The sequence below is a fragment of the Vibrio astriarenae genome (genome assembly GCF_010587385.1).
Classification (GTDB): Bacteria; Pseudomonadota; Gammaproteobacteria; order Enterobacterales; family Vibrionaceae; genus Vibrio; species Vibrio astriarenae.
Genome location: NZ_CP047476.1, coordinates 57672 through 173014, shown reverse-complemented (window position 1 = coordinate 173014; position 115343 = coordinate 57672). Strand labels below are relative to the sequence as shown.

97 protein-coding genes (2 of these 97 cut by a window edge) are annotated in these 115343 nt (G+C 45.2%); 43 read left to right on the top strand and 54 right to left on the bottom strand.

Annotated elements, in window-relative coordinates; genetic code table 11:
- Positions 1 to 1272, bottom strand: partial view of a chromosome partition protein MukF gene (gene mukF, locus GT360_RS15255; RefSeq protein ID WP_164649825.1) — the 5' portion only. Its footprint begins 66 nt before the window's first position; 1272 of the gene's 1338 nt are visible here — the first part of the coding sequence; it begins with the start codon at positions 1270 to 1272; the stop codon falls past the left edge of the window.
- Positions 1273 to 1274: 2 nt separating this feature from the next.
- Complete coding sequence (gene cmoM / locus GT360_RS15250; protein ID WP_164649824.1) at positions 1275 to 2072, bottom strand: tRNA uridine 5-oxyacetic acid(34) methyltransferase CmoM; 798 nt, start codon at positions 2070 to 2072, stop codon at positions 1275 to 1277.
- A gap of 106 nt (positions 2073 to 2178) precedes the next feature.
- Between cmoM and elyC the strand changes: the two genes are divergently transcribed.
- Positions 2179 to 2997, top strand: a complete 819-nt coding sequence (gene elyC, locus GT360_RS15245) for an envelope biogenesis factor ElyC (protein WP_164649823.1) — start codon at positions 2179 to 2181, stop codon at positions 2995 to 2997.
- Positions 2998 to 3104: 107 nt separating this feature from the next.
- Here the strand turns inward: elyC and GT360_RS15240 are convergent, their stop codons facing one another.
- Positions 3105 to 3980, bottom strand: coding sequence for a LysR substrate-binding domain-containing protein (locus tag GT360_RS15240; protein ID WP_164649822.1), 876 nt, complete (start codon positions 3978 to 3980; stop codon positions 3105 to 3107).
- A 111-nt stretch (positions 3981 to 4091) separates the two neighbouring features.
- Between GT360_RS15240 and GT360_RS15235 the strand changes: the two genes are divergently transcribed.
- The 7 genes from GT360_RS15235 to GT360_RS15205 all read left to right on the top strand — a co-directional run bounded on the left by GT360_RS15235 (position 4092) and on the right by GT360_RS15205 (position 9719).
- Positions 4092 to 5435, top strand: coding sequence for a 6-phospho-beta-glucosidase (locus GT360_RS15235; protein WP_164649821.1), 1344 nt, complete (start codon positions 4092 to 4094; stop codon positions 5433 to 5435).
- Complete coding sequence (locus GT360_RS15230) at positions 5432 to 6208, top strand: carbohydrate deacetylase (RefSeq protein ID WP_164649820.1); 777 nt, start codon at positions 5432 to 5434, stop codon at positions 6206 to 6208. Before GT360_RS15235 ends, GT360_RS15230 begins: the two co-directional genes overlap by 4 nt.
- 149 nt (positions 6209 to 6357) lie before the next feature.
- Positions 6358 to 6552, top strand: coding sequence for a hypothetical protein (locus GT360_RS15225; protein WP_164649819.1), 195 nt, complete (start codon positions 6358 to 6360; stop codon positions 6550 to 6552).
- A 164-nt stretch (positions 6553 to 6716) separates the two neighbouring features.
- Positions 6717 to 7373: a MarC family protein gene (locus GT360_RS15220; RefSeq protein ID WP_164649818.1), complete on the top strand. Its 657-nt coding sequence runs from the start codon at positions 6717 to 6719 to the stop codon at positions 7371 to 7373.
- A 170-nt stretch (positions 7374 to 7543) separates the two neighbouring features.
- Positions 7544 to 7915: a hypothetical protein gene (locus GT360_RS15215; RefSeq protein ID WP_164649817.1), complete on the top strand. Its 372-nt coding sequence runs from the start codon at positions 7544 to 7546 to the stop codon at positions 7913 to 7915.
- A 99-nt stretch (positions 7916 to 8014) separates the two neighbouring features.
- Positions 8015 to 8488, top strand: coding sequence for a GNAT family N-acetyltransferase (locus tag GT360_RS15210; RefSeq protein ID WP_420825463.1), 474 nt, complete (start codon positions 8015 to 8017; stop codon positions 8486 to 8488).
- Positions 8489 to 8540: 52 nt separating this feature from the next.
- Complete coding sequence (locus tag GT360_RS15205) at positions 8541 to 9719, top strand: MFS transporter (RefSeq protein ID WP_164649815.1); 1179 nt, start codon at positions 8541 to 8543, stop codon at positions 9717 to 9719.
- Positions 9720 to 9773: 54 nt separating this feature from the next.
- On the opposite strand, the gene GT360_RS15200 is transcribed toward GT360_RS15205, so the two are convergent.
- The 3 genes from GT360_RS15200 to GT360_RS15190 all read right to left on the bottom strand — a co-directional run bounded on the left by GT360_RS15200 (position 9774) and on the right by GT360_RS15190 (position 14304).
- Entirely contained in the window at positions 9774 to 11534 is a 1761-nt protein-coding gene (locus GT360_RS15200; RefSeq protein WP_164649814.1) for an ABC transporter ATP-binding protein, read from the bottom strand.
- Positions 11534 to 13306, bottom strand: coding sequence for an ABC transporter ATP-binding protein (locus GT360_RS15195; RefSeq protein ID WP_164649813.1), 1773 nt, complete (start codon positions 13304 to 13306; stop codon positions 11534 to 11536). Before GT360_RS15195 ends, GT360_RS15200 begins: the two co-directional genes overlap by 1 nt.
- A 104-nt stretch (positions 13307 to 13410) precedes the next feature.
- Entirely contained in the window at positions 13411 to 14304 is an 894-nt protein-coding gene (locus GT360_RS15190) for a LysR family transcriptional regulator (protein ID WP_164649812.1), read from the bottom strand.
- Positions 14305 to 14458: 154 nt separating this feature from the next.
- Between GT360_RS15190 and GT360_RS15185 the strand changes: the two genes are divergently transcribed.
- Positions 14459 to 15178, top strand: a complete 720-nt coding sequence (locus GT360_RS15185; protein WP_164649811.1) for an SDR family oxidoreductase — start codon at positions 14459 to 14461, stop codon at positions 15176 to 15178.
- 403 nt (positions 15179 to 15581) lie between these two features.
- Positions 15582 to 16463, top strand: a complete 882-nt coding sequence (locus tag GT360_RS15180) for an NAD(P)-dependent oxidoreductase (RefSeq protein ID WP_164649810.1) — start codon at positions 15582 to 15584, stop codon at positions 16461 to 16463.
- 271 nt (positions 16464 to 16734) lie between these two features.
- Here GT360_RS15180 and GT360_RS15175 read toward each other — a convergent pair whose 3' ends face one another.
- The 3 genes from GT360_RS15175 to GT360_RS15165 all read right to left on the bottom strand — a co-directional run bounded on the left by GT360_RS15175 (position 16735) and on the right by GT360_RS15165 (position 18109).
- Positions 16735 to 17049 (bottom strand): AzlD domain-containing protein, encoded by a 315-nt coding sequence (locus GT360_RS15175; RefSeq protein WP_164649809.1) that lies wholly within the window; start codon positions 17047 to 17049, stop codon positions 16735 to 16737.
- On the bottom strand, positions 17046 to 17738 hold the full coding sequence (locus GT360_RS15170; RefSeq protein WP_164649808.1) for an AzlC family ABC transporter permease: 693 nt from the start codon (positions 17736 to 17738) through the stop codon (positions 17046 to 17048). The genes GT360_RS15175 and GT360_RS15170 overlap by 4 nt, the downstream gene beginning before the upstream one ends.
- Before the next feature lie 83 nt (positions 17739 to 17821).
- Positions 17822 to 18109 (bottom strand): carboxymuconolactone decarboxylase family protein, encoded by a 288-nt coding sequence (locus tag GT360_RS15165; protein WP_164649807.1) that lies wholly within the window; start codon positions 18107 to 18109, stop codon positions 17822 to 17824.
- A gap of 227 nt (positions 18110 to 18336) precedes the next feature.
- On the opposite strand from GT360_RS15165, the gene GT360_RS15160 reads away from it, so the two are divergent.
- Positions 18337 to 18525 (top strand): hypothetical protein, encoded by a 189-nt coding sequence (locus GT360_RS15160; RefSeq protein WP_164649806.1) that lies wholly within the window; start codon positions 18337 to 18339, stop codon positions 18523 to 18525.
- Between the two features lie 53 nt (positions 18526 to 18578).
- On the opposite strand, the gene GT360_RS15155 is transcribed toward GT360_RS15160, so the two are convergent.
- A complete protein-coding gene (locus GT360_RS15155; RefSeq protein WP_164649805.1) occupies positions 18579 to 19322 on the bottom strand; it encodes a nuclear transport factor 2 family protein in 744 nt (247 codons plus the stop codon).
- Between the two features lie 231 nt (positions 19323 to 19553).
- Here GT360_RS15155 and GT360_RS15150 point away from each other — a divergent pair, with 231 nt between their 5' ends.
- The gene (locus tag GT360_RS15150; protein ID WP_164649804.1) at positions 19554 to 20045 is read left to right on the top strand and encodes a VOC family protein; all 492 of its coding nucleotides are present in this window, start codon (positions 19554 to 19556) and stop codon (positions 20043 to 20045) included.
- Positions 20046 to 20111: 66 nt separating this feature from the next.
- On the opposite strand, the gene GT360_RS15145 is transcribed toward GT360_RS15150, so the two are convergent.
- The 3 genes from GT360_RS15145 to GT360_RS15135 all read right to left on the bottom strand — a co-directional run bounded on the left by GT360_RS15145 (position 20112) and on the right by GT360_RS15135 (position 21836).
- Complete coding sequence (locus GT360_RS15145) at positions 20112 to 20648, bottom strand: DUF3332 domain-containing protein (protein WP_164649803.1); 537 nt, start codon at positions 20646 to 20648, stop codon at positions 20112 to 20114.
- Between the two features lie 93 nt (positions 20649 to 20741).
- Positions 20742 to 21341 carry a pentapeptide repeat-containing protein gene (locus GT360_RS15140; protein ID WP_164649802.1) on the bottom strand — a complete coding sequence of 200 codons (600 nt, stop codon included), beginning with the start codon at positions 21339 to 21341 and terminating at the stop codon, positions 20742 to 20744.
- 36 nt (positions 21342 to 21377) lie between these two features.
- The gene (locus GT360_RS15135) at positions 21378 to 21836 is read right to left on the bottom strand and encodes a GNAT family N-acetyltransferase (protein WP_164649801.1); all 459 of its coding nucleotides are present in this window, start codon (positions 21834 to 21836) and stop codon (positions 21378 to 21380) included.
- A gap of 132 nt (positions 21837 to 21968) precedes the next feature.
- Here GT360_RS15135 and GT360_RS15130 point away from each other — a divergent pair, with 132 nt between their 5' ends.
- From GT360_RS15130 to GT360_RS15115, 4 genes are all read left to right on the top strand, one after another.
- Positions 21969 to 22490, top strand: coding sequence for a DUF2058 domain-containing protein (locus GT360_RS15130; protein ID WP_164649800.1), 522 nt, complete (start codon positions 21969 to 21971; stop codon positions 22488 to 22490).
- Positions 22491 to 22717: 227 nt separating this feature from the next.
- Positions 22718 to 24049 (top strand): ferredoxin reductase family protein, encoded by a 1332-nt coding sequence (locus tag GT360_RS15125; RefSeq protein WP_164649799.1) that lies wholly within the window; start codon positions 22718 to 22720, stop codon positions 24047 to 24049.
- Between the two features lie 156 nt (positions 24050 to 24205).
- Positions 24206 to 25354 (top strand): glycoside hydrolase family 5 protein, encoded by a 1149-nt coding sequence (locus GT360_RS15120; RefSeq protein WP_164649798.1) that lies wholly within the window; start codon positions 24206 to 24208, stop codon positions 25352 to 25354.
- 108 nt (positions 25355 to 25462) lie between these two features.
- Entirely contained in the window at positions 25463 to 25726 is a 264-nt protein-coding gene (locus tag GT360_RS15115) for a hypothetical protein (protein WP_164649797.1), read from the top strand.
- Between the two features lie 15 nt (positions 25727 to 25741).
- Here GT360_RS15115 and GT360_RS15110 read toward each other — a convergent pair whose 3' ends face one another.
- Positions 25742 to 26209 (bottom strand): methyltransferase family protein, encoded by a 468-nt coding sequence (locus GT360_RS15110; protein ID WP_164649796.1) that lies wholly within the window; start codon positions 26207 to 26209, stop codon positions 25742 to 25744.
- Between the two features lie 124 nt (positions 26210 to 26333).
- Here GT360_RS15110 and GT360_RS15105 point away from each other — a divergent pair, with 124 nt between their 5' ends.
- Positions 26334 to 27233, top strand: a complete 900-nt coding sequence (locus GT360_RS15105; protein WP_164649795.1) for a DMT family transporter — start codon at positions 26334 to 26336, stop codon at positions 27231 to 27233.
- A 106-nt stretch (positions 27234 to 27339) separates the two neighbouring features.
- The gene (locus GT360_RS15100; protein WP_164649794.1) at positions 27340 to 27825 is read left to right on the top strand and encodes a copper resistance protein NlpE; all 486 of its coding nucleotides are present in this window, start codon (positions 27340 to 27342) and stop codon (positions 27823 to 27825) included.
- Positions 27826 to 27933: 108 nt separating this feature from the next.
- Here GT360_RS15100 and GT360_RS15095 read toward each other — a convergent pair whose 3' ends face one another.
- The 4 genes from GT360_RS15095 to GT360_RS15080 all read right to left on the bottom strand — a co-directional run bounded on the left by GT360_RS15095 (position 27934) and on the right by GT360_RS15080 (position 32120).
- Positions 27934 to 29682, bottom strand: coding sequence for a sodium:solute symporter family transporter (locus GT360_RS15095; RefSeq protein WP_164649793.1), 1749 nt, complete (start codon positions 29680 to 29682; stop codon positions 27934 to 27936).
- A 488-nt stretch (positions 29683 to 30170) separates the two neighbouring features.
- Complete coding sequence (locus tag GT360_RS15090) at positions 30171 to 30794, bottom strand: bifunctional 4-hydroxy-2-oxoglutarate aldolase/2-dehydro-3-deoxy-phosphogluconate aldolase (RefSeq protein ID WP_164649792.1); 624 nt, start codon at positions 30792 to 30794, stop codon at positions 30171 to 30173.
- Positions 30795 to 30826: 32 nt separating this feature from the next.
- A complete protein-coding gene (kdgK, locus tag GT360_RS15085) occupies positions 30827 to 31753 on the bottom strand; it encodes a 2-dehydro-3-deoxygluconokinase (protein ID WP_164649791.1) in 927 nt (308 codons plus the stop codon).
- Between the two features lie 31 nt (positions 31754 to 31784).
- The gene (locus tag GT360_RS15080; RefSeq protein ID WP_164649790.1) at positions 31785 to 32120 is read right to left on the bottom strand and encodes a cupin domain-containing protein; all 336 of its coding nucleotides are present in this window, start codon (positions 32118 to 32120) and stop codon (positions 31785 to 31787) included.
- A gap of 312 nt (positions 32121 to 32432) precedes the next feature.
- Here GT360_RS15080 and GT360_RS15075 point away from each other — a divergent pair, with 312 nt between their 5' ends.
- From GT360_RS15075 to GT360_RS15055, 5 genes are all read left to right on the top strand, one after another.
- Positions 32433 to 34589, top strand: a complete 2157-nt coding sequence (locus GT360_RS15075) for a heparinase II/III domain-containing protein (protein ID WP_164649789.1) — start codon at positions 32433 to 32435, stop codon at positions 34587 to 34589.
- Positions 34590 to 36743: a heparinase II/III domain-containing protein gene (locus GT360_RS15070; protein ID WP_164649788.1), complete on the top strand. Its 2154-nt coding sequence runs from the start codon at positions 34590 to 34592 to the stop codon at positions 36741 to 36743.
- Between the two features lie 269 nt (positions 36744 to 37012).
- Positions 37013 to 38677 (top strand): methyl-accepting chemotaxis protein, encoded by a 1665-nt coding sequence (locus GT360_RS15065; RefSeq protein WP_164649787.1) that lies wholly within the window; start codon positions 37013 to 37015, stop codon positions 38675 to 38677.
- A gap of 224 nt (positions 38678 to 38901) precedes the next feature.
- Complete coding sequence (locus GT360_RS15060; RefSeq protein WP_239502670.1) at positions 38902 to 42108, top strand: mechanosensitive ion channel domain-containing protein; 3207 nt, start codon at positions 38902 to 38904, stop codon at positions 42106 to 42108.
- A 145-nt stretch (positions 42109 to 42253) separates the two neighbouring features.
- Positions 42254 to 43651: an MATE family efflux transporter gene (locus GT360_RS15055; RefSeq protein WP_164649785.1), complete on the top strand. Its 1398-nt coding sequence runs from the start codon at positions 42254 to 42256 to the stop codon at positions 43649 to 43651.
- Positions 43652 to 43678: 27 nt separating this feature from the next.
- Here the strand turns inward: GT360_RS15055 and GT360_RS15050 are convergent, their stop codons facing one another.
- Positions 43679 to 43939, bottom strand: a complete 261-nt coding sequence (locus GT360_RS15050) for a hypothetical protein (protein WP_164649784.1) — start codon at positions 43937 to 43939, stop codon at positions 43679 to 43681.
- A 399-nt stretch (positions 43940 to 44338) separates the two neighbouring features.
- On the opposite strand from GT360_RS15050, the gene GT360_RS15045 reads away from it, so the two are divergent.
- The gene (locus tag GT360_RS15045) at positions 44339 to 46348 is read left to right on the top strand and encodes a methyl-accepting chemotaxis protein (RefSeq protein WP_164649783.1); all 2010 of its coding nucleotides are present in this window, start codon (positions 44339 to 44341) and stop codon (positions 46346 to 46348) included.
- 61 nt (positions 46349 to 46409) lie between these two features.
- Here the strand turns inward: GT360_RS15045 and GT360_RS15040 are convergent, their stop codons facing one another.
- The 3 genes from GT360_RS15040 to GT360_RS15030 form a co-directional block, all read right to left on the bottom strand.
- On the bottom strand, positions 46410 to 47105 hold the full coding sequence (locus GT360_RS15040) for a porin family protein (protein ID WP_164649782.1): 696 nt from the start codon (positions 47103 to 47105) through the stop codon (positions 46410 to 46412).
- Positions 47106 to 47355: 250 nt separating this feature from the next.
- Entirely contained in the window at positions 47356 to 48111 is a 756-nt protein-coding gene (locus tag GT360_RS15035) for an SDR family NAD(P)-dependent oxidoreductase (protein ID WP_164649781.1), read from the bottom strand.
- A 394-nt stretch (positions 48112 to 48505) separates the two neighbouring features.
- Positions 48506 to 50122, bottom strand: a complete 1617-nt coding sequence (locus GT360_RS15030; RefSeq protein ID WP_164649780.1) for a glycoside hydrolase family 43 protein — start codon at positions 50120 to 50122, stop codon at positions 48506 to 48508.
- A gap of 306 nt (positions 50123 to 50428) precedes the next feature.
- On the opposite strand from GT360_RS15030, the gene GT360_RS15025 reads away from it, so the two are divergent.
- Both GT360_RS15025 and GT360_RS15020 read left to right on the top strand, forming a co-directional pair.
- Positions 50429 to 51223: an SDR family NAD(P)-dependent oxidoreductase gene (locus GT360_RS15025; RefSeq protein ID WP_164649779.1), complete on the top strand. Its 795-nt coding sequence runs from the start codon at positions 50429 to 50431 to the stop codon at positions 51221 to 51223.
- A gap of 175 nt (positions 51224 to 51398) precedes the next feature.
- A complete protein-coding gene (locus tag GT360_RS15020; protein ID WP_164649778.1) occupies positions 51399 to 52271 on the top strand; it encodes a B12-binding domain-containing radical SAM protein in 873 nt (290 codons plus the stop codon).
- A 195-nt stretch (positions 52272 to 52466) separates the two neighbouring features.
- Here GT360_RS15020 and GT360_RS15015 read toward each other — a convergent pair whose 3' ends face one another.
- From GT360_RS15015 to xylB, 6 genes are all read right to left on the bottom strand, one after another.
- Positions 52467 to 52916, bottom strand: coding sequence for a YHS domain-containing (seleno)protein (locus GT360_RS15015; protein ID WP_164649777.1), 450 nt, complete (start codon positions 52914 to 52916; stop codon positions 52467 to 52469).
- An 84-nt stretch (positions 52917 to 53000) separates the two neighbouring features.
- Entirely contained in the window at positions 53001 to 53813 is an 813-nt protein-coding gene (locus GT360_RS15010; RefSeq protein WP_164649776.1) for a crotonase/enoyl-CoA hydratase family protein, read from the bottom strand.
- 198 nt (positions 53814 to 54011) lie between these two features.
- Positions 54012 to 55367: an FUSC family protein gene (locus GT360_RS15005; RefSeq protein WP_164649775.1), complete on the bottom strand. Its 1356-nt coding sequence runs from the start codon at positions 55365 to 55367 to the stop codon at positions 54012 to 54014.
- A gap of 14 nt (positions 55368 to 55381) precedes the next feature.
- Positions 55382 to 56245 carry an HlyD family secretion protein gene (locus GT360_RS15000; protein WP_164649774.1) on the bottom strand — a complete coding sequence of 288 codons (864 nt, stop codon included), beginning with the start codon at positions 56243 to 56245 and terminating at the stop codon, positions 55382 to 55384.
- A gap of 8 nt (positions 56246 to 56253) precedes the next feature.
- Positions 56254 to 56457, bottom strand: a complete 204-nt coding sequence (locus tag GT360_RS14995; protein WP_164649773.1) for a DUF1656 domain-containing protein — start codon at positions 56455 to 56457, stop codon at positions 56254 to 56256.
- 292 nt (positions 56458 to 56749) lie between these two features.
- On the bottom strand, positions 56750 to 58201 hold the full coding sequence (gene xylB, locus GT360_RS14990; protein WP_164649772.1) for a xylulokinase: 1452 nt from the start codon (positions 58199 to 58201) through the stop codon (positions 56750 to 56752).
- A gap of 226 nt (positions 58202 to 58427) precedes the next feature.
- Between xylB and GT360_RS14985 the strand changes: the two genes are divergently transcribed.
- The gene (locus GT360_RS14985) at positions 58428 to 59627 is read left to right on the top strand and encodes a XylR family transcriptional regulator (protein ID WP_164649771.1); all 1200 of its coding nucleotides are present in this window, start codon (positions 58428 to 58430) and stop codon (positions 59625 to 59627) included.
- A gap of 187 nt (positions 59628 to 59814) precedes the next feature.
- On the opposite strand, the gene GT360_RS14980 is transcribed toward GT360_RS14985, so the two are convergent.
- Genes GT360_RS14980 through xylF form a run of 3 tightly spaced genes read right to left on the bottom strand, consistent with a single transcriptional unit; the run spans position 59815 to position 63572 of the window.
- Positions 59815 to 60990 carry a sugar ABC transporter permease gene (locus GT360_RS14980; protein ID WP_164649770.1) on the bottom strand — a complete coding sequence of 392 codons (1176 nt, stop codon included), beginning with the start codon at positions 60988 to 60990 and terminating at the stop codon, positions 59815 to 59817.
- A gap of 2 nt (positions 60991 to 60992) precedes the next feature.
- Positions 60993 to 62522 (bottom strand): xylose ABC transporter ATP-binding protein, encoded by a 1530-nt coding sequence (locus GT360_RS14975; RefSeq protein ID WP_164649769.1) that lies wholly within the window; start codon positions 62520 to 62522, stop codon positions 60993 to 60995.
- A gap of 54 nt (positions 62523 to 62576) precedes the next feature.
- Positions 62577 to 63572 (bottom strand): D-xylose ABC transporter substrate-binding protein, encoded by a 996-nt coding sequence (xylF, locus tag GT360_RS14970; protein ID WP_164649768.1) that lies wholly within the window; start codon positions 63570 to 63572, stop codon positions 62577 to 62579.
- 402 nt (positions 63573 to 63974) lie between these two features.
- Here xylF and GT360_RS14965 point away from each other — a divergent pair, with 402 nt between their 5' ends.
- Positions 63975 to 64229, top strand: coding sequence for a hypothetical protein (locus GT360_RS14965; RefSeq protein WP_164649767.1), 255 nt, complete (start codon positions 63975 to 63977; stop codon positions 64227 to 64229).
- Between the two features lie 46 nt (positions 64230 to 64275).
- On the opposite strand, the gene GT360_RS14960 is transcribed toward GT360_RS14965, so the two are convergent.
- On the bottom strand, positions 64276 to 65184 hold the full coding sequence (locus tag GT360_RS14960; RefSeq protein WP_164649766.1) for a LysR family transcriptional regulator: 909 nt from the start codon (positions 65182 to 65184) through the stop codon (positions 64276 to 64278).
- A 174-nt stretch (positions 65185 to 65358) separates the two neighbouring features.
- Between GT360_RS14960 and GT360_RS14955 the strand changes: the two genes are divergently transcribed.
- The 4 genes from GT360_RS14955 to GT360_RS14940 all read left to right on the top strand — a co-directional run bounded on the left by GT360_RS14955 (position 65359) and on the right by GT360_RS14940 (position 71307).
- Positions 65359 to 67149, top strand: a complete 1791-nt coding sequence (locus GT360_RS14955) for a sodium:solute symporter family transporter (protein WP_164649765.1) — start codon at positions 65359 to 65361, stop codon at positions 67147 to 67149.
- 45 nt (positions 67150 to 67194) lie between these two features.
- Positions 67195 to 67743, top strand: a complete 549-nt coding sequence (locus GT360_RS14950) for an acyltransferase (protein WP_164649764.1) — start codon at positions 67195 to 67197, stop codon at positions 67741 to 67743.
- Positions 67744 to 67749: 6 nt separating this feature from the next.
- Positions 67750 to 69957: a heparinase II/III domain-containing protein gene (locus GT360_RS14945; RefSeq protein WP_164649763.1), complete on the top strand. Its 2208-nt coding sequence runs from the start codon at positions 67750 to 67752 to the stop codon at positions 69955 to 69957.
- A 234-nt stretch (positions 69958 to 70191) separates the two neighbouring features.
- Positions 70192 to 71307 carry a protein kinase family protein gene (locus GT360_RS14940; RefSeq protein ID WP_164649762.1) on the top strand — a complete coding sequence of 372 codons (1116 nt, stop codon included), beginning with the start codon at positions 70192 to 70194 and terminating at the stop codon, positions 71305 to 71307.
- Positions 71308 to 71323: 16 nt separating this feature from the next.
- Here GT360_RS14940 and GT360_RS14935 read toward each other — a convergent pair whose 3' ends face one another.
- Positions 71324 to 71815: a MarR family winged helix-turn-helix transcriptional regulator gene (locus GT360_RS14935; RefSeq protein WP_164649761.1), complete on the bottom strand. Its 492-nt coding sequence runs from the start codon at positions 71813 to 71815 to the stop codon at positions 71324 to 71326.
- 93 nt (positions 71816 to 71908) lie between these two features.
- Between GT360_RS14935 and GT360_RS14930 the strand changes: the two genes are divergently transcribed.
- Positions 71909 to 73105 (top strand): multidrug effflux MFS transporter, encoded by a 1197-nt coding sequence (locus tag GT360_RS14930; protein WP_164649760.1) that lies wholly within the window; start codon positions 71909 to 71911, stop codon positions 73103 to 73105.
- Between the two features lie 200 nt (positions 73106 to 73305).
- A complete protein-coding gene (locus tag GT360_RS14925) occupies positions 73306 to 73638 on the top strand; it encodes a PepSY domain-containing protein (protein WP_164649759.1) in 333 nt (110 codons plus the stop codon).
- 67 nt (positions 73639 to 73705) lie between these two features.
- Here the strand turns inward: GT360_RS14925 and GT360_RS14920 are convergent, their stop codons facing one another.
- The 5 genes from GT360_RS14920 to GT360_RS14905 all read right to left on the bottom strand — a co-directional run bounded on the left by GT360_RS14920 (position 73706) and on the right by GT360_RS14905 (position 79688).
- Positions 73706 to 74017, bottom strand: a complete 312-nt coding sequence (locus tag GT360_RS14920) for an isoamylase early set domain-containing protein (protein ID WP_164649758.1) — start codon at positions 74015 to 74017, stop codon at positions 73706 to 73708.
- 311 nt (positions 74018 to 74328) lie between these two features.
- Positions 74329 to 74481, bottom strand: a complete 153-nt coding sequence (locus GT360_RS21845; RefSeq protein ID WP_204274591.1) for a hypothetical protein — start codon at positions 74479 to 74481, stop codon at positions 74329 to 74331.
- Between the two features lie 115 nt (positions 74482 to 74596).
- Positions 74597 to 76954 (bottom strand): glycoside hydrolase family 3 N-terminal domain-containing protein, encoded by a 2358-nt coding sequence (locus GT360_RS14915; protein ID WP_164649757.1) that lies wholly within the window; start codon positions 76952 to 76954, stop codon positions 74597 to 74599.
- Between the two features lie 130 nt (positions 76955 to 77084).
- Positions 77085 to 78212, bottom strand: a complete 1128-nt coding sequence (locus GT360_RS14910; protein WP_164649756.1) for a helix-turn-helix domain-containing protein — start codon at positions 78210 to 78212, stop codon at positions 77085 to 77087.
- A gap of 87 nt (positions 78213 to 78299) precedes the next feature.
- Positions 78300 to 79688, bottom strand: coding sequence for a glycoside-pentoside-hexuronide (GPH):cation symporter (locus GT360_RS14905; protein WP_164649755.1), 1389 nt, complete (start codon positions 79686 to 79688; stop codon positions 78300 to 78302).
- Between the two features lie 339 nt (positions 79689 to 80027).
- Between GT360_RS14905 and xylA (GT360_RS14900) the strand changes: the two genes are divergently transcribed.
- The 3 genes from xylA (GT360_RS14900) to GT360_RS14890 all read left to right on the top strand — a co-directional run bounded on the left by xylA (GT360_RS14900) (position 80028) and on the right by GT360_RS14890 (position 84432).
- Positions 80028 to 81347: a xylose isomerase gene (xylA, locus tag GT360_RS14900; RefSeq protein WP_164649754.1), complete on the top strand. Its 1320-nt coding sequence runs from the start codon at positions 80028 to 80030 to the stop codon at positions 81345 to 81347.
- Positions 81348 to 81591: 244 nt separating this feature from the next.
- Positions 81592 to 83205, top strand: a complete 1614-nt coding sequence (locus GT360_RS14895; protein ID WP_164649753.1) for a glycoside hydrolase family 43 protein — start codon at positions 81592 to 81594, stop codon at positions 83203 to 83205.
- Between the two features lie 177 nt (positions 83206 to 83382).
- The gene (locus tag GT360_RS14890; protein WP_164649752.1) at positions 83383 to 84432 is read left to right on the top strand and encodes a glycoside hydrolase family 43 protein; all 1050 of its coding nucleotides are present in this window, start codon (positions 83383 to 83385) and stop codon (positions 84430 to 84432) included.
- A 111-nt stretch (positions 84433 to 84543) separates the two neighbouring features.
- Here GT360_RS14890 and GT360_RS14885 read toward each other — a convergent pair whose 3' ends face one another.
- On the bottom strand, positions 84544 to 84993 hold the full coding sequence (locus tag GT360_RS14885) for a MarR family winged helix-turn-helix transcriptional regulator (protein WP_164649751.1): 450 nt from the start codon (positions 84991 to 84993) through the stop codon (positions 84544 to 84546).
- Positions 84994 to 85420: 427 nt separating this feature from the next.
- Between GT360_RS14885 and GT360_RS14880 the strand changes: the two genes are divergently transcribed.
- The 3 genes from GT360_RS14880 to GT360_RS14870 are packed head-to-tail and all read left to right on the top strand — an operon-like array spanning position 85421 to position 88798.
- The gene (locus GT360_RS14880; protein WP_164649750.1) at positions 85421 to 85771 is read left to right on the top strand and encodes a MaoP family protein; all 351 of its coding nucleotides are present in this window, start codon (positions 85421 to 85423) and stop codon (positions 85769 to 85771) included.
- Positions 85771 to 86811: a glutathione synthase gene (gene gshB, locus GT360_RS14875; RefSeq protein ID WP_164649749.1), complete on the top strand. Its 1041-nt coding sequence runs from the start codon at positions 85771 to 85773 to the stop codon at positions 86809 to 86811. Before GT360_RS14880 ends, gshB begins: the two co-directional genes overlap by 1 nt.
- Entirely contained in the window at positions 86792 to 88798 is a 2007-nt protein-coding gene (locus GT360_RS14870) for a flavohemoglobin expression-modulating QEGLA motif protein (RefSeq protein ID WP_164649748.1), read from the top strand. The genes gshB and GT360_RS14870 overlap by 20 nt, the downstream gene beginning before the upstream one ends.
- Before the next feature lie 108 nt (positions 88799 to 88906).
- On the opposite strand, the gene GT360_RS14865 is transcribed toward GT360_RS14870, so the two are convergent.
- A complete protein-coding gene (locus tag GT360_RS14865) occupies positions 88907 to 90055 on the bottom strand; it encodes an aminotransferase-like domain-containing protein (protein ID WP_164649747.1) in 1149 nt (382 codons plus the stop codon).
- Between the two features lie 131 nt (positions 90056 to 90186).
- Here GT360_RS14865 and GT360_RS14860 point away from each other — a divergent pair, with 131 nt between their 5' ends.
- Positions 90187 to 91056 carry an AraC family transcriptional regulator gene (locus GT360_RS14860; RefSeq protein ID WP_164649746.1) on the top strand — a complete coding sequence of 290 codons (870 nt, stop codon included), beginning with the start codon at positions 90187 to 90189 and terminating at the stop codon, positions 91054 to 91056.
- Positions 91057 to 91140: 84 nt separating this feature from the next.
- Here GT360_RS14860 and GT360_RS14855 read toward each other — a convergent pair whose 3' ends face one another.
- Positions 91141 to 92910, bottom strand: a complete 1770-nt coding sequence (locus GT360_RS14855) for a solute:sodium symporter family transporter (RefSeq protein WP_164649745.1) — start codon at positions 92908 to 92910, stop codon at positions 91141 to 91143.
- 110 nt (positions 92911 to 93020) lie between these two features.
- Positions 93021 to 95123, bottom strand: a complete 2103-nt coding sequence (locus GT360_RS14850; protein ID WP_164649744.1) for an alpha-galactosidase — start codon at positions 95121 to 95123, stop codon at positions 93021 to 93023.
- A 250-nt stretch (positions 95124 to 95373) separates the two neighbouring features.
- Here GT360_RS14850 and GT360_RS14845 point away from each other — a divergent pair, with 250 nt between their 5' ends.
- Positions 95374 to 96450, top strand: coding sequence for a LacI family DNA-binding transcriptional regulator (locus tag GT360_RS14845; protein WP_164649743.1), 1077 nt, complete (start codon positions 95374 to 95376; stop codon positions 96448 to 96450).
- A gap of 134 nt (positions 96451 to 96584) precedes the next feature.
- Here the strand turns inward: GT360_RS14845 and trmY are convergent, their stop codons facing one another.
- The 10 genes from trmY to GT360_RS14795 form a co-directional block, all read right to left on the bottom strand.
- A complete protein-coding gene (gene trmY / locus GT360_RS14840; protein WP_164649742.1) occupies positions 96585 to 97187 on the bottom strand; it encodes a tRNA (pseudouridine(54)-N(1))-methyltransferase TrmY in 603 nt (200 codons plus the stop codon).
- 149 nt (positions 97188 to 97336) lie between these two features.
- Entirely contained in the window at positions 97337 to 99301 is a 1965-nt protein-coding gene (locus tag GT360_RS14835; RefSeq protein WP_164649741.1) for a methyl-accepting chemotaxis protein, read from the bottom strand.
- Positions 99302 to 99445: 144 nt separating this feature from the next.
- Entirely contained in the window at positions 99446 to 101692 is a 2247-nt protein-coding gene (locus tag GT360_RS14830) for an endo-1,4-beta-xylanase (RefSeq protein ID WP_164649740.1), read from the bottom strand.
- 161 nt (positions 101693 to 101853) lie between these two features.
- Positions 101854 to 102684, bottom strand: coding sequence for a carbohydrate ABC transporter permease (locus GT360_RS14825; RefSeq protein ID WP_164649739.1), 831 nt, complete (start codon positions 102682 to 102684; stop codon positions 101854 to 101856).
- Positions 102684 to 103661 carry a carbohydrate ABC transporter permease gene (locus GT360_RS14820; RefSeq protein ID WP_164649738.1) on the bottom strand — a complete coding sequence of 326 codons (978 nt, stop codon included), beginning with the start codon at positions 103659 to 103661 and terminating at the stop codon, positions 102684 to 102686. Before GT360_RS14820 ends, GT360_RS14825 begins: the two co-directional genes overlap by 1 nt.
- A 55-nt stretch (positions 103662 to 103716) precedes the next feature.
- Positions 103717 to 104973 (bottom strand): ABC transporter substrate-binding protein, encoded by a 1257-nt coding sequence (locus GT360_RS14815; protein WP_164649737.1) that lies wholly within the window; start codon positions 104971 to 104973, stop codon positions 103717 to 103719.
- A gap of 12 nt (positions 104974 to 104985) precedes the next feature.
- Positions 104986 to 106032, bottom strand: a complete 1047-nt coding sequence (locus GT360_RS14810; RefSeq protein ID WP_164649736.1) for an ABC transporter ATP-binding protein — start codon at positions 106030 to 106032, stop codon at positions 104986 to 104988.
- 226 nt (positions 106033 to 106258) lie between these two features.
- Positions 106259 to 107539, bottom strand: a complete 1281-nt coding sequence (locus tag GT360_RS14805; protein ID WP_164649735.1) for a carbohydrate porin — start codon at positions 107537 to 107539, stop codon at positions 106259 to 106261.
- 86 nt (positions 107540 to 107625) lie between these two features.
- Positions 107626 to 109221: an endo-1,4-beta-xylanase gene (locus tag GT360_RS14800; RefSeq protein ID WP_164649734.1), complete on the bottom strand. Its 1596-nt coding sequence runs from the start codon at positions 109219 to 109221 to the stop codon at positions 107626 to 107628.
- Positions 109222 to 109434: 213 nt separating this feature from the next.
- A complete protein-coding gene (locus tag GT360_RS14795) occupies positions 109435 to 110535 on the bottom strand; it encodes an AraC family transcriptional regulator (protein ID WP_164649733.1) in 1101 nt (366 codons plus the stop codon).
- Positions 110536 to 110873: 338 nt separating this feature from the next.
- On the opposite strand from GT360_RS14795, the gene xylA (GT360_RS14790) reads away from it, so the two are divergent.
- The gene (gene xylA, locus GT360_RS14790) at positions 110874 to 112193 is read left to right on the top strand and encodes a xylose isomerase (protein WP_164649732.1); all 1320 of its coding nucleotides are present in this window, start codon (positions 110874 to 110876) and stop codon (positions 112191 to 112193) included.
- A gap of 90 nt (positions 112194 to 112283) precedes the next feature.
- On the opposite strand, the gene gltS is transcribed toward xylA (GT360_RS14790), so the two are convergent.
- Positions 112284 to 113501: a sodium/glutamate symporter gene (gene gltS, locus GT360_RS14785; protein ID WP_164649731.1), complete on the bottom strand. Its 1218-nt coding sequence runs from the start codon at positions 113499 to 113501 to the stop codon at positions 112284 to 112286.
- 190 nt (positions 113502 to 113691) lie between these two features.
- Positions 113692 to 115343, bottom strand: partial view of a glycoside hydrolase family 3 N-terminal domain-containing protein gene (locus tag GT360_RS14780; RefSeq protein ID WP_239502668.1) — the 3' portion only. 562 nt of this gene lie beyond the right edge of the window; 1652 of the gene's 2214 nt are visible here — the last part of the coding sequence; its start codon lies off the right edge, out of view; the stop codon is at positions 113692 to 113694.

Sequence of the window (115343 nt, the reverse complement as noted above, 5' to 3'; positions counted from 1 at the left end):
CTGGATCGCTTGGTAGTCAGATTCTGAGTAACCCATACGTACCGCTTGATCAACAACGATGCGAGCTAAATCAAAATGATGAGTGTGTGGGTGCTCTGCGAGGTAATCACGCAATACCGCACCGAGATCGATCGGGTTGCCTTGGTCTTTGTGGGCCTTCAGCATGTCACCGATACGCTCTGACAGCTCATCATTGACTTGTTCAAACTCTTCGTATTCCACTTCCATTGGCACTTGACCAGTCACTTCATCATCGCGAAGGACTAGCGCCTCATCACGCAGGTCAGTCAGACGCTCTGCATCGGCATAAGTGAGGAACCATGGTTGGTCGAAGTAGTCTTTCAGTGATTGACGTAAGCGCGAGCTGAACGCTCGGTTCTTATCCATATCAATCGCTGTACGAATAAACTTGTGGACGTGGCGGTCATAACCGATCCAAAGATCGATGGTTTGTTGACCCCAGCTTGTGATGCGATCCAACTTCATTTGCAGGCTAAATAGCGTTTCGTCAATGAAGTCGAGTTCTTCATTGCCGTAGACCTGCTCTTGGATATCTAAGATCTGCGTTTGCAGCTCATCACCTGCCGCTTGCAAGGTGTCTTGCAGCTCTTTTAGTGTTTCAGAAGTTTCTGACAATAGCTGTTCACAGTTATTGATGGCTTCGCGCCAGTCTTTATTTAGCAGCTCTGCAATCTGAACTTTGACTTGCTGCTGCTGCTCATCCATCACACGCTGGTTGAGATCGATCTGGTCGAAAATCTCAGCTACGGAGTAACGCAGAACGCCATAAACGTTCTTTTTCCAATGTGCGGGAGTACCGCCCTCTTGAGCTGCTTGCAGTGCTTTTGCCATTTCATCTGCCACCATGGACAGCTGAATAGACAAACGCAACTTAGAGAACTCTCGATGACGGACGTAGTAATCTGAAATGCCAATCGCCAACGGTGATAAACGATAGATGCTAGCACCATCGTTGATTTCACTCGTAAATCGGCTAATAAGACGTTGTTTCACCATATCATTGATGGCGTTGTTCGCTCGGAACGCTGACGCTTCACCTGTCTCAGGAAACATTTTCGAGACAATCGCGAATGCATCATGCAGTTCACCTTCCCCCAGCTCTTCATCAAATCGCTCGTTGCTTAATACGGCAAGTGCAATGAGAAAGGCTAAGCGCTCAGGAGGTAGGCTGAGAGAAAAATCATTCCTCTGTACCCAGCTAACCAGTTCATCCACCGGCTGCTCAGCTACATTGTGAGTCATCTCACTCATTATTATTCCTGTTGTTGCTTCTTTTTGGCCCATACATGAATGTATCGACCCAATGAGAGGTATGGCTCTTGTCGACAAAGTTGTTTTTCTAATGCCAATACGTCTTCATATTCGTAATCGCCAACAAACTCTCTATCACCGATGTAATCACTGAACGATCGAATCCCCGATTTTCCGCAGATTTCAAACCCTGCGTCTTCGATCCACTGATATACGTCCTCTGGCTTTAGACCTTTTTGCGGCTGTAATTTAAACCTTTTTCTAAACGGCATACCGTTTAGTACATGCGGGATATTGCCACAAATTACATTCTTGTAAACTAGCCCATGATGGTTGTAGAACATAATCGAGGCCATACCGCCGTCTTTGACTTGTTTGAGGAGCAATTTGAGTGCTTCTTCAGGGTCAGCAAGCCACTCCATCACAGCATGAAACATAGCAATATCCACCTTGGCATCAAGATGGTTTCCCACCTCCTGCACTGGGCTATGCACAAAGCGATACTGTTCACTCAGACCATTCGCCTCAATATCCTTCTCTGCCAGCTTGAGCATTTCAGAGGACAAGTCACATAGAATGACCTCGTGACCCAGTTTGGCCACTTTTTGTGACATTTGAGCGAGTCCGCCCCCTGCATCTAAAACAGTAAGAGGGGTTTCTTGTTGGTCAAAATTCGCTAATAATGCTTCTAAGTCTTCCCAAACAATGACTTGACGGATTTCTCCTTTATCTGAGCCATAGATGTTTTTTGCGAATTTGTGGGCAATATCATCGAAATTGCGGTCTTGTGTTTGTTTCATTGCGATATCATAATCCTCCGACCCGCTATTCTGTCATAGGATGATTAGGAATAAAGAGGGAGTGTGTTAATTTGTCTTCAATTGATGTTTTTTCGGGCTATTTTGTATGTTTGAACTGAAAAAAGTGGTCTCAGCTCTGCTTATGCCGCTACCAGCAATGCTCATAGTGGCGTTTTTCGGCCTGATGCTCATTATGTTTACAGCAAAACGTAAGTCCGGCTGTTTCATTGTTCTTTTTGCTTTGATAGGCATCTTTCTGATTGCCTTTCAGCCTGTAACTACCCGTTTATTGATGCCTCTTGAAAGGCAGTACAGTATTTTTCTACCTATCGATAAATCTGTCGATTACGTGATGGTTTTAGGCAATGGTCATGTTGTTGATGATCAAATTCCACCTACTTCAGAACTGACTCGCGCCGGTTTGATGAGACTAAGCGAAGGCATCCGTATTTTGCGCATGTACCCCGGAGCTAAACTGATTCTTTCTGGTTATGCGGGCGGTACTGATACAAGTAATGCACGAATGATGGCGAAAGTCGCACTGGCTTTAGGGGTGTCAAAATCTGATATCGTTTTGCTAGAAACGGCGAAAGACACATGGGAAGAAGCGCACCAAGCCGCCGCTTATGTCGGTAAGAAGCAGTTAGTTGTTGTCACCTCGGCGAGCCACATGAAGCGTGCAATGCAGGAGTTTGATACCGCTGGTTTAAAACCCCTTCCAGCACCCACCAACTACTTAGCGCATGACAATATTAATCAACCTTGGGACAAGTATATGCCTAAGGCAAAATATTTAGAGCAAACAGAACGTTATTGGCACGAAACGCTTGGCACCTATTGGAAAGCCCTTCGAGATTGGGCAGGTGAAACAAAGACGATGGAAGCGCCAATAGAGATTCTTAGCGAAACTGAAATAGAGAATTAGATTGCTCTTTGAGCTTTTTTAAACCGCCCTTGGTTTGAGCCATTGGCGGTTTTTTGTGTTTTATTTTGAGGCAGCCTACTTAATTCAGTCAACGCTCCCACTTCGATCTATTCAAACACCGACTCTTTTAACCAATCTGAGAACAGGCGAAATTTGTCGCGATTTTCCATACCCGGCACCGTGACTAACCAATAGGACTTATCTGTGGTCACCCTTTTGAAAGGAGCCACAAGCTCGCCAGTCTCTAGCTTCTCTTTGACCGCAGTGTACCTTCCAATTGCCACGCCAAGCCCGCTCTGTGCCGCAACCAATGCAGATGTCCACTCATCAACGATAAACTCTTTGCACTCTTGTATCGGCGGTTTTTGTTTGGTCAACCACTGTTGCCAGTCGGACGAGTGACTATTTTTGATCAAGGTGACACCAGATAGTGACGTTCCCTCATCCAACAAGTGATGCTCTTGGGCGTAGGCTAAGGTGCAAATTGGGAGTATCTGCTCACTTCCTAACTCTTCGCAATAGAAATCAATCGTTGGAAGATCATATACAATCGCTAGATCCATCGATTCATCATCAAACCTTTGTGAATCGTACGACGTGACCAATCGCACCGTTAATTCAGGGTATGCTTTGATAAAGCTGCCTAATCTGGGGATCAATACATTTACGGCAAAATGGGGAGAGGTTCCAACTCGAATTTCACCTCTTGGAATGGGATTTCTTATCTCATCGATAACCGTATCCACTCGCCCAAACGAACTAGAGACCGAATCAAACAACTCGCTTCCCTCAGGGGTTAGGGTGATGCTTCTAACCCTGCGTACAAATAGTTTGCACCCAACCTCTTCTTCGAGGTTTTTTATCCTGTGACTAACAGCCGCTTGGGTTATCCCCAGCGCACTTCCCGCTTGTGTAAAGCTGAGGCATTTCGCCACAACTTGGAATAGATAGAGGTTACTGTAATTGACTGAGCTTCTAATCATACATACCACATGCATTAGTTTTATTTATGGGGATATCGAAATTCGCAATTTGTAGGAGGCTATAGGTTAGGTAATTCTAATCCATAACCATTTTATTGCGAGAAGATTGTTTTGAACAAAGATCTAAAAGTTGTTGTGATTGGCGCGGGCTCAAGCTACACGCCAGAGTTGATCGAGGGGTTACTGTTACGCGAGGGCAGTCTTCCCATTAGAGAATTATGGTTGGTCGATATAGAAGCGGGCCGCTGGAAAGCGGAAATAATCTATCAGCTCGCTTTGCGGATGGTTGAAAGAGCAGGCCACTCGATGAAAGTTATATTAACTGACGATCGTGAAACTGCACTTAAAGAGGCTGACTTTGTCTGTTCCCAGTTCAGAGCTGGGGGCATAGAGAGCAGAGTCCAAGACGAAGCTATCGCCGCGAAGTTTGGCATGATAGCTCAAGAAACGAATGGCATTGTTGGGCTAGCCAATGCACTGCGAACGATCCCCATCGCACTCGATATCGCTCGACAGATGGAAAAGCTATGTCCTGAAGCTTGGTTGTTGAACTTCACCAATCCATCAGGGATGGTGACTGAGGCCATTTTGCAACAAACCTCCATCAAAACTCTGGGCTTGTGTAACGTGCCCGTTATCATGGAGCAGAGCGTACTAAAAGTGCTCGATACTACGGCTGATGAACTGTTCTTTCAGGTGGCAGGACTGAACCACCTGATATGGGCGCGTAAAATCCAATATAAGGGACAAGACAAAATGCCTTATATTCTAGAGCGCGCGATTACCGATAATCACTTAATGCTTCCTAGAAATATTGAAGCATTCGATTGGTCTCCAATTTTATTGCGACAGCTAGAAATGCTGCCGTGTGCGTATCTCCGCTATTTCTATACCTCTTGGGATACAAAACCTAAACAAACTCACGACCAAGACAAGCCCAACCGCGCTGATGTCGTCAAAGAAATAGAAACCAAGCTATTCGACATCTATAAAGATCCAAACCTAGACGTAAAGCCCAAAGAACTCGAACTTCGTGGAGGCCAATACTACTCAGAATCTGCATGTCGCCTCATGAACGCTATTTACAATGACACTGGGGAAATTATGCACGTTAACACCACCAATCATGGCGCCATTAACGGATTACCAATAGATTGTGTCGTTGAGGTAAGCTCCGTCATCCGTGCATCTGGCGCTCATCCATTGCGTGTCGAAGCGTTCCCACAAGATACCCTGCGACTGATCCAAACAATGAAAACCTTTGAGCAATTAACGATAGAAGCCGCAATAAATGGCAGCGTCGGATTAGCACTTCGCGCCCTAACGTTAAACCCAATCATCGAATCTGGCAGCAGTCTAGAGCTTGCTCTAAAAGAAATTCTTGAACAAAACCTAGATGCGACTCCCGCATTTAAAAGGGATGACATAAATAGGCTCGGTGGGGTTAAAGAATGAAGCTTATTATCAATGCTGATGACTTTGGGCTGACGAAACAAGTCAATCGAGCCATTGTTCAAGCAATGCAAAATGGTGTCGTTACTAGCACGACTTTGATGACGAATCAGCCTGCGACGGAGCACGCAATTAAGTTAATCAAAGAGCATCAACTGGATAACATCGGCCTCCATGTCACTCTAACCTCAGGGCGGCCTATTTCACCAATCAAAAATGTAGCAGACCTAATCGATGAAAACGGACAATTTCTAACATACTCTGAACTCAGCAAGCTGTGTGAATCCATTCCACCCGAGCAAGTCTACACTGAGGCGATGAGCCAATATAGATTCGCAGTAAGCAGAGGGGTAAACCTGACTCACATTGATTCTCACCACTTTGCCGCTTTTCTTCCAAACCTCAGTGAGGGTTTCTTGGCTTTTGCCAATGAAGTGGGGCTACCTTGTCGACGCTGTGATTTTTTCGAGAACAACATAGGCAAGCTTAAAGTCCCAACGACCGATCGTTTCAGTGCTCGTTTTTACGCCGAACGGGCTAACAAGGCAGGTTTTAAGCAAACGATATTGGAGCTGTTAGAGTCAGTGCAAAATGGCACAACTGAGATTATGGCCCATCCCGCTTATAACGATGATTCTCTCAAATCCCTCTCTTGTTACACCAGTCAAAGAGAAGTGGAATTGATGGTTCTAACCTCATTTGAAATTAGAACTTGGCTCGCACAGCAAGGAGTTGAACTCATCAATTTCCAGCAACTTCAACGTGAGTTCACTTAATACTTCAACTGAGCTGTTCGACGTTTTTTGAACCCAATTTCTAATTACCAAAGCCGTACTTTGAAACAAAGGCGGCTTTTCATTCATTGACACTTCATAAGATAATGATTTTATTAAACTCGTACTCACACTAGTTAGGAAATACTGTTATGGATGATAAAAAAGCCAATCAAGAAGTCACTGTCGTTGATATTAAGATGCCATTCCTTTCAATGGTCATCTTTCTCGTTAAACTCGCCATTGCTGCGATTCCAGCGATGATCATTCTCTCGATCATCTTCGCAATACTAGGAGCGGTATTTGGTGGGGTTTTCCACAGCTTCCTCTATAGTCACGGCTATTAGTTATGTATGCGGTCAAGCCAGAGCATTAATCTGGCTTGGTTGCTCACTACAAAGCCAGGCTATGCCCCAGCTAAATCCATGCCTAAATCTCCCGTCAACTTCTCAACAAGCAACTAAAATTGCTGCTACTTTTAAGTCTGGCCGAATCAAAATGGAATTGGACAATGCACGACTTGGGCACCTTTGTGGTTACCGTCTTTATGGGTTTCTTCGCTATGATGAATCCCATCGCAAACACCGCGGTTTTTGTTGGGATGACGGCATCGAAGTCCCCTCAAGAAACACGTAAAATTGCGTTCAAAGCGCTCTTTTGCGCCTTTTGTATCGTGGCCGTGTTTTGTTTACTGGGAAAAGGGATCTTTAGCCTATTTGGCATTACTTTACCCGCACTTCGCTTAGCTGGTGGTATCTTAGTCTTTCTCGTTGGGTATCACATGCTGCAAGGCAAGCAGTCGAAGATACACTCACATCAAGAGGCGACGCAAACCGCCGTACAGATTGAGGAAGATGAGGGAGATATCGCGATCTCTCCATTGGCACTGCCCATTCTTGCTGGGCCTGGCACTCTCGCTACAGCAATGAACTATTCAGCCTCTGGTGATATCACTCATATTCTGGTTACAATCGCTGCGTTTGCCGTGCTTTGTGTCATTACCTTTGTCTGTTTCATTGCTGGCCCTCAGTTAGTCGAGAAGATCGGTGAGGGTGGCATCAGTATTGTCACTCGAATTATGGGATTGATTCTCACGGTGATTGGTATGCAAATGCTGATACAAGGCGTACACGATGCCGTTATGCTATTTGGACCTACAGCATCGTGATGCCAACAGTTACGCCCTATCGACAGGTGATTCGTTTACATATTGATAGTTTCGGTGCCCAAGTGTACAAAGGCCATACAATCAATACTGTTTAACTATACCTTGTTGTTCGATATCGGTTAGTATTCAAAGACAAAGCAGAAGAATCATAGAAAGTAGGAGAATCTGTCATGACTCGCGAAACAAAAACAATGGAAGTACCAGTTGCTATAGCAGACAGAGTACAAGCTTTGATCGATTCGTATGATGCACAAGAAAAATTTAAAGCGGAACGTAAAGTTGTGGTGAATGACCTGCTTGCGATGGACAATCTAAGTTGTGAAATGGCCGTTTATAGCCTTCCACAAGGGGAGCTCCTCGATACCCTGCGCTTCGTCTACGAACTGTCTGGGACCAACAGCCGCTTTGTTAAGAACATTCTTACTCAAACACGTGAAAACCCTAAGAAAGTGCTTTCTGACTCTCAACGCTCTTCTGCAAAGAGCTTGCTGTTTAATCTACTTAACGACCCATCCGTTGTATCGGCGATGAAAGAGATCTAACGTCAACCAATTTCCTCTAGAGTGCTGATATTCACTCAGCACTCTGCCCTTACCTTCTTTGGTTACCCTATGAAAAATATTCACTTTTCTACTTCGTCCTTGGAGTTATTGTCAATTAGTCCTCATGACATTCCACTCGCACTATTACTAGAAGCCGATCCCAGTGAAGAGGCAATCGCTAAATACCTTTCAGATAGTCAGTGCTTTGTCGCGAAATTTGAAGAGCAAGTCGTGGCAGCGGTGATCATCAACTCAAACGCAGACCAAGAAAGTGAAATTTTCAACGTATCTGTTGTGCCTCATCTTCAGGGTAATGGCATTGGTACGTTGCTACTTAAATTTGCTCTAAACGAAATAAAGCGCATAAGTGACGGGAAAGTCGTTTTAGGAACGGGGACATTCGGTTATCAGCTGACTTATTATCAACGTCTCGGCTTTCGAATCGATACCATTTTTAAAGATCACTTTCTCAATAATTACGATGACGAAATCTGGGAAAACGGCATTCAACACAAAGACATGTTGCGCTTATATATAGATTTGAATGAGATAGCGCCATTTGATATTGGCTGAACAGGTAAAATAAGGCTAGATTAGTGGTTTAAGTCGTATATGGAGCAAGGGTATGCTCAGCCAAAAGTCATGGAAAACTCCGCACAATTTCCTCATCATCGTCTCAATTATCGTCCCCATCGCTTTCTCCAGTTGGATGGCCTTGCTGAACAACTTTGTTATTGAAAAGGCAAACTTCGATGGATCGGACATCGGCATTCTACAAAGCGTTCGCGAAATCCCTGGTTTTCTCGCCTTCACCGCCATATTTTTATTAGCTTTTATCCGAGAGCAGCGTTTTATGTTGCTGTCACTGGCCATGTTAACCCTTGGTGTCGCATTGACCGGGTTCTTCCCTAGCTTTCTAGGGCTGATGCTAACCACACTTCTGATGTCTGTTGGGTTCCATTACTTCGAAACCCTCAAACAATCGCTTTCTTTACAATGGCTTGATAAAGATGAAGCACCTGAGATGTTGGGTAAGCTCATCTCTGTTGGAGCTTTAGCCTCCCTTTTCACCTACGGTATTTTATGGCTGTGTTTAGAGCAGTTTCAGCTCGACTATAAGTGGGTTTACCTGTTGTTTGGTGGTGTCGGTTTTGTTCTATTGGTATGGATTGCGTTTGCCTTCCCGATGTTTGAGTCCCATACGCAACAAACCACCAAATTGGTGCTTCGCAAACGCTATTGGCTCTACTATGCTCTGACATTTATGAGTGGTGCTCGACGTCAAATATTTACCGTCTTTGCCGGTTTCTTGTTAGTAGAAAAATTTGGCTACTCTGCTGCGGACATCACACTGCTTTTTCTATTGAACTACCTATTTAACTTTCTCTTCGCAAAGAGAATTGGTCGATTTATAGGACAAGTAGGAGAGAGAAAAGCACTGATATTTGAGTACGTCGGCTTAATCGGCGTGTTTGTGGGGTATGCGTTTGTTGAGAGCTCAGAATGGGCCGCAGCTCTTTATATTATCGACCACCTGTTCTTTGCCCTTGCACTGGCCATCAAAACTTACTTCCAGAAGATAGCAGATCCTGCCGATATGGCCTCTACCGCTGGCGTGAGTTTTACTATCAATCACATCGCCGCTGTCGTCATTCCTGCGGCGTTCGGCATTATCTGGCTTACATCCCCCTCGTTTGTCTTTCTTGCTGGTGCGGTAATGGCAGGCATGTCATTGGTCCTATCATTTAATATCCCAGCAAAACCAAGTGAGAACAATGAGGTGAATGTATTGAGCTGGAGATAAGCTTAAACGCTTTAAATTAGAGCAGCTTCCATCACGGTTGCTGCTCTGCACTCCTTAATCTTCCACCATCGTTTCGTTCAACAAGCCAGCATAGACACCGTTTTGGTTTAACAGCTCATTGTGATTGCCTCGCTCGACCACTTCCCCTTGTTCCAGCACTAAGATCAAATCAGAGTGGCGGACAGTACTCAAACGGTGTGCGATGGCGATTACTGTCTTCTCTTTGAACAAACGCTGCATGGCTTTTTGAATCAAGTCTTCAGTAATCGAGTCCACCGAACTGGTTGCTTCATCTAACATCATCACTTGGCCGCCCTGTGCCACCGAGCGAGCAAAGGAAATAAGCTGGGTTTGCCCCACTGATAAGTTTGCGCCATTTTTATCCAGCTTGAAGTCATAGCCACCGGCTAACTGCTCAATAAAACGGTTGGCGTAAACATAACGCGCTGCCTCTTCAACGTCCTGTTCAGAAACAGCCTCTTTACCAAGTGCAATATTGAAGTTAATTGTCTCTTCAAATAGATGCACGTCCTGCATCATTAGAGAAAACAGATGACTGCAATCCTCAACCGAAATCTCAGACAACTCAATACCATTGAGTAGAATGCTACCCTCGTAGTCTTGATAGGTTTTCGATATCAAACGTAAAATGGTCGACTTCCCTGAACCGGTGGAGCCCACCAGAGCGACTTGGTGCCCTTTACTGAGGGTAAAGGAGACATTTTTAAGAACGTATGGCGAACCTTCTTTGTAGCGGAAACTGACATTCTTAAACTCAAGGCTTTCAAACGTGGTGAGTGGCTTACTGACCTGTTTGCTGTCCCGAAGTTTACGCCCCTCTTCTTCTGTCGGCTGGGTAAACAGCTCTTCGATATGGTCAAATGCCGCAAAAGAGCTCTGTATCGAGGCGATCTGAGAAGTAAAGTCTCGAATCGGCACAAACACTTTTTCCAGTGTATTAATGAACGCGATAAGCACCCCCAGAGTCAATGCCCCTTCAAGGACTTGCTCTGAGCCATACCATATCATCAAGGCGATCGTGATAGAGGTGATACCTGAAATAAATGAAAACAAGATAGCGTCGTATTTATTGACCTTCTTCTGCGCTCTCAAGAACTCATTGGTGAAGCCTTGGTACTTATTTTCCACTTGTGACTCAGCACGATAAAACTGTACGGTCTTCATACCCAATAGCGCTTCTTGCAAGTAGCCGACACCTCTAGCAAGGGCTGAACGTGTGATTAAGTGCAGTTCTCTCAAGCGATTTCGCACATACACCGTCAAGTACATCACCGGTGGCATGATAAACAACACGATCAACGTCAGCTTCCAATCGATAAAGAGCATCATGGTAATTAGCGCGATGGTATTGAGGGTATCTTTCACAAGCCCAACTATCGACTGTACGAATGACTCACCAATGGTTTCTAGGTCACTCGTAAGTCGCGACAGTGTCACGCCAATGGGGCGGCTATCGAAATAGCTGCGAGGCAGCTTCAATACCCGCGCAAACAAGACACTACGCATATCGGTAATCGTGTATTGGCCTGTTTTTCTCAAACAGTATGAATAGGCGGAGTCCACAATGTAACTTGCGACCAGCACCAGCGATAGATAAAAAACGTACAACAACAAGCCATCAATATTGCGTTGGCTGAGCTGCACATCGATGACTTGAATGATCAACCAAGGAAATAGCAGGCTCGTTGCGATGGATAGCGGCAGCATGGCAATACCGATATACGCGGTGCGTTTGTACTTACGAGCAAACTGAAAGAAGTGCTTAAGGTATTGAACATCGATCCCTTTTAACATCACTCTGCCTCCGGTTGGTTCTGTTGCAGCTGCCATGTCTCTAGGTAATAAGGGCAGGTTTTAAGCAGTGTTTTGTGATTGCCTTTCGCTATCACTCGCCCTTCATTTAAAACGATAATTTCATCCATATACTCAAGAGCATTGACTCGATGTGACACCACTAATACTGATTGCTGCTCAAGGCGCTCAAACAAGCCTTCTAAAATCTTACGCTCAGTCTCGTAATCCACTGCCGATAAGACGTTATCCATAATGATTAACTGCGCGGGCTCGAGTAGCGCTCTCGCAATACTCAAACGCTGTTTTTGCCCGCCGGAGAGCATCACGCCTTTTTCGCCCACCAGCGTTTGGTCACCATTTTCTAATCGATTGACGTCATCAAACAGCTGAGCCAGCTTCAATACCTCTTCAACCTGGTCTCTGCTGATGTTTGAAGCTTTGCTACCAAAACGTACGTTGTCTTCAACGGTAGCGGAAAAAAGATAAGGGTCTTGAGTAATGGTCTTCACGTAGCGCCGCAAGTCGCTGCGAGATAGGTTAGCGATATCGGTATCACCTAAGAAAATGTGCCCTTCAGGGATATCTAGGTGGTGATTCAAGCAGTTAACTAACGTCGTTTTTCCTGCGCCGATACTGCCCAGTACCCCCACCTTTTTGCCTGCCGGTATATCAAAGCTAATGTCATCGAGTACTTTGCGCTCTTCCCCTTGATATTGAAAGCTCAGGTTTCTTACCGAGATGGACTGTCCTTTCTTTAAGTTATCAAGAACAGAGTCGGCATCCTTTTCCGACAAACGCAGATCATCACTGGAAGGGACAGTCGCATTGAGAATCGTTTGTGCACTGTCTAACCCCACCATACCGCGCTGGAAGATCGTAGCGATTCGCCCCAACCCCATCAAAGGCATGGCTAACAGAACAGAATAAGTCAGAAACGCGGTGATCTCGCCTAGGGTGAGCTCTTGATTCATCAACATGTAACCACCCAAACCAAGGATGAGGATTTTCATTACGTTGTTGCCGTAATCTAACACAGGCATAAAAAACACCTGGATTCGGGTAATCTTCATTCGACAAGTCAGCAGTGCCTGATTAAGTTTCTCTACTTCGGATCTCACCCAAGGGGACATCTGTTGGCTTTTGATCAGATCTATCCCTGATAAGTAACTCATCAGTTGAGCTGATAGGTCTTGCAACCTTTGCATGTGCTCCATGTGTAGCGACTTCATTCGCTTAAAACCGATACGGAAGATCACAAATGCAATAGCGATAGGAATGATAGAGTACATGGTTAACTCTGGGGAGATACGCCACATCCAAAGAGGGGTAAGCGAAAGCGCCAGCAGTGCATTAAAAAACTGGAGAAAGCCAACGCCAAACATCAAGCGTACACCTGTTAAGTCATTGTTGATTATTGAAATAAGTCGGCCTGAAGCAAAACGTTGATGGAAACTGTTCGGTAAGCGATTGAGTTTTTGCAGCAGCGTATTCTTGAGCGCAGCCTCCGTTATTCGACCAGGGTTCAACGCATAAATCCTAGACCAAATGCGTACCACAATCATGGCGACAGACATGGCAACCACCATCCCTACATAGCTTTTAAGCTGATTGTGCCCTTGGGTAGAGCCATCCTCGATTAAGTCGATAGCCAACTGGATGTAACGGGGGATTTCAACTTGAAGCCAGTTAACGAGAAAGATAAAGACAATCGCAAGCAAATACGACTTACGATTCAGATGAAGATATTGGAAGATCAGCTGTTTTTTTGTCATTTAGGCCGTCAATGATTCGTGTTCTTATTCGTACTAAGGCGCGCACTTTACCACAGCGCCCATTAATGTGTTGAAATTAATCACTTAAGGTTAACTCATCAATTTCAAGAGCGCGAAAAGTAATCATAGACAAAATCAATAAAGGCTCGGATCCGTTTTGGCTGGAATTTATCTCTGTGGTAGATAATAGAAAAATCGACGCTAGGGACCACCCAGTCATCAAATACTTCAACTAACTTCCCCTGTTCTACTTCTTGAGTGCAATAGACACTCGGAACGCGAATAATCCCATTGCCATTGAGTGCGCCTCTCACTAAAACTCGACCATTTTTACATTGAAGCTGACCAGAGACATTCATGTCATAGTGCTGGCCTTCTGTTCGATGGTGCCAACTCCATCGCTTCACCGACCCTGTCAAACAGTGATGATTCACGAGCTCTTTCGGGTGAGAAGGACGGCCATAAGACTGAAGATAACCTGTGCTAGCTAACGTACTCATCTCCACATCCATGATCTTTCGTGCAATAAACCCCGCATCATCTAGTTTCCCCATACGAAAAGCGACATCAAAATACTCTTCAATAAGATCGACTCGATGGCTGCTGAAGTCTAAGTTTACTGAAACTTCACGGTGCTGCTTCATAAATTGCGACGCGATTTCAGCCACCACATCTTCACCTAAGTACCCACCAACACAGTTGACTCGAATCTCACCCCGAACAATTTCAACTTCATCTACGGCTGATAACAAGGCTTGGTCAATATCATGCAATGCCTTATCACACTGTTGGAAAAAAGTGTCCCCGGCGTCTGTTAGCCGAAGGGTTCGAGTCGTGCGAATAAACAGGGTGACCCCCATTTGCTTCTCAAGGTTGCTGATCTGGCGAGAGACATGTGACCGGGAAACGCCCAGTGTTTCAGCTGCCTTAGTAAAATTTCCTTTTTGTGCAATCAAAACGAACGAGCGCACATCGGCGAGATTCACTTGGTCTAACATCTGTTAAGGCTTCTTCTATAAGTAACACTTCTACATTGTTGCACCTGTGCAACAGTGTTTCAATCAAAGTGATATATATCAACAAAGTGAAGCTAACTAAACTACTCCCCATCGCAGCACTAACCCGCTGTCCCTAACACTGAGGAAGTAAACAATGAAAAAACTAATCGTAATTACTGGTGCAAGCTCTGGTATTGGTGAAGCTATCGCTCGTCGTCTAAGCGATGCTGGCCACCCTCTTTTATTGCTTGCTCGTCGTGTCGATCGTCTTGAAGCATTGAACCTACCAAATACACTATGTGAAAAAGTAGACGTGACAGACAAGGCCTCTTTTGAAGCTGCGATTGAAAAAGCAGAAGCGAAGTTTGGCCCAGTGGATGGCTTGGTAAACAACGCAGGCTGTATGCTGCTTGGTCAAATTGACACACAAGATGCTTCAGAGTGGAAACGTATGTTTGATGTCAACGTACTCGGTCTGTTGAATGGTATGCAATCTGTGTTGACGCCAATGATCAACAACAATAGCGGTACCATTATCAACATCAGCTCAATCGCAGGTAAAAAGACGTTCCCTAACCACGCTGCGTACTGTGGTACTAAATTTGCGGTTCATGCGATCTCTGAAAACGTGCGTGAAGAAGTCGCGGCTGCCAATGTGCGCGTAACCACTATCGCGCCAGGAGCGGTTGAGACAGAGTTGCTATCGCACACCTCTTCTCAAGATATCAAAGATGGCTACGATAGCTGGAAAGAAGAGATGGGCGGCGTACTCGCTGCTGATGATATCGCACGTGCAGTGGAGTTTGCATACAACCAGCCACAAAATGTTTGCGTTCGTGAGATTGCACTTGCACCAACCAAGCAACAACCATAACAGCTAGATTTATGAAAATGAACGGGGCCGCTTGAATGCTTATCAAGCAATCTAAAGCAGCCCCCCTCTGTCATGTTACAATAAGCAACAACCACTAGTAGCAATTATTCTATTGTATGACTAAAAACCACTCCCTTCCCGTGCGCTAGCAATCACCAACTTTATCAAAACTCATGGTCAAACAGGTGAATTGTCTGATGATGCCAAGTGCTAAACTTTGATGAAACAAACGTTCACATACCAGCCAATCTACATCTAGGTAGTTACATTTCTCCCTTTTTGTATGACAAAACTGAGATCCAAGTAGAATTTCCTGACAATCAATCATTGCGTATTGCAGCTCATGAGTATATGCTTACGTCACATCTCAATAATCATACAATATGCATTTTAGGAGTCTGAAATGACTAAACCTGTAATTGGTTTCATCGGTCTTGGCCTTATGGGCGGCAACATGGTTGAGAACCTACAAAACCGTGGCTACGAAGTTAACGTAATGGATCTTAACAAAGATGCAGTTGCAGCTGTTCTAGCTCGCGGCAACGCATCTGAAGCTGCTTCTGGTAAAGAACTAGCTGAGAAAAGTGACATCGTTATGCTATGTCTAACAACTTCTGAAGTTGTTGAGAAAGTAGTATACGGCGAAACTGGTATCCTAGCGGGTATGTCTGAAGGCAAAACTCTAATCGACTTCGGTACTTCTATCCCAGCTTCTACTAAGAAGATCGGTGCTGACCTAGCTGCTATCGGCGCAGGTATGATCGACGCTCCTCTAGGTCGTACTCCAGCTCACGCTAAAGATGGTCTACTAAACATCATGGCTGCTGGCGACATGGAAACTTTCAACAAAGTTAAGCCAGTTCTTGACGAGCAAGGCGAAAACGTATTCCACCTAGGTGCTCTAGGTTCTGGTCACGTTACTAAGCTAGTTAACAACTTCATGGGTATGACTACTGTTGCTACTATGTCTCAAGCTTTCGCTGTAGCTAAGCTAGCAGGCGTAGACGGTCAGCAACTATTTGACATCATGTCAGCGGGTCCATCTAACTCTCCATTCATGCAGTTCTGTAAGTTCTACGCTGTAGATGGCGAAGAGAAACTAGGCTTCTCTGTTGCTAACGCAAACAAAGACCTTGGCTACTTCCTTGCTCTATGTGAAGAGCTAGGTACTGAGTCTCTAATCGCTCAAGGTACTTCTACAAGCCTACAAGCTGCTGTAGACGCTGGTCTAGGTCAAAACGACGTACCAGTAATCTTCGACTACTTCACTGGTCTAAAGAAGTAATTCGATAAAAAAATCGCTTATAGGTGATTTAAGCACCTAGTCGATTTGAAGGGTCAACGAAAGTTGGCCCTTTTTGCTTTATGAGCAGGTGGTTTTAGACCGTTAACTACTTAAACATTTCAACCTCATCCAGCCCATCACCAAAACCGTTTTTAGTCAGCTTCATCGGTTTCAACGAAATACTTTGGGCAATTAGATCGAAATACTTCAAGCAATACTGCCTTATACTCTGCGGTATAGGTTCTAGATTTCATCACTTCTTATTACTTAGTTATTGAAGGTACAGCTTCAGAATCAAAAAAAAGCCGATACTTACTATGGTTGTAAATAGGACATTATTGGTCACTCTCGCCAGCACTATGGCGAATACAGCCCCGAGAAGATACGGCCAATTATCCTCAAACACCAGCTCACCATGGGGCATAAAAACAATAGGCCCCCATATTGCAGTTAAGACCGCGGGGCTTGCGTAACTTAAAAAGCGTTGTGCACGACTGCTCAGTCTGAGGGGTACGCTCGGTTCTAAAAACAAGTATCGACTGGCAAAAACAATCAAAGTAAGCAGAATGATCAACAGATATATCATGACTTGAACCACCCTTCTGCAAAATAGCCAACGCTCATACCGATCAGACTCGCGATCACAAGACCGCTCTCTATACCGAGATAGGACAATACAACTGAACTCACGAGTCCCGATAACGCTGCCAGCAGTACTGGCCAAGATTTTATATTGGGTACCACGATAGCAATAAAGGTCGCTGCAATCGCAAACTCCAGCCCGTAATGTTGTAAATCTGGTATTTGTGCTCCCACAACAATGCCGACAAAGGTCGCAAAGTTCCAGATCAAGTAGAAAGAGAAGCCCGCGCCCAGTGCATACCAAGGGTCAAAATGGTTAGGCTTGTGATGACCACAAAGTGCAAACAATTCGTCCGTCAGAAGAAATCCAAGGCAAACACGCCACCTCATGGGTAAATGTGAAATATGGCTACGCATCGATAGCCCATAAAGGAAGTGACGAGAGGTGATGAAAAAAATAGTCACGACCATCGTCATCACACTGGCACCCGCTTTGATCATTCCCATGGCGACTAACTGAGCAGCTCCGGCAAACAATATGGCGCTCATCGCTTGCCCTTCCAATGGTGTCAACCCTGAGTCAATGGCGAATGAACCTGCCAAAAAGCCCCATGGAACCACTGCGAGACTCAAGGGCATCATTGCAATTGTTCCCTTGAGCAGCGAGCGTGCTTTATTCACTTCCTTGTCCATTTTACCTACATTATGTATTAGTTCTGTCCGCTAAACTATGCCAATAGCTGCCGAGATTCAAGATTTCGCCGCATAGCAATAATTTAGACAAACGTCTCTAAATCAATCTTGTAGCGCTGCAGTACCTCTTGCATCTGCAGTTTTTTCTGCCCTGCGGCGACAGCCATGACCTTGGCTGTGACATCAGATATCTCACCCTTGGTAATCCCTGCCTTTTTAGCCTGCTTGAGGTAATAGTGGGTGCACGGCAAGCAGTTCATGGCCATTGCGGCCGATAGGCCGACCAATAATTCAGTCTTGCTGTCTAGGTGTTCGTTGTCATGAGTTGAACTATAGAATTGACTATACGCATCCGTGTGTTTTCCTAACATTGCTATCCTTGCCTTGTTTTAACTCTATTAAAATCAAGGCCATCATCACATTAAATCTCGATCCTTGTATTGGCCAAGATCAGAGTTCGTTGACTAATCGCGATCACAAAAAACACAAAACCATGCGATTTGTGTGGGGTTATTCAATTTCACTGCCTATATTGGATTTAAGGGTCAGTTTCACAACACATCACATTTCAACTAATGGCAATATGGGGGACCAACCTATGAGTGACAAATGTGTTTACTGCGGAGCCACAATCAGCACCTCATGCTCATGCTGGAAGGCAAAGTCGATGAGCGACTTCACGGATGATGGTGAAATCGTGTTATGTGAGATTTGCCAAGGCGAAAATGACATGTGCTGCGGACACTGTATTGGTGATAAGCCCAAAGCCCAATTAGAAGAAGCTTGACATCATTCATAGAGACCCCCAGGGAAAGTGGATTTCCTGGGGATGTCGCGTGCCTAGAACTTACCACCATTCACCCATTCATGTTTAGGTGGCACTGGCTCTTGGTTTACCCAGATTTCTTTTATTAATCCCGCTTCTAGCCTAAAGACGTCAAAACGAGCAATCTCTTGATTCCCCTCAAAGACTCGGCTGTACGCCACAACCATGTCACCTTGGCCGATGATTTTGAACACTTGATCGTAACAGCCAATATAGCTCTCAAATGATTTCACATCACTCGCTTGGTGGCTAACAGGGCTCTTTTCTAAGTACTTGTAGAGCTTATCTGACTGGCCTAACACCATCACATCACACAGAAACTCTCTTACTCGCTCTTTGTTATCCTCAGTCCCTTCGCTGGTTGACGGATGGCTAGGACCACTGACTTGGTCAGTCTCAGAGTCTGGTTCGGTATCATAGGCTGCAATCACATCCCAGTGCTCAATGATCTTGTCATTGCTATCTGTATCAAAAAGATCGGTTGTTACCCACTTAGCTTCACCTTTATTGATATCTTGAAAGGCCGAGACAAAAACATACTGACCATCCACCACCGCTCGAACAATTCGGATATCGCGGTCTTTGCAACGCTCTAAGAATGGTTCAAAAAACTCGACAAAACCTTCTATGCCATTTCGTACCCCCGTACTGTGCTGCGTATACCGGCGTCCGGTATATTTGGTAACCGCTTCACGTGCAAACCCATCCCTTATCCCTTCCATATAAAGATTGGTGGCATTTTCTAATTTCTGACTCATCGCACTCTCCTAAGCACACTTATATCCCAGTAAGCCTAGTCGATGGTCTCGTCACTCTCTACCACTCTATTTATGGAAATCTTGAACATCAATAACAAAAATTTATCAAAATAAGAATTTTTAATAATTTTATTAAATTATCATGTCTCCATATACTCTCCTCATCGAAACGGCATCGGGGCACACCTCGAGTCAAACAAAGAAACAAATTCCTAATTCGGAGAGCACAAAATGAAAATGAATCACGTAGGTATTATGGTTGGCGATATGGACAAAGCGGTTGAGTTTTATACTAAAGCGCTAGGTCTAAGAGTCGTAATGAACAACACAAAAGTCATTGAAGAACGTGAGTCTGCTATCGGCAGAATGTGTATCGCAGTATTTGGTGAAGGCTTTAAAGGCTTCAATATTGCTCACCTAGTGACGTCTGACGGTATCGGTGTTGAGCTTTTCGAAATGAAAGAGCGTCAAGAGCGCCACGAAGTAGACTTCTCTCGTCTTGGCATCTTCCACTTCTGTTTACAACTACCTAAAGAGCAGTTTGAATCAGCAATCAAACGTGTTGAAGAGTTTGGTGGCAAGGTTCGTATGGACATCATGCGTTACCACCCAGAAGATGATTCTAAGCAAGCGCAAATGGTTTACCTAGAAGACCCGTTTGGTAACTTGTTCGAATTTTACTCGCACACTTACGAAGATACTTACGCATCTGACTACGAATAATCAACGTAAGTCCTTAACTGAAAAAGAGGTTGCTCATAAGCAACCTCTTTTCTTTTATATCAATAATTAAGCCTGTTCTTTTTGCAGCTGCTCTAGCTGGCCAATCGTTGTTTCAGCCACGAGCTCATCATCCATGTAATATCTCACCTCTTCACCATCACGAACACCGATTAGCGTTGCCGTGTCACCATTGTGGTAAGTGATATCCATTTGGACCGTATTCTCATCGATTTGTACCATTTCTCCGGTTTCGATGGTTCGAGTGTTAGAAAGATCCACTGGTGCTTCAGTTAGAGAAGGATCAAGGTCATCATTGACTTTGATCTTGGTATCAACCTTTGAGTCAAAAATGTGCGGATTGCCGTTAAGTGGGTTGGTGCCTGTCCAAAATTCTAGAGAGTTAAACACGACGTAATCAGCAGCAGTTGTAATACCGTACACTGGCGCGAGTAGCAAGTTCACACCTGCTCGCGCGTAACGGTTATCCACCACTTCAACGTTAAACTCCATCAGTTTACCAGTGACCGCGTTACTTCCCACACAACCAGTCAAAGCGATAGCCATTAATGAAAGTGCTGCTGTCTTTTTTAGAACGTTTTGCATTGTATTTCCCATAGAGAGTCATTGTTTAGATACCGCTATTATGGGAATAACGAACCTGAAAGCTTACCATTTGGCGCCAAGGTAACACAAAAGCTAGTCAACTAACTGAATACCGAGTGTTTCAAGTAGGTTTAGCGCTTCTAAACGAGAGAACTGCGCACCGCTGAGTTGATTGTCTAGCACACTCATTGAAAAACTGTGGGAGTCCGTGAGATCAGCATCCGTCAGATTCGTACGCATGAACAGCGCATCTCGAAGATCGCAATCTAAGATTTTTGACTGAGAAAAATCTGATTCTCTAAAATCGACATCGACCAAGCTGGTTTGCTCAAACTTCACTTCTTGCAGAGTGAGCCCATAAAATGAGCAGCCTCTCATGTTGCATTGAATAAAACGTAACTCTGGATCGACTCGGTAAGTTGGCCAATCTGCTTTGGTCCAATCAACACCCACCAGCTTGCTTTCTCGGAATTCGACGTTCAACCATTGTGAGTAAGTGAACTCGGCCAGACTGAGGTTACAGTTGTGAAAATCACAATCAACAAAGCGACATCGGCTAAACACAGCATCAGAGAAGTCACAATCAATAAACTCACACTCTTCAAACACTGCTTTCTCCAGCTTCTCTCCCTTGAAGGCTAGCTTTTTAAACTGTTGATCATAATATTCTTCACTATCGCTCAAGTGAGTCATCACTTACTCCGCTTCTTAAATTATTGATTGGGGCGACTAGTCCAATTCCATCGTCATGAAGCAACTGAACGGATCGGGTTTATAGTCAGCAAAGGGCGCACACGGTGCAAACCCCGACTTCTCATAGAATGTGCGCGCTGGCTTGAAATAGTTCTCTGATCCCGTCTCTAAGCTTACTTTCTTTACACCGCGCTGCTTAGCAACATCAATGGCATGTTTAAGTAACTTAGAAGCCACGCCTGAATTCCTGAATTGCTTAACGGTGCGCATTGACTTGAGTTCAACATGTTGATCAGACAACACCTTAATCGCAACACATCCGGTGAGTTCATCTTTGAGCCAACCACTGAAGAACGTAATCGTGTCCGATTTCAGGGCTGATACATCCAGTGCATGGACACTTTCGGGTGGCGAGACGGCGTACATATCTTGTAAATGCTCTTCTAATAAAGCAATCACAGCACCATCTTGTAAATCATCTACTTTTATCTTCATGAGCACTTCCTTTTACTCCTTTTTATTGGCTGCAAGCCATCAGTTCCTTGGCGTTATAACGCCATGCGCAGCCTCTTTATTTGTCGATCTTGAACGGTTAAAATACCGCAAACTCATTTATTTGGACATACCATGGCAAAACTATCACTTCAGGAGCAAATGCTAAAAGCAGGCTTAGTGAACGAAAAGAAGCTGAAAAAGGCGAAAAAAGGCTCAAAGAAATCACGTGTGCAAGCGCGTGAAGTTAAAGCAGCCGTCGAAGAGCAAAAACGCGAGCAACAAGAGCGTGATAAAGCACTGAGTGAACAACAAAATGCCGAGCGTCTGTCTAAAGAGCTTCGCGCTCAAGTGAAACAGCTTATCCAAATGAACAAGCTTGAACTTGCTGATGGAGAGATCAAATACAACTTCACTGACGGCACGCTCGTCAAGTCACTTTATGTTGACTCTTTAACTCAAGAACAACTAAGTAAAGGTATTCTAGCGATTGTTCGTTTAGATGAAGGTTATGCTGTGATTCCAGGCGTCGTTGCTAACAAAATTTCTGAGCGTGACGCTGAATCTATCATTGATCACAAGACGGCTGCTGATGATGCACCAGACGAAGATGACCCATACGCTGACTTCGTGGTACCTGATGACCTAATGTGGTAATCCATTAAGCAGGGTTACACTGTTGTAGCCCTGCATCTAGTCCTCTCTTTGACATAACACCCACCCTATCTACTCAGACTCACTTTTGTAGCATCAACATTAACTATTATTAATGCTCCATCCATTTCATTTTTAGATGAGCTTGGTATATTGCGCGCCTTTCGTTCCCCACTGACAATTTTCCGTAGACTACAATTTAGTCAATTTCAGAATTATAGAGTGCAACTATGAGCAAAATTACCATCGCGTTTGGGCTATGTCTCGTAGCAACTGTGTTGCTTTGGATGAGTGTCGATACCTTAAGTCCCGATCCTCTCACTCACATTGCGTACAAACAGGCCTTTACTCAATTCACTGGTGTTGTCGCTATTGTCACCATGAGCTTGTGTATGATCACGAGTGTACGATTCTCACCTCTTAACAAGGCATTAGGCGGACTCGATAAAGTGTATCGCCTTCATAAATGGTTTGGCGTAGTTGGCTTTGTCTTTTCTGTTGTTCATTGGCTAGCAAGAGATATTGCCTCAAAGGTGGTACCACTGGTGGATGTCACCAAACGCAGCAAACCTGAGTTTGACCCAGCATCTAACCCGATATTTGCACTGTTTCAACAAAACCGAGAACTTGCAGAAACCGCTGGTGAGTATGGTTTTTATGCCATCGTTATCTTCGTTCTTTTAGCGCTTGCGCGCTTCATTCCCTACCATATTTTTCGCAAAGCGCACAATGTGATTGCACTGATCTTTCTTTCGCTGGTATGCCATTCAGTTGTGCTGACTAAGTTTGATTACTGGATGACACCCTTTGGTGCTATCTATGGTTTGATTATGCTCCTTGGCACTTTAGCGGCGATAATGAGTCTATTCGGGCGCATTGGACAAACCAATAAAGTATCGGGACGTATCTCGCAAATCGTTAAGCATCAAGATATCGATGTTGTGGAAGCAACAGTCGTCGTCGATGAGCGTTGGCAAGGCCATAAATCCGGTCAGTTTGCTTTTCTCACGTCAAAACGCGCTGAAGGTGCTCACCCATATACCATCGCTTCCTCTTGGGACCCGGAGAGTCGTGAACTGACGTTTATTATAAAAGCGCTTGGCGACTGGACTAGCCAGCTTAAAGACTGGTTTAAAATCGACATGCCCGTCACCGTCGAGGGCCCTTATGGGCAATTTGATTTTGAATGCGCACAGCAGCGTCAAGTTTGGGTGGGTGCGGGTATTGGCATCACGCCATTTGTCGCCAAATTAAAAGAGCGTGAGCGGACAGGAGACCAATCACCAGTGGATCTGTTCGTGTGTGCAGCTGAGGTTTCAGAAGAAATCAAACAGAGGCTAAAAACACGCGCAAGCAATGCCAACGTCACTCTACATTGGTATCTGCAATCTGAAGACAAACGTCTTAGTGCGAATGTCATTCTTCAACGAATAGGAAAGCTTGAAGATACCAGCGTATGGTTCTGTGGCCCATCAGCATTTGGTCACAGTTTAAGTAAAGGACTCTTCAAGCTGGGTCTCTCACGCTCCCAATATCATCAAGAGATGTTTAAGTTTCGTTAGCGGATGACAGGGAGTATGCTTTACTCCCTTTTGTTTCATGGAATTGTGAAGGACTAGTGATTTAGCAAATATAAACAATCACTTGTGAGCAATAAGATATTTCACATTGACACTTTGTGCTCCACTAACTCCAATTGAGTTTATGGAGAAACACCTTTGAAACTAGCAAAACACCACGCGCTTGGCGCAACCCTCATTTGCGCTGTAACTCTGTCAGGATGTGGCTCAAGCAGCAACAGCGATGCCACCGTCGTACTTGATGAGTCTTACTATACTGACCTCTATGACTGGAACGAAAGCAAGGGACTCAATAATAGCTTTCTTGGTCGCGGTATCAACATGGGTAATTTCTTTGAGTCCCCTAAGTACGAAGGTGAATGGAATGGTGATCTCACCATTCAAGCCAGTGATTTCGACAATATTGCAAGCCATGGTTTCGCCAGTGTCCGCATCCCTGTTCGTTGGAATGCGCACGCACTAGAAAATGCGCCATTCACGATTGATGCAGCCTTTCTATCTCGTGTTCAGCAAGTCGTTGATGAGGCGATTCAAGAAGATCTGCGGGTGATCATTAATACTCACCACTACAATGAAATGTTCTACAACAAAGGTGAGTTTCAACACCACAGAGTGCGACTCAATGCCATTTGGGATCAACTAGCCACACATTTCCCGTTGGATGAATACCCAGAAGATCAACTTGTGTTTGAGCTACTCAATGAGCCGCATGAAGAGGTTGGTGTCGAGGAATGGAACCTACTTATCGACGACTTGACTCGCCTATTGTGGACAGACAATGCTGATACACAGAACAACACACTGGGCCAACGTAAAATCATGATTGGGACGGCGGATTGGGGTGGCCCATTTAAACTGCCTGACTTGAAGCTGCCACCAGAATCTACACCTGACAACACCATTATAACAGTGCACTTCTATGAACCGTTCAAGTTCACCCATCAAGGTGCTGAGTGGGTTGATGGCGCGAGCAAATGGGCAGGCACGCGTTGGCTCGGCGCCGATGCTGAAAAGCAGACGCTGTACAACTATTTAGATGCTGTATCTGACTGGAATGATGAGCCTGGACGTGGATTTGAAATCAACATTGGTGAGTTTGGTGTTTATAGCAAAATGTCCAAGCCGGAAGATCAAAGAGCATGGACAGCGTTCATCGCCAGAGAGTCAGAAAAACGCAGCTTCAGTTGGCACTACTGGGAGTACAGCTCTGGGTTTGGCGCTTATGACCCATATGCCAAACAGTGGCGACCGGCACTGATTCAGGGTCTTATTCCCAAAGATAAGTAGCCCAAGGACACTCCCCGGCTCTTATAGGACGCATTGATGAAGTCTCGCTAACCAAGCTGTGCTAAGATTCTAGCTCATTTTCTGAAGCATAAAGGAAGCGGGACTTACATGTATCTTGTTCTGTACTGTCACAATATTGGTATGACTGACTTTTCTCACTTTGAAAGCGAAGACTTTGACCAAGACGAAGGCTATACCGTTAGAGGTAAGTGGGCCAATGAACAGGCTTTTCGCGCCTATCTTACAAAAGAGTTTGGCGATATGAACGAGTTTACCGTCATTGACCTTATTGCTCACGGACAAGCCGCAGAAGCATTCACGCAAGAGCAGCTCATGGCACTTGCTGACGACAAGCTTACACTAACAAAGTAGTCACTATTCTTGCCCCTAAAGCCAGCGCCTTACAACCTGACTGTACGCTGTATATTCAGAACCAAAGTGTTGCTTGAGGAAAGCCTCTTCTGGCTTGATTTGAAATTGTATCATGTATAGCCAGAAGATCCCCGCCATGATCACTCCCACGCCATAGGCATGAAACGCAACTGCCGTCGCTATGATCACGATCAGCAATGATAAATACATAGGATTACGAGAGAAGTTAAAAATACCACTGACCACAAGCTGGTTGACGTTATCAAATTCGAGTGGATTCACTGTTGTTTTCAACTTTCTAAATTCAAGCAGTGCGAGAACAGCAATAGCGATCGCAGCCAGCAACAGCAAACTAGCCAATACCCTATCTACCCGCAAAGAAGAAAGCGAATAGTTCGCTGAAAATAAGACGGGCCAAATGCAGAGAGCCGCGACTAACGGAGGTGGAACTTTGTTGTTTAATGCCCTTTGTACTTTTTTCATGCCACTCCCTTTGCCAATAGTGTCATTTCATTGTAGATAGACTTTTTAATCAGGTACCCAGTATCAATCATTCGATAATCAGGTAACATGATCGAACTCTAAATAAGAACATTCAACGTTACACATGCCAAATCAAGCTTCCCCCAAAATGATCGTCATTGCAGCGGTTGCCGCTATCTCTATGGGCACGATCGGCGTTATCTCTCGATTGTCACAACTTGATGCTGCTACTGTCACTTTTTTCCGTCTAGCGATTGGTGGCTGCTTACTATTTCTTCTTATGCTTGTCACCGGTCAAGCAAAGCAGCTAAAGACAAAACCACACCCCCTTGTGCTACTTAACGGAGTCATGCTAGCTGGATTCATGACGTTATTCATTGCCTCCCTCAACTATACCACCATGCTAATTGCAGTCATGGCGCTGTATCTCGCTCCAGCGGTCGCCACCGTTGCTGCGCACTTTTTGCTAGGCGAGAGACTAACGCGTTACTCCATTGCCTCCGTTGTCACCGTTCTGTTCGGATTTTCTCTTGTCATCTATCAGCCTGATTCGTCGTCAACCGTTGAAGCCACATGGCTCGGGTTACTGCTCGCTTTGGGTGGCATGATCTGCTACGCGAGCTTTATTCTCATCAACCGTAAGATCCCAAATCATTACCACGAGTTTGCAAAGTGTAGTTGGCAATTTCTCATTGGCGCCCTTTGCGTGCTCCCCCTCCTTCTCAAGGTAAACTTGAACCTAAGCGCTGAACAATGGGGTTGGATGTTGCTGGTTGGTTTCGTACCGGGCTTTATGGGGATTGTTCTCGCTGTCTACGCGATTAAGCACCTCCCCGCGGCAACATTTAGCACCGTCTCTTACGTTGAGCCTATCTCTGCGGTGCTTCTGGGCTGGTGGGTGTTTTCAGAATCTTTAACACAGATTCAGATTGTTGGATGTGTCATTATTATTGCTGCCAGTGTGGCGCAAGTTATCAAGCCTAAACGTCTAATTAAGGCAGCGTGCAATCAAACTACGACCTAACTTCTCCTCTCTGACTTAAACCTAACGTTGGCTTCATTCTGCACTAGCAAATCACTCCTATAATCATAGGCATAAACACACTATGAACAATGATAAGGAACGCTTAATGAAGCCAATGATCCTACCACTCATCTCTTTACCTCTGTTGTTAGTAGGTTGCCAAGATGCGGATGTCACTCAACCCGAAACACAAGTTGCACAGCCGATTGTTGAAGCCGTGGTAGAAAGCGAGTTAGAGCTTGAGACGGCTGCGATTACAGATGCTGCGCACGGCGCGAGAAACGCACTGGATTGGAATGGCATGTACACAGGCACACTACCTTGCGCTGATTGCATGGGGATTGATGTATCGCTAACGCTGAATCTTGATGGTACCTACGCTCTGACCGAAACATACCGCGGTGATGAAGACAGTACGTTCGACAATGAAGGTACTTTCTCTTGGAATGAGGCTGGAAGTATCGTGAGTTTGGATAACAAGAGCAAGCCAAATGAGTTTTTTGTCGCTGAAGGACGTTTGATTAAGTTGGACATGAATGGCGAGCAAATAACAGGCGCACTCGCTAGCCACTATCACCTAAACAAAAAGTGATATTTGCATAAACTAAAAACTAAGAGGTCATGGCTAAAGCCATGACCATTAAAAAAGCCGCTGAACTCTCGTTCAGCGGCTTTTTAGTCTCTAAGTCAACTCAAGTTATTATGAGTTAGCTAGCTCTTTCTGTGGAGCACGTGACGCGTTCACTAGTAGGATACCTACTGTTAGAACCATCGTACCACATAGGATGAATAGCATACGACCTGTTGGTTCGTTTGGAATCAGAGCCATCGCTAGGATACCAAGACCCGCTGTTGAGATTAGCTTACCAAGCATACCACGTTGTTTAGTATCTAGGTTTTGCTGCTCTTCAGAGTCTGCAACGACAGGTGTGTTCCAGTTTTCGAATAGTTTCTCAACTTCCGCTTCACGCTCTGGTGTACGACCTTTGTAAACTAGCGTTGTTGCTAGGAAGAAGCCACCGGTGAACACAACGTGTGCTGCAAGGCTAAGTGCGACTTTCAAGTCAGACCATTCACGACCTGTTAGCGCTTGTTCCATACCGAACCAGTTCTCGATGTGCTCTGCTTGTAGAGAGATACCGAAGTAGTAAGATACGAAACCACCAACTACTAGTGTTGCCCAACCTGCCCAGTCTGGAGTCTTGCGAACCCACATACCTAGTAGTACAGGAATTAGCATTGGGAAGCCGATTAGGGCACCAACGTTAAGTACGATGTCGAATAGGCTTAGGTGACGTAGTGAGTTAATGAACAGACCGATACCGATGATGATGAAACCCATCATGATAGTCGTTGCCTTACTTACAATCACAAGTTCTTTCTGTGTTGCGTTTGGACGAACAATCGGGCTGTAGAAGTTCATTACGAAGATACCAGCGTTACGGTTAAGACCAGAGTCCATAGAAGACATCGTCGCCGCGAACATTGCTGACATTAGTAGACCAACCATACCTGCTGGCATTACGTTTTGTACGAATGCTAGATAAGCTGCGTCGCCACCTACGCTACCGTATTGGTCAGCGAAGTCTGGCATGAATGCCGCTACGTACCAAGAAGGTAGGAACCAGATTAGTGGACCAACAATCATAAGTACACAAGCTAGGCCTGCTGCTTTACGAGCGTTGTCACTGTCTTTAGCACATAGGTAACGGTAAGCATTGATACTGTTGTTCATTACACCAAACTGCTTGATGAAGATGAACACAACCCAAAGAACAAAGATGCTCATGTAGTTTAGGTTGTTACCAACGAAGAAGTCGCCTTCGAAGTTAGAAACGATGTTGGTTAGACCGCCACCGTGGAAGTAAGCTGCCACTGCACAAGTGATGGTTACTGCCATGATAACTAGCATCTGCATAAAGTCAGAGGCAACAACCGCCCAAGAACCACCTGTTACCGCCATTAGCATTAGAACTAGACCAGTAACAACGATAGTTGCTTCCATTGGGATGTTGAATACAGCAGCTACGAAGATAGCTAGACCGTTCAGCCAAATACCTGCTGAGATCAAGCTGTCTGGCATACCAGCCCAAGTGAAGAACTGTTCTGACGTCTTACCGAAGCGCTGACGAATTGCTTCAATTGCCGTAACAACACGAAGTTGACGGAACTTTGGAGCAAAGTAGATGTAGTTCATGAAGTAGCCAAATGCGTTGGCTAAGAATAGGATTACAACGACGAAACCGTCGCTGAATGCGCGTCCTGCGGCACCTGTAAACGTCCATGCTGAAAATTGCGTCATGAAGGCGGTTGCACCAACCATCCACCATAACATCTTACCGCCCCCACGGAAGTAGTCACTGGTCGATGTTGTGAACTTACGGAACATCCAGCCAATTGCTACTAAGAAGAAGAAGTAGGCAAGAACAACGAGAGTATCAATAGTCATTTTTTCAGCCTTTAAAAGGTTTATGATTTACTGCGGGTAAGATTACTCTTTTCTTAAACCCATTTGTACTACAATAAGCTTTTAATGTGATCTAGAGCAACTGTTTATGAATAAAAAAAACGGCAATAAAACCCAAGTACAACAAGGCGCATAGCTATATTTATTAGATACTTAGAGCCCAAACACACTCAAATTCATTTGATATATTGTATTATTATTTAAATAGAATTAAATCTTCAATTATATTAGGCAGTTAGCTGGTAGGCAGCAGTCTGAGTCTAAAAATTTACGACGCAAGTTTGTTTGGCAATCAAACCGCAGTTACTGACTTATCGATGTCGAACATAAAATCGTCTGTGAGTGTAACTGGGTATAAAGTTCGCCCCTAGAGCTCCATTACCGTCACCTTGCTTCGTTTGTGCCTCACTAAGCTTAGCGCAAAAAAAAACGAGCCGTATATGGCTCGTTTTTTTATACAGAACTAGAGATTAGTTTACGTGCTTAACCGCATCGCGAACTAGAGCACCAAGCTCATCCCATTTACCTTCGTCCATTAGGTTCGTTGGAACCATCCAAGTACCGCCACAAGCAAGTACTGAAGGGATTGATAGGTAGTCATCAACGTTCTTAAGGCTAACACCGCCAGTTGGCATAAAGTTAACAGGGTAAACCGCTGTTAGTGCTTTAAGCATTGGAACGCCGCCTGAAGGCTCAGCTGGGAAGAATTTAAGAGTACGTAGACCCATTTCCATCGCTTGCTCAACTAGGCTTGGGTTGTTTACGCCAGGAACGATCGCAACGCCTTTGTCTAGACAGTATTGAACTGTACGTGGGTTGAAACCAGGGCTTACGATGAAATCAACGCCAGCATCGATAGATGCATCAACTTGCTCGTTAGTTAGAACAGTACCAGAGCCGATTAGCATCTCTGGGAATTCTTTACGCATTACGCGGATTGCTTCGATTGCGCACTCAGTACGTAGCGTAATCTCTGCACATGGCATGCCGTTTTCAACCAGTGCGCGACCTAGTGGAATTGCGTGCTCAACTTTGTTGATTGCAATTACAGGGATAACCTTAAGGTTAGCTAGCTGTTCATTTAATGTCGTCATTGTAACTTTCTCTTTAAATTAGAAGTAGTAGCTTACAGCTCAGGCATTACATCACTAGGGATGATCGCGCCTTTGTATTGAATAACCGTACCAGCAACACAGTGGCCTGTGAACGCCGCTTCACGAGCAGTACCGCCAGTAAAGCGTTTTGCTACGAAACCAGCACTGAATGAATCGCCCGCGGCAGTGGTATCCACTACGTTGTCAATTTTGTTTGCTGCTACGTAGTTTTGCTCGTCGCCTTCAACCACAAGACACGCATCACCACCACGCTTGATGATAATCTCGCTAACGCCTAGAGAAGAAGTACGTTCGATGCACTGTTCAACGTAAATGTCGCCAAATAGTAGTTGATCATCGTCGAAAGTCAGTAGGGCAATATCAGTGTGCTTAAGTACTTTTAGGTACCAAGACTGAGCTTCTTGAGCGCTTGCCCATAGCTTAGGACGGTAGTTGTTATCAAAGATAACTTTGCCGCCTTTTTCACTGAATGCTTCAAGGAAAGTCAATAGCTTTTCGCGACCTGCTTCCGTTAGGATAGCCAAGGTAATGCCACTCATGTAAACAGCGTCGTATGAGTAAAGCTTTTCAATAAGCTCTTCAGATTCTGGCTGGTCGAAAACGTATTTCGCTGCAGAATCGCTGCGCCAGTAGTGGAAGCTGCGCTCACCAGTGTCATCCGTTTCGATGTAGTAGATGCCTGGTGTTTTATCAGCAACGTTAAGAACCGTATCAGTGTTGATACCTTCTTGTTGCCAAGCTTCTAGCATTTCCATGCTGAATGGGTCACGACCTAGAGCCGATACATAACTTACGTTAACGTTGTGAGCTTTCGTCAGACGAGAAAGGTAAAGTGCAGTATTTAGTGTATCACCACCAAACGTCTGCTTTAGTTCACCTTCTTTCTTCTGAAGCTCAACCATGCACTCACCGATGACTGCAATGTTGAATGTGTTCATTTAATTACCTTAACAACTGAATACGCAGAGATTACTTCAGGAAGTCTTCACGAGCTGGGTTGAAGATGTCTAGAAGAATGCTGTCTTGTTCTAGAGCAACTGCACCGTGCATAGCAAGTTTACGAGCGAAGTATGCGTCGCCTTCTTTTAGTACTTTTTTCTCACCGTCAATTTCCGCTTCAAAGCTACCACGAACAACGTAACCGATTTGGTCATGAATTTCATGAGTATGCGGGTGGCCGATTGCGCCTTTATCAAAGTTCAGGTGAACTGCCATTAGGTCATCAGTGTAAGCAACGATCTTACGCTTGATACCATCGCCCAAGTCTTCCCATGGGTGCTCAGCATTTACAAAAAATGGATTCATTTTCTAATCTCCGAATAAAGTACTTTGTCTTTTGTTGGGGTAATCATAGCCCATCAAACTTAATTGTCATACAATATATCCATAATTATGTGACATAAATCAATTAACCGTCGAGTAAAAGCCCTCTACTCAGCTGCACAAAAACCGAACAAGCCATCGACTTGCGTAAAAATACCGTTATAAATCATCGAGTTAAAGACACTTGCGTGATGTCGATCATTGTTTTGATTTGTCTCGCTACCATGAAACCTCTTATTGTATTACTTTATTGTACCTTATAGAATATCGATACTTATCTAAGGTATTAGCATAATGACGACACAGCCAATCCTTCTTTCCCAGGAAGAAATTGAAGCACTTCGTAAAGAAGTCGGTAGATCCAGTTTAATGGGGCGTACCATCGAAGCACACCGCAAAGAAGTGGATGCTTTCATGGCGCTTCCTCTCGATGTGCCTGGCCATGGTGAAGCCGGTGGTTACGAACACAACCGCCATAAGCAAAACTACACCTATATGAATATCGCTGGTCGCCTTTTCCTTATTACTCAGGAAAAGAAATACGCTACCTTTGTAAAAGACTTACTGAACTGGTACGCAGATAAGTACCTGACTCTAGACTATCAGGTTCAAAAGAATACCAACCCTACTGGTCGTTTATTCCATCAAATTCTTAATGAGCATGGCTGGCTATTGTTTACCAGTATTGCTTACTCATGTGTCGCTTCAACCATGACGCAAGAAGAGCGTGACCGCATCATCGAGCGTGTGTTTATCCCAATGATTGAGATGAGCACAGAGAAATACGCTTACCGCTTTGACCATATCCACAACCATGGTGTGTGGGCTGTCGCGGCAGTCGGTGCGTGTGCAGTCGCTATCAATCGCCCTGAATACCTTGAGATGGCGGTTTACGGTAAAGATCGTGAAGCCACCAGTGGTTTCCTAGACCAAGTATCAAATCTATTCGCGCCATCAGGTTACTACCTTGAAGGGCCATACTATTCTCGCTTTACTATCCGCCCTCTGGTTCTGTTGGCTGAGATCATTCACCGTCATATGCCAGAAGTGGATATCTACAACTACAAAAACGGTGTGGTTGGCAATACCGTTCAAGCCCTGCTTGCGACGGCTTACCCGAACGGCGTTTTCCCTGCACTGAATGATGCATCACAAAGTATGGGTATCAATGACGCTGGCGTACAAGTTGCTGTGGGTATCTATGGTGCTCACTATGAGCTGGACGACAACATTCTTGGCATGGCTAAGATCCAAGGCGGTGTGTGGATGCACCCTTGCGGCCTTAAGCTATCTCAAGCCTATGAAAAAGCCCAAGCGGAACGTGAAATTGGCCTGCCTTACTGGCCTAGTATGGAACTGGCTGAAGGTCCAAATGGTGACCAAGGAGCACAAGGCTTCGTTCGTATGCAAGATAACAGTGGTGACGTCACCCAGCTTGTCATGAACTACGGCATGCACGGCATGGGACATGGTCACTTCGATACGCTAGGTATTACCTTCTTTAATCGCGGCCAAGAAGTACTGCGTGAATATGGCTTCTGCCGTTGGGTCAATGTAGAGCCTAAGTTTGGCGGCCGTTACCTAGCAGAAAACCCAGGCTATGCTCGTCAAACTATCGCGCACAATGCGATTACGATTGATGAAACTTGCCAAAACGACTTCGATGTAGACCGCGCCGACTCAGTCAGTGGTACGCCCCACTTCTTCCAAGTGAACGATGAGAAGCTTAAGGGCATGAGCGCGTTTGCTAACGAGCATTACGATGGCTTTGGCCTTCAGCGCAGCGCATTCCTTCTCACTCTTGATGAGCTTGAAGCACCACTATTGATCGATCTATACCGCATCAAGGGTGAGGGTGAGCATCAATACGACTACTCTCATCAATATCAAGGTCAGATCATCCGCACCAATTTTGAATATGAGACGTTCAAAACGCTTGAATCTCTTGGTTCAGATGCGGGTTATCAGCACCTATGGAAAATCGGTGCAGGTGAAGCCAACGACACCGCGCTGGTTAGCTGGCTGCAAAACAACACCTATTACACATGGCTGGGCACAAGCTCCAATAATAACGGTGAAGTCATTTTCACTCGCACTGGTGCTAATGATCCGAGCTTTAACCTTCGTAGCGAGCCTGCGTTTATCTTACGTAGCAAGGGCGAGACATCTTTGTTTGCTTCTGTGGTGGAGACACATGGCTATTTCAATGAAGAGTTCGAACAGTCGGTAAACGCACGCGGCAAGGTTAATAACATTAAAGTACTGGGTCATACTGATACTGCCTCTGCAGTTGAGATTGAAACCGAGCAATCGCTTGTGACTCTGCTACTGTCTAATGATGCGAACGCATCTGAGACATCAAACAACGAAATAATCATTAATGATAAAACTTACAACTGGACAGGTTTCTATTCAGTTGAAATCCAAGCTATCCCTCAGGAGACAGTTTAAATGAGCTACCAACCACTATTACTTAACTTCGACGAAGCAGCAGAACTTCGTGGCGCACTAGGCACGGACAGCCTGCTGGGTAAAGCACTTGCACGAGACATCAAGCAAGCGGATGCTTACATGTCAGAAGTCGGTATCGAGGTTCCAGGTCACGGTGAAGGTGGCGGTTACGAGCACAACCGTCACAAGCAAAACTACATTCACATGGACATCGCAGGTCGTCTTTTCCTTATCACAGAAGACCAGAAGTACCGTGACTACATCGTAGACATGCTCACTGCATACGCTAAGGTATACCCAACTCTTGAGAGCAACGTAAGTAAAGATACTAACCCACCGGGTAAGATCTTCCACCAAACACTTAACGAAAACATGTGGATGCTTTACGCTTCGTGTGCGTACTCTTGTGTATTCCACACACTTTCTGATGAGCAAAAAACGCTGATTGAAACTGACCTGTTCAAGCAGATGATTGACCTATTTGTTGTGACTTACGGTCACGACTTTGACATCGTTCACAACCACGGTCTTTGGGCTGTTGCGGCTGTAGGTATCTGTGGCTACGCCATCAATGACCAAGAATCTGTAGACAAAGCACTCTACGGTCTAAAACTAGACAAAGTCAGCGGCGGTTTCCTAGCTCAACTAGATCAATTGTTCTCGCCAGACGGCTACTACATGGAAGGTCCTTACTACCACCGTTTCTCACTGCGTCCAATCTACCTATTTGCAGAAGCTATCGAACGTCGTCAGCCAGAAATCGGTATCTACGAGTTCAACAACTCAGTGATCAAAACGACGTCTTACGCGGTATTTAAGACGGCATTCCCTGACGGCACTCTACCTGCATGTAACGACTCATCGAAGACGATCTCTATCAACGATGAGGGTGTTGTTATGGCAACATCGGTATGTTTCCACCGTTACGAGCAAGCTGAAACGCTACTCGCTATGGCTAACCACCAGCAAAACGTTTGGGTTCACTCTTCAGGCCTTACTCTGTCTAACGCAGTGGAAGTGGCTGATGAAATCAAGCCATTTAACTGGGGCAGCCTATACATCACTGATGGTCCAGAGGGCGAAAAAGGTGGCCTAGGTATCCTGCGTCACCGTGATGCGAAAGACGACGACACCATGGCACTAATCTGGTTCGGCCAACACGGTTCTGACCACCAGTACCACTCTGCGCTTGACCACGGTCACTACGACGGTCTGCACCTAAGTGTATTCAACCGCGGCCACGAAGTTCTTCACGACTACGGCTACGGTCGCTGGGTAAACGTTGAGCCTAAGTTCGGCGGTCGTTACATCCCTGAGAACAAGTCTTACTGTAAACAAACTGTTGCTCACAACACGGTAACCGTTAACCAGAAGACACAAAACAACTTCAACACAGCACTGGCTGAGTCTAAGTTTGGTGAGAAGCACTTCTTCAACACAGACAACACTGAGCTACAAGGCATGAGCGGCCGTATCTCTGGCTACTACGAAGGCACAGAAATGCAGCGCAGCATCCTTCTTGCTGATCTACCAGAGTTTGAAAAGCCGCTAGTGATCGATGTTTACCGCATCGAATCTGAGCAAGAGAACCAGTACGACCTACCAGTACACTACTCTGGTCAAATCATCCGTACTGATTTCGACTACAACACAGAGTCAACTCTGAAGCCTGTCGGCGATTCAGATGGTTACCAACACCTTTGGAACCTTGGCTCAGGTAAAGTCGAAGGCAGCTCACTAGTAAGCTGGCTTGTAAACAACAGCTACTACTCACTAGTAACCAGTGCATCTGCGGCAGACAGCGAAGTAATCTTTGCTCGTCTAGGCGCGAACGATCCAGACTTCAATCTACGTAGCGAACCTGCGATGATCCACCGTCAAACGGCAAAAGATCATGTATTCGCTTCTGTTCTAGAAACTCACGGCTACTTTAACGAAGAGTTCGAGCAATCGACTAACGCTCGCGGTCTAGTTGAGTCTGTAACAGTCGTCGGTCACAACGAGATTGGTACTGTTGTTCGTATCGCAACAACAACAGGTAACACCTACCAATACGCGATTTGCAACCTGAGCGAAGACAAGCAAGCAGGAACTCACACAGTTGAGTTCGGCGGCGAGTCATTCACTTGGGAAGGTGCATTCGCACAGCTTTAATTAAGTAGCACTACTTAGTCATAGCGACTTATTTCGGGAACTAAGCAAAAGCCAGATGCAGGACGCATCTGGCTTTTTTATTCGCTCCTCTGACCAGACCGTACGGTATAAATACTAACCACTTTTAATTCAGCAACTTACCCATACTGCTCAGATCAATAAATCTCTTTTTCCATAACAATTAATAAATTTGTTAATAATACAACGTTACATTTTGAAACATGCATGTACAATCCACCAAAACATAACATACTATAAAAGGTTGAATCATGGACGTTTCTATTCGTAAGCGCTTGTATATACTCGCTATAATTCCTTTAATCTTGGTGTCTGTTGGCATGCTGTCTGTCACATACTTCAAGACAAAAGATCTTACTCAACAGCAGTTCTCTGATACCCGTGAAAATATGCTTGCCTCCAAAGAGGCGGAGTTAAAGAACTATCTCCAAATGGCAGAATCTGCGGTTCAGCCTCTGATTGACGCAGGGGCAGATCTTGAAGAAGCCATGCCAATTTTACGTAACATGACATTCGGCAAAGACGGCTATATTTTCGGCTATGATTCAAAAGGTCACCGTGTTGTTGTAGGTAAAAGCACAGCAGATATTGGTAAGAACTTCTATAACGCGACAGATGCCCGCGGTAATCGCTTCATCCAAGATCTGATTCGTAATGCAAAAACAGGGGATTTCACCACTTACTACTTCCCGAAACCGGGTCAAAGTGAGGCACTACCAAAGCTTGGTTACTCTATCTTTATCCCTGAGTGGGACTTGATGCTAGGGACTGGTTTCTACACGGATGATATCGACAACATGATCAGTCAGATGGAGGAAAAATCTAACGCTGCCGTATTGTCTTCAATCATGGCAGTGGGTTCAATCAGCTTTGCTGTCATCATTGCAGTGGCCTTCATTGCAACACTGATCACTCGCAGTATCATGAAACCACTTGAGCTGTTCGATACATCACTTGCATCATTCGCTAAAGGCGATGCCGACCTTACCGCTCGTATGGAAAACTTTGCTGCGTCAGAGTTCAATCAACTTAGCACTAACTTCAACGCGTTTGTTATTAGTCTGCAAGAGATAATCTCTAACGTTTCCTCTACCAGCCAAGCCGTGGTTGAAGAGACCAACGCCATGTCATCTCGTGCACATGAGGTTGATACGCTAGCAGCAGAGCAAAACCGCGAAACCGAGCAAGTCGCGACAGCAATGACTGAGATGACTTCCAGCTCGCATGAGATTTCACAAAATGCATTGAGCGCGGCACAGTCAGCGCAAGAGGCTGACACCAATGCGAGATCGGCTCAAGAAACCGTAAACCGTGCAGCACGTTCGGTGCAATCACTCGCTGACGAAGTCTTGGAAGCAAGCACCGTTATCTCGCGTCTTGAAGACAACGTACAGAGCATTTCAACTGCGCTGGTTGTGATTCAAGATATCGCTGAGCAAACGAACCTTCTCGCACTGAACGCGGCAATCGAAGCAGCACGCGCGGGTGAACAAGGGCGTGGCTTTGCGGTTGTAGCCGATGAAGTACGTCAACTTGCAAGTCGTACTCAACAGAGCACTGGTGACATCCACACGATGATTGAACGTCTAAAACAAGCCTCAGACGAAGCAGTTCAATCGATGAACACAAGTCGTGAGCGCGGTGACGACACAGTACAAGAAGCCAACGCGGCGGCGTCTGCTATAGAAGAAATCCAACGGGCGATTGCTAACATTCACGACATGAACTCATTGATCGCAACTGCAACCGAGGAACAGGCGGCAGTAGGTCGTGATATTGCAGAACGCATTGTAACGATTTCTGATCAAAGTGCTCGCTCAGCTTCTCTAGCTGAGCTCAATCGCACGGGTAGTGGTGAGCTAAATAGCCGAGCATCACAGTTAGAGCAGTTGATCTCTCGCTTTAAAATCGCTTAACACTATAACCAAAACCCTACGCAAAGGAGCCGTGTACTCAACGGCTCCTTTTTCTTTGTCCTCTTTTTTTACTTCGTCCTCCAGATCGAGAACTTGCGTATACACTTACTATTGAAAAGTGCAAACCACTGCTTAATAGAAAGGGAGTCACTACGCTCATGTCGTTCACTAGATGTTGGTCTGTTCTCTTAAGTCTTTTTATCACTCTTACATGCAGCCTCACTTTGCAGGCAAATGTACTACCTGATAAGCAAACCATCGAGGCGGAAATCACACGCTTAAGCGCCGAAGATCCCAAGAATGATCTCCTCATTAGCCAATATCAAACTCTACTCACCCAAGTCGATAATTTCGATAAACAGAAAAACCAGCGCGATGAGTATCGTAAGGCAATCAGCTCATTCCCCGAGCAAAAAGAGCGTTTACTTAAGAAAATTGAAGAAGTCCCTACCCTAGAGATATTCAAAAGTGGTCTTGAAGAGAGTTCAGCGGATCTATCGCAAAATATTAACTCACTGCAGGCGGCGTTGAGTGAATGGCGCACCTCTCTGCAAAGCACGACAGAGCAATCAAAAAAACTCAGCAGTGACCGAACTACCCTTCCTCAAGCCTTAGCTCAACTCGACCAAAAAATAGATCAAGAGTCACTCAATGCCCCAAACCAATCCTCAACGATTGATGACTGGCTGGGGCTGGCGAGCTTGGAGGCTCTGCGACTAGATCGTGAGGTGATGAAAGCGGAGCTTGATAGTCTGGATGAGAGAACAGAGCTTTTTAGACTAGAGCTACAACTTGTCGAGAACAAAATTCAAATCGGCTCTCCACTGGTCATTCAATGGCAAGAGCGCCTGACCAGCGTTGAACAAGCTTCAGTAAAGGAATTGATTAGCCGAGCTCGCTCAATGAGTGACAACCGAGGTAATGCCAATGACAATTTGGCAAAACAGCTCGATAGTATGGTGGATGACGCTGACGAGCTGGAGTCGGTGCTGGCTCTAGTAGAACAAGCACGGGTAGACGCGCAACGTCTTGATTCAGAGAGACGTAACTTAACTGATGAGCAACGCTTGATTAAAGATAATCTCAGTTGGCTTAGTGGCAGCACCTCGTTTGGTGCGTCAATCCGTGCTCAGTTACAAAGGTTACCTACCTCATTCAGTAGAGATACGATTCCGGATCAAATAGCCAATGCCCATATCCGCAAGTATGAAATTGGCCAGATACTCGATGACGAGGCGATGGATAGCGCGCTCAAAACCAACCGCATGGCAGGCACATTGAATAATCCCGTCACGGCACTTGCACATCAATTAAGGGTTGAGCTGCTAAACAACTACGAAAAGTTGATCGTCTCTCTCAGCAAACAACAGTTAGCGCAGAACCAATACCAACTGGAAGTGGAAACTGCTCGTAAATTTCTGACTGAACAACAACTTTGGACTCGCAGTAATGTGCCAATGTGGGAGCATCTGACTGACTTCAGTGCTTTGACTTGGACTGGAAATGCGACACCACTAGCGACACTGCTCTCCGCCATATCCAGCAAGAAAATGACCACGTTGTTAGGGCTGTTTTTTACTTACACTGGCGTCCTTCTGATTATTCGCCACTACTTCAACAAGCAATCATCTAAGCTCAGAGCGGAATATGCGAAAGTCTTTGGTCATCCACTTAAAGACCGCTTCCGACACTCTATCATTCTGGTGTTTAATGCGATTATTCGCTCCTGTGCTCTGCCCCTGTGGTTTAGTATCACCGCACTTTCTATTGACGGTCTTTGGCCAAATGATGCCTCCTCTGAACTCAAGACTGTTGCACTCTCAGCCAGTATTGGGTTGTTCGCCAATGAAATGCTTCACTCACTGAGCTTTAAGCAAGGGCTTCTTGTCACTCACTTGGGCTGGCCTGAACATATTCGTGCTTATCTGCACCAGCAAAGCTATCGGATTCGCTGGCCGTTTTTAGTTCTGTGTCTACTTATCTTTCTTGTCGAGATCATATCAGGCAATAACGAAGCCGAACTGTCTAGGGTTCTCTTCCTGCAACTCATCATCGGTATGTCAGTGGTGTACTACTCACTGCTAAGAAGCGAACACTTACCGACAACTATCCCTGCGCCATTCAATCAAGGTTTCCCTCTTTTGATGCTGAGAACCATCATATTGGGGTCTTTTGTCGTCATTGCGGTCATGGCTATCTTGGGCTACTACATTGCGGCATGGCTGATTCTTATCTATCAACAACTCTCCATCTTTGTCATATTGGGTTTCCTACTCACTTATCAGATGTGTGAACGTTGGCTCAAGCTTGAGCACCGACAGCTCAACTATCAACGGCTACTTGCACGCAGAGAAGAGCTCATTGCACAGCAAGCCGAAGAGGCTGAGGCATCGTCTGAGATATCAGAGCTAAGAGAGTCATTTCCCGAGGTAGAAGATCAGGGGCTAGGAAGTGAAGTGATCAGTGAGCAATCCATGACACTCTTGCGAGGGCTCTCATTAATAGGCCTCATCATCGCTATCCTGACTTTATGGTCGAGCGCACTCGAAATGACCAGCATGCTGGATAAAGTTGTCCTGTGGCAGGTGAGTGAAACCACACAAAGCGGTACACAACTTGTCGACATCACACTTCAGTCGGTGGTTTATGCGTTGATTACTGCCATCGTGACTTGGGTGGGAGTTCGCAACTTACCGGGCATTTTAGAGCTTCTCGTGTTGAGACGATTAGAGCTCGCTCCCGGAGCAGGTTACGCGGTGACAACGCTGATGCGCTATCTCATCGTAATGGGAGGACTGTTCTCAGCGTTCGCCCTACTCGGGTTCCAATGGTCAAAATTACAATGGCTGGTGGCGGCTTTTGGTGTTGGCCTGGGGTTTGGCTTGCAAGAGATATTCGCCAACTTTATCTCCGGCCTGATCCTGTTGTTTGAGCGCCCTATTCGTATCGGTGATATTGTCACCATTAATGATCTTTCGGGGACGGTCAGTAAAATTCAAACCCGCGCCACGACAATTATTGACTGGGACAACAAAGAGATCGTCGTCCCTAACAAAACCTTTATCACCGAAAAACTGATCAACTGGTCACTCACCGACCCGATTACGCGCATCGTTATCCCGATTGGCGTCGCTTACGGATCTGATGTCGAGAAAGTGGAAGCTCTATTGAATCAGATAGCCGATGAGCACCCTCTTGTTCTCGAGACCCCATCACCGACGGTCGTTTTCCTTGCCTTTGGCGCGAGCAGTTTAGACTTTGAACTTAGAGTTCATATCACTGCGATTGACCACCGCCTATCGACTATCCATACGCTAAACAAAACCATCGACAAACTATTTAAAGAGAACGAAATTGAAATTGCATTCCCACAAATGGATATCCACGTTCGTGATTGGCCACCGCGCGGAGGGGAAAGCAGTGAAACCTAGTCCAATTGAGCACGATTTTGTATGATGAGTTGAAAACAGGGATAAAGGTGGTTATATTACCGCCGCCCTGAAGGGCACACCCTACGATACACACACGCCATCCTGCATCCACTCGTGTATTGATATTGGTGTTTTAGCTATCCCCATGCAAAACCAGACATCGTCTATCTCTCGCTTTTTCAAAGAATCGGGTGCTCTTTTGCACTTATCGATCCCTATTATTCTGACCCAACTTGCCACCCAAGCAATGGGTTTTGTTGATACCACTATGGCAGGCCAAGTCAGTGCTGCTGATCTCGCTGCCATCGCGCTTGGCGCCAGCTTATGGGTACCTGTATCCCTGCTATTGCGCGGCATCATCATGGCACTCACGCCTGTTGTCGCCTTTCACCGAGGCGCCCAAGATACCGATAAAATCCGTATCAAATTTATTCAAATGCTTTGGGTCGCAGCCTTTGTTAGCTCCATTTTAATCGTTTATCTATTACTCGGAGAAACTATCCTCAACGGCATTGGTGTCGCTGCGGAAATCATCCCGATTGCGAGTGACTATGTGGTTGCACTCGCGTTTGGTGTTCCGGGTATTGCGCTGTTTTATACGCTGAACGGCTTTTGTGAAGGAATGAACAATACCCGTGCCCCTATGATTGTGTCGGTAATTGGTCTGTTGATTAACATTCCGGTGAACTATGTGCTTATTTACGGGGAACTTGGTTTTCCTGCGATGGGCGCTGTTGGCTGTGGTTGGGCGACAAGTCTTGTTTATTGGCTGATGTCAGCACTACTTTGGAGCTATATTAAGTACCATCACTACTACAAGAAGATCTTAAACTTCGCAGACATCAAACCACGGCTTAAAGAGATCAAACACCTGCTTTCACTGGGTGTGCCAATTGGTATGAACATCGCTGTCTGTGGCAGCATCTTTGCCGTCATCGCTCTTTTGATTGGTCGGATTGGTGCAGAAAACGTTGCAGCCGCACAAATTGCTCTGAATATTTCGAGCATGACCTACATGATCCCAATGAGCCTCTCGTTTGGTATTACGATTCGAGTGGGTCACTCGTTAGGAGCAAAACAAGACAAAAGCGCGATTGAGCGCAGCGTGTTCGGTATTATCACTGCGGCACTACTGTCATTAGTTTCTGTGGCCTTCTTCTTGTTGTTCCCTGAATGGATCATTCGCCTGTACACCACTGACCCGGCAGTCAGTGCAACGGCGGCAACCTTGCTGGTGTTTACTGCTGTGTACCAGTTTAGTGACGCGCTGCAAACCTCAGCAAACGGTGCACTGCGTGGCTACAAAGATACCAAAGTGCCGATGATGTTGGCGATCGCAGCCTATTGGGGTCTTGCACTGCCGCTCGGCATTATCCTTGGCCTAACCGACCACATTGTTCCAGCAATGGGTGAAAAAGGGTTTTGGGTTGGCATCGTGACCGGCCTAACGGTTGCAGCTATTGCAATGCTGATTCGTCTTGCGGTTGTCATGCGTCGCCGAAATGATTCAACGATGCCACAAGCGACAGCAACGGCTTCCTAAGCCATCATATATGATAAAGGCCAGCGCTCACGCAGGCCTTTGTTCCCTCTCTGGACAACTCAATCGCGCAATCATCGCTTCACGTCTGAGCTCCAAAATTTCATCTATCAATTTCTGCTTTGCTTCTAGACCAAAGTGTGTCGCATAGTTTTTTACCTTGCTGATCTCATCAGCCTTTAACTGGTATACATCTCGTTTTAAGCACTGCTCCGCTTCACTTTTTATGTAGCCCTGTCGTTGTAATAACTTAATAATGGTTTTATCGGCGTTGTTTACTGCTCTAGCCATACCCTGTTCACTTCTAGTTCTCTAATTTGCCTAGTGGCTTAATTCGGGGCTAACAGTACGGCAGAACTATGACAAATTTATAAATCAATTTGCATATCTGGATCGGCATCACTAAGTCATTGAACGAGTCGCTTCAAATATGCACAAACAGCGCAAAAGTTGACTTATCGAGTAACAAGCTCAGCCAAAGACCGGGCGTTACCATTTTTAAGATGGACAAAGCATATATTTCAAGCCCACAAACTTCGTGTTTGAAACTTGTTACCAATAATCACTAAAGTTGGTTACACGTTGGCCGATAGAATCATGGTTAACCAAAATTACGTATTTGGGACTTAATAACGTCAAAACAGTACTCAGTGACAGCGCTGGGTCCGTTGTTATTTGAATGGATTGGCTATGAATATTTTCAATACAATCGCAAAGAAACTGATCATTTCTATTGCTGCTATATTACTTTTGATCTCCATCATTGTGTCAGTGAACAACATTAACAGTCGCATCAAAGAGGTGGAGTTAGATGTTACACAAGATGTGACACTTGTGGTTGATGCTGCTGCGCACCAAATTCGCGAATTCTTCCGTGAGCGCTCACGTGTAGTCACGTCATTAATGGTGAATCGCACCATGAACGACTGGTTTGCCAACTACACAGAGCGTGGCTCTAATATCGACCAAGACCCAACCTATCGGTCTATCGTGTCGATGTTCAAAGACATTTCAGCACACGACCCAGCGATTAAATCCGTATTCTATGCGCCAGCAAACACTCACGAATACTTTGATATCAACGGTCGCTACAATGATCTGAGCTACTACACTACTAATCGTCCATGGTGGCCCGAAGCGCTGGGCATCGACCGCCTGTTTATTACTCAGCCACAGATCGATGCCAACGACAAAAGTATCGTTACGTCAATAAAAACCACGGTAAAAGATGACAGTGGCAAACTGATTGGTGTGTTAGGTATCGATATTCTTGCCAACCGAATTAAAACAGACTTGATTGATCGTCTCTCCTATCAAAATGAAGGTGCCGGCTTCCTATTCTCCTCGAACGGCGACTTAATTGCGTTCAATGACAATAGCGGTCAAATCGATATGTCTAAACTACCAAAAATTGACCAAATCGACTCAATTTTTGCTAACACAAAAGGCTTCGATCAAGTTTGGCAACGCTCGAAATCATCGGATTTTGAAACACTCGATGTGATCTACAAAGGTGAAGAGCAACGCGTCTTCATTCAATCAATCACTGACAACACAATGGACCTCGACTGGCGCATCGGCTTTATGGTGCCTTCTACCATGATTTCCGAGCCAGTGAACCAAAGCATTATCAGTGCTATCGGTAGTGCATTCGCGATTCTAGCATTTGTTTGTGTTCTGATGACGCTGGTTATCAACCGCCTACTGACAAAACCAATGCAGAGTGTTGTAGCAGCAATGGATGACATTGCGACAGGTAAGGGAGATTTAACCCAGCGTCTAGACGCGACTAGCCAAGATGAGCTTGGACAACTCAGCCGCTCATTCAATACATTCCTGACTAACATCCAAAATACCGTCAAAACCACCCGCTCGGCATCAGAGCAGGTTAATGTGGAATCAGAGCAAATTGCCCTACTATCAACCCAACTCGCTTCAAGCGTTGAGCAGCAAAAGCTATCGATTGAGCAGATCGCAACGGCATCAACCGAAATGTCGCAAACCATCAGTGGCATTGCCGACAATGCAAAAATGGCGAGTCAGTATGCGCAAGAGGCGACAGACTCAACAGAGCAAGGCCATAAGATCGTCGATCAGACCACAGATTTGATACGTAATTTGTACTCTGACGTCAGCAACTCAGAAGAGGTGGTTTCTGTGTTGAACAATGACGTTGCCTCTATCAGTAGTGTGCTTGAGGTAATCAAAGGCGTTGCTGAGCAGACGAACCTACTTGCACTTAACGCAGCTATAGAAGCCGCTCGCGCTGGTGAGCAAGGTCGTGGCTTCGCGGTGGTAGCCGATGAAGTACGTACACTAGCAAGCCGCACACAAGCGTCTACTGTAGACATTGAAACCATCATCACTAAACTGCAAAGCTCTGCTGTGGGTGCGGTTGAGTCAATGCATGTCGGTCGTGAGCGCGCAGAAAAAGGTGTAGAGATTATCGCCAAGGTGAATAACACGCTGCAAGAGATCAGCGAGGCGGTTCAGCGCATTGACAATCAGTCACAAGAGATTGCGTCTATGGTTCAAGAACAGGCGATTGCCTCTGGTGAAATCACGCAGCAAACTCACTCAGTGGATGAGATTGCCCAAGCAACCGTTCAGGGTACATCGAACATCATTGATAAGATCGAGTCGCAGCGCAGTGTCGTTAATGAGCTTAACTCGACCATCAATCGATTCAAGTTGGACTAGTCCTCCACCCTCAAATCATTTCAAATAGCAAAACGGAGCAGGCTCATCTGCTCCGTTTTTATTAAAAATAGCGACCAATGACAAAGTTCACTGATGTCTCGTCGTTGTAGGCAACATCCACCCCCACGTTAAATCCATTAGCATTGATGTATTGGATACCAACATCCGCAATCCCTCTGCGCTCTGTTCTGTCCGATACGCTGCTATGATGCTCATCAATATCGATTTGCTGCTGCAACCAGCCTATGTTTCCAGTTAAATAGACAGAATTGGATAGCGGCATCTGCCCCCCTAGCTTAACGACATCTTGCTTTACATCACCGCTTACGGTTGAGTAATCATTATTTTGATTATCAAAGTCAGCCTTATCTCTTTCCCACATCACATAAAGGTTGGGATTAAAATCGTAGCCAAAGTGAAAGCCGTACTCAGGATCAATGTTGCCATAGTGACGAAAATGCTCGTCCGAGTGTAGATTGATTTCAGCACCGCCAAACAGACCACTGGTTTTGAATTTAAAACCTAGGTTGGTTGCTCCATAATGTTCTCCTTCGTCTTCAACATTTACATAGTCAAGCGTACCTGCGATTTTACCGTTACCCACCTGAAGCTTAATGCCCGCCTCTGAGTCTGATTCACTTTTGTAGTAGTTACCTTGTAATGCGCCACCTGCGTAAGAGGGGCTCAAACGCTCTAGATTTTCTGAAGCATACAGTGGGTAAGAAACAATAATCAGAGCTAACAGTGTTTTTTTCATTGGTCTCAACTTATCGGATGCGAGTAGATGAACAAACTCGGTGGTGGTTTGAATGATGGATTGGGAGGCAGTTTACTGATCCATGATTCAATGGGTTAATCACGTTTGAAGGGTCAAATCATTCAATCAAAATGAGTAAGTAATTCACTTAGTGAGCAAGTAAAAAAAGAAAACGCCGCTGACCAAAGGCCAACGGCGTTTCTCAATCTTGATGCCAGCAAATGACTTGCTGAGTTCAAGTCTCAGGTAATTAGATACCTAGGGCTTGACCACCACCGATTTGTAGCGTTTCAGCAGTGATGAATGATGCATCTTTGCTTACTAGGAAAGAAATTGTTGAAGCAACTTCTTCTGGTTGACCTAGACGACCTAGCATGATGCTGTCAGCCCAAGAAGCAAATACTTCTGGCTTAGTCGCTTTGATTTGCGCGTGGAACGGAGTATCGATAGTACCTGGAGATACCGCGTTAACACGGATACCAGCAGGCGCTAGCTCTTTAGCAAGTGCACGAGTTAGTGTGTGTACTGCTGCTTTAGAAGTACCGTAAATACCTGCACCTGGGCCGCCTGCGTTCCAAGCTGCGTTAGAAGTGAAGTTGATGATTGACGCGTTGTCAGACTTCTTAAGGAATGGGATCGCAGCGCGAGATACGAAGAATGCGCTGTCTAGGTTAAGAGCCATTACCTTACGGAAGAACTCAGTTTCCATGCCTTCGATTGGGCTACGGCCACCAAGACCACCAGCGTTGTTTACGATAACGTCGATTTTGCCGTACTTCTCGCCAATCGCGTTGATGTTTTCTGTAACAGCGTGCTCGTCTGTTACGTCAAAGCCACGGTATTCTGCTTCGATACCCGCTTCAACTAGTTCAGCAACACACTTTTCGCCTTTTTCGTTTTCGATACCGTTTAGAACGACAGTGTAACCGTCTTGACCTAGACGCTTAGCAACTTGGAAACCGATACCGCCAGTAGCGCCAGAGATAAATGCAATTTTATTAGCCATGTGATGCTCTCTTGTATTTGAGTTAACGTGATGTCGATGAGAAAAGTTCAACGCCATCGAATTTGAGTCTTATTGTATGACAAATAATTCAAGTTGCAACTGCTTCTTTGTAGCATTGTTTATGATTATTGATCGACTTCTCAGTTTAGGCGCTTTCAGTCGAACACTGAAAACGCTCTGTTCATACTGCTGCCAGGCTAATAAACACCTCATACTTGGCTCAAAAGTTGCGAGATAATCCCTGTTTAGGAAAGGCGGTGAAGAAATAATGCGTTACATTTATGATGAAAAACGAAAAGCAATAGTCATACTTTTTAATTTGAAGCACGCGCACGTACCAGCAAGGTGAACGCCCAAGTACGCTTCTGCGGGGGCGTCCACTTTTCTAATCTAATTATGATCTAGGCTCGTAACTGAACTCCGAAAAATCCGCATGGCAACCAAATCCACTGATGTCTGCACAGTGTAATCCTACAAAAGCGCCAGTAAAGAACCCCCGCCCATCAATGTAGTCATCGGAGAGTCGCCAAGCATCAAGTTTGATCGGTAGTGTCAGCCATTCAATACCGTCAAATGAGTATTGATACTGATAATGTAAACCTTGAACATTCACTCTTAACCCCAGTGACTCAACGTCATCCGGGATGACTAACAGTTCATCTTCATAGAAGTAGAAACTGGCGATTTGCTTATCAACCACCATTAGCCTTATGCAGCGCTTTTGCGTGACTTCATCAAACTCAACGGCGACATATGACCAGTTACTCGTGTTGTAATAACAACATAATCCCGCCGATTGCTGGAAGTTTGTGGGAGTAAACTCCAGGTGAGTGGTGGCGATAAATTCATGATGTCGCCAACGCGTTGCAACGGTCGATTGTTCAAAGGTCGAGAGCAAGCTGTCATTGCCACGCAGTCGAAGATGACCTGCTCTCTCTATCAAGCTACCTAACTTATCTGAAAATGGGATTCGCAACGTTTGCCAATGCCCTTGGAGCGTCGATTTTGAAAAGTCATCATAAATTGCTTCACTTTCAGGTTCACTTTGATAGCGAGTCGGTGCCTCAGGAATCGTCAGTTTCGCGCTATTTCCTCCAACAATGTTCGGCCACCCATCCACCCATTCAATTCTATCGATACCCGTTTCTCGGCCTAAAGAACAAGCCCCTCTCCCCCATCGTGCCAACCTTGGCCTCCCGGGAAAGCGCAGAGGTCGGCTCACCAAATAGGTGATATACCAATCACCATCAGGTGTTTCTACTAATGACCCATGCCCAGCTTTTTGCAACGGGTTATTGGGTTCATGCCAGGTCGAAAGCAACGGTCCATTTGGAGAAACTTCATAAGGACCATATAGGTGCTTAGCACGCGCCACAGTGACTCGATGTTCAAAGCTCGTGCCCCCTTCTGCCGTTAACAGATAATAGTAGCCGTCTTTTTTATAGATATGGGGCGCCTCTGTGTATTTCACGTCTGTCCCCGAGAAAATAGAGACGCGTTCACCCACTAGCTTTTTCGCACTTACATCATACTCCTGCACCACGATATCGTTGTTGGGATCGCTATGGTTTCTCGGGCCCCACGTACGATAGACATAGTACTTTTTCCCATCCTCTGAATGAAAAAGTGAGGGGTCAAAACCACCATTACCCATCGGTATTGGCTCGCTCCAAGGTCCGTCTATGTTCTTCGCTGTGACGAGATAGTTTCGTCCATTCTTCCATGGTGCATCGATCACCTTTACGTCGGTGTACAGCAGCCAAAACTGACCATCTGAATAGCTTAGCGCTGGTGCCCAAATACCGCCTGAGTCCGGATTGCCCTTCATATCCAGCATCTCAACGGTATCAAGGGGCATAGAGGCTAACTTCCAGTTCTTTAAATCCTGAGAGTGGAAAATACGCACACCCGGAAACCACTCAAAAGTGGATGTCGCAATGTAGTAGTCGTCACCTGTACGACAAATACAGGGATCAGGGTGAAAACCTTTAATGATTGGATTTGAGATCATGAATAAACCTTATTGTAAGACTGACGTTCTTGGGTGTTACTCGTAACATAAAAATCCAATATAAAATCAAATGACGCGGAGTAATGGGAGCCGCATAAGGGTTGTGAAAAAACGCAAGAGCAATAAAGAAAAAAGAAAAATGATGGCAATACGAAGCTATTATCAACGAAAACTATAAACTGTTTGCTTAAACTAACAAATTATCACTCCCCCTAGTTTGGGCTATGCTTATCGGCGTTCAGTTAAGAAACTCTAACCAGACACGCTGACAAAGACACTTTCGATTGAAAAACTAAGGATTCGGCAATGAGCAAAATCATTTTACTTACAGGCGCTACAGATGGTATCGGCTTCGAAACAGCACAACAGCTTGTTGCGAACGGTCATCACTTGTTGGTCCATGGTCGTAGCAAAGCAAAATTAGATGCTGCGATTGCTGCTTTGAAGCAAGTAAATAGCGACGCCACTGTTGAAGGCTTTTTAGCGGATCTTTCTGATCTATCTCAGGTGCGCGAGCTCGCTCAAGACGTTTTAAAGGCCCATGCACACATTGATGTCATTATTAATAACGCTGGCGTATACAGCACACCTGTGACGACGATTGCAAACGGTCAAGACATCCGTTTTGTCGTGAACACACTGGCTCCTTATGTGCTCACTAAAGCACTTATGCCCGCATTAGGTAAAGAGAGCCGCGTGGTGAACCTGTCTTCTGCAGCGCAAGCGCCCGTGTCTATTGATGCGCTCAAAGGGAATGCGTGTTTAAGTGACAGCTCTGCCTACGCTCAAAGCAAGTTAGCAATCACAATGTGGTCACGTAAGATGGGGCTTGAGCTTAAAGAGTCTGGACCACTCGTGATTTCAGTGAACCCAGCCTCAATGCTGGGAAGCAAAATGGTCAAAGACGCCTATGGCGTAAATGGTGGTGACTTGTCCATCGGTGCCGACATTTTAACCCGTCTGGCACTGTCTGATGAGTTTAAAGACAACCATGGCGACTACTTTGACAACGATATTGGTCGTTTGAGCTCACCACACCCAGATGCGCTTAACGACGCCAAGGTTAACCAAGTGATGGCGACCATTGAGTCACTCATTTAGCCAAATCACTCAAGCAGCACGAGCCCGGCATGCTGTCGGGTTTTTTTGTCTCACCATTATCAATAAATTCTATAAAGTCATTATCCAAACAGCTCAATTATCAAACAAGGAGGGTATTGATAGGCTAGCTGCGTCGAATAATTGCTACAGAGGGTGAATAACCCAGGAGTAACTCATGAGATATGAGGGCAAAATCTACCGTCCATGGCCAGAAGCAAACAGTGTACTCATTCAGGTGACACTCGGTTGCAGCATCAATACATGTACTTTCTGCACCATGTTTGATGACAAACGATTCAAGATCCGCGACATCGAAGACGTATTCGCTGATATTGAACAGATGCGACGTGTGTATACCCATGTTGAATCGCTGTTTTTGACCGACGGTAATGTTCTTGCGGCTCGCACTGACTACTTACTACAAGTGCTAGAAAAAATTCGTGAGACCTTCCCAGAGTGCAAACATATTGCGCTATATGGAGGAATGAATGATTTTCGCCGTAAGAGTGTCGATGAACTCAAAGAGCTCAAAGAAGCGGGCCTAAGTCTTGTCTACTCAGGACTAGAGTCAGGTGACTCTGTTGTGCTTGAGAAGATCAAAAAACGCATGACACAAGAGCACGTTATTGAAGGTATGGCGCGTGCAAAAGAGGCTGGTATTCCTGTTTTGTTGTCGTTTATCTTTGGGCTTGGTGGGCGTGAACGCTCAAAAGAGCATATCGAAGAAACGACTCGATTGCTCAATATGGTGAAACCTGAGCAAATCGCACCGATGGCATTAGCTGTGCAACCGGGTAGTGAACTTGAGCGTGAAGTAGAACGCGGTGAGTTCGTACTGCCGACACAGCTACAGATTTTGGAAGAAGAGAAGTATCTTCTCGAAAACCTGGATGTCGATATGTTCTATTGGGGTGATCACGGTAACAATATCGTGCCGCAGCGTGGATATTTACCTGACTCACAAGAGTTCATGCTAAAACGCATTAATGCCGCGATAGAGAACAATCCAATGGCCAAGGATAATGTGATTCAGACGTTTGCTTGGTAACTAAGGTTGGAAAGCCACCCTAAAACACTGGGGTGGCTTTGGTTTGCCGTAGGTTTGCTCGCCGTGGTTGGGTAGATTTTGAAACAAGTTCAAAATGACGATCTGTGTTCAAAATAACGGTCTGTGTACAAAGCGACGACACTAATTCAAAAAACGGTATGAACAACCTTACCTCCCTACAGTGTCATATTTAACCTACTGCGCTAATAAACTAGGCCAGTTCGCATCCCCTTTGGCAATATTGCCTGCAATATCTTGTTGCCATGTGCTTTGAACGGATTTGTTGTAGTTGAGATAGAGCTTTCCATCCACAACGCTCCAAGCGTGCGGGTCTATTTTCGCAGTATAACCTTTACTGACCGCCCAAGCGCAGTAGCCTCCATATTGAGGCGCATAACGCTCTGGGTTTCCTACAAATCTATCTAGATTTTCTTGTGATGAGAAATACCAATCAGCACCGTTCCATTCATATTGAAAGTCCGAGTCTCCTTCTACTGCTTTGCCCTCGGTGAAGTATGCGACAGGATCATAGCCTTTGATCGCCTTACCAAAGAAATCGCTGTAAACAGGCTCTAGAGCATAAGCTGTACCCATAAAGCTGAACATTAGGGCAACCACACTGAACAATTTCAAAAACAGTCTCATCTTAACACTCCATATCATCCGGCTTATTCACTACTAAAAAGACAGAACAACCTGCCGAAACCTTTCAAAATAACTGCAATTTTCCTATTTAAACTGACGAGCTACGTAACTGGGTTTTTCTTCAGGCTTTCTCTCACGCCTTGCCGCTATCGCTCGGTTCTTGCCTATCGCAACCTTAATTTGATACCACGTCTCTAAACCCAGAGCTTTACCCTGACTTGCCCACCAAGTTCTGTGGTAAAGCTTTTTGTTTGCCGCCAACACGTCAGGTGAACGATTAATGCACTCCAAGGCAAGTTCATACGCGCTCGCATAGGGGTCAGTAGCAATTTTAGTGACCAAGCCGTAGTCTTTAGCCGTTTCACAATCAATCACTTTAGCGGTCATAGCCATCTCCATCGTATGGTCTTGTCGCATCAGTTCCCGAAAGGCCAACGCGCCTCCCATATCAGGTATCAAGCCCCATTTGGCTTCCATAATGGAAAAATTGGCATCCGGACTCGCTATCCGAAAATCTCCGCCACTCACCAACTGCAAACCGCCACCCCAACACCGACCGTGTATAGCGAATATCACGGGGCAAGGAACATCTCGCCAACCAATAGAAAACCTCTGTGCGGCATTAGGTAAGGTCGGCCACCATTTGAACAACAGCTTTAGGGCATCTTTTCGATTAGTGAGCAGTGACTTCACATCCAGTCCAGAACAAAAGTCACTGCCATTGGCTTTGACGATGACGGCGCGAACGCTCTTATTGTTTTTCAACTCTGTGGTTATCTGATTAATGGCTTTAAACATCGCCATGTCGATAGCATTGAGCTTATCGGCTCGATTTAACCTAACGGTAGCGATCTGATTTTCATCAATTTCGCAGGTAATTCTTGGGGAGTGAGACATTGGGTGAATTCTTCCTTGATTGGTCTTACCAGTTATTAATGTAGACCATTGAGGAAAGAAAGAGAGATCGAAACCATGTTGACGTTAAAAATGTTTTATAGTGTTACATCCCCAAAAAAGGGCTCTCAACGAAGCACCTTTTGTGGGAGATCCAATTCTTGTTAAGCAAAGATGAATGGCTAAACGACACTTCGTTCACTACGCTTTGATAGAAAACACCTTTGCGTAGAACTCTATTAATAGCAATGACATAAATAGCAATAGAATCATATTCAGCGGCCCCTGAACATCGTATGATGGCACCAACCCCACGGCACTTGCCGGGATGTTCACCAGTATGTTGCCAGCGAGTGCTTTCAGTGGGCTCAGCTTAAGATAATCACATAACCGCCAGAGTAGTACTGCGTTGCAAAAATAGAGCAGTAAAATCTGCCACGCTTCGGTTAATTCCGGCATAACAAAGACATACTGTAACAATAGAAAGGATGCCGTGATGGCATAAAACAACATAATGTATTTCACCGCTTTACCTGGAATCGTCAACACATTCGCTGCTAGTACGCCTGCTAATGTCGGAAAAAGAACACCATTAGGCACTGGCATGTAGATCCACAGCATGAAAGCAGACACGGTCACACACGCTGCAATATTGGCAAAATAGAGTCGTTTCTCTCTTGGTAAAGACATCCGAGATAGACTCGACAAGCTACCCTTATTTATATGGTGTAGTTGGACTGAACCTCTGCTTTCGACAAAGCTTCTCACCTCTTCGACAAGCTCATCAAACACCTCCATATCCAAGCGAGATATTTTTTGGTTTTTGTCGGAACATAACTGGCTAGCTATCTTACTGGCATTGTCTATCGCAGCAACAAGAGCCACGACTCTTTCCCTATGGTGAGATAGAAAATCGCTGTACTCTACTGGCAAAGACAAAAGCGTCTTTACATTGTCAGCGTGTTTTTTTAATTTTCCGGCAAGATCACTGACTCTCTCTACATCAAGTGCTTCTTTTTTGAGCTCTATTGATAACTCCTGCAACTCTTTCATCCCAGCTTGTGCTTCATCGATATAAGCTTCATCTGTCGACGTTGGCCAAACAAACTTGTAGACGAATGAAAATACAACGATGCCGAGCATCGTTTGCTGCATTCTTAGGATAGCGGTATTGATCACCGAAGCGCTCTCTGCAGATATTGAGCTACTAACAATCAAACACACGGTGATGGCTATATTGAACATATAACCCAATGTGCGGTGAGATTGATAGTAAACGCAGATCCATAAAAAAGCGGTAATTGAAGCAATAAACATCACGCGCTCTTGAGCAAAAAGTCCAATGAGCAAAAACGCAACAGCAGTGCCTAGAACGGTGCCATAGAGTCGATTGCGACTTTTTTGAGCCCAATAACCGTAGATCTCTAGGGTCGCTAACACGGTCACGGTCAACATCGACCAAGAAGTCTTAGACCAACCCAACCACATTGAGCAAAACATAGCGAGGATCAAAGCCAATCCATACTTTATCGCCGCTTTCATAGACGGATTCAACATTCCTCACCTCAATATCAGTTAGAGAGAATCTGTACTGAAGCCGTTGTTCCAACGCGTAACTGTAAATCGTCAGGCATCTGATCAAGCTTGATTTTTACTGGTAAGCGCTGAGCAAGCCTTATCCATTGGAAGTTTGGATTTACATTGGGCAACAATGCATTTCCGGTACTGCCATCTGTTTTTGAGATACCGTAACCGATGCTTTCCACCTTCCCTCGTAACACTTGTCTGCTTTTGGAAAGCAATGTCACTCTAGCGTCTTGTTCCAGCTTAACATCAAGGATGTCCGTCTCTTTGAAGAACCCTTCTATCCAAAAACTGTTTTTATCGATCAAAGCTACAACAGGTGCATTAGCGACAACTTGAGAACCAATTCGATAGTTCAAATTAGTAATGTAGCCATCAACCGGAGCCTTTATCTCTGTATAAGTGAGTTGCAACTCTGCTTCCTGCGTTTTTGCTTTCGCAGCCGCCACATTCGCTTCTGCCGTCTCAACCGCACTCTGATAGTTGTTTAATGTCAGTGTCGATACCGAACCTTGCACTTTTTGCTCCAGGGCTTGCGCGCGGTTTTGCTCGTTCTGCGCTTTTCTTAGTAACGCGTTCGCCTGCTGCTCGGCGGCTTTCGCACTCGCAAGTTCTGCTTTGTACTGACTATCATCAATATTGAACAAAGTGTCTCCTGCTTTTACTTCCTGATTGTCGGAAACATTAAACGCCACAATTTGACCCGTCACTCGAGGCGTTACTTGAACAATATGGGCTCGAACTTGTCCATCTCTTGTCCATGGGTTCTGTACATTATGAGTGTAATAAGCATAAGCACCACTGCCTGCAGCGATAGCAAGAATAGCGGTCGTAATATATTTTTGAAACATTGGAAACCTTATACAAAAGGGATGAGTAGACCAATCACTAAACTCATCAAAATGAAAAGACTAATTTCTGCGATTGCTGGGTAAGCTAAATGTTTATAAACATTAAACTTACCCAGCATTGAAGCGGTTAAATGGGTAGCTATATAGGAGAGCGAAATCACCAATAGAAAAGGTGGAATGTAGATTTCGCCAATGGTAATTTCATGTGGCATATCTGATCCTCGTTAGTTGAGAATCCATTACACCTCACGAAAGCAAACACACAAACTCGCCAATGCAGGATGGAACTCTCAGTCGTTTGCTTGAGGGTTGAAGCTGAGAAGTTCTGAGATTTTGGGGATTTGGATATGGTGGTAGGCACCATTGATGCTGGCAGGCTTGAGATGTTTTTTTGTGGGATAGGCATGAGCTGATTGAGAATAAATAGCTTAGATAAGAAGACTTTTTACTAGCCTCATCCAAAAAAAAGCCCCCGCATCTGCGGGGGCAAGCTAGCATTGCTTATTAAAACAACGACTTTATTTTCGGATAGAGAGCTTGATAGGTGGCGCGCTTCTCTTGGTAGTAATCTGCTTGCTCAGCATTTGGCTCATGGCGTTGAACCAACTCTGGTACTGGGCAAATCGTGTTGATATCCGCACCCTCTTCTGTCGCTAGTTGAGCTAAGCGAGCGGCACCAAGTGCTGGGCCTACATCACCCCCTTTGCGGTAAACCAAAGGCAGGCCGACAATATCTGCCAGCATTTGACGCCAGTATTCACTACGAGCACCACCGCCAATCAATGAAACCTCTTCTGGGATCATCTTAGTGACATGCAGCGCATCAAAGCCATCAGCAAACGCAAAACCAACACCTTCAAGAACCGCTTGAGCAAGCTCCAATTTGGTTGTGGAGTGTGTCATACCAAAGAACACACCTTTAGAGTTTGGATCGTTATGTGGTGTGCGCTCACCAGATAGGTAAGGTAGGAAGATCACTTGAGAAGATTTATCCGCTGACTGCTCTACTTGCTGGATCATTTTACCCACATCGTCAAAGCCCGTTAGGTCAGCAACCCATTGTAGACAGGATGCAGCACTTAGAATGACCGACATGGTATGCCATGTATTAGGGAGTGCATGACAGAAGCTATGCAAAGCGGACTCTGGGTTTGAAATAAAGCCGTCACTGACTGCGAAGTAAACACCAGATGTACCCAGCGACAGCATCGCTTGACCTGGTTGGGTAATCCCCACACCGACCGCACCCGCAGCATTATCGCCACCGCCAGCAATGACAGGAACTTGTCCCATCCCCCAATCTTTCGCCATCTCTTGTGTAAGAACACCGGTAATCTCGCTACCTTCAAACAATTTTGGCATTTGCTCACGAGTCAGACCTGTCGCTTGAAGTAGCTCATCATTCCAATCACGAGCACGCACATCTAACCAACATGTTCCGGCAGAATCAGACATTTCAGAAGCGTAATCGCCTGTCATTTTGAATCGAAGGTAGTCTTTTGGTAGCAGAACTTGCTTCACTTTAGCAAAAACTTCAGGCTCATGATTCGCGACCCATTTTAGCTTAGGCGCAGTAAAACCTGGCATCATGATATTACCAGTAATTGCACGACTTTCTGGAACTAACTCCTCTAGCTCGTGACACTCAGCTTCACAACGACCATCGTTCCATAAAATTGCTGGGCGAAGTACTTCACCGTCACCATCTAAAAGCGTTGCACCGTGCATTTGACCAGAAAGGCCAATCGCTTTGACTTCGCTCAAATCAACAGACTCACCCAAGCCTTTAATTGATTCACAAGTCGCATTCCACCAATCAAGTGGCGCTTGCTCTGACCAAAGTGGCGCTGGGCGTGATACTTCGAGTGAAACACTCTTTGTCGCCACGATTTCGCCATTGCTTAACATAGCGATAGACTTCACACCGGATGTGCCTAAGTCGATACCAATATACATAAGTGTTCCCCTTACACTTTGAACGGCTGCAAATGTTCATCATTTGTGCATTGACCGTTAATGAGCTTGTTATATTTTTTTAGTATTCACTCGATTTCGTAGCGCGACAATTACGAAATTTCATACTCAATTTCACTGATTTCACGAGTGAGGCTGTGATCACACCAAGCGTAAATCGCTCCTGATAAGATTCATGCCAATCGTTTAAACCGATACACGAGGATTCATGGATAAGCGCTATCGTATTACTCTGCTATTCAATGCAAACAAGGTATATGACCGTCAGGTCATCGAGGGAATTGGCGAGTACCTACAAGCTTCCCAATGTGAGTGGGATATTTTCTTAGAAGAAGACTTCACCGCGCACTTGGATAACTTCAAGGCATGGAAAGGCGATGGTGTGATCGCTGATTTTGATGATCCACAAATTGAAGAGCTCCTACGCGACACCGATATACCCGTTGTTGGTGTGGGCGGCTCTTACGAAAAAGAAGAGCAGTATCCTGACGTCCCTTATGTTGCCACGGATAACGAAGCCTTGGTTGACCTGGCTTTTCATCACCTACGTGAAAAAGGGCTAGAGAACTTCGCTTTTTATGGCATTCCAGAAGATCCAAGCAAGCGCTGGGCACATGAGAGAACTAAAGCGTTCAAGAAGATCGTTAAGCGTGAAGGCTATACTGGCTCTGTTTACCTTGGCAACGAAACCAGCCCACAAACATGGCAATATGACATGAACCGCTTGGCAGACTGGCTTCAGATGCTACCAACCCCAACGGGTATTATTGCGGCAACAGATTCACGTGCACGCCACCTGCTACAAGTGTGTGAGCACCTCAATATTATGGTTCCAGACAAGGTATCGGTGATCGGTATTGATAACGAAGAGCTGGCTCGCTACCTCACTCGTGTTTCCTTGAGCTCAGTGGGCCAAGGCAGTAAAGAGATGGGCTACCGCGCTGCAAAGATGCTGCATAAACTGGTTGAAAACCGCGACAAAGTTGAGCGCCAACCTAATGAGGTGCTCAAACATGCGCGTGTACTTGTCCCACCAACACAAGTATATGAGCGTCAAAGTACCGACTTCCAAGCTCTGAAAGACCCATACGTTATCCAAGCGATGCACTTCATTCGTCATAATGCATGTAAGGGAATTAAAGTAGACCAAGTGCTTACCTATGTGGGCATTTCACGCTCAAATATGGAAGCGAGATTTAAAGAGGAACGTGGACACTCAATACACCAAGAGATCCACAACTCGAAGTTAAATCGAGCGTGCAACCTGCTTAAAAACACGTCACTACCGATTGTTGAAGTCGCAGAGCTGTGTGGCTATCCATCACTGCAATATATGTACACCGTATTTAAAAAGAATCTCGATAGAACACCAAAAGACTATCGTGAAGGTGGCAGCAGTGACAGCTAGAGCACTTATTTAACTCTCTATATCTATTGATGTTAATAGTAAAAACCCCAGCTAATTAAGCTGGGGTTTTCGCTTTGAGAGATAAAACAAAGGAGTAATCTTGATTCAGTATCCATCAGATTACGATATTTATAATATTGAGTTATTAATTTGGCATTGGAGAGAGTGGATGCTCTCTCCATACCGATTAGCGCTTGGCTTTGGTTGCACTGTCCATCCACACCGCTAGCAATAAGATTGCCCCTTTCACAACATACTGCCAGAACGTAGGAACGTCCATCATGCTCATGCCGTTATCGAGGGAAGCCATAATAAACGCACCAATCACTGCACCAATGACGGTGCCTACGCCACCAGCCATACTCGCGCCACCGATAACACACGCAGCAATCGCATCCAACTCGGCGATATTACCCGCGGAAGGTGAACCAGCGCCAAGTCGACTGGATAATATCAACGCAGCCACAGCAACCAAAAAGCCATTCATGGCATAAACCGATAGCTTGGTCTTCTCTACATTGATACCTGACAAACGACTCGCCTCAATATTGCCACCAATCGCGTAGATACGGCGACCAAACTTGGTTTTCGATGCGATAAAGGTGCCAGCAATTAAGAAGCTCGCTAACAAAAGCACTGGTGTTGGAACACCTCGGTAGTCGTTTAAGATAAGGATAATGCTCAGCACTGCGATCCCGATTAACGCATGTTTCGCTAACGCGGAGCCTGCCGTGGGTACTGGCAGTTGATACTGCTGACGCATCACTCGACGTTTTTGCTGCCAACCGAAATACATCGCAAGGCCACCCACACCAATAATAATCCCAAGCATGTTTGGCAAGTAGCTTTGTCCGATAATGCCCATTTCCGCTGAGGTTGGCGCGACCGTTGTACCATCCGTAATACCAATCAAAATACCGCGAAATGCCAACATCCCCGCTAGGGTCACGATAAATGAAGGAACCTTACGGTAAGCCACCCACCAGCCATTCCATGTACCAAGCAGTAAGCCAGCACCTAGGGTGATCAAAATGGTCAGAGGCAAAGGGAGACCGAACCACACATCCAATATCGCGGCCGCACCACCGAGTAATCCCATCATCGAACCAACAGAGAGATCAATCTCACCACTGATAATGACAAACACCATACCGATAGCCAAAATACCGGTGATAGCCGTTTGTCTGAATAGGTTGGAGATATTTCTTGGAGAAAGGTACGCCCAATCGGTCATCACACTGAAGAACAGCATAATGATGATAATCGCTACCGCCATTACAATAAGTTGCAGCTTCGAGCCTTCAAGCCACTGTTTAATGTTGTTTTTACTTGCCTGATTGGCAACCGGTTTTACTTGTTCCATGACTATACCTCTGCTACGACTTTTTCAGTCAACGCACAATCCATGATTTGTTCTTGAGTCAGTTGATCATTAATCAGGTCACCTTTGATGACGCCCTCATGCATCACTAGAACTCGATCACTGATACCAAGTACTTCGGGTAACTCTGATGACACCATGATCACGCTGATCCCCTGTTTGACGAGTTGGAAGATCAGTTTGTATATCTCATACTTCGCACCCACATCAATTCCGCGCGTGGGCTCATCCAAGATGAGAATCTGCGGATTGATCATAAGGAAACGTGCCAATATCGCTTTTTGCTGGTTTCCCCCTGAGAGGTTGCGGATTGCCAACTCCGCATTGGGGGTTTTTACCGTGAGTGATTTAATCGACTTTTCAATCTCTGATGCTTCATGAACATCATTCAGAACCCCAACAGGTGCAAATGCATCAAGTCCAGCTAAGGTAATGTTCTCGCCAACCGATAGAATTGGCACAATGCCGTGACGCTTTCTGTCCTCCGGCACCATCGCAATTCCCGCTTCCAATGCGTCATGACTGCTGCGCAACTCAAGAGGCTTGCCTGATAAATAAACCTCACCACTGTGCTTGCCTTGGTAACATCCGTAGAGGCACTCCATGAGTTCAGTTCGCCCAGCACCCACTAGGCCAGAAACGCCTAGGATTTCGCCCTTTCTCAAAGAGAAGTTTGCGTTTCGAACCTTGGGGATATGTGCGTTAGTTTTATCCCAAGCACAGATATTTTTTGCCTCAAGAATCACATCACCAATCGCGTGCTCTTCTCGAGGGAAAAGCTGCTTCATCTCACGCCCAACCATCATGGTAATGATGTCATCTGTCGTCATGGTTTCTGCGCTACGAGTGCCGATATGCATGCCATCGCGAATGACACAGATATGGTCTGAAATCTCTTTTACCTCAGCTAACTTATGGGAGATGAAGATACAACTCACGCCCTGCGCTCGCAGATCTTTAACCAGATTTAATAGAATTTCAGTTTCTGATTCTGTTAAGGGCGCGGTTGGCTCATCAAGAACAAGAAGCTCTGCGTTTTTTGACAGTGCCTTGGCTATCTCAATCAGTTGCTGTTGCCCTACGCCCAGGTCACCAACGATGGTTTCCGGGCAAATATTGAGCTGTACCTTTTCAAGTAACTTAATAGACTCAGCGTGCATGCGATCAAAATCCAACATACCAAAAGATTCGATTTCAGAGCCCAAAAACAGATTTTCGAGTACCGATAGTTCTTTTACCAAAGTCAGTTCTTGGTGGATGATGGCAATGCCCAGCGCTTCCGTGTCGGCAATGCCTTTTGCCCTCACTTCATTGCCTTTGAACGCTATGTCACCTTCATAATCGCCATAGGGGTAGATCCCACACAGCACCTTCATTAAGGTCGATTTACCTGAGCCATTTTCGCCACAGAGTGAGAGAATTTCCCCTCTATTCAACTTTATGCTCACACCATCAAGTGCCTTCACTGAACCAAATTTCTTGACGATGCCTTGCATCTCTAACAACGGAACCATAGTCCCCTCCTCAAGAATAAGGAGCCAACATTGTTGGCTCCGTGATTGGTCTAATTATTGATAAATATCTGATTCAGCGTGGAACTTATCGGCAACCAATGTCTGCTTGATATTGGTTCTATCGACAGTGATTGGCTCAAGGAGCCATGCAGGGACGTCTTTCAATCCATTGTTAAGTGACGAGTTCGCCTGTGGCGCTTCTTCATTACCTAGCTCAACGGCGATTTCAGCCGCGCGGCTCGCCAGTGTATTGATTGGCTTGTAAACCGTCATGGTTTGAGTACCCGCAACGATACGGCGGATTGCCGCTAGGTCAGCATCTTGACCAGAAATTGCAACTTTACCTGCAAGACCTTGAGCATCTAATGCTTGGATTGCACCACCTGCTGTTGCATCATTAGAAGCAACAACAACATCGATCTCATTGTTATTCGCAGTTAACGCATTTTCCATAATTTTAAGCGCATTTTCTGCTAGCCAAGAGTCTACCCATTGGTCACCAACCACTTTAATGTCGCCAGAGTCGATTTTAGGTTGAAGTACATTCATTTGGCCCTGGCGGAATAGTTTTGCGTTATTATCCGTTGGCGCGCCGCCCATCAAGAAGTAATTACCTGACGGCTTGTTTTCTAGCATGGCAGCAGCCTGCATTTCACCGACTTTTTCATTATCGAATGACAAATAAAAATCGATTTCTGCATTATTAATTAATCTGTCATACGCTAAGACTTGAATACCGTCACGCTTTGCTTCTGCGATAACATTACTTAATACCTCACCGTTATATGGGATGATAACGAGTACATCAACGCCACGAGAGATCATATTTTCTATCTGTGAAATTTGAGTTTGCTCATTACCGTTTGCTGATTGAACGTAAACCTTTGCACCGAGCTCTTCTGCCTTATCAACGAAGATATCTCGGTCTTTTTGCCAACGTTCCAAACGGAGGTCATCGATCGCCATGCCGATCTTGACCGTCTTCGCCATCACGGGGGAGGCAGTAAAAGCAACAAACAGAGCACATAGAGTGGAAATTAGTTTTTTCATTATTCTATCCTTGTGTTTCACCGTTATTGGAGCCCCACAAATCAGGGCTAAGGATAAATTAGCGTTATTTCGTTCTCCCATCTTTTGGCATTTTTAGTACATCTTTTACAATATCTGGTTTTTGTTTCAATATGTGACGCCGATTAAAAAACAACCAAATGGTTAGTTGGCACCGCTGTGATTTTTATCTTTGCTCGATAAATGAATAAAAATACACGGAGTTGAATAGCCACTCTAAAATCACTACGAAGCTACTCAAATATAAAGATAAATACTGATGATTATATTAATTGCAGCCTGCGTAAACTGACGTATAGAAAGGTAAATATTGTAAATTCACTTTATCAATAGTGTGATCTGACCTATGTTTTTAGCGGAAGGAAACGCATAGGAGAGAACACTATGAAATTACTAATTGCCACCACCATCCTTTTTTCTGCAACCACTTTTGCCGCAACTGACGCTGAAATGTGCCAGCAATATGGTCGCGATCTGGCCAGCAACTCGACAGAAAACCAAAGTGCCTTTCTAGAACATCTCACCAAGCAATCTGCGGCCGGAGCCTGGACTCTAAGTATGAAAGAGTGCAACGTTTACATCCAACGAGGTAAGCACGATTACAACTTTGATGTTGAAGATATGTTGAGCAATGATTAGTCATGTCACCTTCTCAAGGGCATTGCCTTTGAGAAGGTCATTCATATTAAGATAAAATGTTCGTCAACTGTTCCCGCTGCGCTATACAGTGCTCTACAAACGGGTTAAGCAGCCTCGCTGAGCTGTGACGTGCGTAGTAAGCCAGCAAAGGCACTTCGATGGAAATCTGCTTAACCGGTATGCAAACGCATTGATCGTCCAAAATCGACTTAATGCATTTTGGGGCTATGGAAACACCCAAACCAGAAGATATCGACGTAACTAGGTGGCGCATGTTCATTGGGTTGCCAACGACATTCGGTGAGATTCCATTATCATTGAAGCAACCGACAATCCGCTCATAAACATCTAGCCATTCATTTCTATGAAACAGATGCAAACGCTCGTCAGCCAGCTCACTAATCTCAATTTCTTCACGTAGCGCCAGCTTATGGCTTTTAGGTAAGACCGCTACAAGGGTATCTGTATAGACTCGCGTAGATTGATAGGTACCTTGTTCAAGTGGAATACTCTCGCGCGTAAACACGATGTCAACTCGATTTTCTTGCATCGCTACAGCCTGTTCCGCAGGCGTCATTTCATAAAGCCTCGCACTCGCTCCCTCATACTGTTCTAGGAAACCTTTAAGTAACTGGGGCAAAAAGAAAGCGCAAGCGGTAGCCAAATACCCAATTTTGATCTCATGCTGCCCTTCAACCACAGTTTGGGCGATCATCGCTTTTACTCGCTGATCATTTTCTATGATCTTCAACGCCTCTGGAAGTAGGCGTTCTCCACACGCTGTCAACTCTACCTGATGCGTCGTTCGTTCGAACAGTTTGGTTTTCAGCTCGCTCTCTAGATCAGAGATATGACGCGATACCGTCGGCTGCACAGAGTGCAGCTCCCTCGCTGCTGCCGAAAAGTTTTTAAGTTTAGCCACTTTGACGAAGGTCTTTAGTGTTTTGATGTCCACATGATGCCTATTCGTTATTTGTATTATTGTTATACATTAAATTCATTTCCAAGATTTGGTAAGCCGTTTTAGTTTTATTCATGGAGCAACTCTCATTAATTAAAAAAGAAATGTAACCCCTTTACATCGAAATGAGAGTTCATTACCTCCCCCTACAAAACAGGATTAACAATAATGGACATCGATATAATCATAGTTTTGGTCTACTTTGCCTTCCTCATCGGGTTAGGTTGGGTATTCCGCTCAGCAGCAGCAAACACCAGTGAATACTTCCGTGGCGGCGGTAAGATGCTATGGTGGATGGTCGGTTCAAGTGCATTTATGATGGCATTGAGTGCTATGACCTTCACTGGGCTAATGGGTAAAGCGCTAACCAGCGGTATGTCAGTTGCTGTCGTCTTTTTTGCCAATGCGCTTGGCTACTTTATTAACTACCTTTTCTTTGCCGCAAAAGCGCGTCAAATGCGCGTAATTAGCCCGATTCAGGGTGTTCGTTTGCGCTTAGGCAAAGTGAATGAGCAAGTGTTTACCTGGGCTAACGTTCCATTAAGCGTTCTGCAAGCAGCCATTTGGCTAAACGGCCTTGCCGTATTTACCAGTGCCGTTGTTGGTGTTCCACTAGAGCAAACCATTGTTGGCGCAGGTCTAGTCGTTCTATTTATCTCACTGGTTGGTGGCAGTTGGGCAGTTATCGCCTCAGACTTCATGCAGATGATCATTATCACTGTGATGACTTTCATTGCTGCGATGGTCGCAATCTGGAAGTCAGGTGGTATCGGTAACCTTCTTGAAGTCGGTTTACCAACACAACAGCTTATCGGGGATGGATACAGTTACTCATACCTGTTTGTCGGTTGGTTCATCTGTATTTTCGTCAAGCAGTTCTTCAGCACCAACAATATGGTGGACTCTTACCGATTCATCGCCTCTAAAGACACAAAGAACGCGCGCAAAGCCGCACTACTTGCTTGTAGCCTAATGATCATCGGCCCACTGATTTGGTTCCTACCTGCTTGGTTTGTGGCTGGTAACTACCCAGACACGGCGACTTGGGGTCTTGAAGGCCTTGGGAGCAAAGTTGCTGATGCGACTTACTACATGTTTGTGAAAAACGAGATGCCAGTGGGTATGGTTGGCTTGATGCTTGCCGCTATGTTTGCTGCAACCATGTCTTCAATGGACTCCGCACTGAACCGTAACGCAGGTATTATCCTTAAGAGTGTGTATGAACCGTACGTATGTAAAAATGCGACGGAAAAGCAACTAATGAATGCAAGCCGTATTTTGACTGCCGCGTTTGGTATCATCATTATCATCACGGCGCTGTTCTTAACTTCTCTAAAAGAATTTGGTCTGTTTGACCTTATGATGCTAGTTGGTACGCTGGTTGGCTTCCCAGTACTCATTCCATCTATCATGTGTTTCTTCGTTCGCAAGACTCCAGACTGGGCTGGCTGGGGCACTATTTTAGTCGGCATGATCGTCTCAGCTATTATCGCCTTTGTGATTACACCACAAATGATTCAAAACATACTGGGACTAGAGCAACCACTGAGTGCGCGTGAGTTCTCTGAAATGAAATCTGTCACTTTAGGTGTTATTGGCCACATGGCGATCACTCTACCATTCTTTGTTCTATCTCGCTTGTTCTACAAAGAGCCATCACCAGAGCGTGCAGCCGAGATCAACAAGTTCTTCAATAATGTGGATACGGAAGTTGTGGTTGAAGAGACATCTACAAGCATCGCAATGGACAACAAACAGCGTGAAATGCTAGGTAAAATGCTCGTTATGGCATCAGGATTCTTAGCGCTGCTGGTACTCATTCCGAACCCTATGTGGGGAAGAATGTTGTTTGTCATTGTTGCGCTCATTATCGGCGGCATCGGTGCTCTTCTGCTCAATGCAGCAAAGCGAGCATCCAATAAGACAACATCCTCTCAATTAAAAACCAGTAACGCATAATAATAACAAGGCAGAGGGCTCCCCCCTCTGCCATAAAGGATCAACATGTCAGTACAACAAAAATTCGGTGGCGAACTTACTGATGAGGAGTTTCGCAAATTCACACTTTACACCGCTCAGAGCAACAACAAACACGACGATGAGGCTCGGGCGCAAATTCTTGGTTTTACCAACCCTGATGTACGAATCGCGCCGGGCGCTATTGTCCGTATTGGTGAGAATCAAATCGGAATCAACTCTTATGTTGGCCTCTACAGCTACGTAAATGGTGATGTCACTATTGGTGAAGATGTTTTAATTGGCCCTCATGTTTCTATCGTGGCTTCAAATCATCTTTTTGAGCCAAGCACACGCTCATTTAGCGGTCGCTCAGACTTACAGAAAGGCAAGGTAGTTATTGAAGATGGAGTTTGGCTGACGACTGGTGTTGTTATTACTCCCGGAACAACCATTGGTCAGTGCTCACTCGTTTGCGCTAACTCAGTGGTCACGACCGATGTACCTGCTTACGCTATTTTCGGTGGTTCGCCAGCGAAGCAACTCGGAAAAATCGACCCTGAAACGGGCGAATATCACTGGTTCAACAAGGAGTAAAAACTGATGCTATCGTTAAATAGAACTCATGATTTTCAGCTATTTACTGCTCCAAACAATGAGCCTGCACTGGTTAACCCACCTTCATTCAACTGGCCTCAAGCTGAATATAAAGGTTTGTATAACTTGGAGCTTGAACAAATCGGAGCTGATAAGTCTTGGCATTGGACGAGTGTGCAATCTCCGTTTCAACTCAACTTCCTACTGGAAGCCGACGAATATCGCTGGCGCGTAACCTGTTTGGATTCTCTAAAGACTTCCGATTGGATGTGTTTTTCGATTACAACAGAGACTGACGAATATGTCGCCCCAACAGCGCTTGAACTTTTTGCCTTGGCTGAAAGCAAAGAGCAGTACATGATGTACTTTGATGAGGACATTTCAGCAGTTAGACAAGCTTCTCCTGGCGTTGAAGACAAGCTCAGAGCCAGTTTGACGGATTTGAATATTAACTCGATTTTATACCCAACCCACTATCGACGTGGGCAAGAAGAAGGCAAGCGCACAGCGATCGCGAACGTACGTAACTGGATTGACCGAGAACTGATGGCACTCACACTTCTCTATAAAGTATGGCAAGACGAAGAGTGTGGTGTAAAAGCACGAGACATTCTCCTGCGTCTTGCTGAGTGGAGCCCGGAAGGCCCTGCAACACTTGTACGCCCGCTAACTTGGGGTGATGAAGTTGGTCTATCACTTTCTCGAAATCTTTACCTTGTTTATCACTGGCTAGCTCCCCTGCTTACCGAAGAAGAAAAGAACTTTGTTCGTCCATTTCTGGTTCGGATTGCTTTTCAAATGGAGGAGAGGCTAGAGCAAGATCAGTTTAAACAGTTCCCTGGCCACTCACACACATCACGCCTACCTGGCTATCTCGGTGTCGCGGCTTTAGTTCTGCACAAAGAGTACGATCAATCTGTCTGTGAACGCTGGCTCAACTATGCTCTGATGACCTATCGAGGTGTTCTTCCGTTTTACGGTGGTCGTGATGGTAGTTGGGTGGAAGGGCCGTTCTATTCTTCTTCATACAGTAAATGGCACCATAGTTTCTTTTTGTCTGTAGAACGTTTGAGTGACTTTTCTTTTTACAACCACCCGTTCTATAAGAACTACGTGAACTTTGCACGAGACTTTGTTGCAACTCAAGAACGTATCCATCCATTCGGTGATGGGTTTTGGTGTCTGCGTGAAGGGAAAGAGTGGCCCGGCTTCTTCGCCCAAAATCCACTGCGTATCTACGCTGAGCGGTTTGGTGATGATGAATCCTTGGCACTATCGAAAGCGCTTGAGTCTCAGATCAGTACGTACAAATTACACTTATTAGATATCGTCCCCACTGTGCCTCAGCTTGCCTATCAAAAAGATAATGTAGCTCTAACGCCTAAAGTATTAGAGGCGCCTAAAACGATCTATTATGACTATGCTGGGTTAGGCAAAGTATCCCATAAAGGGCTATCACTGTATTACCGTGCCAGCCAGTTTGGTAACAGCTCCCATCGTCATGGCGATCAAGGAAACTTTGCGCTGGTCGATCAAGGTGTGAATGTACTGACACCGAGTGGGAGCTACGGCTACCGTTTTGGTAGTAAACATCATAGTCTTTGGACTCGACAAACTAAAGCACATAACTTGCCGCTCATCGGTGGGAATGGACAAATACTCGATTGTGAAACCGCAACTGCTACGGTTGTAGACAAACAACAATCCGAGCATTTCCAATGCGTCACTCTAGACCTATCACAGCCATATAACAGTTGTATCCAATTTATCCGCACGCTTATTCAAGTTGCAGATAAAGGCCTCATTGTTCATGACAAAATCGAGCTACAAGCACCTGACACTCTCCAGTGGCGATTACACAGCCCATTGCTGGCGTGTGTGGAAAACGACTTAGTCACTCTCTCCGCAGACAATAAAATTTACACGCTTAAAGTGACTGCAGATGGCATCAAATCACCGACATTTGTGGAAGAGGTCAATGATGCTGATGGTTTTGCTGGCAATGTGGAGTCTGATGCACAAAAAGACGTCCAACACATCGAGTGGGAAATAGAGCCAAGCAGCAAACACAATGTAACAATGCAATGCTTTAATTCCAATGAGGTAACTTTTAACCAAGAAACCAAGCAGCTTATCGTTCAATACAAAAACGAGGAGTTGACCATGAATCTCACATCTCACGATATTGAGATAAATGAGGCTATCACTGTTTAACGTCCGAAACTGTATTAGCCTCAGAGGTAGGTCTTAAACACCCTTCCTCAAACTCGCTTTTGCTAAATCTTAACCTTCTGTAAATTGGTAATTGCGAGCGTTCGAGCTGATTGGCTGTCAGCTCGAACACCCTCTCATCCTTGATCCTCCTCCCGCGAATTTTATCAATCCGGTGGATGCGCTCTGTAGCACAGTGCTTTTTAATAAAGTAAAGGGATTAACTGAGAGCGCACAGTGAACGAGAGACAACAGCAGCAACACGACTTCGACAAAAGCCAACGACCTCTCATTGTCGGTGATGCAAATCAATGCCCACTCCCACCCAGCGAACTCTCAAATATTGATAGAGACTCCCACTATGTGGTTAAAACGATTGATTCTGGTTTAACGGCTGAAATCTTTCACCTAGTTATTGATGGGAAAGACTACACGTTAAAAAAGCGCAGAGAGCAAGCCAAGGTAAAAAACCTCGATGGCAAATACTCCTTCTTGAATGAGGTGCTTTGTCGCCAACGCTTTGAAAGCCTGAAAAGTGATCCTAACACTGCCCCATTTTTTGAAAATATTATCTCTACCATTTACGCCGATTATCGTCTGGGCATTATTTTGTCGCCTTGGATTGATGGTACACACATTCAAAGACTAGATGCTCAACTTATACGTCAGCTGTTCACCACCTTAGAAGCCATTGAGAGACAAGGCATCATGGAGTGGGACTTGTGTGGAGGAAACCTGCTGGTCGATAGCAATGACAAAGTGTGGCTGTTCGATTTTGGTTATATGTACCCATTCAACCCATTAACTGAGTTCAATAGCAATGGACTTTCCGACCCGATTTTCCATTTTGTGGAACGATTTGAAACCCGATTCTTTTTTGGGTGGTTGTTAGAGAACAAACTCGACACTGAAGAGCAGTTAGCGCTCTACAAAATGCTTAAAGAGCAAGGCGTTGAGAGCTACCAAACGAAACTAGAATGGCTCACGACTCATTCAGCAAAGCCTGAGATTATAGAACACTTTTCTTCAATCATTACAAAGTGGAAATCGGCATTGGCGTGCAATCAGGCGCTTCAGTTGCAGTTTACTCTCGACGCATTTCGCTCGCACGTATTAGACATTGAAGATGATCTCCATGGCCAATCATGCACACCCACCACGCTCAAACGCATTCGCTTTGTGTATCAAGAGTTAGAAAGTAACTTTGAAATACTTGAGAAGACGGGTCAGTTGTTTTACGCGAATGCAGGGCTATCACAATCAAAACTGCTTACGTTGTACAAAGAGAAGTATCAGCAGGCATTGGATTTTCAGGTCAAAGTAAAACCTTCCGGTCCTTATATTCGCCGTTAATCAAGCAATCGCGCGACTACTCCCAGTTACCCAACACTTTATTGAGTAACATGTCCAGTTGGTTTTTTTCATCTTCATTCAGCACATCCAACTTTCTTTTTTCCTGCGCATGCAGCTGGCTAATGATGCTTTCAACCACGGTTTTACCTTGGTGAGTCAATTGAACTAACTTGCTACGACCATCTTCCGGATTCTCTATACGTTCTATTAGGCCGGCTTTTTGAACACGAGATAACACCTTTGTTAGACCGCCGGAGCTAAAAAGCATTGAGCGGTAAAGCTCTGTTGGGGAGAGACAATACGGAGAAGCACTGCGACGTAAGGTGGTTAAAACGCCAAAGTCTGCTTTTTGCAACTCAAAGCCAGCCAATAATTTTTCCAAATCACTGTCTAGGTGGCTATGAATACGATGAATCGTCAAAATCGTTGAACGAAATTCTCCGAATGCCTCAGGCCAATGCTTAGCACCAAGCTTTAGTATATTGTTTAAACTCTCTTGCTGTTCCATCTTGAATCTCACGCCTACTTTGTGCTCCAAATATATCTTGCTAGAAAGATTAAATCCACTTATTATCTTTCCGGAAAGATAAATGAGGTCATAATGAATAATACTGTTAGCAAAACACTCGTCGCTCTGCTGGCCGCCGTCTTCGCAATGACACCTTTTGCGATTGATAGCTACCTACCTGCCATTCCAACCATTGCCGATGAGTTAAATGTCGGTACTGGTATGGTTTCAATTACCGTCAGTATTTATGTTTTTGGCCTTGCGATTGGCCAACTGATTGGTGGCCCTTTATCAGACCGATTTGGAAGAATGAAGATCATGGTTATGGGGCTTGTAATATTTGCTGGATGCAGTTTGATGCTTGCTAACTCCAGCAGTATTGAAAGCTTTTGGCTATGGCGTATTCTCCAATCCCTGGGGGGTGGTATAGCCGTGGTAGGCGTGCCTGCAACAATCAGAGATAACACCGAAGGAAAAGAGTCAGCGAAACTCTTCGCGTTAATTGCATTGATCAGCATGATTGCCCCTTCTATCGCGCCAACGGTCGGTACAACAATTATGAAGCTGTCCAGCTGGCATTGGATCTTCATTGTCTCCGCTGTATTTGCCTTGCTTGTCGCTTTAGCTGCAACAAAAGTCCTACCCAAACCAAAGTCGTCTGCACAGCTTAAACATGCCGTAAGTTATCGACAGGTGTTTCGTACTAAACAGGGTCAAGGTTACTTGATTTCGCAAAGCTTTAGTTTTTCTGTACTCATGACTTTTATCGCTAACGGCGCATTTATATATATGATCCACTTCGGTGTCTCTCCAGAAGAGTTTTCTGCGCTTTTTTTGGTGAATGTACTAGGCGTTGCGTTAATTAACCGACTCAATTCCTTCTTACTCAATACCCATGCTCCTGAAGTGTTATTAGTTCGATTTATTTCCATGCAAGTAGTAGGGACGGTAGTTTTACTCCTTTCGCAACTTGTCGCTCCTGACAACCTCTGGTTCGCTTTGGTTGGATTCATCATCACGATATCGGCGAACGGAGGGATTATGGCGAACTCTAATGCAAGTTTCCTCAAGCACTTTAGAAAAGGGGCCGGGGTGGCTTCAGCCGCTCTTGGTGCAACTCAATTCTTCACCGCCGCAAGTATCAGTGCATTAGCAGCAGTATTGAGCGCACACTCGCTTTGGCCTGTTGTCTTGATCATGTTTGTCTCGGCTTCTGTTTCACTAAGAGGAGCACTCAAGGCAAATAGTGTTAATCAAATCTACCAAAGCCCTATAGAGGTGAAAATCTAAAGAGTGCTGAGCTAAAACTTTACTTAACATTTTTTTTACATCTGTATTTGTAAAATACCGTGCGATGGTCAATCGATTATTGGCCGCGAATCAAAAATTACTAACCTGAGTTTGGCATAAGCAATACAAGCGGTGCTGAGTAACAGTGTCTTGAAACTTGCAAAGTGTCGACATTTTTTGTGTAAAAAGTGGAGAGTAAAATGAAAAGAACTGTATTGGGCACAGCCCTTATCATCATTAGCTCAGCAAGTTTCGTTGGCTACGCGGCGAGTCACTCTGACATTATCCCCAAAGAGCAAGCAATAGAAGCAGCGCTCGCTGCAGTCAACGTTGAAGTATTGGGTATTCGCCACGATGAACCCGACACCCAATGGGATGTGTTCGTTAAAAAAAACGAAAAAGCTTATGAGATTGAAGTGAATGCCATCACTGGCGAGATTGTGGCGGTTGAAGAAGAAACGCTAGAAGAGATTCAGGCTGAGCTTTCCGGTGACCTCTCACATGAAGGTACTATTGGCGATGTAGACAAATAGCCAGTTTGACAATTTGAACCGATAAAAATGGGCGCTATTTGCGCCCATTTCATGTTTAGCGTGTCACTTAAGCCTCTACTGGAGCAAAAGTCTTTACAACACTGTTATCACTGCCTAAGCCATTTGGCACGTACTCGTCAGCTGCATGGTCATTTTCCCATACTGACTCATCGAGCAAGTAACGGAACTGAAACGCCTGATCTTTTGGAAGACGCATTTTAGTCGTGAAGACTTTCTGGCGATTTAGCTTTAACGGTGTCGCTTGCCAGTCATTAAAATCACCGCTAATGGCGACACTCGTAATATCTGACTCGCCCTTTGGCCACTGAAACGTAACCTCGACTTCATCTTTTGTTTTGAAAAAACGTTTTGTGATCATATCAACTCCTAGTCAATCCTTTCCTTTGACAGCTGCAAGTAAAATGCCAAATAAACAAACAGTTAGAACATGAGTTTTGGGGGCAATATTGCTCACGACTCTCCCTGTCAGCGTGCAAACCGCACTCTAAGTGTGCGAATTTCATCCACACCTGTATTAAGCAATAAGTAGCACAAAATTGCTACGAGCAATGGCTGATAACGAGTGGTTGGACTACAAAACGTGACGAGCGTCAACTATTTGGGGCGTAGATAAAGAAAAAGGCAGCCGTAGCTGCCTTAATCCATTCCCAACCAACTGAGAATACGTTGTTATGCTTTTTTCAGGTCTTGAGCTGGGTAAGTCAGCGTCATGCCGTCCACAGTAACGTGAACATAGAAACCGCCTGCACTTAAACCAGTCACTACCATTTCGCCTAACTCGATGCCTTTAGTAGCAACGACACGATCTTCAATTGAAAACATACTTAAACCCTAACTAGACAAAAATATCTCGGGCGCATTAGAACGGATTTCCCACATTCTAACTAATCCAGTTTTTAATCGTGTCGACAAACTAAACGCATCAACTCTGCCTTAATTATTCAGAGTAAGCGTTACACACCATTCTCCAGTTTTTAGGAAGAACAAATGTCCCCTTCTCAACCGTCACGGTCTGAGTGAACTCAATCTCGTTTGAAGAGCGTCCTAGCATTAAGTTGAAGTCTCCCCCTTCCACTACGCGCTGGTGTTTAGCATTAGTGAAGTTCAACATATCTACCGGTAGCTCAAACACAACGCGCTTCGTCTCTCCAGCAGCAAGGTGCACCTTCTTGAAACCTTTTAGTTCCTTCACTGGACGAACCACAGTAGAGAGCACATCGCGAGAGTACAGCTGCACCACTTCTGCGCCATCACGAGATGAAGTGTTGGTCAGATCGCAAGATACAATAATCATATCTGAAGCAGACACCTCAGCGTTGGCAACTTGGAAGTTTGAATATTTGAACTCACTGTAACTTAGGCCATGACCAAAGTTGTATTTAGAACCGAAGTGATAAGCGATTGGCGTACCCGCACTTTTCAGCTTGTGATTATAGAAGTAAGGCACTGCTCCCACGTTCTTAGGAATAGAGACTGTCAGTTTGCCACTTGGGTTGACATCACCCAGCAACACATCAGCAATCGCATTCGCGCCTTCTTGGCCCGGAGCCCATCCATAAACGATTGCCGCAGCCTCTTCCTCTGCTCGGCCTAGGTTATATGGACGACCGCCAGTGACAAGAACGACCACACGCTTGCCAGTATCGAGTACTTGGTCAATTAATTGTTGCTGCACGCCCGGAAGATCTAGGCTATCTGCATCTGAGCCCTCTCCGACGGTACCTGTCTGGAATAGGCCTGCTAAGTCACCCACGCAGACAACCGCGACATCACTAGTGCTGGCGGCTTCTACTGCTGATTCAATCAGGCTCGTATCCATACTAACAGGAGACTCACTTGCCTGTGCGACCGCCATATCGACATCACCTGGGAATACCGGTGCATTCGCATGACGTTGAGTTAAGATGTCACAACCTTTTGCGTATTGCAGGCTTGGTATACGCTCAGCCAGTGCTTCTTTGATGGATTTCGCCACACGTTCTGTTGACTCATCACCACTTAAGATCAAGTGAACAGGGAAGCTATAGCCGCCTAGCAACGCCAGTGGATCATCCGCCGTTGCCCCTAGCAAAGCAACCGACTGCGAACGAGTTAACGGAAGCGTGCCATCATTCTTGAGGAGTACAATAGACTCACTCGCCACTTGATACGCTGTCTTTGTACTGTGCTCGTTATGAATCGCTTCACTTGGCACTGCGGTGTAAGGATTTTCAAATAAGCCAAGGTCAAACTTGAACGTCAAAATGCGCGATACAATCTCATCGAGTTTGTCGTGGGTCATCAAGCCCAACTCAAGTGCTTGATGCAGTTTGTTGGAGCAAGCATCATCTGGAAGTTCAACATCTAGGCCAGCGTTAAATGCCAAAGCAGCGGCTTCAGTACTATCTTGAGCAACGGCATGGTGCGCTTTCAACAGATCGACACCGCCATAGTCAGCCACAATCAAACCATCAAAGCCCCATTGCTCACGCAGCACTTCTGTTAGCAGGTAGTGCGATGAATGACATGGCTCACCATCAATATCATGGTAAGCCGGCATAACAGAGCCTGCGTTCGCCAGTTTTACCGCCATCTCAAATGGCAGCATGAATGTATCATTCAGCTCTTTAAAGCCTAGATTAACGGGTGCGTGGTTACGTGCACCCTCACTTGCAGAGTGTCCAACGTAGTGCTTCAAGGTTGCGAGTAAATCACGTTTTGGCCCCTGTAACCCTTTCACATAGTGGGAAGACATAACACCGACATGGTATGGGTCTTCACCTAGCGTTTCTTCTGTACGTCCCCAACGAACATCGCGAGAGACATCTAGCACAGGAGCTAAACCCTGCTTGGCCCCGACTGCACGAGCTTGTCGACCAATATCCTCTGCTGCTTGCTCGATCAACTCTGGGTTCCAAGTATGTCCATAGTTTAGCGATGACGGGTATAGTGTCGCCTCTTTTGCCATTAAACCGACTAAACACTCTTCATGGGACATCGCTGGAATACCTAAACGAGTCTCTTCAATTAGGTATTTTTGTAGCTGATTGAGCGCTTCGACCCCTTGCTTCGGTGTAACCACATGCGTACCGAGTGGACGGGTAATTTGGCCCAGACCATACTTTAGTTTTTCTTTAACGGTTTTTTGTTCAGCATTCGACGTCATCTCAAGCTCGCGTTCGCTGTGATTGCCGTGTTCATCAAGCAGCAACCATTGAGCGCCAAGCTGAGCGATTTTTTCTTCGAGGGTCATTTGACTCAACAGATCAGCAACGCGCTCTTGTGTTGAGTAATTAGGATTTTTGTAGATAGTCATTGGGGGTCTCTCCGCCTTTTATGCTTTGATAAGACTATCTACAATTTCGTAATGAATTTCCTAGCAGGAGAGCTGAATTACCAAACTCCATACATTGGTTACCAAAAAACGCATAAATTAGAAGTTTCTATTACCTTTGTGTCTCTGCTTCATTCCGGATACCTTGCCCATGCTCTACACGAAAACGAATCGGTGCGACGCCAAACTGCTTTAGAAAGACTTGCGAGAGATACGACTGCCCCGGATAGCCGCACTGTTTGGCGATGGACTCTAACTTTTCGTTGGTGCTTAGCAGCAAGTGTTTCGCACGCTCTAAGCGTAAATGGGTTAGGTATTGATGTGCCGTCATACGGTGCGCGATCAAGAATCGAGTATCGAGTGTCTTTCTCGATATCCGGCAGTGATCCGTCACCTGCTTGATCTTCATATTGACGTGGAAATGATTACGAATATAACTCTCTGCTTTCACCACCACCGGATCGACAGAGTTATCTTCTAACGTTGTTTGAGCATGGATCAGTTTATAGGATGAAAACTCAGCGCGAACGGTGCGTTTATAGCGAATCCGCTTATCTAACGTTTCAAAGCACAGTTTCCCTAACTCAAATGGGTTAAGCTCTACTGAAGACAGCGGAATGGGGGAGAGCATACGCTCAGTATCATCACAATCGGTACCAATAATTGACACTTGCTCTGGCACTTTAATTTTTAGACTTTTACACAGGCTGGCCATACGACAAGCTGAACGATCAGAAGAACAATAGATACCGAGGGGAAAGCGACGCTCTTTCAAAGCGGTTTCTACATCGCTGATATAGTTTAAGCCGCTAACATTCGCAGTTTTCTCAAAGGCGCTCGCGCGCTCACTACTCCATGGTGTCACAAAGTCTCTCTGATTGGCAAAATAGCTGACATTGTCGATATTGCGTTTAGCAAAGGCTTGTAAAGCAGTATTTGCCAAACCCGCATTATCGAGCTCAACAACCGACAGTTCTGCGTGTAACCCCTGCTCTTTATGATTGGTGATCACCACCGTTTTACTATCCAGTGTATTCACAATCTGGCGGTTTTCCGGCTTATCATAGTCAGCAATGATGTAGTCCCATCGCTTTGACAAGATAAAATCTAGGTTACTCGGGCACTCTAGGTGGATCTCGAGTCGACTGTCCAGCTCATCCGCTTTGGCTTTAATTCCTTTTAAGATCTGACGATCGTAATAGATCATGCTGTCCAAAAGCAGCAACAGTGATTTTTCCATGCATCTCCTCACTAGAAATGGAAAAAGCCCCACCTTTGGGCAGGGCTTAGAGTGCTTATCAGGAGCGACAAGCCTCTCGGGGGTCTATTAACCTAGCTCTGCATTGTGAGCAAGTGGCTTACGGTCTTCTTGCTCTTTTGCATCTAGTGCGAGCATCGCTTTGATTTGATCTAACTTCTGATTATCTAGCTTGTAGAACATCATGATGACAGCGAGAGAAGCGAAGAAAATACCTGGGATAACAGTAAATAGCAGGTTAATCGCGTTGATTGCTTCAGGTGTTTGCGTTTCTGCACCACCTTGGTAGCCAAACCAAGCAAGAATCCAGCCTACACCAGCACCACCGAGTGCAATACCTAACTTAATAGCAAATAGGTTTGTTGAGAACACCATGCCACTTAGTGAACGGTTACTGCGTGTTTTTTCATAATCAACCACATCAGACATCATGCTCCAGAGGATTGGAGTGGTACTCATCTGAACCACACCAAGCAAAATGACCAGCGCGAATACCATTGCGATGTTGCTTGGGTCAACGAGGTAGAGCAGCGCAGATAGGAAGCCAGAAGCGATGATCAGTGCACGGTAAACTTTTGGTTTGTCGTATTTTCCAAGTACTGGTGCAGAGAAAATCGCACCAACGATGTTTGCAAGCATACCAACAACCATCAATGTGGTAGCCAGGTCAGGGCGTCCCATCACCGAGTTAACATAGTACATAGTCGAAGCCGCTTTAAGCACAACACCCGTCAATAGTACTGTGTTCACAATAAACAGAATGCGCCATTGGTTGTTCTTCATCAGAAGCTTGAGGTCTTCCAGTACGGACTGCTTGTCTTCTTCTTCATGAACAACACGTTCACGTGTATTTGCAAAACTAACAAAGAACAAGGCAATCGCACCAAGACCCATAATCGCCATCGCACCTAGGTAGCCTTTTTGGACGTCGCCTTGACCAATAACATCAACAAGCGGTAGCGCCACCATAGCAACAACCAGACCACCAGCGGTACTCAACGCAAAACGGTAAGACTGCAAAGAGGTACGCTCTTGGGAATCATCTGTCATCGCATTTGCCATCGCACAGTAAGGAACGTTAATGGCCGTATACATAAGAGTTAAGAAGATATAAGACGCATATGCGTAAACAATTTTGCCCGTCTCACCCAAGTCTGGAGTAAAGAAAGCAAGCATACATGCGATACCAAACGGTACAGCCATCCATAGTAGATAAGGACGGTAGCGACCGTGTTTAGACTTTGTTCTATCGACAACCGATCCCATCAGTGGGTCTGTCACAGCATCAATAAAACGCACGAGAAGGAACATGGTGCCCATATGTGCTGGTGATAGGCCGTAAATATCAGTGTAGAAATAGGCAAGGAAAAGCATGACGGTTTGCCACACAAAGTTACAGCCGGTGTCACCCAAACCGTAAGCTATCTTCTCTTTCACTGATAACTTAATCGTACTCATTATAATTTCTCTCCGGGATACAGTTTTTCTGACACTCATTTTGGCTGGGCAACAAATATAATCAATTTGCCCAAATTAGTAACCCCGTTACGATATTTACTTAGTGTGACCAATCTTGCATAAAAACAATAACAAAAATCACTACATCATTATAAATCAACAACTTAAGATTAAATCTTATGATTTACAATTCTAATAACCTTCTATTTTTGAGAGCTTACGCACGTTTAATAAATAGAAGAATTTTGGTATCAAAAATCATAATTGCTGAAGTGAGTGAAAACGTTAAACATTGAACATGAACGAAGTCCACATACTACTGCTAACGGAATTTTGGCTATGACTGAATATTTTAAAGACATTAAGAAGATCCAATTTGAAGGAAAGGGTTCAACTAACCCTCTAGCATTCCGCCATTATGACGCGGACAAGATGATTCTTGGTAAGAGCATGAAAGAGCACCTGCGCTTTGCTGCTTGTTACTGGCACAACTTCCGCTGGGGTGGTGCAGACATCTTCGGTGATGGCACATTTGACCATGAGTGGCTAAAAGCTTCTGACCCAATGGAACAAGCACGCGTTAAAGCGGATGCTGCATTCGAGTTTTTCGCAAAGCTTGGCGTGCCTTACTATTGTTTCCACGATACTGACGTAGCTCCAGAAGGTCACTCTCTAAAAGAGTACGTAAACAACTTTCAAACTATGGTTGACGTGCTTGAGCAGAAACAAGAAGAGACTGGCATGAAGCTCCTTTGGGGCACTGCGAACGCTTTCTCTAACCCACGCTACATGGCGGGGGCAGGTACTAACCCTGATCCTAAAGTGTTTGCTTACGCGGCTACTCAAATCTTCAACGCAATGGGCGCAACACAACGCCTTGGTGGTGAAAACTACGTACTTTGGGGTGGTCGTGAAGGTTATGAAACGTTGCTAAACACAGATCTACGTCAAGAGCGCGAGCAGCTTGGTCGACTAATGCAGATGGTCGTTGAGCACAAACATAAGATTGGCTTTAAAGGCTCAATCTTGATTGAGCCCAAACCACAAGAGCCAACTAAGCACCAGTACGACTACGATACGGCTACGGTTTACGGCTTCTTGAAACAGTTTGGTCTTGAGAAAGAGATCAAAGTTAACATCGAAGCAAACCACGCAACACTGGCAGGTCACAGCTTCCACCACGAAGTGGCTACGGCAACTTCACTAGGTATCTTTGGCTCTATTGACGCGAACCGTGGTGATGCACAACTAGGTTGGGATACAGACCAATTCCCGAACAGCGTAGAAGAAAACACGCTAGTGATGTACGAAATCTTGAAAGCTGGCGGCTTCACTACTGGTGGTTTCAACTTCGATGCTCGTGTACGTCGTCCATCAACGGACCTCGCAGACTTCTTCCACGGTCACATTGGTGGTATGGATACCATGGCTCTATCACTAGAGCGTGCTGCTGAGATGATTGAAAATGACGTTCTTTCTAAGAACATCGCTCAACGCTACGCGGATTGGAACACTGACCTAGGTAAGAAGATCCTTTCAGGTGACCTTTCACTGGAAGCGGTTGCTGACTACGCGGTAGACAACAACATCGCACCAGCAAAAGTTTCCGGTCGCCAAGAGTACCTAGAAAACATTGTGAACGGATTCATTTACAAGTAATGCTGTAAACGTTGCGATATTTGGTGTGCTTGCTCCAAGTTTCGCAACGTCACATGAGTCACTATCACAAGCCCAAGTATACTCAGGGGGAGATGCTTGGGCTTTTTTCTTCCAGCTAGCTTTTTTTCTAACTAACGTTTTTTGCTAAGTCACTTTTTGCTTAAGTTACTTTCGATTCGAATAAATAAGGTTTCTGGACTCCCCTCTACTTCGATATCGCTGTTTCCTGATCTGAGAATGAATAATGACACAAATGATTCAAAACCCAGTGCTTAAAGGCTTTAACCCTGACCCTTCCATCGTACGCGTCGGCGATGACTACTATATCGCAACGTCCACGTTTGAATGGTTTCCTGGTATTCAACTGCATCACTCTAAAGATATGGTGAACTGGCGCTTAGTCGGTCATGCGCTGACGCGCACCAGTCAACTTGACATGAAAGGCATGGATAATTCGGAAGGTGTCTATGCCCCTGCCTTAACCTACTCTGATGGCAAGTTTTGGCTTTGCTTCTCTAATGTTCACTCTTGTCGTGGTGGCAACTGGATGGCAACACCATCGTTTGTCATCACTGCGGACAATATCGAAGGCCCATGGAGCGAGCCGGTGTCTATCGGCAACTATGGGTTCGATCCTTCCCTATTCCACGATGATGATGGCAAGAAATACATGCTTAACATGGTGTGGGATGGTCGAGCAAAAACCAACTTCTTCGGCGGCATCGTGCTTCAAGAGTTTGACTCTGAGTTAGGTCAGCTCGTTGGAGAGCCAAAGAACATCTTTGCGGGCACCGAGCTCGGCTGTACTGAAGGCCCTCAGATGATGAAGAAAGATGGCTATTACTACCTCATTACGGCGGAAGGTGGTACGGAGCGTAATCACGCGGTCACGGTTTGTCGCTCTAAAAACATCTGGGGACCTTATGAAGTTCATCCTGACAACCCTATTCTCACCAGTCGTTTTCAAGAGCATGCAGAGCTATCGCGTGCTGGCCATGGTTTCTTAGTAGAAACACAAAACGGAGAGTGGTATTTAAGTCATCTTTGTGGACGTCGCATACCAAACCCTGAGGGCTATCAGTTCATGCCGAAGTATGACAACGGCTTCTCGATTTTGGGTAGAGAAAGTGCGATTCAAAAAGCGCACTGGGACAACAATTGGCCATACGTAACGACGGGGAAAACGCCTGTTGTTGACGTTATCGCACCGGAGTTAGAACCATGCCCTTGGCCTGCATTGCCCGCACGTGAGGATTTTGACTCAGCGGTACTTGATGTGAACTTCCAAACACTGCGCGAGCCAATGGATGATGCGTGGGGCTCACTCACTGAACGCCCAGGTTATCTGCGCTTGAAGGGACGCCATTACTTATCATCACGCTATGAGCAAAGCATGATCGCGCGTCGCTTCCAGTCACACTATGCCAGTGTTGAAACCAAAATGGAGTTTAACCCACAGACGCCATATCAAATGGCTGGATTGTGTGCCTACTACTCTCGTAACGGACACTACTTCCTGAAGATGACCTGTAACGATGAGGGTCAGCGAGTGCTGCAAGTAGTTGGTAATATCAATGACGTTTATGGTGAGTATTCAGACGACGTGCTAATCGGTGATGCAAGTGAAGTTTATCTAAAGCTCGACTTGGACTATCAATGGTACACCTTTAAGTTCTCATTGGATGGTGTGAACTGGCAGCAAATTGGCCCTGCTTTGAACAGTACTCCACTGTCTGATGAAGGTGGCCCAGACATCTTCCGATTCACCGGTAGTTTCGCTGCATTGTTTGCCGCCGATATCACCGGACAACAAGTCCATGCCGACTTTGACTACTTCGACTATCAAGAAAAGTCGTAATCACTGCTAGGCAAACGATAGGCAAAGGCCAGATATTGTCACAGACAACTGGCCTTTCAAAAAAGACAAGAAACACTACTAAATATCATATATCGATTACCAAACTACAAATAGATAACGCTTATGCAAGTTTGTATATTGAATTTAGTAAATTGAGTCCAACGTAGAGAACAAAAAATGACTGAATCAGTAGTAGAAAAACCAGAAGTCAGTGATGCAGAGCGCGTAACAGAGCAAGACTTAGCACGAGCAAGCTCTCTAACCCCTATCTCCTCTCCCCTCGTTACACATATGTATACCGCAGACCCATCCGCACATGTGTTTAATGGCCGTATCTACATTTATCCATCGCATGATGTTGAAACCGATCAGCCTTTGAATGACAACGGTGATCACTTCGACATGCGAGACTACCACGTCATCTCTCTTGATCGCCCTTTCGGTAAAGCCACCGATCACGGCAACGCCTTAGACGTGAAAGACGTCAAATGGGCTGAGCGTCAAATGTGGGCACCGGATGCAGCGGAGAAAGACGGTAAGTACTATCTCTACTTCCCAGCGAAAAACTATGAGGGCATTTTCCACATTGGTGTTGCCGTTGGTGATCATCCTGAAGGTCCTTTCATACCTGAAGAGTCGCACATTGAGGGCACTTACAGTATTGACCCTGCTGTGTTCCAAGATAATGACGAGTACTACATGTACTTTGGTGGCCTGTGGGGTGGTCAACTGCAGAATTACCGTGACAATGAATACGGTGAAGAGATCTTCCCTGAAGATCATGAGCCAGCACTAAAACCACTTGTCGCAAAACTGGCTGACAACATGGTTGATTTGGCTGAGGCACCGCGAGAGATTGAGATCCTTGACGAAAATGGTGAGCTGCTACTTGCAAGCGATAACGACCGCCGCTACTTCGAAGGCCCTTGGATGCATAAGCACAATGGCGTTTACTACTTCTCATACTCGACTGGCGATACGCACAAAATCGTTTACGCCACCAGCGAATCACCATACGGTCCATTTAAGTATCAAGGTGTGATTCTTGAGCCGGTATTGGGTTGGACAACACACCACTCAGTGGCTCAATACCAAGGTAAGTGGTACCTGTTCTACCACGATAGCTCTCTATCTGCAGGCCAAACTCACCTGCGTAGCATCAAGATGGCAGAGCTTACGCACAATGAAGATGGTTCTATTGAAACCATCAAGCCGTATTTAGACTAATCAATCGTTTGAACGAAAAAAGGAGCTGACTCTCAGCTCCTTTTTGCATTCTATTTAGATGTGCACAATACAAGATAAAAAACCGGGGGTGATTAACCCCCATAATGGGCTCTAGTTTTTCTCTATCAGAGAAATTAGGGCACTTTTTAATAGCACCTCTTGTTTTTCGTCCAGTGTGTTGAGCCACTGACGTTGAATCTTAGTGACGATCTCATTACCACTTTTATGCACGATTTTGCCTGATGCTGTAAGTTGAATGAGTTTTAACTTTTGATTGGTTGGGTGAGATACCGTTGTCACCAGTTCGCGTTTCAACATGTTGTCGACCAAACGCTTGACTGTACTTCTCTCTTTCATCAACTTATCAGCTAATGCCTGCTGAGAAAGCTTTTTGTGATAGTCGAGTATCTCTAGTGCTTTTTGCATCTCAGTAGTGATGTCATGTTTATCTAACAGTACTTCTTGGACTTGATTACGAAAGCGACGGTACGCCACCCCCATCACAAAAAAAGTCGACTCATGAAGCAGCGGTGATGCTATTTCATCATCGTTATAAGCCATAATGATACCTTGGAGCATTCGTTAGTTGTCAGTCACTAAAGTAGTAACATGGATGGTAAGATCATTTTGTTGCAGCTACAACATAAAAATCTAGACATTCATGTTTTGTAGCAACTATCTGCTATTTGAAACATTTAGTAGTTGGTTGGTAAATATCATTCCTCCTCGTGGCAACAAATTCGAAGCTAAATATAAATGTGTTCAGGGGTGCGAATCACACAGAAGAACGCTGACCCACTTGTCTCTAGTACACTGCTTTATTCAGTGTTATTCGATGCCCGTTTTCCATCAGGATTACGTGTGGTTTCGTAACACTATGAATAATAGAAACAACTAATCTTAACGACAAAAATATTTTGTTGTTCACATTGCGATTCTCCGCATATCTTTCGCCTATCAATAACACTCATTAATCGAGATGATTGCAATGTCAAATCAAGATGTTCGTCAAGGAAAAACTCGCTTCTACGACAACACCCACTTTTCACGTGGTTTTTCTAAATCAGGTGACTTTACTTTGGTCGAGGACGAAATTTTAACCTTCTTTGGTACAACACTTTTAGCTCTTGAACGTGGCGACTTGACGCCAGAAAACCAAGCGGAAGTGGACTTTCTAAATGTCGTAAAAGGTCAAAAAGAGCCTACAACCAAACTGGAAAAAACTTGGGCGAAATATGTCAAACTCTCTCGTGGCAAAAAGCGCTTTCACTCACTAAATAGTAAACCGATTATCAGTGAAGACGACTACAACGCCTACGCCTTAGGGGATGACGAGTAATGAACATCTGTTTTCTTATGTACCCTTGGGAACGAGTTTGCCCGGAAACAGACACAACATTACGTTTGGTACACGAGTGTGCTTCTCGAGGCCACACCGTGGCGATTACAACAACCAGTGGTCTGACCATACGCGATAGTACAGTATTTGGTTTTTGTAATGTCCTGAAGAAAGGTCAAAAGATATCAGACAAGATTCCCTCATTCTATCGTCAAGCTGAGTTCTCCAAAGCTCGCTTACCGATGGCTGGCTTTGATGTGATCTTCATGCGTGCAAACCCTCCTCTGGATAACTTAGCACTGAACTTTCTGGACTCAATAAAAGATGACACCCTCATCATTAATGATCTTGAGGGGCTTCGTCTTGCAAACAATAAACTCTATACCGCGAGTATGGGTGGTGCTGCGAGTGAGTTTATTCCTGCGACACACGTGTCTAAAAATCGCGATTACCTGCAGCGTGTTTTAGAGGAAAGCGACAGTGAAAAGATGATTCTAAAGCCACTCAATGGCTTTGGCGGTCATGGCGTGATTGTGATTGAAAAGAATGCACAGCAGAACTTCCGCTCTTTGCTCGATTTCTATATCGGTGAAGGAGATCAAAGCAACTATGTGATCCTACAAGATTATATTGAGGGTGCAGAGGAAGGCGATAAGCGAATTCTTATGCTGAATGGTGAGCCAATCGGTGCAATGAGGCGCGTCCCTGCAACAGGCGAAATCCGCTCAAATGTTCATGCTGGTGGCACCGTTGTTAAGCATAGTATCACCAAAGAAGAAAAACGGTTATGTGCTGCTATTGGCCCAAAATTGGTTCGAGATGGTCTTTACTTCACGGGCTTGGATGTAATTGGCAACAAGTTGGTTGAGGTTAATGTACTCAGTCCTGGTGGCATCATGCGTATCAACAAGCTCAACCGCGTCAGACTACAGCGTCAGGTCATCGATTTTGTTGAGAACATAGTGAACTCCAAAGACCTGCTTCAACAGAGAAAAAGTGCTTTCCGTATGGCTGTTAAGAATGCCCACATTGAACCATAAAAAATATACACTATCTGAAATGCTCTCGCTTATCCAGCGAGGGCAACCTTTTGCTGGTGAACTTGCGGACGCTGGTTGTTTCGTCAAAATCGATGAATACCTCCCTGTGGTATGTACCGCCATTCACGCAGGCTCTCGTCTGCGAGATGAATTAGTGCATCGTTGTGTACTTACTGAGCCTGAGCGACTGTTTGAAGAGGACCCTTTCACTGACAATATGATCGCATCCCAACCTATTACCATGGTGGGATTAGACTCGCGATTTGAATATGACTTGAATCGAGCCATGACCTTGAGTACGTACTACAAGTCGGCATGGAATCGATTAGTCTGGAAGAAGCCGCTTAGCACCAAACATCGAACTGAGAGTCATCGCAAACACTCGGCATTCTATACCCTCTATGAAGCCATCATAACTAAGCTTGAGGCCCTGCATGACAGCGTGGTTGTGTTTGACATTCACTCATATAACTATAAGCGCCAGCGTAATGATGCTCCTGTGTTTAACATTGGCACTACCCAAATAGATATGGAACGTTGGGGATCAGTCGTGCATCGGTTTGCCTCGGAATTGGCTAAGATCCCGCTGCCTAATATTTCAACAACAGCTGAGTTGGATTCCGTCTTTGAAGGCAGAGGCTACCTGATCTCACATACCAATGCTCATTTTGACCGCACCCTTGTTCTGCCAACGGAAGTCAAAAAAGTCTTCATGGAAGAAGAGAGTGGCACACCGTTTCCTTTAGTATTAGAGGCATTACAATCTGGACTAAAAGCGGCATTTAGCCAAACCAGTGCGTTTGTTCAACGTAAGTACAACAAAAAGCGTCGAACTAACAAAGCCGATATGTTGAGTTCTTGCATTGAGCCAGCCCTACTGAATGTTGATCGGCAGCTATATCAACTTGCGAATAAAGTTGAAACGCTCAAATACGTTAACCCGACGAACTTGATTGCTGAGTTTAAGCGCTTTGAGGCAAACCCTAGTCGATATAAACCGAACTATCGCTATCGACAGTTGCCAATCAATGTTAGCGATTTTAAACAACGCCTCTACCGATTGCCTATAGAGAAGATTTCCGATCCTGACATGCGCCACTTATACAGTGATATGGTGCAAAAACTTAATGATAAGATGGATTTACTCACTTCTGTAGGGAGTGAAGCATTCTTGTATAACGCATTGCGCTATCACGGACGTCCTAATGAAAAAGACTTAGGGAATGCTCGGTTTCTACTCTATGCAAAACCACTTGAGGAAGAGATAAACGAGACATTTACCTCGAAAGAGGCAATGGACAAACTGTCAACGGCAGCAGTGAAACTGGGTATGAGATGTAAGGTGGCTTCCTCAAGCAAAATAGCGGCGAGGGCAATGGTATCGGCTCAACCACCAACACTGCATGTGAATAGCAGGGCTATTTTCACTGATCGAGAAATAGAACGGTTGGTTCAACATGAACTCGGCGTTCATATGGCAACAAACTATAACGCTCGAACTCAGCCACTTAAAGTTTTGCGTTTAGGTCTACCCGGTTCAACCCTATCTCAAGAAGGTTTGGCAATCTTAGCTGAATATCGGTCTGGTAACTTGTCACATGAGCGCATCAATATGTTGGCGAAACGCGTCTTAGCTGTAGACTCAATGCTGAATGAACAGGATTTCTATCAAACCTATAGCTATCTATATGAGGGATTGAATCTGGATAAAGAGAGCGCATTTTCCCTAACGTCTCGAGTATATCGCGGCGGTGGTTTTACTAAAGATCACTTATACCTTAAAGGCTTCTTGCAAGCTCTACAGACAGAAAAGCAGCGTTCTATCGACAATATGTATGTTGGGAAATGCAGTTTCCGATACCACGATTTATTGGATGAACTGATGAACCGTGGTTGGTTGAAAGCACCCACTTTCATGCCATGTCGAGACGAATCAATCAATAGTGACCCTATCCTAGACTATTTAATAGAATCACTAGTTGTGTAATCTGCTAGTAATGTATTGAAGGAGAACGCTTTGCTGACCGCTAGATAGTAATGGTTCTAGTTTTTATAGCTGCTCAGCATTTCACCTCTTCTTACTTCCCTCGACATATTAAAGTATGTGTAATACGTGCGCTAAGCGAGTAACCGCCACTTTCAACTCTTCAGAGGTTGCATTAGTGAAGTTAAGTCGCAGCGCCGTTTTTACCTCAGCGCCTTCTGGATAAAAAACTGGGCTTGGCACGACGGCAACACCGTTTACTAGTAGCTGTTTGGCTAGCTCAAACGTATCGCACTCTGGAATTTCTACCCATACGAACATGCCGCCATCAACGGGCCTCAAGACACAACCGGTTGGCAGCTGTTTTTCTAGCTCTGAGAACATTACATCATAACGAGACTTATACAACTCACGAATGATGGTGATATGCGTTTCGAAGTTGTCATGCTCCAGCAAGCCATGTAAGAGTGCTTGCATTGGAACACTTGAGTGCAGGTCAGCCCCTTGTTTAATTTTTATAAGTGGCTCCAAATAGCTGACTTTTCCCGTAACAACACCGATACGAAGACCCGGGGAAGCAATCTTAGAGAATGAACGAAGCACGATAGCGTTTTGTGGACAGAAATCAGAAACCATCGGAAGAGCCTCACCTGAAAAACGCAGTTCGCGATACGGCGCATCTTCGATTAGAGCTACATCGTATTGAATACATAGCTCTGCAACCTTTTGCCTTGTTTCCAATGCCCAGCATACGCCAGTTGGGTTATGGAAATCTGGCACCGCATAAAACATTTTCGGCTTTTGCTCTGCAAAGCATTGCTCAAGCTCTTCAAGGTTTGGGCCAAAGTCAGTTTGAGAAACGGTAAGGATATTTGCTTGAACCAAGCCAAACACCTGCATCGCACCGAGATAGCTTGGGACTTCCATCAAGACTTTGTCACCTGGATTCACATAGGCGCGTGCGATTAAATCTAACCCTTGTTGAGAGCCAGTGGTAATCATGATGGTATGTGTTCCAGGAAGCTTGAAATAATCGCCTAGAAAACTCAATAGAGGTCCGTAGCCTGATGTTGAACCGTATTGGAACACCTCTGGCGTGTCTGCCAAACGTTCAAGCGTCGGCTTCATTAACTCTAATGGGAAGGTCTTCTCGTCCGGCAGACCACCAGCAAGTGAAATGACATTTTTATCGCTTGCGGCAGCGAGGATTTCTCGAATGTAGGATGACTTTATTTGTTGTAGGGACTGCGCGATTTCCATATGTGTGTTTCTCGTATTATTGACGGTTGCTCTTAATCGAAGCGAGTTTACATGGGAATTGCCAAACCTTTCGTGTCCATTTATGCTGTTAAACATGTCCATTTATGCGAATTTGTGTGAAGTGTTAGGTTATGAGCCAGCAACAGGTTTCCAGAATCAATGACGTTCTGTTCTATATTCACCAAGACATAAGTAGAGAACTATCCGCTAAAGAGCTGGCCGATGTAGCAGCGTATTCTGAGCAGCACTTCCACCGCATATTCAAAGACGTGGTGGGGGAGTCTATTCATCAATACATTCGTCGCACACGCATGGAATACGCTGCAAACCAACTGATGTTCGATACTAAATCATCAGTCGTCGATATAGCGAATAAGTGTGGTTTCAGCTCGGTATCGTCTTTCAGCCGCGCCTTCAAAACCACCTTTGGTATGTCACCCGGAGCTTGGCGCAAGCACGATCTACAAGTTGCCGAAAAACCTTACCTAAAGGCTCCTGAAGTGGCAGCGGGTTACCATCGAGTTGCGAGGCGAACCTTGCCCGAGCCAAAGATTATTGAAGTGCCACAACGCTTTGCTGCCTACGTCCGTCATGAAGGCTATAACCGTTCGATTCGCAATGCTTGGCTAGTGTTAAAAGCATGGGCTCACTCAGAGCGCCGTGATTTCTCGCAGCAATATGGTTTGCATCATTCTAATCCAGCTTGGGTAGAGTTGGACAAATGTCGCTATGTGGCGTGCATGGCGATTGATAAACCGCTCAAGTATCGTGGCGTCGTCAACCAAATGACGATTCCAGGTGGCTTGCACGCGGTGTTTCGATTGACGGGTGTTTATGGCGAGCTGCTGCCACAAATCAGCATAATACTAGAGACATGGTTACCAAACTCTGGCTTCAAACAGCGCTCTACACCTGCGTATGTTCACTATCATCAAAACCACTTTTTAAACCATGAAGAAGCATTTGAGTTAGATTTTTACTTACCTATAAGTTTCTTCTAGAAGCAAAGCCAAACACTCAAAACCTCAAAATCAAAAGAGAGAAGCCATAAGACCTCTCTCCCCGAACTTAGTTATATGTAACAACTAAACTTCTTGCGCTGCTAACCTTTTAGCATTCGCCTGCTTCTTTTTGATGCGAGCAAAGATCCCACCAAGAATCACGATTCCGCACAGTGCATACGTCACCATAAATGAGGTGTCACCGGCAACCAGACCAAGGTCAGAGAACGTGATGTAGGCGCCAAGTACCATATACAAGATGACCGCAGAGGCTTCAAAGCGGAACTCCCAAGGTTCGATGTCCATAGCTTCGTTGACTGGAAGTACGTAATCCGTGTCACGAGGGCGAACCTTGCCAATCACAAACATGATGCCGCAGCACGCTACAAACAACACAGCCAACTGATGGAAGAAGTGCAACTCTGCCAATGGTTTTAGAGGGCCTAAGTAGTCATGCATTGCTGCTGGCGTAAACTGCACGATACCGTACGCTGCAACGAACACTGCAAGCGAGACTTTGGCTGCTACCGCTGGCACACGTTTAGTAACGTAACCCATAAACACGATGGTGAAGATTGGCACACTGAATAGCCCCGCTAAACGTTGTAGCAAATCGAACAAACCGTTCGGTGCGAACATGATGAACGGTGCGATACCTACCGAAAGGATAGCGATGAACAAGCCAAATGAGCGTCCTTTGTTCACAAGTTGCTCGTCAGAAAGCTTGTTCTCTTTATCAAACATTGGCTTATAGACGTTCAATGTGAATAACGTTGTTGACGAGTTTAGTACACCGTTAAACGTGGATAGGATGGCACCAAACATAGCGGCAAGGAAGAAACCGACCAGTGGCTTGGGTAACACTTCGTTGACGAGGCGAGTGTACATGGTGTCCGCTTCGTAACTTTGGCCTGCGGCATCAACGGTGCCGAACATATGGTAAGCGATGATACCAGGGATAATTAAAAACAGCGGAGTGAGCACCTTAATTGCACCAGCAAGGATCACCCCTTTTTGCCCCTCTTTCAGATTCTTGGCACCAAGTGCACGTTGAATGATCGCTTGATCGGTACCCCAGTAATAAAGGTTTACTAACAGCAGGCCCGTAAACATAGTCGAGAAAGGAACATTAGGATCGTCTTCCGCGCCTACCGCTTGAAGCTTGTCAGTAGCGTTGGTTGTAATCACATCCACACCGTCCATAAAGCTGCCGTCACCCAAAACGATCAGACCAAAGATGGGGATCATTAAGCCACCCACAATCAGACCAACACCATTGAGTGTATCTGCAATGACAACCGCTTTGAGGCCGCCATAGATCGCATAGAAAAGACCGAGTACACCAATGATGGTTGCAATCAGCAAAATCGCTTGGAAACGGCTAATGCCCAACATGGTCTCGACATCAAAGATACCACCGATAACCATAGCGCCAGCGTATAACGTGTTTGGTAGAAGATTAACAATGTAGCTGAGTAGGAAGAGTACGGTGACAAACTGCTTAACCGACAAGTCGTAGCGAGACTCTAAGAAATCAGGAATCGTGGTGATACCCTGCTTTAGATATCGCGGCACTAAAAATAGCGCGATGATGATCAGGGTAATGCCTGATGCAACTTCATAACCCATTACCGACATATTGCCTTTAAACGAAAGTGCGCTCATACCGACAAAACTGGTGGCAGACAGGTTGGTTAGGATCAGTGAACTTGCAATTAGGCCACCGGTTAAGCTTCGACCTCCGAGGAAAAAGCCGTCTTTTGAAGTGTTCTTCTGATTCTTAACTCGGGACCAGGTATAAAACACAACGAACCCGGTAAAGAAAAAGAATGACAGTAGGATTGTTACTGGCATGATATTGTCCTTAATTATTGGATATGTTTTCTTTAGGCAAAGGGGTGACGCCAGGTGAGCATCACGCCTTCACCTGTTATTGGTTTTTATTACTCAGTGAGTAGTAAAAATTATATTTTTTGTAGGTGTACGATTAACGCTGACTCAGGGTCAAGAATGGGTAGTGTTAAGCCAATTTCTTTTAAATTGTCACCACTTAAGGTCAACGTTTTATCCAGCCACTGAGGCCGTTGTTTCATTAATTGGAAGCTCGTTTGCGGCATCTCCACTAATTTAACTTGGTATTTTGCGCTCACGTCGACACAACTAATACGCAGAGGTGAAGGCAGTGCATGATCAGGCATTGCAAGCTGACAAACCGTGATCAGCATTTCGTCATCGCTTTCAACACCGTAGATGTTTTGATTCTTATCTACAGGGTCAATACGGAAACATCGACCACTATGCAAAAGGTGACGGTATTGTTTATGCAGAGCGATATAGCGAGAAAAAGCTTGTTTCTCTTGTTGTGATTCTTTTACCGGGTCAAGCTCAACGCCCATGTGACCACTCAGTGCCGTTACACCACGCATATTAATGTTGTGACGACGATTCGTAGAGTGACACTCATAAGGTCCTATGTGAGCCCCCATCACTTCTGGAGGGAAGAAGTAGCTCATGCCTTTTTGGATCGCCTGACGCTCTAGCGCATCATTGCAATCAGATGCCCAGAAACGTTGAGTGCGTTTTAGAATTTCGAAGTCGATACGACCACCGCCTGACGAGCAAGACTCAATCTCGACCTCTGGGTGCGCTCTATTCAGCTCATCGACTAAACGGTAAAGTGCCTCGGTTTGACCATGTACCGCAGGGCGACCTTGATGACCCGGCTGAACGAGCTCACGGTTCATATCCCATTTAAGATAAGTGATATTATAAAGGCTTAAAAGGTCATTAAGCCGTCCAAATAAGTAGTTAAAGCAATCTTGATTTTGTAGATCTAATACATATTGCCAACGACCCGAAGGCTGATGATAACCTTGTAGACCCAAAACCCATTCAGGATGTGTGCGCCACAGGTTTGAATCTTGGCTTACCATCTCTGGCTCTATCCAAAGACCAAACTCCATCCCTTTTTGATTCACGTGCTCAATCACGGGCTCTAGACCATTAGGATACTTCTTCATGTCTAAATACCAATCACCCAGTGCTGCACGCTCACCATCTCGACCAATAAACCAACCGTCATCGATAATGAAACGCTCAACGCCCATTTCGGCCGCCTCTGTTGCCATCTGCATGATGTACTCAGGGTTATGATCAAAGTAGATACCTTCCCAAGTATTGAGGTGCACAGGGCGTGGTTTTTCGACTGGGAATTTAACGATGTTATCGCGCACAAACTGTTGGAAACGCTGAGAAATACCGTTAAGACCCGTATTGCTGTAACAACCATATAGCCAAGGGCTGTGGTAAGTTTCACCTTCTTCTAAGATCATCTCCCCTGACAATAGCAGCTCACCGGCTTGTACAAAACGGCGACCATCACTTCGCACATCGGCACGCATCTGATGGTTGCCACTCCAACCGAGATGAAAACCCCACACCTGACCAAGCTGCTCGCTAAAACCGTTAGTGCCAACAAACAAGCCCGGAAAGTTCTCATGGGAAGTGCGACCGCGACGGTTTTCTTGCATAAAACCGCCGTGTTCAAAACGCTGACGCTGAGTTTGGAACTCGTGACACCAGCGACCATGGAACGTCATCAACTCATTCGCGTGATTCGGCAATGGCAGTGTGGAAGACAACTTGCCGAGTGTGTATTGCCCTTCACCAATGTTTGTTACTGAAGTCCGTTTTTGTAACACATCGGTGTCTGGGTTAAGCATCACCTCAATCTTAAGCTCAAGCTTTGCCACTTCATCAACCAAAGTGAAGAGCACGCTGTTCGTTTGCTCATCGATTGAAGTGCACGTAAATACGGGTGCCCAATCATAGCCTTGACGATGGCCTTCAATGCCCGGAGCATTAAAGTGACCACTGCCAAGTTCCGGGCAAAGTGATAGCGGCACATCAACATCCAGACGGGCTTGGGATATAGGGCGCTCCGTCGATAAAATCAGATCTTCATCGATCTGAGCGATCTTCGCACCCCAATGCAAAATCTCTGGCACACGGTCGGTTTTAATAATTAAACTGTGGTTTTTACTTTGTAGGTGTACAAATTTAGTCATAGCCAAACTCATTTTGTTTTCGTAAACATTTATTGGTTTTCATATTGCTCCAAAGTACGATTAATAATAGTTAACTACTCACAAAACGTGATCTAAAATGGCTTTACGAAATCAAAAACATGGGCCAGATCGACTGTTTTCGAGAACATTTTTTGATGTTTTCGCCAACATTTTTTTGAACCTTGGCACAGTAATATTGACGCGATTTGATTACTGTTTCTCCAAAGTCTACTTGAAGATGGAATTAAGCATGAGTGTCACTTTCAAAGATGTCGCCAAACTCGCAGGCGTATCCACCCAAACCGTTTCTCGCGTGACTAATGGTTCGCAGAGCGTTGCAGAGTCAACTCGCATCAAAGTGAATCAAGCCATTAAACAACTTGGCTATGTCCCAAACAAAGGGGCTCAAATGCTCAGTCGTGCTAAATCCACCAATATTGGATTAATTACTCTCGATATGGCATTACACGGCGCTGCTCTGATTGCCAATGGGGTGAGAAAAAAAGCCCACCAACTTCACTTTGGTACTGCTTTTTCCGTCGTTTCTGGACCGGGGCTAAACAGCATTCAAGTCTCCATGCGCGAATTAATTGCTCAGCAGGTTGATTGCGTCATCTTAAATGTGCCAATGACTTCAGAAGATGCAGTAACGCTGGTGGAACAGTTCCCTAGCTTGCACCTGATATTTATTGATGTGCCGGACGACACAGCCGTTCACAATGTCCACGGAGAACATGCTCAAGGCGCAGCAGAGGTCGTGAAACACTTGATTGAAACTGGCCGAGAGCAGTTTCTATTGATTACAGGTCCGGAGGAATCAAGCGCTTCAAAGATACGTTTCGACAGTTGGCTGAGAGAAATAACCGCTGCAAACAAAGAGATCGTGTCTCAGTTTCAAGGAGATTGGCAGGCAAGTAGTGGCTATTTGGCAGTACGTGAAGCCGTCGGCCAACAACTCGATTTCGATGCCGTGGTTGTCGCCAGTGATCAAATGGCACTGGGCGCATTAAGAGCACTAAATGAGCTGCAAATAAAAGTCCCCGAGCAAGTGGCTGTGGTCGGTTTTGATGGCATCGCAGACAGCGCCTACTTCAATCCACCTTTAACAACCGTCAAGCAAGACTTCTCTTTAATAGGCGAACAAGCGGTTGTTCAGGCGATTGAACTAAAGAATCAAGATGCAAACACACCGTTATCAATTAAACAGACACGTATTCCGGTGGAGTTGATTACCCGAAAAAGCAGTGAACGAAAACCTGACGCTCAATATAACAGGCAAGAGATTCAGCAATTACTGAGAAAAGTGGAGGCACTACTGCCAGAATGAATGCAATCTTATTTAGGCAGGGCTGATAATCTAATTAATATGATTTAGAGAAGAGTACTTTAAGCGATAAAGTACTCTTCATTTACAAGATAACTTAAAACCAACACAGCAAAATTGGATATGCTGACAGGTGGTTAGTACCCTCTTCGATCGAACTCGTTGTGTATTAACACGACACACTGAGAAGCAAACAACATTTGAGGACCCAGGCTGATCTTTTGCGTACCCAGACGTTTTAGGCTATTCCAGCTCTTTTTAGGCATTGGAATATGGTCGGTTAAGATAAAACACGCATCACCATCAAACAGCTCTTCTTGAATGTCGGTGCCTTTTTTATCCAGTAAGTAAAGCGTATAGTCCTCAGCCAGACGCTGAACCAATCTTTCAAAGCTAATGGTCTCGACGCTCAAACCTTCAGACACTTTGCGATATTCTTCTTTCTTCATACCGACGGAGTGCTCAAGCCCTTTTGAAATCAGATCGATCAGTGCGGATTCATGAAAGCCGCCAATATTACGAAGGTCAGAGGATTCAAAGCATAGCGTGCGTGAGAAATCTGTCGTACTTTCAATCACTAAATAGACGGTAACGTCATCACGGTGAGATTGAGCAGTAAAAATTGCGTTCATCAACACGTGGGCAAGAATTTCGGAATGAGCATCAGAACCGACACCCGCGACAAACGTTTTATGATCAGTTGAAGCAGCACGAGCACGTACCACAAAGGCTTTGTTCATGGATAACCACTAATTTATCGAAATTTGACGTTAATATAACGATATCTCACGCCCTGTCTATCGATAGTTTCGTTTATCTGAATGGAGTCAACCGGTTTGAGTTTCAACTGGCTCAAAGGGGGCATGCTCGCCCCCTTTCAGACCTTCCTTTAACCGCAGTGAAACTGCTGCACTAAGCCGTGTTGTGCATTTGCTACGCCTTGCAACCCGTCACTACTCTCTTTTAGTTCGATGGTTGTCTGCTTAACTTTTTCAGCCGCCTCTAATATCGCGCTCATGTTTTGACTCACGTTGAAGCAGACGCTTGATTGTTCCGTCGTCGATACACTAATGACTCCATTCATTTCCGACAACTTGAGCACACGTTGGGACACTTCCTCTACCTGCTCTTGTATCTGCTGAAAGCTTGCCATATTACCTGCCATACTCTTATTGCAGTTGGTAATTTGCTTGGCCGCAATTTGAATATCTGACTGTAAACCCGCAATCACATCCTGTATCTCAATCGTTGAGGCATTCGTCCTTTTCGCCAACTGTCTAACCTCATCTGCAACGACAGCAAAGCCTCGCCCCGACTCCCCTGCCCTTGCAGCTTCAATAGCGGCATTCAATGCCAACAAGTTTGTTTGTTCAGTGATGGTATTGATCACTTCCAAAATAGAGACAATAGATTCACTGCTCGAGCTTACTTTGTCCATTGCTTTAGCCGTGTTATCTAACTCAGTGCTTAACTCACTACCTTGATGGTAAGCGGCGCGTGATACGTCGACACACTGAGTAACATTGCCACTGATTTGCTGAACTGACATCGCAGCCCCTTCCGCACTCTCACTGATTTCGTTGACACTTTGCTCCATCTCTTTCATCGCTTGCGTGATAGAGGTGCATAGATCTGTCTGTTCAATCGCTTGCTGGTTTAATGTCATACCGAGCTGAGTATTTTGAGTAGAGGATGCAGAGATCTGATGATTGTTGTCGATGATGCTATTAACGAGCTTACGCTGATTGCCTAACGCCTGATTAAGATGTTTAACTATTTCGCCAAACTCGTTAGGCTTTTGATAGTGGCATGACTGCGATAAATCCCCTTCAGAAAGGCGATTCAAGGTGGTAATAATCGCCTTCATGGGTTGTTGAATTGCTCGATAGAGCCATCCACATAAACCTAATATTAGAACAATGATAATACCAATAAACACCAACATGCCATTAATTACGCTATCAATGGCTAATAGCGTCTGTTGTAACTGACCTACCGTTTCGCTGCGACTCACTTCAACTTCTTGTTGGATAAGCTCGCGCTGCTCTGTAAGTTGTTGACGGAACTCTATCAGCTGCGCGTTATGTTCAGCATGACGCACTACTCTTTGTCGGTGAGTTCCTACAATACCCTCATCGCTCGTCATCGTGTTGAGCAACCAAGGAAGGTTGGCCGTCAACTCATGACTACCTTGTTCAGTTTCTAAATCACTCAGACGACTATACTCGGCAAAGTCCTCTAGAATGTATGCGCGGCTCTGACGGTTTAATTCAATAATCTTATCAATGTCACTGACGTCGTTGCTGTTCAGAACGTTAATCGTCTCAATTTGCATGGTAGAGAACTCCTCCACCAAAGAGGTTAACAAGACGTTTTGCTCGTTGGTTAACTCCTCTTCATATTGTTGACCAGAAAGTACACTGAAGCGTTGCGCCATCACTTGTAGAGCCGCATTCATCTCATTGAGTTTGCGTGATAACTGCAGCAATTCTTTATGATTATCAATTAAGTGGCCACTTTGAAAAGTCACGTCCAAGACGGATTGATCTCTTCCTTCTAATAGTGCTTTCAGTGTCTCCGTTTCCTCCAATATCACATTCGACCAAAGCGCTATTTCGTTATCCGTTTGACTGAATAATGCTTGATTCGTCGCGTTTTCGATTTTAGCCATCGAGTCGGAAATATCTGAGACTCTGGCCATCATGGGGAAGGTCACATCGGTCACAATCGCAATCGTTAATTGAGTGTCACGAAACTGCTGGGTAAATAAATATCCAATCGAACTTACTGCAACAATAAAACTGACAAATGAAGCAAGAACCGCTCGACTGATGTTGATATGAAACATCTTCATCTTCACATCCTTGTTTAAGATGCAATCACGTCACTTTACTGCAGACGCAAAGAGCCTACAGTCACAATAAGTAACTGCATCCAAAAGAATAAGTTTGGGATTTGGGGAGAAAAAAAGGTGGCGCATAAAACGCCACCTTTGGAGTTACTCAGCGATTAACTTCGTGAGCTCTTCACCGAGATAAGATATGTTGCTGCCTGGTACCGAGTAAAGTTGGTACTTGCGGCCTTCACCATCGTTGTCAGACAGTGCAATATTCCAACGAAGCGCTTCGCCAGATTTCAGCGGCTCACTCATTTCGATACCAAAGAAAAGTTGACTACCATCAGCACTCCATTGAGCAAACGTCTCGCCAGAGTAGCGTGAAGGTTCAAAATCCTCTCCTACGACAGTGCGGAACTGATACATATCACCTTCACCACGTTGAACAAAGATTTCAATGTTGTCGTTTTCATAGCTCTCTTGAGCATCTGTGAAGGTCTTGTCATCTTGGCGATTGACGACACCGTATAGCCAATTGCCATGATGGCCCATTGTCCAGTCACCCGAGATGTCATCTTGCGAGTCCACCGTCATATCGCGCTGGTTTAGTTGGTTAAACGCAAATGTGTAGCGGTATCCCTGCTGCCACTCAGAGCTGTCTGCACCTGCTGGTTTTGCACTTAGTTTCATCGCTTTAAATGCTGGCGGTGTCGAGACTGGGATCGTAGACACAACCGCGTTTTGGCCATTCATGAACAGCTCACCAAACTCTTCACCCTGCCAACCAATGTTGGTACCTGTGAGAGGGTAAAGTTGCGCATGGCGGTTGCCTGTTGCAGTGTCACCATCATTATCTGACAGCGCGATATTGAAGCCAATGGTTTCACCCACTAGGTCTTCAAACTCGTTGAAGGCAATTTCAAAGTCGAATGTCGTGCCATCTTTACTCCACTTACCGGTTGCTTTACCAGGGAAGCCGATTGGTGCGAAGTCTTGACCGACGATAGAACGGAACTGCCAGAACTGCTCACCGAGGCGCACAAACACTTCAACATTATCGTTTTCGTGTGACTCAGATTTGTTAACGACGGTTTTACTGTCTTGACGAATCACTTGTCCAATCAGCTTGTTGTTGTGATAACCCACGGCCCACTTACCATCGATAACGTTGGTATCTGGTACGCGCTGATCTTTACCACCAAGCTGGTTAAAGGCAAATGGGTAGAACACCACTTCATCCGCGTTCAATCGAGCTTGGGATAGGGGCTTAGCATTAAACGGCAATACATAACGCTGTGCGTTAGAGAGATCCGTCATTGGCTCATAAGCAAAGTTACCGGTGACTGCATCAATCAAGACGCTTTGAACGGCATCATAAGCGGGTTTTTCTTGGAAATTCTCATCAAACATCAGAGCGCGGCCGTAGCCGTTGAACCAATGTGGAACCCATGAATAACGGTCGCCAATGCCCCATGTTGTGAACATATCCACTTCAGGATAGTATGCTGCCAACTTCATCAGCATTTCGTACTTGTCAGCTTGATCTTGCAGCCCCATCGCACCATCGTTATCACGAATACGCACATCGATTTCCGTGAAGTGCATGTCTAGACCAAGGTCAGAAATACGTTCAATATTACGTGCAATCGATGAATCTGCGATGGAGTTATCCGCTGTTAGGTGAAGCTGCGTGCCGACACCGTGAATAGGTACGCCGCGTTCAACCAACATCTCAACATGACGATAGATAGCGTTCGATTTCGCGGTCATGCCTTCAGATGAGTAATCATTGTAGAAAAGGATCGCATCTGGATCAGCTTCATGAGCAAAACGGAATGCCATTTCGATGTAATCTTCACCCAGCGTGCGATACCATAACGTATCTCGGAATCCACCTTGGTCATCAAAGGCTTCATTCACCACATCCCAGTACAGGACTCGACCCTTATAGTGACCAACGACCGTGTGAATGTGCTCTTCTAGCACCTTGGTTAACTCATCTTTGGTCCACTCAGTCTCTTCGAGCCATTTTGGGTTTTGAATGTGCCAAACAAGTGCGTGGCCTTTGACAACCATGTCGTGCTCTTCAGCGAAATCGACAAGTTGGTCTGGTTTTTCAAAATCAAACACCCCGCGCTGTGGCTGAACATAACCAAACTTCATCTCATTCTCGGGAGTAATTTGGTTGAATTCACGAATCAGCGTTTCACGGAACTGAGGATCTTCAAGGTGTCCGGTTTCCAATGCTGCGCCAATGGCAAGATTGATTTGATCCGCCAAAGTCTTAAGTGGCATCACTACATCAGAATTCGATTGAGGATCAGCTTGTGTGGTATCCAATTGCTGTGCTTGTCCAGAGCACCCCAACAATGCCGTTGCCGCAAGGGTCGGCAAAAGTACACGTTTCATTGGTATTCCTTAATAATTATTAGATAGTTAAGTGTTATAACCAAGCAACCTGAAAGGAAGGCAGATATAAGATTGCTTGGGTATTACACCTGTAAGGCTTGCTTTTTCTAAGTAAAATCACTCATCAAAAGCAAGCTCTTAACTAGGCATTAAGCTAAGTATTATCCTTTAACCGCACCCGCTGTCAGACCGTCTATCAAACGGCGAGAAGCCAAGATGAATAGGAACAAGAGCGGCAATACAGCAATCGCCGCACCAATGGACACCGCGCCCCATGGCACCTGTCCTGTCCCTTGTAGTGCACGTAGTGCAAGAGGCACCGTGAACATCTTCATGTCATTCATAACAACCAGTGGTCCCATGAAGTTATTCCAAGTACCGATGAAGGTAATCAGACCTAACGTACCAAACGCTGGTTTAATCAATGGAACGATGACGCGGTAGTAGATCTTAAACTCACCACAGCCATCCATTCGTGCCGCTTCTACTAGCTCTTTAGGAATTGAGCTTGAAATAAACTGGCGCATCATGAAGATACCCATTGCTCCACAAGCTGCCGGCACAATCAGTGCTTTTGAGCTGTTCATCCAGCCAATGGTCGACATGATCATTGCCGTTGGAATCATGCCCAAGAATGGAGGTAATAGCATGGTTGCCATAATCGCGACAAACAGTACGTTCTTGAATTTGAAGTCAAACATCGCGAACGCATAGCCCGCCAGTGAACAAAACAGCAAGTTCAAGATGGTGACGATAATCGCTACGTATAAACTCAAGCCCAAGTTGTGCCAAAAGTACGGCAGGAAATCGAGCAGCGCGTTGAAGTTATCAACTAAATACTCACCGAATGTAATCGGTGGTGGAACCGATAGAATCCCTGTATTTGAGTGTGATGAGAACACAAACATGAAGTAGAACGGTGCCAGCATGATGACCGCACCCAGCGCTACAATAATGTAGGCTACCAATTTATCTTTACCTAACTTATTCATTATTGGTTACTCCCACCAAGTAGCTTGTTATTAACCCAAGTCAGACCGGCAATCATCATAAATAGAATCCAAGAGATAGCGGATGCTGTACCAAAGTCACTCTCAACGAATGCCGTGATATACATGTGCATAGCGGCTGTCTTACCTGCTTGCTCGATACCACCCGTACCACCTGTGATGATGAACGGTTCTTCGAATAGCTGTAGGTTACCGATGATGGTCAACGTTACTGCGAAGAACGCCATTGGTTTTAGCATTGGCAGCGTGATGTGCCAGAATTGCTGGTAACGACTTGCGCCATCGATGGTGGCAGCTTCATAAATGTCTTTAGGGATCGTTTGCAGTGCTGATAAGTACAGAACCGTGTTCCAACCTACGAAGCGCCAGAAAACAACAAATGAAATCATGTCTTTGGTATACGCCGGACGGTTCCAGTCAATGTTCTCCGTTGGGAAGATCCACGACAGTACTTTCACATCACCGATACTGAAATTACCCAGTGAAGTCAGCACTTGGTTGACCATGCCAAAGTCGCGAGAGAATAGCGTAGTAAACACCAATGAGATCGCTACTGTTGAGGTGATGTATGGTACAAAGTACACGCCAATCACCGTATTACGCATACGGGTAAAGCTGGTGTGAATAAAGAATGCGAGCGGCAATGCCACTGCGTGCTGTGGAATACCCGATTTCAGGGCAATTTCCACTGTGTTGTAAATGGATTTTTGGAACCACTCATCTTCTAGAGCAAATAGGTAGTTTTCCCAACCAACCCATTCCATTGCAGCCAATCCAGCCGCTGGTTCCCAGTAGTGGAATGACAGATAAAGTGAGAATATCAGCGGGAATAAGCCGAACACACCAAAAATAATAAAGAATGGACTTACGAACAGATAAGGGGCGATCTTATTGCCTTTTCTTAGCCAAAAGCGTCCTTTCTGCTTAGTCGCAACTTGTGTAGCAGTAATAGTACTCATAGGATCTTATCTCGACATCTAAAATAGCGCCAGGATTGCCCTGGCGCTTAAATCGTTACGAACGGCGACGTGCGCGACGTTTAATCTGCTTCTCAGCGTCAGCTAGGACAGCATCAATGCTTGCGTCTTGCTCTAGCACTTTCTCAAGTGCATCATCGATAACTTGGCGAGCCACTTCATCGTAGCGGTCAACAACAACGGCAGGGATTTGGTCTGCTGACTCTTTCCAAATTAAACGAGCCTCTTGGTCACCGAGGTAGCTCAGTTTCTCGTTAAAGAATTCATCACCGTGAGTTTCCAACAATGCTGGGAACGCGTTGATCTCTTTAAACGCTAGCATTTGTACTTCTGGCTCTGTTGCCATGAACTCAATGAACTTCCACGCTTCTTCTTTATGCTCTGCGCGAACAGGGATCGAGTAGAACGAACCACCCCAACTTGCCATCGCACCATTTGGTAGCTGTGATGTGCGCCATACACCATCAGCTTCAGGCGCAATCCAATCTTCTAGGTGTCCACCTAGCCAAGCACCCATCATCTGTACTGAAATCGTGCCACGACGTAGACCTTCCGTCCATTCAGGTGACCATGCTCCTACTTCAGCATCAATACCTGCATCACGCGCTTTCTTCGCTAGGCGGAATGCTTCTTTAAAGCGGTCTGAGTTGACGAGAATGTTATGGTCTTTATCAAAGTAGATACCTTCACCCGCTTTTAGGTTAGAGCGAATAATGATGTCTTTGATGTCTGTAGCATTTGCAAGCGTGTAGTTGCCTGTCTTCTCTTTGATCTTCTTACCAGCTTCAATAAATGAATCCCAGTCTTTAAGTAGATCTTGTTCTGTCACGCCTGCCGCCTCAAGAATGTCTGAGCGGTAGAAGGTTGCACCCGGGCCGATATCCGCTGGAATACCAGATAGCACGCCTTTTGAGTTTGTACCTTGCGCAACAGAGAAAGGAATGAGTCTTTCAGTAAATTCTGCCGCGTTGTATTGTGGCGCATTAAGATCCTCTAGGCCGCCACCCTCGACAAAGCGACCAACATACGCATATTCAATGCCCATCACATCTGGAAGGTTTGCGCCTGTCGCAAGTGCTGTTGTCATTGCATTGTGGTGGTCACCGTACGCAAGCGTCACTAGCTTAACTTTGATATCTGGGTTTTGCTTCTCAAACAATGGAATCGCCGCTTCTGCCGCTTGGTTGAAGTTAGGGAATGAAGCAACGGTAATCTCTGTCTGCGCAGCAAGCGATCCTGATGCAAGAAGAGCTGAGATAGTGAGCGGTAAGAGTTTGATGTTCAACGTTTTCATTTTAATTCCTTTTTATCGTAGGGTAGCTTTGTCGTTTAGATCAAAAAAGTGTGCTTTTCGTTGGTCGAAATAAGCGGTAATATCTCCTATTATCTGTTCTTCAACGTAACTTGTTTCTAGAACAATGCGTTTATCGTTAAATCTGCAGTCCAAGTGAATAACTGAACCAAGCACTTCACTGCTAATAACACTTAATGGCATTTCGCAACGGAACTCTGGTTCAATCTCATTTTTATTGATAACAATGTCTTGGGGACGAATACCGACTTTTTGAATAGTGTTACCTAGATCACTATTATTAAAGCAACTTGCTATATCAGTATTATCGACATCAAAAATATTCATTTCTGGCGTACCAATAAACTTGGCGACAAATTCAGTTTTTGGATTTTCAAATATTTCAATCGGTGTACCAACTTGTTCGATAACACCGTTGTTTAATATCACAATCTTGTCTGCAAGCGTCATCGCTTCAACTTGATCGTGTGTTACATAAATCACTGTGGTTTTTACACGCTGATGCAGTGCACGAATCTCTTTGCGCATCTGACCACGAAGCTTGGCATCAAGGTTAGATAGAGGCTCGTCAAACAGGAATACTTCTGGAGTACGAACCATTGCGCGACCCATTGCAACACGTTGGCGCTGGCCGCCCGAGAGGTCTTTGGGCTTACGTTCTAGCAGTGGCGTTAATTCTAGAACCTCAGCCACTTCAGCGACCATTTCTTTGCGCTTCGCTTTGTCAACGCCTGTGTTTTCTAGACTGAAACCGATGTTCTCTTCCACTGTCATGTGCGGGTAAAGCGCGTAGCTTTGGAACACCATTGCGATGTTTCTTTCAATTGGGTGAAGGTCATTAACCACAAGATCATCGATCATGATCTCACCATCAGTAATATCTTCTAGACCTGCAAGCATACGTAGTGTAGTAGACTTTCCACAGCCAGAAGGGCCAAGTAAAACAATAAACTCCCCATGTTTTATCTCAAGGTCGATATTTTTTACGACCTGAGTATTACCATAACTTTTTTTCAAGCTTTTAAATGTTACTGATGCCATGTCCGTTACCCGATTAAAAAATCACTCGTGATTTTAATATTGTTATCTTTTCTATTAACGAGCAATTACCTTATTTATTAACGTTATTTTCTATTTTTACTAATGTATTAATTTGTGATTTATAGCTAATCGCTGACCATCAAACTGGGCAGCGATTAGATCAACATCATATTTTATTTATCATTCATGAAACCGTTTTCAGCCTTGTTTCATGACTCACATGCTATTACCACCAAGCTTCAAACATCGCACCAACACTGGTTGTGTCGATCTTATTGCTTGATGCATCATCCACCTCACCAAATGTGGCATAGAAGCGCAGCATTGGGCGGCTCCAAGGCATACCACCCAAAGAGATGTTTTGTGAGATAGTGGCTTTCCAACCTGTCACTTCGTCCCCACTTTCATAGTCTTCCATCGCATAACCGGCTTCAAACCATGTTGAGTGAGTATCATTCCAGCTATACATTGGACGTACGATGGCAGAGTATTCGCTACGTTCATCTTTGCCCAAATTAGAAGCGTCTGCCCCTTTCACTTCCTTGTAGGAAGCTAAGTAATCAAGCGCCCAAGGGTTGCCATAGTTATAGCTACCCTCAAAACTTGCATAAAGTGCTTGAACATCACCCGCCAAATCAAACGAAGAGTCATCCGCGCCGTCAGAATAGCGAACAATGACTTTATTGTTGGTGCCTAGGCCTAATACCGCACCAACCTGCCAAGAAGTTTCATCTTTCTTGTCATCGCCTGCTTCATCAGAAGCAAAACCGTAGTTCGCATACAAATCTAGGTTACCGATGCCTGCATCAATACTGTGAAGCTTACTAGTGATGGCATAGATACCCACGTCATTACCCAATGAGCCGCCATCGCCATAATCAACTTTACCGATAAAACCTAAGTCGAATTTAGCACCGCCAAAGTTGTAGTTTTTGAAACCACCACCCTGACCGTCGTGCGTCATCCAGAAGTAGTCATTGATACCTTGTTGTGGGCGTTGGTGGAAGTCTCTTCCCCCCCAGAAATACATCTCTGGCTGACTAGCAATAACGTTTGTAACGCCTGCATAAGCCTTCTTCAAATCAACACCACCGGGAGAGCCCCAGGCGTCATTGGCCCAATGATCAACCATCACAACCACATCCCAAATCGCGCCACTTTCCGCTTGGAATGCTCGAGCCAATTGGAATTCACCACCGTTACCTTCGTTGCCAAGACGACCAACCGCCGCTCCTGTCGAGCCCACTTGAACATAGCGAGCATCGCCATCGGCATAATGTGCACCATAACGGGCGTAACCAGAGAAGATAACGCCCGCAGGCACTTTGGTCTCTGGGGTTAACACTGCGGGTTGTTGATCATAGACATAACTGGTTTCAACCTTCTCCTCCAGCTCTTGCAGACGTTCTTTAAGAGCTTGCAGCTCAGCATCATCAGCTGCAGCGCCAAAGGCACACGGTGATAGCGAAATAGCAGCAGACAGAGGTAAGAGTTTTAAAGTGTCCATCTTTCTTTTCCTTATTTATGGTTTTATTGTAAAAGTCGCGATTTCTATCGCTTTTAGGTTTTTGCTAATTGCGCTAGTTGGGTTGACTAGCGAATGGTTACGTTATCGATTTGAATCGTTCCCTGGGGGACTTGGCCACCGTTGGCAATGAACTCTAAGCCCACGCGGTCAATAGCAGTGAAATCAGGCTCTCCGTTCCAGCCGAATTCAAAGTCAGGGTCTATATTGGAGATAGTGACAGTCCCCCAATCGCCAGCGGTATAGCCAAACTGGTACCCTAGGTAAGCAGGGGTATAAGCCCCATCCATGATGAAGGGCTGAATAGCGAGCACACCATCGCTACCGATGTCTGCCGGAACATAGATGTCAAAAGAGAGCGTGCGTGCCGTTGTGAAATCAATGGTTTGCTCGTCAAATGCTCGTGCAACCACATACTTGTCGCCATCACTGGCCCACTGGATGTTTAGGTCCATCGTTTGCGCGTCAGCATTGTGAGTAAACTGACCATTTACCGTAGATGCCCCATCTTCATACCAAAAAACACCAGATTCGAAAGTATCGATAAACTCAGGCTCTGACACATTTCCAGCCAATCCATCAGCAAAACCTTGTATTGCAGGTTTTTGAGCTAACTGATCATCAAAAAGTAGCGGCCAATCAGGGTTTCCATAGAGATCTCGTATCCAGCTATCAGCATCAGATACGCCCCACACGGAAATACCACCACGCTGCACATCTGGAACAACATCAAGATAAGCCTCAATAATTTCCTGATAGCGTTGCTGTTGCTTTGCGGCAAGCTCAGCAGTCAAAACCGAGTAACTGCCGTCATGGTTAAGACGCGTATCCAATTCGGTGATTTTTACTTGTAGGCCAGTATCCGCTGCTCGCTTGAGTGCAGCAGAGATAACGTCGATAGTGGGTTGCTCTATGCCCACATGCATTTGAAAGCCAATCCCGTCAATCGGCGCATTCGCAGTGGTGAGTTCATCAACCATGGTTAATACAGCATCAAGTTTTGCTCCGTTGTACTCAATGTTGTAATCGTTGTAATACAGCTTCGCCGTAGCATCAGCCTCTCTCGCCGCCGTGAACGCTTGTGCGATGTAGTCCTTGCCAATGTTGTGGTACCAAACACTGCCATTCTCACCTTCATCACGGTAAGAGCCATCGTCGTTAAAGGCTTCATTGACGACATCCCAGCTTTGTACTTTGCCCTCAAACTGGCTCGCTACTGCCGTCACATGATCCACCATGATGTCACTGCATTCAGAAGCACTTGAACAAGCCTTCATCCAATCTGGAATTTGCGAATGCCAAACCAAGGTATGACCATGCACGGTTGCATCAAACTCTTGAGCAAAGCCAATTAATGCCTCTGCATCATCGAAGAAGAACTGGCCTTGAGATGGTTGGAGGTATTGTGGCTTCATGATGTTTTCAGCCGTAATTTGGTTAAAGTGCTGCTTTACCAGCGCTTGCAGATCATTGCGTTCATGAACCGAGTTTTCAGCATCACCCGCAGGAAGAGCGGTGCCAATTGGGTAGCCATCTGCAAGTGCGTATAGGCTTTCAACCTCAGGTTGAGGAATCTCAACCGTTTCAGTATCAGCTGAATCGAGTAAACAGCCTTGAAGTACAGCAGACGTCCCTAACAGTAGACAGACAGAGTTCCATTTCATTTTGCGACCTTCTAATTAGTATTTTGGGGTTCGCAGACAATATGAAATAGAAGTAACTTGGATTCTTTACTAGATTTTAGAAATGAATTGAGTAATTTCCCTCACCTATTAATAAGTGTGATAGATAGCAAATTGATTGTATTTCTTGCAAATAAAAACACCCACAATTTGTGGGCATCTTCTTTTATCTTTTATCTTTTATCTTTTATCATATTAAACCGCTCCATGTGCTAATAGATGCTCTTTGCGATATTCAAGTGGTGTACAGTCGACATTCTTTCTAAACACCTGATACAGATAGCTTTGGTGAGGATAACCACACTGCAGCGCGATATCTTCAACACTTTGCTCTGTTTCTTTCAACAGACGCTTGCATTTGTCTAATCGTTGGTCAGCAATATACTGATGCACTGTAATGTTCTTCGCAGCAAAAAAACGGTTGTCGAGTGTTTTTCGAGATACCCTGCAGTACCTCGCCACGTCAGTGACTTTTATACTGTTCTGATAGTTGTTGTAGATGAAAAACAGAGCTCTACTCACCAGACAATCGCTCTCCTCTGTACTCGTACAAGAGTCATTTTCCTCCAGTCGCCATGGCACATAGAATTGGTTGTTGGCAGGTCGATAGCTAGAAATGACATTTGCAGCAAGCTTGCCAATTTCAAACGGACTGATGTCGATAGACGTAATGGATATCGGTGATATCTCGTTTTCTATCGGGTCACAATCAATTCCGATAATACTCACCTGTTGCGGTACCATGATATTTTCATCGGCTAACCTTTGAATCAGAGTTCTGGCTGAACGGTCGGTACTGCAAAGCACACCTACCTTTTTACCGCCAACTAGGGCACTGGCTCGGTTAATGTCCACCAGCTCAAAGCCAAGGTTGCGTGCTTTGCTAACAAAGGCCTCTTTACGCTCTCGACTCCACTCAAAAGTGCTATCAAACTCATTCTCGAAGAAGGCGACTTTATTGATGTCCAACTCGATAAACTTACCCAATGCCAGATCCGAAAACTGTTCATTTTTGAGGGCTAACGTAGTGACATTGGCGGGAACATTCGACAGCTGATAGCTCGAATAGATAAGGCATTTAGATGCCAGATGGCTAACAGCTTCAAGGTCACTGAGTTTATCGCCATCGGCAATCACTATGTCCCAATGTTCTTGTTTTAGCTGTGGAAGATTGCTTTCACTACTGATGTAAATACTCGCCTCTTCGTCACGACTATTGATACTCGACTTTATACCCTGAAAAACCTCACGGTCGTAAAACACCATCACATCAAGTAGTACCAGCACCTTGTTCATATTGTCTCTCCTATGACGGTCACACAGCTAATCTTTGAGCCGCCAAACGAACTGTTCATTTGGGTATTTATTTATACAATCTATTTTGACACGAAAATTCATTTTTACAGCTAATTACCAAATATAAAAATATACTTGCCAAAAATGTTAACCGATACAGTGAGACATATTGCACATTAACCAAATAGCTGAAGCACGTTAATAGATTTCGTAATTGTTCATTTTATACAAACGTTAAACTATTAATACACACCAGCAAACAGCACCCCCAGTGTATTAATTTATGTTTACTGGCATACACCACATGTTTAACTCCTGATTATTATGGACAATGCCCAATGACCGAATTTTTCAAAGACATTAAAAAAATACAGTTCGAGGGAACAAACTCAACAAACCCTCTAGCATTTCGTCACTACGATGCCGATCAGATGATCCTCGGTAAAAGCATGAAAGAGCACTTGCGCTTTGCTGCTTGTTACTGGCACAACTTCCGCTGGGGTGGTGCAGACATCTTCGGTGATGGCACATTTGACCATGAGTGGCTAAAAGCTTCTGACCCAATGGAACAAGCACGCGTTAAAGCGGATGCTGCATTCGAGTTTTTCGCAAAGCTTGGCGTGCCTTACTATTGTTTCCACGATACTGACGTAGCTCCAGAAGGTCACTCTCTAAAAGAGTACGTAAACAACTTTCAAACTATGGTTGACGTGCTTGAGCAGAAACAAGAAGAGACTGGCATGAAGCTCCTTTGGGGCACTGCGAACGCTTTCTCTAACCCACGCTACATGGCGGGGGCAGGTACTAACCCTGATCCTAAAGTGTTTGCTTACGCGGCTACTCAAATCTTCAACGCAATGGGCGCAACACAACGACTTGGTGGTGAAAACTACGTACTTTGGGGTGGTCGTGAAGGTTATGAAACGTTGCTAAACACAGATCTACGTCAAGAGCGCGAGCAGCTTGGTCGACTAATGCAGATGGTCGTTGAGCACAAACATAAGATTGGCTTTAAAGGCTCCATCTTGATTGAACCAAAACCACAAGAGCCAACTAAGCACCAGTACGACTACGACACGGCAACCGTTTACGGTTTCTTGAAACAGTTTGGCTTAGAGAACGAGATAAAAGTGAATATCGAAGCCAACCACGCAACACTGGCTGGTCACAGCTTCCACCACGAAGTCGCCACCGCGACTTCACTCGGTATCTTTGGCTCTATCGACGCAAACCGTGGTGACGCTCAATTAGGTTGGGACACTGACCAATTCCCGAACAGCGTAGAAGAAAACACATTAGTGATGTACGAAATCTTGAAAGCTGGCGGCTTCACTACTGGTGGTTTCAACTTTGATGCACGTGTACGTCGTCCGTCGACTGACCTGGCAGACTTCTTCCACGGTCACATTGGTGGCATGGATACCATGGCTCTGTCGCTAAAACGTGCTGCAGAAATGATTGAAAACGATGTACTGTCGCAAAATATCGCCCAACGCTACGCGGACTGGAATGGTGATCTTGGTAAGAAAATCTTATCAGGTGATTTATCACTAGAGGAAGTTGCGAAGTACGCCGTTGATAACAGCATTAGCCCTTCAAAGGTTTCTGGTCGCCAAGAGCACCTTGAGAACATCGTCAATGGTTTCATCTTTAAATAGAAACCAATCAAATTAACGCCTCCAATCCTTAGAGTCGTTTGAGCCGCTGTAATAGCGGCTCTTTTTTGATCTTTTTACCCTAATAACCAATTACCCTAACAACCAAGGAATCATCAGTGCATTCGCTAAATCGATAAAGAACGCACACACCAGTGGCACAACGACAAATGCTAAGTGGGAGTTACCATATCGTGTTGCCACCGCGGACATGTTAGCCATTGCTGTTGGTGTTGAGCCTAACGAGATACCACCAAAACCTGCACACACGACTGCAGCATCATAGTTTCTCCCCATCGCAGGAAAAACGACGAACATTGTCACTAATACCGCTACTAGGAACTGGGCTCCGAGTATCGCGAAAATGGGGCCAGCAAGGTCGATCAGCGTCCATAACTGCATACTCATCAATGACATGGCTAAAAAGGTGCCAAGCGATATTTCAGAAATTAACGCGATCGCCGGTTGGCGTGCGGGCCATTTAGTTCCAGTTAATCGTGGCAAAGATTTAGGCACTAAATTCGTCGCAATGATGCCCGCAAAAAGACAAGTGACGAACAGCGGCAGTTGAAGCCCCCATGCAGCGAGAGCTTCATTCAAAACAAAGCCAAAAATCATACACACATGGATCGCTAAAATCGCATCAAGAAAACCCATTGCAGTCACTGGCTGTTGATTTTCGTCTTGACTAACACCCACATCCAAAGGCTCAACCACACTTGGTATCAACTGGTGGCGCTTAATCAAGAACTGTGCGATTGGTCCACCCATCAAGCTGGCTAATATCAGTCCAAAAGTGGCACAGGCGATACCGATCTCCATTGCATTGCTAATTCCATAGGTCTCACTAATGCGCGGTGCCCATGCGATAGCCGTACCATGGCCGCCAATCAAAGAGACACTGCCCCCCAGCAAGCCAACCTGACGTGGCAACTCAAACGCACTTGCAACACTGATCCCAACATAGTTTTGTACAAACATGTAGGAAATGGTAATCACCAACAATATGATTAACGGCTTACCACCTTTCACTAAATCTTGCAGGCTGGCGTTTATACCGATGGTGGTGAAGAAGTACACCAGTAATACATCACGGCTGGTCAGGTTAAAGCTCACTTCATATCCTGACGCAAAATAGACCACCGCGATAAGCACAGAAACCAGTAGACCACCACTGACTGGTTCGGGAATGTTAAAATGAGCAAGAGGCTTGATGGCTTGACTCAGGCGACGTCCAATGAATAGAACAATAATGCCCAGCGTAAAAGTGAAAAAGGAGTCGACAAGTATCTGATTATCGATAACTTCCATATGATGTCCTTGATGCATATACCAGTAATTTGGCTCATTTTACACACAAAAAAAGACAACCATCAGACTGTGGATCGGTAATTCAGTGTCTCACTAAATGAAACAGTGATATCACTCACAAAGGTCATTGATTCTGGTAATAAAAAAAGAGCACACCAATGGCATGCTCTTTCAACAGTTTAACTCATCATTACAACGAATAGGTTTCTAAAACGCTAAATTCAATCTTTTGCAGATCTTCATCTTTCGAGGATGCTCCCACCATCAGGTCAAACTCGCCCGCTTCAACACAGCGCTCAAGACTTGGCAACACGATCGCAAGCTGCTCTTGATTGATCGTTACAACGACTTGTTTGCTCTCACCTGCTGCTAGCTCAACTCTTGCAAAGCCACACAAGTTCTTAATTGGCGTTGTCACCGATGAATAGCGATCATTGAAATAAACCTGTGCGACTTCAACGCCATCACGTGATGATGTGTTGGTTAAGCTGAATGTCACCAACAGATCTTCACCTTTCTCTAGCTGCGTTTTATTCAACGTAGGCGCGCCATACACAAAAGTACTGAAAGACTCACCTTCACCAAATGAGAATAGAGGCGCTGTTGGCATATCAATATAACGCTCCTCACCCTCTAACTTGGCACAATTCTGTGCATGCCAACCTTGATACTTGTTGTAATACACTGGTGATTGGCCGACATGAACAGGGAAAGAAATGGTCAACTTACCCCCTGGGTTTACCTCACCAAATAGCACCTCTTTAAATGCCTGCCCCGCTTTGGGACCTGCGTTGAATCCACAGATCAGTGCATCCGCGTTGTCTTTAACCCAAGGAATGGTAAGAGGCTTAGACGCAACAAAGTTAACGATCAATGGCTTACCTGATGCTTTTGCCACTTCTAACAACGCTTGTTGCTGGCCCGTAAGATCTAAGTTAGCGCGATCATGGAACTCACCATTCTGTGCTAACGTATCACCCACACAAGCAATGATGATATCGGCACTGCTGGCAGCATCTTGCACGGCAACGAGCTCTTCAAATGTTTCATCTTCGCAATCAGCACCTTTAATGTACTGAACATCAAAGCCATGCTCTTGACCTGCAAGTGTGAGAGCTTGAAGGGTTGTGATCGTTTGGTCGCGATGGAATGTATCATTGGTTGCCCCTGCCTGCATCGAGCCAAATGACCAATCTCCAAGCTGTGCAATCACATCATCCGCGTTAGGCCCGATGACCAATACCTTGTTTAGCTTGGAAGGCTCCAGTGGCAATAGACCTTCGTTTTTAAGCAGAACGAGTGATTTACGGCTAGCCTCTAGTGATACCGCCATATGCTCGGGTGTCGACATATCTTGCTCACGGTTGCCCATGTATGAACGCAGCTCGTCAAATAGCCCAAGTTCAAATTTCTTAGTCAGGATACGGCTCACCGCCTCATCAAGTATTTCTTGCGGTACTCGACCTTCGTTGACGAGTTCAACCGTCAGAGGATAGAACTCAGGCACTGACATCATCATGTCATTACCCGCCATCAATGACTGATAGCATGCTTCTTTTTCATCCGCGCAAACAGTTTGCTTAGTATGCAATGAGCGTACATTTTCCCAGTCCGTCACAATAAAGCCGTCAAGACCCCAATCCGTTTTTGCTACGTCAGTAAGCAGCCACTTATCAGCCGTCACTGGGACACCATCAATCGCTTGGTAACCGGTCATCAACGATGCAACATTGGCTTCTTTTACCGCCTTTTCAAACGGTGGTAGGAAGGTTGATAGCAGTTTACGACGAGAAACATCCACTTCGTAAGAATCACGACCCCCGAGTGCTTCACCGTAAGCAA

Excerpts from the sequence above, each read along its gene's own strand:
- cmoM (WP_164649824.1), bottom strand. The coding sequence starts at position 2,072 with ATGAAACAAACACAAGACCGCAATTTCGATGATATTGCCCACAAATTC.
- elyC (WP_164649823.1), top strand. The coding sequence starts at position 2,179 with ATGTTTGAACTGAAAAAAGTGGTCTCAGCTCTGCTTATGCCGCTACCA.
- GT360_RS15240 (WP_164649822.1), bottom strand. The coding sequence starts at position 3,980 with ATGATTAGAAGCTCAGTCAATTACAGTAACCTCTATCTATTCCAAGTT.
- GT360_RS15230 (WP_164649820.1), top strand. The coding sequence starts at position 5,432 with ATGAAGCTTATTATCAATGCTGATGACTTTGGGCTGACGAAACAAGTC.
- GT360_RS15225 (WP_164649819.1), top strand. The coding sequence starts at position 6,358 with ATGGATGATAAAAAAGCCAATCAAGAAGTCACTGTCGTTGATATTAAG.
- GT360_RS15220 (WP_164649818.1), top strand. The coding sequence starts at position 6,717 with ATGCACGACTTGGGCACCTTTGTGGTTACCGTCTTTATGGGTTTCTTC.
- GT360_RS15215 (WP_164649817.1), top strand. The coding sequence starts at position 7,544 with ATGACTCGCGAAACAAAAACAATGGAAGTACCAGTTGCTATAGCAGAC.
- GT360_RS15205 (WP_164649815.1), top strand. The coding sequence starts at position 8,541 with ATGCTCAGCCAAAAGTCATGGAAAACTCCGCACAATTTCCTCATCATC.
- GT360_RS15200 (WP_164649814.1), bottom strand. The coding sequence starts at position 11,534 with ATGTTAAAAGGGATCGATGTTCAATACCTTAAGCACTTCTTTCAGTTT.
- GT360_RS15195 (WP_164649813.1), bottom strand. The coding sequence starts at position 13,306 with ATGACAAAAAAACAGCTGATCTTCCAATATCTTCATCTGAATCGTAAG.
- GT360_RS15190 (WP_164649812.1), bottom strand. The coding sequence starts at position 14,304 with ATGTTAGACCAAGTGAATCTCGCCGATGTGCGCTCGTTCGTTTTGATT.
- GT360_RS15185 (WP_164649811.1), top strand. The coding sequence starts at position 14,459 with ATGAAAAAACTAATCGTAATTACTGGTGCAAGCTCTGGTATTGGTGAA.
- GT360_RS15180 (WP_164649810.1), top strand. The coding sequence starts at position 15,582 with ATGACTAAACCTGTAATTGGTTTCATCGGTCTTGGCCTTATGGGCGGC.
- GT360_RS15175 (WP_164649809.1), bottom strand. The coding sequence starts at position 17,049 with ATGATATATCTGTTGATCATTCTGCTTACTTTGATTGTTTTTGCCAGT.
- GT360_RS15170 (WP_164649808.1), bottom strand. The coding sequence starts at position 17,738 with ATGGACAAGGAAGTGAATAAAGCACGCTCGCTGCTCAAGGGAACAATT.
- GT360_RS15165 (WP_164649807.1), bottom strand. The coding sequence starts at position 18,109 with ATGTTAGGAAAACACACGGATGCGTATAGTCAATTCTATAGTTCAACT.
- GT360_RS15160 (WP_164649806.1), top strand. The coding sequence starts at position 18,337 with ATGAGTGACAAATGTGTTTACTGCGGAGCCACAATCAGCACCTCATGC.
- GT360_RS15155 (WP_164649805.1), bottom strand. The coding sequence starts at position 19,322 with ATGAGTCAGAAATTAGAAAATGCCACCAATCTTTATATGGAAGGGATA.
- GT360_RS15150 (WP_164649804.1), top strand. The coding sequence starts at position 19,554 with ATGAAAATGAATCACGTAGGTATTATGGTTGGCGATATGGACAAAGCG.
- GT360_RS15145 (WP_164649803.1), bottom strand. The coding sequence starts at position 20,648 with ATGCAAAACGTTCTAAAAAAGACAGCAGCACTTTCATTAATGGCTATC.
- GT360_RS15140 (WP_164649802.1), bottom strand. The coding sequence starts at position 21,341 with ATGACTCACTTGAGCGATAGTGAAGAATATTATGATCAACAGTTTAAA.
- GT360_RS15135 (WP_164649801.1), bottom strand. The coding sequence starts at position 21,836 with ATGAAGATAAAAGTAGATGATTTACAAGATGGTGCTGTGATTGCTTTA.
- GT360_RS15130 (WP_164649800.1), top strand. The coding sequence starts at position 21,969 with ATGGCAAAACTATCACTTCAGGAGCAAATGCTAAAAGCAGGCTTAGTG.
- GT360_RS15125 (WP_164649799.1), top strand. The coding sequence starts at position 22,718 with ATGAGCAAAATTACCATCGCGTTTGGGCTATGTCTCGTAGCAACTGTG.
- GT360_RS15115 (WP_164649797.1), top strand. The coding sequence starts at position 25,463 with ATGTATCTTGTTCTGTACTGTCACAATATTGGTATGACTGACTTTTCT.
- GT360_RS15110 (WP_164649796.1), bottom strand. The coding sequence starts at position 26,209 with ATGAAAAAAGTACAAAGGGCATTAAACAACAAAGTTCCACCTCCGTTA.
- GT360_RS15105 (WP_164649795.1), top strand. The coding sequence starts at position 26,334 with ATGCCAAATCAAGCTTCCCCCAAAATGATCGTCATTGCAGCGGTTGCC.
- GT360_RS15100 (WP_164649794.1), top strand. The coding sequence starts at position 27,340 with ATGAAGCCAATGATCCTACCACTCATCTCTTTACCTCTGTTGTTAGTA.
- GT360_RS15095 (WP_164649793.1), bottom strand. The coding sequence starts at position 29,682 with ATGACTATTGATACTCTCGTTGTTCTTGCCTACTTCTTCTTCTTAGTA.
- GT360_RS15090 (WP_164649792.1), bottom strand. The coding sequence starts at position 30,794 with ATGACGACATTAAATGAACAGCTAGCTAACCTTAAGGTTATCCCTGTA.
- kdgK (WP_164649791.1), bottom strand. The coding sequence starts at position 31,753 with ATGAACACATTCAACATTGCAGTCATCGGTGAGTGCATGGTTGAGCTT.
- GT360_RS15080 (WP_164649790.1), bottom strand. The coding sequence starts at position 32,120 with ATGAATCCATTTTTTGTAAATGCTGAGCACCCATGGGAAGACTTGGGC.
- GT360_RS15075 (WP_164649789.1), top strand. The coding sequence starts at position 32,433 with ATGACGACACAGCCAATCCTTCTTTCCCAGGAAGAAATTGAAGCACTT.
- GT360_RS15070 (WP_164649788.1), top strand. The coding sequence starts at position 34,590 with ATGAGCTACCAACCACTATTACTTAACTTCGACGAAGCAGCAGAACTT.
- GT360_RS15065 (WP_164649787.1), top strand. The coding sequence starts at position 37,013 with ATGGACGTTTCTATTCGTAAGCGCTTGTATATACTCGCTATAATTCCT.
- GT360_RS15055 (WP_164649785.1), top strand. The coding sequence starts at position 42,254 with ATGCAAAACCAGACATCGTCTATCTCTCGCTTTTTCAAAGAATCGGGT.
- GT360_RS15050 (WP_164649784.1), bottom strand. The coding sequence starts at position 43,939 with ATGGCTAGAGCAGTAAACAACGCCGATAAAACCATTATTAAGTTATTA.
- GT360_RS15045 (WP_164649783.1), top strand. The coding sequence starts at position 44,339 with ATGAATATTTTCAATACAATCGCAAAGAAACTGATCATTTCTATTGCT.
- GT360_RS15040 (WP_164649782.1), bottom strand. The coding sequence starts at position 47,105 with ATGAAAAAAACACTGTTAGCTCTGATTATTGTTTCTTACCCACTGTAT.
- GT360_RS15035 (WP_164649781.1), bottom strand. The coding sequence starts at position 48,111 with ATGGCTAATAAAATTGCATTTATCTCTGGCGCTACTGGCGGTATCGGT.
- GT360_RS15030 (WP_164649780.1), bottom strand. The coding sequence starts at position 50,122 with ATGATCTCAAATCCAATCATTAAAGGTTTTCACCCTGATCCCTGTATT.
- GT360_RS15025 (WP_164649779.1), top strand. The coding sequence starts at position 50,429 with ATGAGCAAAATCATTTTACTTACAGGCGCTACAGATGGTATCGGCTTC.
- GT360_RS15020 (WP_164649778.1), top strand. The coding sequence starts at position 51,399 with ATGAGATATGAGGGCAAAATCTACCGTCCATGGCCAGAAGCAAACAGT.
- GT360_RS15015 (WP_164649777.1), bottom strand. The coding sequence starts at position 52,916 with ATGAGACTGTTTTTGAAATTGTTCAGTGTGGTTGCCCTAATGTTCAGC.
- GT360_RS15010 (WP_164649776.1), bottom strand. The coding sequence starts at position 53,813 with ATGTCTCACTCCCCAAGAATTACCTGCGAAATTGATGAAAATCAGATC.
- GT360_RS15005 (WP_164649775.1), bottom strand. The coding sequence starts at position 55,367 with ATGTTGAATCCGTCTATGAAAGCGGCGATAAAGTATGGATTGGCTTTG.
- GT360_RS15000 (WP_164649774.1), bottom strand. The coding sequence starts at position 56,245 with ATGTTTCAAAAATATATTACGACCGCTATTCTTGCTATCGCTGCAGGC.
- GT360_RS14995 (WP_164649773.1), bottom strand. The coding sequence starts at position 56,457 with ATGCCACATGAAATTACCATTGGCGAAATCTACATTCCACCTTTTCTA.
- xylB (WP_164649772.1), bottom strand. The coding sequence starts at position 58,201 with ATGTATATTGGTATCGACTTAGGCACATCCGGTGTGAAGTCTATCGCT.
- GT360_RS14985 (WP_164649771.1), top strand. The coding sequence starts at position 58,428 with ATGGATAAGCGCTATCGTATTACTCTGCTATTCAATGCAAACAAGGTA.
- GT360_RS14980 (WP_164649770.1), bottom strand. The coding sequence starts at position 60,990 with ATGGAACAAGTAAAACCGGTTGCCAATCAGGCAAGTAAAAACAACATT.
- GT360_RS14975 (WP_164649769.1), bottom strand. The coding sequence starts at position 62,522 with ATGGTTCCGTTGTTAGAGATGCAAGGCATCGTCAAGAAATTTGGTTCA.
- xylF (WP_164649768.1), bottom strand. The coding sequence starts at position 63,572 with ATGAAAAAACTAATTTCCACTCTATGTGCTCTGTTTGTTGCTTTTACT.
- GT360_RS14965 (WP_164649767.1), top strand. The coding sequence starts at position 63,975 with ATGAAATTACTAATTGCCACCACCATCCTTTTTTCTGCAACCACTTTT.
- GT360_RS14955 (WP_164649765.1), top strand. The coding sequence starts at position 65,359 with ATGGACATCGATATAATCATAGTTTTGGTCTACTTTGCCTTCCTCATC.
- GT360_RS14950 (WP_164649764.1), top strand. The coding sequence starts at position 67,195 with ATGTCAGTACAACAAAAATTCGGTGGCGAACTTACTGATGAGGAGTTT.
- GT360_RS14945 (WP_164649763.1), top strand. The coding sequence starts at position 67,750 with ATGCTATCGTTAAATAGAACTCATGATTTTCAGCTATTTACTGCTCCA.
- GT360_RS14935 (WP_164649761.1), bottom strand. The coding sequence starts at position 71,815 with ATGGAACAGCAAGAGAGTTTAAACAATATACTAAAGCTTGGTGCTAAG.
- GT360_RS14930 (WP_164649760.1), top strand. The coding sequence starts at position 71,909 with ATGAATAATACTGTTAGCAAAACACTCGTCGCTCTGCTGGCCGCCGTC.
- GT360_RS14925 (WP_164649759.1), top strand. The coding sequence starts at position 73,306 with ATGAAAAGAACTGTATTGGGCACAGCCCTTATCATCATTAGCTCAGCA.
- GT360_RS14920 (WP_164649758.1), bottom strand. The coding sequence starts at position 74,017 with ATGATCACAAAACGTTTTTTCAAAACAAAAGATGAAGTCGAGGTTACG.
- GT360_RS21845 (WP_204274591.1), bottom strand. The coding sequence starts at position 74,481 with ATGTTTTCAATTGAAGATCGTGTCGTTGCTACTAAAGGCATCGAGTTA.
- GT360_RS14915 (WP_164649757.1), bottom strand. The coding sequence starts at position 76,954 with ATGACTATCTACAAAAATCCTAATTACTCAACACAAGAGCGCGTTGCT.
- GT360_RS14910 (WP_164649756.1), bottom strand. The coding sequence starts at position 78,212 with ATGGAAAAATCACTGTTGCTGCTTTTGGACAGCATGATCTATTACGAT.
- GT360_RS14905 (WP_164649755.1), bottom strand. The coding sequence starts at position 79,688 with ATGAGTACGATTAAGTTATCAGTGAAAGAGAAGATAGCTTACGGTTTG.
- xylA (WP_164649754.1), top strand. The coding sequence starts at position 80,028 with ATGACTGAATATTTTAAAGACATTAAGAAGATCCAATTTGAAGGAAAG.
- GT360_RS14895 (WP_164649753.1), top strand. The coding sequence starts at position 81,592 with ATGACACAAATGATTCAAAACCCAGTGCTTAAAGGCTTTAACCCTGAC.
- GT360_RS14890 (WP_164649752.1), top strand. The coding sequence starts at position 83,383 with ATGACTGAATCAGTAGTAGAAAAACCAGAAGTCAGTGATGCAGAGCGC.
- GT360_RS14885 (WP_164649751.1), bottom strand. The coding sequence starts at position 84,993 with ATGGCTTATAACGATGATGAAATAGCATCACCGCTGCTTCATGAGTCG.
- GT360_RS14880 (WP_164649750.1), top strand. The coding sequence starts at position 85,421 with ATGTCAAATCAAGATGTTCGTCAAGGAAAAACTCGCTTCTACGACAAC.
- gshB (WP_164649749.1), top strand. The coding sequence starts at position 85,771 with ATGAACATCTGTTTTCTTATGTACCCTTGGGAACGAGTTTGCCCGGAA.
- GT360_RS14870 (WP_164649748.1), top strand. The coding sequence starts at position 86,792 with ATGCCCACATTGAACCATAAAAAATATACACTATCTGAAATGCTCTCG.
- GT360_RS14865 (WP_164649747.1), bottom strand. The coding sequence starts at position 90,055 with ATGGAAATCGCGCAGTCCCTACAACAAATAAAGTCATCCTACATTCGA.
- GT360_RS14860 (WP_164649746.1), top strand. The coding sequence starts at position 90,187 with ATGAGCCAGCAACAGGTTTCCAGAATCAATGACGTTCTGTTCTATATT.
- GT360_RS14855 (WP_164649745.1), bottom strand. The coding sequence starts at position 92,910 with ATGCCAGTAACAATCCTACTGTCATTCTTTTTCTTTACCGGGTTCGTT.
- GT360_RS14850 (WP_164649744.1), bottom strand. The coding sequence starts at position 95,123 with ATGACTAAATTTGTACACCTACAAAGTAAAAACCACAGTTTAATTATT.
- GT360_RS14845 (WP_164649743.1), top strand. The coding sequence starts at position 95,374 with ATGAGTGTCACTTTCAAAGATGTCGCCAAACTCGCAGGCGTATCCACC.
- trmY (WP_164649742.1), bottom strand. The coding sequence starts at position 97,187 with ATGAACAAAGCCTTTGTGGTACGTGCTCGTGCTGCTTCAACTGATCAT.
- GT360_RS14835 (WP_164649741.1), bottom strand. The coding sequence starts at position 99,301 with ATGAAGATGTTTCATATCAACATCAGTCGAGCGGTTCTTGCTTCATTT.
- GT360_RS14830 (WP_164649740.1), bottom strand. The coding sequence starts at position 101,692 with ATGAAACGTGTACTTTTGCCGACCCTTGCGGCAACGGCATTGTTGGGG.
- GT360_RS14825 (WP_164649739.1), bottom strand. The coding sequence starts at position 102,684 with ATGAATAAGTTAGGTAAAGATAAATTGGTAGCCTACATTATTGTAGCG.
- GT360_RS14820 (WP_164649738.1), bottom strand. The coding sequence starts at position 103,661 with ATGAGTACTATTACTGCTACACAAGTTGCGACTAAGCAGAAAGGACGC.
- GT360_RS14815 (WP_164649737.1), bottom strand. The coding sequence starts at position 104,973 with ATGAAAACGTTGAACATCAAACTCTTACCGCTCACTATCTCAGCTCTT.
- GT360_RS14810 (WP_164649736.1), bottom strand. The coding sequence starts at position 106,032 with ATGGCATCAGTAACATTTAAAAGCTTGAAAAAAAGTTATGGTAATACT.
- GT360_RS14805 (WP_164649735.1), bottom strand. The coding sequence starts at position 107,539 with ATGGACACTTTAAAACTCTTACCTCTGTCTGCTGCTATTTCGCTATCA.
- GT360_RS14800 (WP_164649734.1), bottom strand. The coding sequence starts at position 109,221 with ATGAAATGGAACTCTGTCTGTCTACTGTTAGGGACGTCTGCTGTACTT.
- GT360_RS14795 (WP_164649733.1), bottom strand. The coding sequence starts at position 110,535 with ATGAACAAGGTGCTGGTACTACTTGATGTGATGGTGTTTTACGACCGT.
- xylA (WP_164649732.1), top strand. The coding sequence starts at position 110,874 with ATGACCGAATTTTTCAAAGACATTAAAAAAATACAGTTCGAGGGAACA.
- gltS (WP_164649731.1), bottom strand. The coding sequence starts at position 113,501 with ATGGAAGTTATCGATAATCAGATACTTGTCGACTCCTTTTTCACTTTT.